Origin of the sequence: Swaminathania salitolerans (assembly GCF_007988945.1) — a bacterium.
GTDB lineage: Bacteria > Pseudomonadota > Alphaproteobacteria > Acetobacterales > Acetobacteraceae > Swaminathania > Swaminathania salitolerans.
Genome location: NZ_BJVC01000002.1, coordinates 115344 through 229652 on the forward strand (window position 1 = coordinate 115344; position 114309 = coordinate 229652).

Genomic DNA, 114309 nt, shown 5'->3' on the forward strand with positions numbered 1-114309 from the left:
GCGAGAATGACGGGGGTATGCGGAACGTCGTCGCCCCGGATGTTGAGAAGCCAGGCCAGCGAGGTCGGATCGCACACGATCATCGCCTCCTGCCCGGCCTTGCGCAGGGCGCCGCCGATCTTGCGGCGCTTGGAGAGGCTGCCCTCGCCACTCAGCGATTCGGGCTGATAGCGCATCTCGCTTTCGGGCGGGGCCGGTCGGTCGGTCCACGCTGTGTCGACGGGATTGACGCAAAGCGGCACGAATTCCGCACAAGGGGAGACAAGACCGTTGAGCAGGCTTTCTCCGACAAGGCGGGGATCGTAGCCGATGCGGTGCTTTTTCCCGTCCCGGGCGAGCCATTCCGAGGGAGGTTCGCGTGTGAGATGCAGGCATTCCCATTGTGCGGGATCGACCTGGTCGCGCAGCTGGCTCGTATAGCGCCCGTCGGAGAATACGGCAGCGCGATCCTGCAGGAGAAGGGCCAGCCCCGCACTCCCCGTGAATCCGGTCAGCCAGGCCAGCCGTTCGGCGCAGGGAGCGACATATTCGCCGAGGAACTCGTCGCCCCGCGGGAGGAGGAAGCCATCCACCCCGAGATCGCCGAGGCTTTTCCGGACGAGGGCTTGCCGTTCAGAAAGAGGAATGGCGCTCATCGGAAGATCCTTCACCAGATTGGGTATCGAAAAGACGGTACATGAAAACAAGATCGAGCCAGCGCCCGAACTTGCGGCCCATATGGGGGAGCGGGCTGCTCTCGCTGAAGCCCGCATTGCGATGCAGCGCGATCGACGCGACGTTGCTGGCCGTGATCGCACCGATCAGGACATGCATGCCTGCTTTTTCGGCGCGTGCGATCATCTCATCGAGCAGAAGACGCCCTATGCCGCGTCTTTGCGCGCTGCTGGCGACATAGACGGAATGCTCCACGGTCAGGGCGTAGCCCTCATAGGCGCGAAAAGGGCCGTAGGAGGCAAAGCCCAGCACCGTTCCGTCTTCCACGGCGACGACGACCGGATGCCCGGCGTCCTGCCGCGTCTCCATCCAGGCGCGCCGTTCCTCCAGCGTGCGCGGGGAGGTTGCCCAGATCGCCTCGGAGGTTGCGATCGCGTCATTGGTGATCGCGAGGATCGCCGGGAGATCCCGGGCGGTGGCATCCCGCAGTTCAGCCACGGCGGCGCAACACCAGGGTCGACCATTCGCCCTCGTAATACTGCCTTTCCAGAACGAGGCCCTGACGGCGATGGGCGGCCAGAACCATGCGGGCCTGCGTCGTCAGCAGACCGGCCAGAATCACCGTCCCCCCCGGTGCGAGATGACGACCCAGATCGCGGGCCATCTTGCAGAGCGGGCGGGCCAGGATATTGGCGAAGACCAGATCGTAGGGCGCGCGCGCCCTGACTTCGGGGGTGAGCCATCCATTGCCGAGGCGCGCCTCGATGAGCGGGGCGATATCGTTGAGCTTTGCATTGCTCGCCGCCACCCGTACGGACCAGGGTTCGATGTCGACCGCGAGCACGGTCTTCCTGAAGAGAAGAGCCGCCGCCATGGCGAGAATGCCCGAACCGCAGCCCATGTCGAGAATGCGCTGCGGCTTGCGCCAGGCCATGTCCTCGAGCGCACGCAGACAGCCACGGGTGGAGCCATGTTCCCCCGAACCGAAGGCGATACCTGCATCCAGCGTGATGGTCATGCGCTCGCGGGAGCGGTTACGGGCGAGATGGGTGCCGCGTATTGCGAAACGGCGTCCGACATCCTGCTGGGGAAACGCCTCATAGGTGCGTGCGAGCCATCCTTCGGCTTCCGTCCGCTCGCGTATGAGCGGCGCGTCGCTGCCGGTGATGAGTCGCGCCAGTGTCATGGCCCGTTCGAGTTCATCCTCGCCATGGCCGATATCCTTGACGCCCTCGACGCGCCAGATGTTCTGATCCTCGTTCGCTTCGAAGATTCCGACAGTCGTGCAGACTGTCATCAACGCCTGTTCGAACATCGGCACTGCGTCGTCGGGCACCGTGATCGAGATGGTTTCGAGTGCCGAAGCATGTCGTCTGGGAGAACTCAAGAGACCTGTTCCACAAAATGGGCCATGATGCGTTTTTCACCTGCCTTTTCGAAATTGATATGAAGCCGGTCGCCCTCGACTTCGAGGACCGTTCCATAACCGAACTTCTGATGGAAAACACGCGTGCCGACAGGGAGCGGCGCGGCAATCTCCTCCCTGACATCGGTCAGTTTCCTGAAGGGGCGTGTCGTTCCCCGGATGGGGCCGTTGGCGAAAACCGAGTTCCGGGCGGTGAGCTGTATCCGTTCCTGAAGCGCCTGGCCGCTCTGCTCGATCGCGTCGTCCGGTATTTCGGCGATGAAACGGCTGGGGATCGAATCCTGCCAGTTCGCGTAGATCCGCCGCCGTGCGGCGTGGAGAATGACGGCACGGCGGCGGGCTCGCGTGATGCCTACATAGGCAAGACGCCGTTCTTCCTCGAGGCTCTTGAGCCCCCCCTCATCGAGGCTGCGCTGCGACGGAAAGACGCCCTCTTCCCAGCCGGGCAGGAAGACCGTATCGAATTCCAGTCCCTTGGCGCCGTGAAGGGTCATCAGACTGACCGTGTCGGAACTGGCCTGATCCTCCGTCTCGGTCACGAGAGCGACATGCTCGAGAAATCCTTCGAGCGTGCCGAAATCGCCGATCGCCCGCAGCAGCTCCTTGATGTTGTCCAGCCTTCCCGGGGCTTCCGGAGAGCGGTCGTCCCGCCACATCTGCAGATAACCGCTCTCTTCGAGCAGCATCTCCATGGCCACGACATGCCCCTCCCGTTCGCGCAGCGCGCGCGCGCGCTCGAACGCATCCATGAGTGTCGCGAGCGCCTCTCGCTGCTTGCCCTTGAGGGCACCCGTCTCGAGCGCATGAAGCACGCCAGCAGCGAGGGGCGCACCGATCCCGCGTGCCGTATGGTGGAGCTTCTGCAACCCGGCGGCGCCGATTCCGCGTTTGGGAACGTTGACGATACGTTCGAAGGCGAGGTCGTCCGCAGGCTGGACCAGCACCCGCATATAGGCCATCGCATCGCGGATTTCCGCGCGCTCGTAGAAACGCAATCCTCCCACGACGCGATAAGGCAGGCCAAGGGTCAGGAAGCGCTCTTCGAAGGGACGTGTCTGAAATCCCGCACGCATCAGGATGGCAATCTGGGACAGGGGATGCCCCTCCGCGCGCAGGCGCTCGATCGCTCCGGCGGCAATGCGGGCCTCTTCGTCGGAATCCCAGACGCTGATGACCTGAACCTTCTCGCCCCGGGCATCGTCGCTTCCCGGACGCAGGGTCTTGCCGAGCCGGTCGGCATTATGGGCGATGAGGCCGGAAGCCGCGCGCAGGATCTGCGCGGTCGAGCGATAATTGCGCTCGAGGCGAACGACTCTGGCGCCCGGAAAATCCTTCTCGAAGCGCAGGATGTTTTCGACCTCGGCACCGCGCCACGAATAGATGGACTGGTCGTCATCGCCGACACAGGCGATGTTGGGCGCGCCCTCCGGACGTTTGGCCAGAAGACGAAGCCAGAGATACTGGATCGTGTTCGTATCCTGATATTCGTCGACGAGAATATAGCGAAACAGACGGTGGTACTGCGCGAGCACATCGGGCTGGGTGCGCAATATCTCGAGCATGTGAAGCATCAGATCGCCGAAATCGCACGCATTGACGGCGCGCAGACGCTCCTGATAGGCGGCGTAGAGCGCCCGGGCGTGTCCGGCTGCGAAATCCGTGTCTTCGGCAGGCGTCACCTGCGCGGGTGTCAGACCCCGATCCTTCCAGCGCTGGAAGACGCCGAGCAATCCCTGCGGAGGCCAGCGCTTGGTGTCGATACGATAGGGCTCCATGATCTGCCTGACCAGACGAAGCTGATCGTCCGTATCCAGAATCGTGAACCCTGTCGTCAGTCCGACATATTCGGCATGGCGACGCAGCATTCTGGCGCAAAGCGCGTGAAAGGTGCCGAGCCAAAGCCCGTCGATGGTCTCGCCGAGCAATGCCGCAACACGCTCGCGCATCTCCCGCGCGGCCTTGTTGGTGAATGTCACGGCAAGGATCTGCCATGGGCGGGCCCGGCCATTCAGGAGAATATGGGCAAAGCGCGTCGTGAGGACGCGTGTCTTGCCTGTTCCGGCTCCAGCCAGGATCAGGAGCGGTCCCTCCGTCGTCTCGATGGCTTCCCGCTGCTCGGGATTGAGCCGGTCGAGATAATCGGGGGAAGGGGAAGAGATAGGGGATTGCGTCACGGCTTCGGTATAGAATGTAATGCGGCCATGGCCAAATCCTCATTTCCTTCCAAGCGGAAACCCCGGAACGGAAACGCTCCAGCCGGAAGCGCCGGGGAGGATAGCGGGGCTGGCGGTGCGATGACGCCACCAGCCGCCTTGAGGGATGCTTCCACAAAATGGGCATCTGCGAGAGGGACCGCTGTGAAGGGGACCGCTGTGAGGGGGGCCGGTCTCACGGGGGCGCAGGGCCATCGGGGGCGAATGCGCGCACGGCTCTTCCGTTATGGCGCAGCGAGCCTCGCCGATTACGAATTGCTGGAAATGCTGCTCTTCCACACGATTCCGCGGCGGGATACCAAACCCCTCGCCAAGAGCCTCATGCATCGTTTCGGCAGTCTCCTGGCGGTGTTCCGTGCGACCGCGCGCGAGCTGGGCGCGTTGGGGCTGAACGACCGCTCGGTGCGCATACTCATGTTTCCGGCCATCATCGCCGAGCGACTGGCGCTTTCTGAGGCGCGTCGCCGTCCGCGGCTGGGAGACTGGGAGCAGCTGAGCACCTATCTGGCCGAGGTGATGACGAATGCCGTTCCGGACCGGTTCCGGCTCCTCTATCTAGACAATCGCAACCGTCTTCTGGCGGATGAGCCCGTCGACGATCTGACGAATACCGCGCCGGTCTTCCGGCGGGCGCTTGCCCTGCAGGCCGTTGCCTTCATTGGAGTGCAGAAGACGCTTGCACCGCTTCATCTGCCGACGTCGCCCCTGCGCCTGTTCGCTCAGCGCCTGAGCGAGGAATCGGCGGCGCTGGCCATGATCCTCCACGATGTCGTCGTGGTCAGCGAAAGGCGCCCGCCGCTCAGCCTGCGGCGCAAGGGCCTTTTTTGACCCCGGGCTTCCCGCGCGCATCGGGGGAGCGCGCCCCGGGATCGGAAGGTTGCGCGACGATCAGGCCGGATGGCGGGAGAGCGCCTCGAACTGGCCGATGATGGCATCGCCGAGCGCCCCGGGCGTCTCAACCAGCATATCGGCACCCGCGGCGGTCAGCTCCGCGGCGCCGCCATATCCCCACAACACGCCAAGACCGCGTATCTGATTGGCATGGGCGCCGCTGATATCGAAGCGCCGGTCGCCGATCATGAGCGTACGCCGCGGCGTGAGACCGTATTCGCTCGCGATCCGCGCGATCATCTCGGGTTTTTCGCCGCCGCTATCGTCATCTCCGGCACCACAGATCGCCTCGAAGCATGAATCGAGACCGTGTTGTTCGAGAATCTGTCGCGCAAGGGAGGCGGGCTTGGATGTCGCCGTGAAAATGCGGATCGCGCTGTCTTTGAGGGTTCGGAGGAGGCGATCCATCTCCGGGAATACCGGGGTCAGGAAACGCCCCCGCTCCGCGTAGAAATGCCGGTAGAGCGCGATCGCTTCTGCCACGCGTCGGTCGCCATACGCACCGATGACTTCCTCCATGAGCTCGGCCAGCGGCGGCCCGACGACCCAGGTGAGATCGATCTGCGGGTCGGGCGTATGGCCGAGCGCGGCGATGACGGCATGAAGGGTGCTGACGATACCGACCCGGGAGTCGATGATCGTGCCATCGAGATCGAAAAGGAGAGCGCAGGCGCTCGAATAACCGGAAAAATCTGACATAAGTCACCGAAGGAGGAGGATGGACGATCGTGCAGGAAGAAAACCGTGTCGAAAAGCGTAAGCGTTCCGGAACGCGAAACAGGCGCACCCGATCCCGGGCACCGGATGTCGCGGAAGCGGATGAGACGTTATCCGTAACCGATTGGGCCGAGCTGCCGCATCGGGCGCTCATGGCCGGTCATGGGCAGGTTCTCTCCGACGAGGCGTTGCTGGGGTTGTTCGCGGAGGCGATCGGTGTGGCAGGAGAGAGGGGCGAAACCCTCGCTCGGGTTCTGCATACCCGTTTCGGTTCCCTTGCCAGTGTCTTCGCTGCCGACACACGGGCGCTGCAGGGTATGAAGCCGATGGACGGCACGACGATCGCGGCCATCCGCCTTCTGCACGAAGCGGCCTTGCGTTACGGGCGCGCGCTCATGGGGCGGGACGATATACTCTCCAACAGGAAGACGACGCTCGATTATCTTTTCTCCCGCCTCGCACGCGAAAGCGTCGAGCAGTTTCTTGTCCTGTTTCTCGACGGATCCAACAGGCTGATCGCCGAGGAAACCCAGACCCGTGGGACCGTCAACCACACGCCGGTCTACCCGCGAGAGGTCGCGCGCCGGGCCATGGAGCTCGGCGCGCACCGGATCATACTCGTTCATAATCATCCCAGCGGCGATCCGACCCCTTCCCGCGAGGATATCGCCATGACCCGCGATGTCTCCAGAGCGCTCGCGCTCATCGAGGTCGGGATCGCGGATCACATCATCATCGGCAACGGCGCCCATATGAGCTTCAGGGACTCAGGGCTCCTCGATCCGTGAGAAGAGACGGTCGAACCGCTCTTCCAGCCCATAGCTGCCGGGCAGGGCCCCCAGCGGGAAGAGCGCATTGACGTGTCCCATCTTGCGCCCCTCGCGCCATTCAGACTTGCCATAGAGATGCAGCGCAAGACCCGGCTCCTGCAGGGCAGGCGGGCAGGCCGCCAACCCCTGCGGTCCGATCAGGTTCTTCATCGCGGCATCGCTGTGACGATAGGGATCGGGCAGGGGAAGCCCGGCCACTGCACGGATATGCATCTCGAACTGATCGACGACGCAGGCATCCATCGTCCAGTGTCCCGAGTTGTGGGGGCGGGGGGCGATCTCGTTGACGAGAAGTGTCCCCTGCGCCGTGACGAACATCTCGACCCCCAGCAGACCGATCAGATCGAGCGCCCCGGCAACGCGCCGGGCCAGATCCTGCGCCTTGTGGGCGAGATCGACGGGGATGCGCGCCGGAGCGAGGCTGAGATCGAGAATGCCGTCCTTGTGCTGGTTCTCGGTCACGGCAAAGCTCTGGACGGCGCCGAGGGCGTTGCGCGCCACCATCACGCTCAGTTCGCAGGCGAAATCGACATAACCCTCGGCGATCAGCGGGTAGGGGAGCTCGGCCTCGAGTGCCTCGAGCATTGCACGATCGGCGATCCGGAACTGGCCCTTGCCGTCATAGCCGAAGCGGGTCGTCTTGAGGAGAAAGGGGAAACCGAGCGTCTCTGCCGCCATGGCGAGATGAGAGCGATCCGGAACGGAATGGAACGGTGCGACGGCGATGTCATGTGCGGCGAGAAAGCTCTTCTCCCGGACGCGGTCCTGGCTGATGGCGAGAATGGCGCCGGAGGGATGCACAGGGCGCAGGGAGGAGAGAATGTCCAGCCCTCCGGCAGAGATATTCTCGAACTCGAAGGTGATCGCATCCACGCTTTCGGCAAAGCGCCGCAGGATTTCCGGGTCGTCATAGGCGCCGACGGTCGTCCGGCGTGCAACGTCGCCTGCCGGCGGGTCGGATTCCGCGCTGAGGATATGCACGTTGAAACCGAGCCGCGCTGCTGCCATTGCGGACATGCGCCCCAGCTGGCCGCCGCCGATAATCCCGAGCGTCGCCCCGACCGGCAGTGTCGCTGCCGTCATGATTTGGGGGTATCCGCCACCGCCGCCGTCTGCATGGCGCGCCAGGTCTCGAGCCGGGTGGCGAGATCGGGATCCGAGAGCGAGAGAATCGAAGCCGCGAGCAGGGCGGCATTGATGGCACCGGCCTTGCCGATCGCAAGCGTTCCCACGGGCACGCCCCCGGGCATCTGGACGATCGACAGAAGCGAATCCATGCCCTTGAGCGCATGGGACTCCACGGGAACTCCCAGAACCGGCAGCGTCGTCCAGGCGGAAACCATGCCCGGAAGATGAGCGGCCCCCCCGGCACCGGCGATAATCACGCCGAGCCCGCGCGTACGCGCCGATTTCGCGTAATCGGCCAGACGGTCCGGGGTGCGATGGGCGGAGACGATCCGGGTCTCGAAACCGATTTCGAGCTCGCCGAGCTTCTCCGCGGCATGGATCATGGTCGCCCAGTCCGACTGGCTCCCCATGATGATGCCGACGCCCGGGGTGCCGGTCGTATTCGTCGCCTCGTTATAGGCATCGAGTTCTTCGCTCATGTCAGGCTATGTCGTCCGGAATGAGGCGGTTTTCGAGAAAATTGATCTCGTCCTTGAGGAGGAGTTTTCTTTTCTTGAGCCGCTGAAGTTGCAACTGGTTCAGCGGATGCAGAACCAGTCGATCGATAACGGTATCGAGATCCCTGTGCTCGCTGCGGAGCTCATGCAATCGGCGAAGCATGATTTGTTGATCGACGAGCATTCAGAATCATCCCGCTTCAATAGGCGCCACCGGCGATCGACTGTTCTTACAGCAGCGCCGGGGCGGGAGCCATATCCGTCTCAGATTTCGCCTTCGTCGAGATCCGCGGGTTCTGCCACGACGGGAACCGCATGGCCTTCGCGGGCGAGGCGTTCATTGGCGGTATGGACGGCGGCATTGAGATCGGTCTGGCTGCACAGGCCGAGAATGACCGGATCGCGCGGCTTGATGTTCGCGCTGTTCCAGTGCTGGCGGTCTCTCACCTTGGCGATGGTGTCCTTGGTCGTGCCCAGAAGCTTGATGATCTGCAGCTCGGAAAGCTGGGGAAACTGACGCAGAACGAAGGCGATGGCATCGGGACGGTCGTTGCGCCGGGCGATCGGCGTGTAGCGTGCACCCTTGGCGCGCCGCGCGACCGGGTTGGCCTTTGCGGAAAGCTTGAGGCGCAGCTCCGGGTTGCCTTCACAACGCGTGATCTGCTCCTGCGTGAGCTGGTTGTTCTTGACCGGATCGTATCCGTTGATACCCGCAGCGACCTCACCATCGGCAATTGCCTGGACCTCGAGCGGATGCATGCCGCAGAATTCGGCGATCTGTGTGAAGGTGAGGGCGGTTTTGTCGATAAGCCAGACTGCAGTGGCTTTCGGCATCAGCGGCAAGGTCATGTTCGGTCTATCCTGCGAGGGGAGCAGCGCTCCAGCAGGCACCGATTGACTTGTCGACCCGGAAAGGAAGCCGGGAGATCTGCGCGGCACCTGCTGGATGCATTGCAAAGCTGCCATGAGATATGGTCCGAGCGAGCGGGAGGGGTCAAGCCCCTCGCGCAAAAAACCACCCTGACCCGGCAGGATCGGCCCGGGGAACCGGCCCGCCAGACTTGCCCGAAGACCTGGCGCGAGCTTCCGGCCCGGGGAACCCGGACCGGGAGGCCGACGCATCAGGCGGCGCGATCGAGACCCTGGCCGTGAGGGCGGTGCTCCGGGGGTGGCGCGTGCGGCGTTGCGGGTGAGGCACGACCCGTCGCAATGGGGATCCGTCTCGGCTTGAGCGCCTCGGGCGTAAGTTGACGCACGGATACGGTGAGAAGACCGTTATCCATTTCCGCGCCCGTGACCTCGATATGATCGGCAAGGGCGAAGCGTCGCTCGAAGGCGCGCGTCGCAATCCCGCGATGGAGCACCTCGGTGTCGCCAATCGCGCGGGGAACGCTCCCCTTGATGACGAGCTGGTTCTCGGCGAGATAGACATCGACATCGTCGGGACCGAAACCGGCCAGCGCCATGGTCAGGCGATAGGTCTCGTCCGGGGCTTTTTCGATATTGTAGGGGGGATAGCTCGCATGAGCGGGCGCATTGGTCACGGCATCATCGACGAGGCGTGCCAGTCGGTCGAAGCCGATGGCCGAGCGAAGAAGCGGTGCGAAATCGTAGGACATGGTGAACCTCCTTCAAAGGCAGATCCGGCGCCTCGTCTCCGAATGGGCAGACGCAGCGCCTGAGTGTCATGTCATGACCCCTGGGGCATCGTGACATGAAATTCATTTAGGATCGTTCCCGGTCCAGACAAGGACCGGAGAAGGAGGTCTGGCGGTTTTTACTTCTTGGCCGCGCGCGAACCGATTCCGGCGAAGCGCTTGTTGAACTTCGCGACCTGGCCGCCCGTATCGAGCATGCGCTGCACGCCGGTCCATGCGGGGTGCGACTTCGGATCGACATCGAGGCGGAGCGTATCGCCAGCCTTGCCGTAGCAGGAGCGCGTGGTGAACTCGGTGCCATCGGTCATGATGATCGTGATTTCGTGGTATTCGGGATGAATGCCGGATTTCATGAGAACTGTCCTTGCTGGGATGCTCCGATGCCGACCGGAGCGGATGGCGCGGTCATATCGGAAAGATCGCGGAAGGGAAACGATAAAAACGCAGAAACTTTTGACCGGGTCGGGTTTTCTCAACCCGAGCGTAACCTTCGCGCCATGATACTGGCGCCGATACCCGCTTCGCCCGGTTGCCGGACACTGCCTCGTCGCATTGCGCGGGCCGGGCCATCAGAACCGTCGCCGCATGTGAAGGCTCGCATGCGCCTGCCCGATCCGGGGCGCGACACACGCAACCGCACACCGAACAAGACCAGAAAACAAGGAAATTACCGACGATGTCCGACCTTCGATCAAAGCTGCACACGCCGGGCTGGGTAACGGAATTCCAGAAATTCATCATGCGCGGCAACGTCATCGATATGGCGGTCGGTATCATCGTAGGTGCGGCGTTCACCTCGATCGTAACGAGCCTCGTCAAGGATATCCTGACGCCGGGTATCGGGCTTCTGACCGGCGGGATCGATTTCTCCAACATCTTCGTCACGCTCAAGGGCCCCGTATTGCCGACGCTGGCGGAGGCGCAGAAAGCGGGAGCCGTCACCGTCAATATCGGCGTCTTCCTGAATGCCGTCATCCAGTTCCTGATCGTCGCCTTCGCGATTTTCTGGCTGATCAAGATCATCTCGCGCTTCCAGCGCAAGCAGGAGGCCAAGCCAGCCGCTCCTCCGGCTCCGACGAAGACGGAAGTCCTCCTCACGGAGATTCGCGATATCATGGCGAAGGACCCGAAATGAAGCGGCACCGGTCGCGCCATCTTGGCGCGAGGACGGGCAGGGCGCATGATCATCTCATGCGCCCTTTTTTGTTGCCCTGTATCCTGACTGCTCTGACCCTCTTGACCGGTTGCGCCGGCAAGGGTGGCGGGGGGGTGATGGAGAACCGCTCCCCGAGTGTGCTTCTGACCAGCTATGCCATTGCCAACGGGATGGCGGAACACGGACTGATCAGCCGTATCCTGCGTCACGATGCAAACCGTGCGGATATCGCCCGCCTGATCGCTGTCGATCATAATACATGGATTTCGATCCGCCGTGCCGCCGCCGCGCCGACGCGGGCGAATTATCGTCTGGCCGATGAGGGCATAGCCCGGATTCTCGATTTCTCGACCAGCGTAGAGGGCGTGCCGGCCACCGATCGACCGGCACGGGGTGCGCTATCGCCTCAACCGCAGCGGATCCGGTAAGGCGTATAGACGCCGGGGGTGTATCGAGCGCGCCCCGGCGGACGGGCGACACCCCGGATCGCCTTGGGATCCGGGGTGAACGTAACGCGGGAGACGTGTCGCGCGAACAGCCCTGTCGTCAGGCGCTCTGTCCGCCATTGCGGCGCAGGCGCTTCTCTCCGATCAGAAGCAGAAGCGGGGCGGCAATGAAGATCGAGGACGATGTCCCGACGACAATGCCAAACAGCATGACCGTCGCGAAACCGGACAGGCTGTGTCCGCCGAAGATCGCAAGCGGAAGGGCTGCGAGAAATACGGTCGAGGATGTGCCGAGCGTCCGGTTCAGCGTCTCGTTGATGGAGCGGTCGAGAAGCTCGCGCAGAGGCATCGTGCGATATTTGCGGAGATTCTCGCGCACGCGGTCATAGACCACGACCTTGTCATTCGTCGAGTAGCCGAGAATGGTGAGGATCGCAGCCACCATCACGAGGTCGAACTGGAACCGTGTGATGGCCAGAAAGCCGACTGTTTTCGTGAGGTCGAGCACCAGAGTGATGACGGCACTCACCGCGAACTCCCATTCGAAGCGTATCCAGATATAGACGAGGATCATCGCAAGACTCAGCCCCAGCGCCAGCAGGCCATTGCGGAACAGCTCGCTCGAGACCGAGGCGCCGACCGCGTCGGCACGAAGCACCTGGGTTCCGGGCTGGGCTTCGACCACCGCATGGCGCACCGTGTCGACCAGCGACTGGGTTGCCTGTTCCTGATCGGGGCCGGAAGCGGGCGTGTCGAGCTGGATGAGCACATCGTCATCGCCGCCGAATTTCTGCAATCCGGCGGTGGAAATGCCATGCGCGGTCAGGGCGTGGCGGAGCTTGTCGAAATCGGCGGGGCCTTTCGTCTGCGCCTCGACGACGATTCCGCCCTGGAAGTCGAGACCCAGCTTCAGGCCCGGGACGAAGAACAGAACGACCGAGAGAAGCGAAAGAATCGCCGAGGTCGCGAGACCCGCATAGCGGCCGCGCATGAAGGGGATATGCTTGTCCTCACGGACGAAGCGGAGAAGGGGACGAGAGAGCATCGCTTCAGACCGGCAGTTCAGTGGGACGGGTGAGGGCATACCAGCGCACCATCAGCAGGCGGGACAGCAGCATGGTGGTGAACAGGGTGGTCACGATACCGATCGTGATGGTCAGGGCGAAACCGCGCACCGGTCCCGTTCCGAAGACGAACAGCATGACATGCGCCAGAAACGCGGTCGCGTTGCTGTCGATGATCGTCGAGGACGCCTTCTGGAACCCCGTCTGCATCGCGGCGAGCGGCGTTCGCCCTCTGCCCACCTCCTCGCGGATGCGTTCGTTGATCAGGATGTTGGCATCGACGGCCATGCCGAGGGTCAGAAGCATGCCCGCCATGCCGGGCAAAGTCAGCGTCGCCTCGAAAAGGGACAGGATCGCCGTCATGAGAACGAGATTGGCCAGAAGGGCGATGTTCGCATAGAGGCCGAACCGCCCGTAGAACAGGGCCATGAAGACGATGACCAGCAGGAAGCCGATACCGAGGCTGATGGCGCCTGCGCGGATCGAGTCCGCACCGAGAGAGGGACCGATGGAGCGCTGTTCAATCACGGCGAGCGGGGCAGGGAGCGCACCGGCCCGAAGCATCACGGCCAGATCCGTTGCGGTCTGAGCCGAGAAATTGCCTGTGATCTGACCGTTGCCTCCCGTGATCGGGGTACGGATCACGGGCGCCTCGATCACCTTGTTGTCGAGCACGATCGCGAAGCGTCGCCCGACATTCTGACTAGTCGTCTCCGCGAAGGCGCGCGCGCCCGCCCGGTTGAACGAGAAGGTCACGGCCCATTCGCCTGTCTGCTGGTCGATCGAGGCGGCGGCATTGGTCAGGGCCGCTCCATCGACCGCGACATGATCGAGCACGGGAAGCATGGCGTGGGTGCTGACGTCTTCCATCATCGTCGCGCCCGGTGGCGCGATGGAGCCGCCCGTATCGTTTGCGAGCAGGCGGAAGGTCATCTTGGCCGTCGTTCCGAGGAGCCGCTTTATATGCTCCGGATCGCTGATACCCGGAAGCTCCACCACGATCCGGTCGTCGCCCTGCCGGGTGATTTCCGGATCGACCGCACCGGTGCCGTCGATACGACGCCGGACGATCTCGATCGACTGGGTCACGGCCTCCCGGGCGCGCTGCTGCAGGGCTGCCGCCTCGAGCGTGAGAACGACCCGCCCGTCATCGACCTTGCCGGTCACGTCGCTTCCGCTTCCCGTCAGGGCGGAGAGAGCGGCGAGGCTCTGCGCCTCCTGCCCGGGATCGCGGGGGAGGAAGCTGAGCGTGCGCGACGCAGCATCCTTGCGGAAAGCGCGATAGCCGAGATCCTTTGCGATGAGCGCCTGCTTGACCTGATCCTCGAGGCTTTGCAGCCGATCGGCCGCAAGGCTTTCCCGGTCGAGGCGCAACAGGAGATAGGAACCGCCCCGCAGATCCAGACCGAGATGAATCTGACGCCAGGGGAGTTTCGCTGCGGGTGCCTTCATGAAATTGGGCAGGCAGAGAAGGAGCCCGAGGAGGCAGACTCCCAGAACACCCATCATGGTTGACCGACTATAGTACATCATCGAGCGGTGCGGCGTCCTTCTTGTAACGACCGGGGATATGAAGCTACCGCAGGGCGGTCAGGCTGCGGGAAGATGCAGGCAGGCGCAGCGCGTTGCAACCTCCCTCTTGGCCCTGCTACATCAAAATTCATGATCCCAGTAATGCGAGTGCTCCAAAAACCATGCTGAAAGTCGGAATTGTCGGGGCCGGACATTTCGGCCGGTTCCATGCTCTCAAGGCGCGAGACTGCGCACGGGAGCAGCTCGTGGCGCTTTACGATCCCGATCGGGAGCGGGCGCGTCTCGTGGCGCAGGAGGCCGGTTGCGACGTGGCAGCCAGTCCGGAGAGCCTCGTGGACGCGGTCGATGCCGTGATTGTCGCCACCCCTGCCGAGTATCACTATCCGGCGGCCTCGGCGGCGCTTCGGGCAGGACGTCACGTGCTGGTCGAAAAGCCGATTGCCGCCACACTGGACGAGGCGCGTTCACTGGCTGCCCTCGCACGGGAAACGGGGTGTGTCCTCCAGGTGGGGCATCTCCTGCGTTATTCCTCCGAGCACAGGGCCATCTCGGAGCGGATCGGCAAGCCGCTCTATATCGAGGCGACCAGAATCGCGCCGTTCAAGCCGCGCGGCACGGATGTTTCGGTCATTCTCGATCTCATGATCCACGATCTCGACCTCGTGCTCTCACTGGTCGATTCTCCTATCGCGTCCATCGATGCGATCGGCGTCGCGGTTTCGAGCGCGCATGAGGATATCTCGAATGCCCGGGTGCGCTTCGAGAATGGCTGTGTCGCCAGCATTTCCGCAAGCCGCATATCGCTCAAGACGGAGCGCCGGATGCGCGTCTTCTCCGAGGAGGGATATCTCTCCGCCGATTTCATGCAGAAGGAACTGACCATGATCGGGCGCAAGCGCGGCCTGCCTCTGCCGGGCACGGGCGGCTTCCGCCGCGAGGCGCTACGCTGGAGCGAAAACGACTGCCTCGCTGCCGAGCACGAGGCCTTTGCGCGCGCCTGCCTCGAACGAGGTCCCGTTCTGGTGGATGCCGAAGCCGGCATACGCGCGCTGGATGCCGCGATCAGGGTGAAGGCCAGTATGGATCAGTCGCGAATGCTGATGGAACATTCCGGGCTCATCACCGCATAGCGGAGCCGGATAGCCCGGAGACGAAAGAAAAGCAGAACGGCCTGCCTGCGAGATTCATGCCTGCGAAATTCATGCCCGGGGACACCCGGCCCGGTGCCGGAAGCAACGTCATCGGGCGGCGTATACCGGAGCGTGGAAAAGCGCCCGATCCCGGAGGGCGCGCAGGCGGCGCAGCGTTTTCACTCCGCGCCTTCCGAGCCGCGGTTCAGCCCAAGCCGCGGTTCAGATCGTGGCTTCGAGGGATTCGCGCTTCATCTCGAGTTCCAGCCAGGACTCCTCGGCGGCGGCCAGTCCGGTTTCCGCCTTCGAGAGCGTCTCGCTCAGGCGGGTGAATTCGGAGGGGTTGCTCGCGTACAGCGTCGGGTCCGAAAGGGCCGCTCTGGTCGTCTCGATCTCTTTCTCGAGGCGGGCGATTTCCGCAGGCAGTTTCTCAAGGGCAAGCTTGTCCTTGTAGCTGAGCTTTCTGCTCGTTCTCGTTGATCTTGCAGTATTGTTTTCCTGCGTCGTTTCGTTTGGCAACGCGCGCTCGGCCGGTGCTTCGCCCTGCGTCTGGGCAAGCATGTCGCTATATCCGCCGGCATATTCGACCCAGCGTCCATCGCCCTGGGCGACGAGTACCGAGGTGGCGACGCGGTCCAGGAAGTCTCGATCGTGACTGACGAGCATGACGGTGCCCGGGTAATCGTCGAGCATCTCCTGAAGGAGGTCGAGCGTCTCGAGATCGAGATCGTTGGTCGGTTCGTCGAGGACGAGGAGATTGGAAGGCTGGGCAAGAGCGCAGGCGAGCGCGAGCCGCCCGCGTTCGCCACCCGAAAGCACGCCGACCGGCGTTCGAGCCTGTTCCGGACGGAACAGGAAATCCTTCATATAGCCGATGACATGGCGCTTTTCCGTTCCGACCTGCACCATGTCGCCCGCGCCGCCCGTCAGGGTATCGGCGAGGCTCACGGAAGGGTCGAGGCTTGCCCGCCTCTGGTCGAGCGTGACGAGGGAGGTGGAGGGCCCGATCCGGACCTGCCCCGTATCGGGCGTTTCCTCGCCCGTCAGAAGGCGCAGCAGGGTGGTCTTGCCCATGCCGTTCGCACCCACGATACCGAGGCGATCCCCCCTGAGGACACGCAGGTCGAGCGCGCGAACGACGGTACGGTCACCGTAGGACTTGCTGACGTCTTCGGCGACCGTGGTCAGTTTCCCGGTGGTTTCCGCTTCCGAGACGCTCATCCTGAGCGTACCCCGGAACTGGCCCGCGATTTCCTTGCGTCTCGCTCTCAGCCCCGCAAGCTCGGCGACGCGCCGGACATTGCGCTTGCGCCGGGCTGTGACACCGTAGCGCATCCAGTCTTCTTCCCGCGCGATTTCGCGGTCGAGCTTGTGCGCGGCGAGCTCCTCGAGCGCGAGGGTCTCCTCGCGCCAGTCCTCGAACCTCGCAAAACCCTGATCGAGGCGCCGGGTGGTGCCCTGTTCGAGCCAGACGACAGCGCGGGAGAGGGTCTCGAGAAGACGCCGGTCATGGCTGATGACGATCATGGCGGCCCGCATCGCGGAAAGTTCGCGCTCGAGCCAGGTGATCGTAGGCAGATCGAGATGATTCGTCGGCTCGTCCAGCAGGAGGAGATCCGGACGCGCCGCGAGCGCGTGAGCGAGCGCGCAGCGCCGGGCCTCTCCGCCCGACATTGTCGCGGTGCTTTCCTCCCCGGTGAGACCCAGCTCGCTCAGAAGACTGCGCGCGAGATAGTCTTCTTCCGGCTGCAGCCCCTGCGCCACATAATCGAAGCTCGTGGCAAACCGTGTGAGATCCGGCTCCTGGGGAAGATAGACGACCCGTGTCCCCGGCTGGAGGAAGACCTCACCGGAATCGGGTCGTATCTCGCCTGCGGCGATGCGCAGCAGGGTCGATTTTCCCGAGCCGTTGCGCCCGACGAGACAGAGTTTCTCACCCGGCTGAACGCCGATCTCGGCCCCGTCGAGGAGGGGGCGTCCGCCCAGCGAGTAAACGACATTGCGGAGATGAAGAATCGGAGCGGCCATTGCGCCTATGTGTCGCAGCCCCTCGGGACATGCAAGTCAGAATGCCTTCAACCCGCCCGTCACCGCCTGATAGGTCGTGATTGCGAGGGTCGTCGGCTCGAAGGGCTTGGTGATGATGAAGGATGGCTCCTCCTGTTCGCCTGTCAGGAGACGTTCCGGATAGGCCGTGACGAAAATGACCGGAGCCTGATGGTCCTTCATGATGCGCCCTACGGCGTGCATGCCATCTCCACCGCCGCCGAGATTGATGTCGGCAAGAATGAGACCGGGCCGGGTTTCCCTGGCGATACGCACCGCATCGGCCTCCGTATAGGCAACGCCGGCGACATGATGACCGCATTGCAGAACGACGTCCTGGATATCCATCGCGATGATCGGTTCATCCTCGATGATGAGGACGCTGGTCTCGGCAACGGAGCGCAGGCCCTCATTGGCTGCCGCAATCTCGGTCAGAACCTCCCTCTCGGTGCAATCGAGTATGAGCGCCACAGCCGGGAGAGGGACCTCCTCGAGTGAGGTGAGAAGAAGGACGAGACGATGGGTCAGGCTGAGCGACGATCCTTGCTCATCGCCCGATAATCTGCTGCGGAAAGCCGCGATGATCGCCCTGTAGAGGCGAAACCGCGCTCCGAGATCATGCCCGGACGAGCCGGATCCGCCCGAGGCGAGGGAGCGGATCGCGCGTGCGACCAGCTGATCGCCCTGCGACTGACTTCCCTCCAGGGCTCTTGCAAAACGTCGCGCAAAGGGCAAGGCTTGCATGAGGTCTTGGCGCTCTGCATCGACCATTTGAAAACGAAGCTCCGAATTAATTCCCGCAATAAACGCGACAGGCGTCGACACGATGGCATCTTTTCGGGGTTCAGCAAAGAGGAATGCTTTGAAACACGCCGCGAGAAACGAGCCCTGAGCCCGCGACCCAGCGACGAAGCCCGAGCGGACCGGGTCTCCGGCGATGCTGTGCGGCGCGGGCTGTCGGCACATCTGGTCGATCTGCGCGGTTTTGCCCGCTATCTCACACGGGACGTTCCGGCCGCCGACGATCTGGTGCAGGAAACGGTGGTGAGAGCGCTCGCATCCCGCAGCCAGTTCGTGGACGGCACGAATCTGAAAGCCTGGCTTTTCACGATCCTCAGAAATCTCTTCTATGAGCAGAGACGTCGCCATGTGCGTGAAACGGAGATCCTCTCTACGATCTCCCTCGAGACGGAGGAGAGCGGGCAGGAGAGCAGCGGGATGCGGGATCAGGTCATCGATCTTTCGGCGCTGCTCTGGCAGTTGCCCGATCTCCTGCGTGAGGCCCTGATTCTCGTAGGCGCGCAGGAGATGAGCTACGAGGAGGCGGCGATCGTCTGCGATTGTCCCGTCGGCACCATGAAGGCCCGTGTCTCGCGTGCCCGCTCCAGGCTTGCAGAAATCGCGCAAGTGACCGCCACAGGGTCAGGCGGCATCACGTTCGGTTGACTCATGTGACACCGGATTTCGCCTGCGTGAAAAATTACGTTCAAAAAATTTCAGTTCGATGCAACCGTCCGGAGATCCGGTTCATTGGTCAGATGAAAAGCCCCGAGCGAAGAAGGATATTCGCATGTCAAGCTTCCATGACCAGGTCATCCAGATTCTTCCCAAGCTGCGTGTTCAGGCGCTCTCCCTGACGAGAAACCGCTCCGCTGCCGAGGATCTGGTTCAGGACGCTGTCTGCAATGCCCTCGCCGCACAGGACAGCTTCATCCCCGGTACGAATTTTTCTGCCTGGATGCATCGCATCCTGCGCAACCGGTTCATCTCCGATCTGCGCAAGCGTCGCGACACGACCGATATCGAGGATGTGCCCGCTTCCTCCTTCGCAAGCAATGCGACCCATGAGGACAGCCTGGCGCTCAAGGATCTGTCCCTCGCCCTGTCCCGTCTCCCGTCCGATCAGCGCGAAGCTCTGGTCATGGTCGTGGTTCAGGGCATGAGCTATGAGGCTCTGGCCGAGGCGACCGGCTGTGCCGTGGGTACGGCAAAAAGCCGTGTGTTCCGGGCGCGTCGCCAGCTTGAGGCGTGGATGACCGGCGAGCTGCCTGCCAATGACAAGCTCCGGGTCAAGGTAGCCGCCCTGCGCTCGATGCTCGACGATCGCCGTCGCAAGGGGATCAAGACAGACGATCTTTACTCCCTGTAAGGGGAATTCCTGTCGGGTGTGAGCGCGACGGTTCCACCCGTCGGAAAGTCCGGGCGCTGGCAGCGAGACATGAGCGGGGGACGGGCGGCAGCGTCCATTCCACCGCTCTTGTTTTGTGGCGGGTCTCGCTTCAAGATAAGATGATTAAATTTCGTTAGTGGAACTCATGCCGATACCACTAGTTAAGGGTGCATGAGTTGAGATCTTTCATTGAGGTGATGGCATGAGTGGGGGAAAGGACGGCGCGCCCGAAAAGCCCCGACCGAAATCGGCATCACCGGAAAGCGACAGTCCGTTCGATATCTGGCTGAAGAGGGGATTGCATCAGCTGTTCGACGATGTCGCCAACGAGCCTATTCCCGAGGAATTGCTGCGCCTCATCGAGGAGGACCGTGACGATCGTACGTCTTGACGCTGTATTCCCGGGATATGCTTCCCATTGCGATTTCAGGAAAGAGCGCGGATCTCCCGACGTCGCTTCGGAATAGTGCTGCATGGGGTGGCGTGATCTCGTAAGCGGAGTGCGTTTTCGCTCCGGTCTGTTCGATACGGTTGGATCACGGGTGATGGCGCTCATCATCTGCACGTCCCTGCCGCTGGCCAGCGTGGCCGGAGGGCTTGCATGGCACGCCTATCTCGCAACATCGGATAACGCATACGAACGCACGCAAGTCGATGCAATCGACGCACGGCACGAGATTGTCGGCGAGATCGAACAGGCCCGCACAGCACTCGAGACATTGTCTGATATCGGGCTGCACGAGGATATCGCCGAGCGTGCGTTCCAGCTGGTCCAGTCTGTCAGTCAGCAGCGCTTCTGCCTGATCGCCCTGTTGGACAGCTCGGGGAAAATCGTCTCCTCCTCCGGCGAGACCAGCGCGAGAGACATGTCCTGCGGGTCCGAGGCATCGACGCGCCACGCCGCGCTGGATTCGCTCCGTGCCAGAGAGGAAGACCCGGCCAGTCACACCGACATATTGTTTCTCGGCGGACATCCTTACATCCGGACCCTGCTCGATATCACCTACACCACGGGCGAGGGCGGGCGCGCGCCCGGGCTTCTCGTCTCCGTCAAGCCGATGGTCGGTCTGGACGACGACCGCTTTCGATCCGCCCGGCATTTCGAGGAGAGACCCGGCGCAGGTCTGACGGATCTCTGGCTCTACAGCCATTCCACGACGCCACTCCCCCTCACACAGCATCCCGGTCTGCCGACCCCCTGGTCGGCCGAGGCCCTGACACGGCTCGATCGCGATCTTTCGGCGCATCGGCGTGTGGATCGTTTCCGGCTTGGCATGACGTATTACACGCTGGCACCCGGCTATGGCCCCGTCAGTATCGTCGCTGTTTCGCGCAGGAGTGAGGAAGAGACGCGCGCATTGCATCTCTTTCTCGCGCGGGTCCTGCTGATCGTCCTGATCCTGATGATCGAGCTGCTTCTGGTGGCCCTCGCGGCAAGACGCTATCTGGTCGAACCGCTGGAGAAACTTGCCTCGAGTGTCGCGGATTGGCGCCGCCATGGCGTTTTCCAGCCCGATCTGCCGCGCGCGTTACCGCTCGAAATCCGTCAGATGGAGCGTGCCTTCAGTCGTGCAACCCGCCGACTGGATCGCCACGAGGCCCGGTTGCAGCGCGCGGCGAAGCAACAGGATCTTCTGATTCGCGAGATTCACCATCGCGTCAAGAACAACCTGCAGATCGTCGCCTCGCTCCTCAATCTCCAGGCGAACCGCATTCGTCTGCCGGAGGCGAAAGAGGAGTTCCACCTCGTGCGCGACCGGGTGCGTTCTCTCGCGACCCTTCATCGTTATCTCTATCCCGAGGGGGGGCTCTCCGCGCTCGATATCAGGGCGTTTCTCGAGGAACTCTCGAGTCAGATCTTCACGGCGAACAACAGGATCAACAAGGGGCGCGTCAGTCTTTCGCTCGATGTCGATCAGGTGCCTGTCACGCCCGATCAGGCCGTACCTATTGCCCTGATCGTCACCGAGATCCTGACCAATGCGCTGCGTTACGCCTTTCCCGACGAGCGGGAGGGGCGCGTTCGCGTTTCGCTCCATCGCTCGGATGACAACGCGGTCCTCACGCTGGAGGATAACGGGGTGGGTTTCGACGATTCCTCTCCGGTCATGGGAAAGCGTGAGGGTATCGGACTTCAGCTCGTGCGTGGCTTCGCGCGGCAGCTCGACGGCACGCTCGAAATCGAATCCGGGCAGGGGACCCGCTACCGTATCGTCTTCGCCGTACAGGTGGTCAGACGCCATCTCGCCTGATCTTGCAGTAAGAGGCCATCCGGCAATCCGCTTGATCGAACAGGGTTCGGTATAGCGGCTCAGACCGTGGTTTCCTGGCGGTTATTACGCACGATAAGCCCATTCCGAAGTTCTTCATTTTTGACATGTTATGTCGCGCAGGCGACAGAACGTCCTCGCGAAATGTGCGATGGACCGTCAGGGGCGTTGCGAGGGCTGGGTAAAGGCCGCTGCGTAAGCGAGAGCCAGAGTCCCGGCATGCAAATGCCAAGATAAAATCTCGAAGAGGTATCCGGTTCGTGCCTTCCCAGGCATCTGGAAGCCAGACCGGAGTTCGATTTTGCTTGTCGGTGGGTTGGGCGATCCCCGGATCCGATCCTGCCGCAGGGGCACTTCGCACATCCTTTTTCGACCTTGAACGGGAGGAATGAGGCAGGTGACGGACACGACATTCTGGATGAGCTTACAAAGCGGCTCCGGAACGACCAAGGAAGGCGAGACGAACACGTTCAATGTGAACAGCAACTGCACTGGATGCTGGGTCGCAGGGACTGCGGGGCAAAACGATCCGTTCAATGTCGACGGCACGCTGATTTTCAATCTCGCGGCGGGTGCGAGCGTCTCTCTGGGTGGATGGGGAGACGCGAGTTATCGTGGAGCCATCATCGGCCAGGGCGGTAAGGTCGAGGTCAACGGAAGCGGGCAACAGGGCACCGTCAACTCCGGAAACACATGGGACACGAGTGGATACTTCAATATCGCCGGGAAGACTTACAATAACGGAACTATAGATATAAATAATTGCACTCTGTATAACTGGAGTGGCGACTGGCACGGCACAAGCAGCATCACCGGATTCGGAACGATCAACCTGACGAATGTGACGCTTGCGAAAGACCAGTACGGCAATCAGGATTGCTACTGGTATTCCTCATTCGTCAACGTTCAAACCCAGACGATCAATCTCCAGAACTCGCAGATCAGTTTCGGCACAAAGAACGGCGACGGTTCGATCGACGGCGTCAGCATCAATTGCTCAGGCGGCAATAACTACATCGCTTTCAATGTGGGGATGCAGGACAACGTCAAGGGTCTGTCAATACGCGGTTTCGGCGGGGGCGATATCATCGATTTCGGTTCGCGCGGCTATTCCGACAACGCCACCTACGATCCCCAGACCGGCATTCTGACGCTCGCGACCTATAATGCACCCGGAAGTCTGGTCTATCTGCACATCGATATCGGGCTCGGATACGACCCCACGCAGTTTCATCAGGTAAAAACCTATACGGGTTCGAACGACTACGGCATCCAGTATGACGGGCCGGCTCCGTGCTATCTGGCAGGAACGCTCATCGAGACCGATACCGGCATGAAGCCGGTCGAAATCCTGCGCCCGGGGGATATCGTGCTCGCGATCGAAGGCGATCGTCGCATCGGGCGTCGTGTTCTCTGGGCGGGCAAGACCCGGATCGAGCGCGACGAACCTGCCGACCGGCGCGCATTGGCCACTGCGCCGGTCGTGATCCGTCGCAACGCGCTTGCGCCGGAGGTTCCGTTCAGGGATCTCCATGTGACAGCCGAGCATTGTCTCTTTCTCTCGGGCGGGTTCGTACCGGCCAGAATGCTGGTCAATGGAATATCCATATCCCACGATACCGAGCGCGGGAGCTACGATGTGTATCATATCGAGCTTGAAAAGCATTCCGTCATCAATGCCAACGGGGCGTTGTCGGAGTCCTTCCTCGATACGGGTCATGTCAGGCTCGGCAAAGCCGGTTCGAAAGTGCAGGAATGGGGCAGGGATTCCTGTCATCCCCTGCGTACGGACAGGGATTTCGTCGAGCCCCTGCACCGCAGGCTCATGTCTCTCGCGGGCGGTCGCGAGGAGCGCGCAGTTCAGAGAGCACCGCAGGAGATCGCCCTGCTCGTGAATGGCGCACGACGGGTCGCTCCGCTGCGTCGCAGTGGCAATACCGTGGTTTTCTCGCTCGAGGGTCCTGTCCACAGTTTGAGCCTGCTGGCAACGACGGTGGTCCCGGGTGAGAGTATCGGTCCTTATGTCGATGACAGGCGCGAGCTCGGCGTTCTGGTCGGTGAGATCCATCTTTTTTCACCGACCAGGACCGTCAGCTATACCAGACATCTCGAGGGCGGAGCGCTGCAGGGCTGGCACGATCACGAGAACACCACCTGTCGCTGGACCGGCGGTCGGGCGGAGCTGCCCGGGCTTCACAGCGATGGAGAATGCTGCCTCGTCTCGCTCGTGATCATGGATGGCGCAGTGCCGGATACTCTCGCCGCCTGATCGGCTCGCGGCCCGATCCGGCTCCTGTCCGGATCAACGGAAACACCCCCTTCCGCCGAAACTATCCGGAAGGGGGCGGGATCGGCCGTCTCGACTTGCTCCGGTATCGGGCGTTTCGGGCCGATCCGGATCCGCCTCGATCGCGCAAAATGCGCCGGGCAATGAGGGACAGGCAGGGTGATCGCAAAGCCGATCCCTGTCCCGAGCACCACCACGTGCCTCCCCCCCCTGTTTGAAGAAACAAAAAACGGGCCCGAACGCCGCCTCTTCCAGAAGGCAGGCGTTATCGGGAACGATGTATGGGAGATGGCTGAAAAACTTATGACTATTATCGAGGAAATCTGTACCCTCAATCCCTGGTTCGCGTCTCTGGACCCGGAGATACAGAAGGAGCTTTGCGAGGATATCTCCATACGCCCCCTGTCGAAGGACGAGTTTCTGTACCGGCAGGGACAGGCAATCACTCATATCGCCATCGTCCGGAGCGGATCTCTCTGGGCCGAGCGCTCGTCGTCGGAAGGGCGCAATCACGTCATGGCTGTGATGGGCCCCGGCTTTCTGGGGCATGTCGAATGGCTCGTTGCCGATACGCGCTCGCGATACGATGTCAGGGCAAGCAGTATCTCGGAGGTATTCATTCTGCCGCTTGACGGTATCCGGGCATGTCTCGCACGAAGCCCGGAACTGCAGCGCGGGGTACTCGAGCTGCTGGCCCGTTCTCATGCGCTTCTGGAGGAGTTCCAGTTCGTGATGGCCGTTTACGGCAATCTCGAGAAAGTCGCCTGGTTTCTGAGCATCGCCGTCAGCGGGTATTGCGGGCTGTGCAAGCCCAATCGCGTGGTTCCCGTCTCGCAGATGATCATCGCGGAAAACATGGCCATGTCGCGTCAGACGATCAACCGGATGATCCGCGAACTGAGCGACGCAAAGACGATCGTCGCGCGCCGCGAGCATATCGAGGTGCTCGATCCGGCGGCGCTCGACGGAATCTGTTCATTCCGTCAGGAAATGTTCCTGAGGGATTTCCCCGAACATCGTGATCTGCCCAGGGACGGAGGCTGAACAACGGAGAAGGGCGGTCGCCCTTCGAAAGCCGAAACGGATCCCGCGCCTGGATCGGCAGTCAGGCGCGGGATGTCTCGTCAGAGGCCGGTCAGGTCCCGGCGTACGATCGCGGCGCCTGCCGCGAGCGCGGCGAGCTTGCCGCGGGCCACGGTGCGGGAGAGCGGTGCCATACCGCAATTGGTGCAGGGATAAAGATCGTCTGCATCGACATAATTCAGGGCCTTCCGAAGGGTGGCGGCCACCTCTTCCGGAGTCTCCACACGATTGCTTGCGACATCTATGGCACCGACCATCACCTTCTTCCCGCGGAGGAGTTCGATCAGCTCCATGGGAACATGGGAGTTCTGGCACTCCAGCGACACAAGATCGATACTGGAGGCCTGCAGTGCGGGGAAAATACGCTCATACTGGCGCCATTCATCACCCAGGGTCTTTTTCCAGTCTGTATTGGCCTTTATACCATAGCCATAGCAGATATGGACGGCGGTACGGCACTCGAGCCCTTCGGTGGCCCGTTCGAGCGCGGCAATGCCCCAGTCATTCACCTCATCGAAAAACACATTGAAGGCTGGCTCGTCGAACTGGATGATATCCACCCCGGCCCGCACCAGTTCCTTCGCCTCGGCATTGAGAATGGCGGCGAATTCCCAGGCGAGTTTTTCCCGGCTCCTGTAATGGGTGTCATGAAGCGTATCGATCATGGTCATGGGGCCGGGCAGGGCCCATTTGATCGGGGCATCGGTTTGCGTGCGCAGGAATCTGGCATCGTCCACGAAAACCGGCGTCTCACGCGCCACCGCACCGATGACGGTCGGCACGCTGGCCCGATAGCGGTTCCTTATGGTGACGGTCTCGCGCCTCTCGAAATCGACACCGGCCAGATGTTCGATGAAGGTGGTCACAAAATGCTGGCGCGTCTGCTCGCCGTCGCTGACGATATCGATGCCTGCATTGTGTTGCTCGAGCAGCGAGACGCGCAGGGCGTCCTGCCGCGCCTCCATCAGTGCCTCGCCCTCCATCTTCCACGGTGACCAGAGAGTTTCGGGCTCGGCGAGCCAGGAAGGCTTGGGGAGGCTGCCAGCCGTCGAAGTCGGGAGGAGCTTGATCATGAGATGTGGCTTTCAGAACGTGTGAGGCTGGGCGAGGGACAGCGGTCGGCCTCCCGGAAAGACAGCCGCTCGAGCAGATGCGCATTCGGCGCAACGAAATACTCGGCAGCGAACCGGCCCTGCTCGAGGGCGAGGCGCGTGCGCTCCTCCCGGTCGTAGACGATACGTGTGTCGGAATAATCCCGCTGGGCGAGGCTGGGCGTGTAGCGGGATGCGGCCGCTGCATGCGCATTGTAGATTTCCGGCCGGTAGATGCGCTGGAACGTTTCCATCGTGCTGATCGTGCCGAAGAGCTCGAGCAGGGTGTAGTCGTTCAGCAGGTCTCCATAGAAATAGAAGGCCAGAGGTGCGACGCATCCGCGCGGCATGAAGTAGCGTGCCTGCATGCCCATTTCAGAGAAATAGCGTTCTGTGAGCGAAGTATTTTCGCAGACGTACTCGACACCGAGGGCCGGATGCCGGTTGGGGGAGCGGACATATGTTCTGTTTTCCGAAACGCTCAGGCAGATGACCGGCGGCTTCGGGAAGCGCGCCCTGTAGAGATCGGAGGCGATGAACGCCCGGAACATCCTGCCATGCAATACGCCAAAGTTTTCCGGCACGGAAAAACCGGACGCTTCACGATTATGCGTCGGCAGCAGCACGCTGAAATCGTAATCGCGCAGATAGGAGGAGAAATTATTTCCTGCGATTCCCTCGATAGTTCTGCCCGTCTCCCGGTCGAGAATGGTCGTCCTGAGAAACTCGATCGAAGGGAAGGGCGCGCCCGAACCCGCGACAGCCATCTCGACGGATACGATATCGAGCGCGAGCGCGTAGCGGAGACCTTCAGGATTGTCCCAGCGCGCGAGATCGTTGAGGCGTCCTTCGATCATACGCAGAACCGCACGCAAATTCTCTTCCCGGGCTTCTCCTCTGGCCAAATTGGCAAAATTTGTCGTCAGCCTTGTGCCGGGCGCGGGCGTGTAATCCTGGTCGAACCGGACGCTTTTGAGCGTGAACGTGAAGTCGCTGGTCATGAAAAGCGCAAATCCTCTGCTGGATCCTGTCTCGCGCTTCATGGTGCATATCGAGGCGCGGGGTGGGCCCGTTATCCGGCAGGGGGAGTCATGAAGACAAATGATTAAATATCGTCTTTCCATGACTTCTCGTCATGGTGCGTCTTCATCGTCGGGGTGAGCCGGAGGTGCGGGAAGGACGCTCGCGGATGAGCTGCGCGGGAAATGCGCTGCTCGGGAATATCCGAACCCGTCCTGCCGGGCACAGGAAGGCTCGAGCAAATACCGTGGCCGGTTCTCGCGGTCGGCCAAGGCACCCGGGCCTCGATACCCGGGCCTCGATATATGCCAGAGAGGTCTTCGCTCCGCGCGCGTCAGATATCGACCCCGGCGGCGAGCTGGATGAACCCGTCGAGAAAAGGCGGGGTCTTTCCGGCGCGATGCCCCAGATGGATCGATTTGAAAATGCCCTTCCCGATTCTGACGCCTGCCACATCTTTCGCCTTGCGCAGCAGCCAGTCCGGCGTCGCGCTGACTGCCCGCCGCGAAGCGACCAGACGCATCATCAGATCGGTCGTCTCGACAGTGCGGTGCCGGTAAGGCTCCGTATTGGCGGGCACCAGAAATTGCGTGTAGATATCCAGCCTCTCTTTCGAAACCGGATAGGTGATCAGGGTCTCGGTCGCGAGATCTTCAGGATTTGCGTGATCTTTCCGCGCCAGAGGATGATCTGACGCAACGGCAAGAACCAGCTCGTAATCGAAGACGGGAACGAAGGTCAGTTCTGGGCGCATGGTCGGATCGGGCGTTACGAGAAGATCGATCTCGCGACCGACAAGCGCGGAAAGCCCCCCGAACTGGAAGGCCGTGGTTACATCGAGCTCGACATCCGGCCAGGCCGAAAGGAAGGGATCGACCACCTGCATCAACCATTCCTGACAGGGATGGCATTCCATCCCTATACGGATCGAGCCGCACCGGCCGCGAGCATAATCCTCAAGTACGCTCGCACCCTGCTCGAGTTGGGGCAGGACCCGCTGGGCAAGCCCCAGCAGATACTCTCCCGCCTGTGTGAAGTGCAGCTTGTGCCCCTCACGCTCCAGAACCCTGACGCCATGCCGCTCCTCGAAGCGACGAATGGCATGGCTGACGGCAGATTGCGTCAGACAGAGCGCTTCCGCCGCCAGGGTGATGCTTCCCGCGCGCCGAACCTCCCTGAGAATAGCCAAAGGCTGGATATCGATCATGATTCCATGTTTCCCGTCTCCGCGCTCTTTCTTGCGACGTTTCCCGATCCCCATGCAAGAAGGCGCGCGCGAAGGGATATTCGGAACTTGGATGCGCTCGGCGCCATTGGCAGGACGATCACTTGTCGCACGTCCGCGTAGTCGGGGTTGGAGGGCGGCATTCTGGGTAGACACCCATCATGGGGGATAAGCTGTTTCGCAGAAAAGAACCAAGCACCAGGCGCGATCGGAAAAAAGTCGTGATCCGTCTGACGTTCGCAAAGACAGTAACGACACCTTGAGGATACACGACGGAGTTTCAAACGCAAGTAGAACCAGCATGGTGCATTACGATAAAACAACGGAGTTGCTTATCCTGCCAAAAATTCGATCTACACGATCCTTTTCATGTCAAAGCTTCAATAGGATATTACAATATCTTGTGACCGTCCGTTTGGCGAAAGGAACGGACTTTTCGCGATCAAAAAATATCGCTACGGTCAGAAAAGTTCTTATCTGAGTAACATGCGAGAAATCCGAATGGTCTTTTTCCCTTCCAGACGCCGCTCAAGGATCCGCTCCGCGAGGATCGATGCGGACCGGGCTCGAGATCGTGCCGATTGGGAAGCTGCGGCCACCGCCTATGGAAAAGTGCTGGAGTTAGATCCAGCACTCGCTGGAATTTGGGTCCAATACGGACATTCTCTCAAGGAACAGGGCCTCGTCGTCGATGCGGAAGATGCATATCGGCGAGCTTTGTCGTTGGAGGGAAACAATTTCGATACGTGCCTCCATCTCGGCCATGTCCTCAAAGTACAAGGGAAATACATTGAAGCCCTTAATGTTCTGGAGGCGGGCCTTAGGCTCAACAGCGATGAAACACGTTTAAAAACCGAGTTTGAAGATATTCGTTCCCTCATGGAACGTGAGCGCGCGCAACACCGGCTGGAAGAAAATATCGAAACCGTCGGAGGAGACGAAATCGTCTCGGGTTACAATAGGATATTGAAGGCGTTCGGAGACGAAAGCACTGTAAGATCTCTCGATGAGGTTGCTAAGCATGTCGGAATATCGAAGCGGGCTTTGGATATATTTGATCATGAGTACTATTTTGTGTCGAATAAAGGACCCGATCTTCCCGATTTAACATCTGAAAGGGCTTCGTGCCTTTACCATTTTGGAAAAACAGGTATCGACCATCTTCGCGCTATCGGGTTTGGTTACGAGTTCGATGAGGGTTTCTATAAAAAAACGTATTTGAACGGAGAGGCGAGGGACTCGAGAAGCGCTTATAGGCATTGGTTGCGGCGCGGGCTCATTGAGCAGATGTGGCCGAACGCGAAGAAATTTGCTGAAAGCCTCCTCGGTCCGGCAGCAGAATCCATCGAACATCTCGATCTGGATTACTATGCCTCTAAGCGGGGCCACGCGATCGAGCAATGGGGATGGGCTAATGCGCTCCGGGATTTTATCGAGATCGGTGTGCTCGATCATTCATTGTCGAATATCATAAACCGGGAAAACATCTTCGTTTTCATCGCAGTTGCTGATCGCTTCGCGCGCAGTGGGAATGATGATGCGGCTCTTTCGATATACGATCGGGTGTTGCGTGTGGAGCCCGACAACATCCATACTTTGCACAAAAGCAGTGATGTCCTCATTCGGAAAGAGTGCTTCCAGGCAGCGGCAAGGAATCTTGATACCGTCATAAAATCCTCCTCCCCCAGCCCTTGGGCGTTTCTTAATCTAGCTCATTGCGAGGCAAAACTCGGCCGCCTGGACGAAAGCCTGGAAATTACGAGACGCGCGATGCAAGCGTTTCCGGGAGATTACTCCATGCGAGAGCGTTTCTGGCGCCAGGCGCAGTCTCTTACAGAACACACCTGGCAAGATGCGGAAGCCGTTGCTGAGGCGAGCGGTTTTGCGGCCGCGCAGCGAAAAATCTACGATACGCATAAACATCTATCGCTTATGACGGCGCCTAAAAAGCCCGCAGCGCCCAAGCCAGTCAAAGCTGTTGCCTTGTACGCGAATCGACACCTCCCTCAGTGTACATTCTACCGTGTCGATCAGAAAGCGGAACAGTTGAAAAATGCTGGATTCGAAGTCAGGATATTCGACCAGGATCACGGTTTGCATGATTTTATGGGGGAGGCTCACAAGTTCCAGGCGGCGATATTTTATAGAGTTCCGGCCCTCCCCGATATCGTTCGGGCGATTAATTACGCAAAATCTCTCGGTATTGCCACCTTCTACGAGATAGACGATCAGATCTTCGACGGAGATCTCTATCCGCCGCCATTTGAAAATTATGCCGGTATGGTCACCAGAAACGATTACAGAGGTCTGGCGCTCGGCGTTCCCCTATTCCGTGTCGCGTTGGAAATGTGCGATTTCGCGATTGGTTCGACACCTGCACTCGTGAGCCAACTTGAGAGATGCGCACCCGGGAAACGTGTGTATATGCACAGGAATGGTCTTGATTCGAGACACAGGCGCGTCTACCTCGGAGCCGAACCCCGTTACGATAACGACAAGGTCACGGTCTTCTATGGGTCCGGCACCAAGGCACATAAAGAAGACTTCAATGATCTTATCGAGCCGGCGCTGATCGCGGCTCATAAATCCTATCCGGGCAAGATCCGCCTTCTCGTGTGCGGTTATATCCCCGACGTGTATCGTCTTCGCGCCTCCGGGGTGGAGATCGTCGAGATCCCGGGCATGCTGGAAGCGGAAAACTTTTGGACGCTACTGAGGTCTGCGGACATAAACGTTGCTGTACTCAAGCCCGGCAAACTCACGAATACGAAAAGCGAGATAAAGTGGCTTGAAGCAGCGATGCTCGGGATCCCGTCTATCGTCAGTCGGACCCAGACATACGAGGAGATTTTGACGGATCGTGAAGACGGCCTGCTATGTTCTACGCTTGCGGAGTGGGAGTCTGCGTTCAAATATCTGATTTCCTCACCAGATACTCGGCAAAAAATTGGGAGTAATGCGTTGCGCAAGGCGCTCGCGCGTTACTCGGAAGAGCATATGGAGCATAATATTAAGGCAGTGCTTGATGATGCCTGTGCTCGTAGGCAGGAAAAGAAAAAAAAGCGCATCCTGATCGTAAATGTGTTTTATCCGCCTCAGGCTATCGGTGGCGCAACCCGGGTCGTGCACGACAATGTGCGCGACATAGTCGAGGATTACAGTGACGAATTTGAGCTCGAAGTCGTCTGTTCTGTCGAAGGAGGAGACAAACCCTATCTCGTTCGCAGCTACTCACTGGACGGAGTGCGGGTACACAGCATTACGACGCCAGACAGGCCTGACATCGATAGAGTTACCGTCGATCCGGAGATGGGCGCCACTTTTGGTACACTCCTCGACGCAATAAATCCTGACGTCATCCATTTTCACTGTATTCAACGTTTGACGCTTTCGGTTGTAAATGAGGCGTTCACACGAGAAATCCCCTATATCGTGACAGTTCACGATGGTTGGTGGATCTCTCCAAATCAGTTTCTCCTGAACGACGTCACCGACAAAATCGAGGTCTTCGAATACAGCAAGGCGATGGAACGCATTACTGGAAGCTCTATCAAGGAGATGACTGACGCTGCCCTCATGTTTAGTGACAAACATGCGGCTTTGAAGTCCGCTTTTAAGGTGGCTTCGGTTTCAAAATCATTCGCGAAAATCTATGAGGGTACTAGTCTCCATAATGTGGTGACGATCGCCAACGGACTTCCGAAAATCCCACATATCGAGCGGTCAAGAAGAGACGATCACATCGTTCGTATCGGGTTCATAGGCGGAATATCGAAACACAAAGGATACAACTACGCAAGAAACTCGTTTATAAACACAAAGTTTCGTAACATAAGTCTCATCGTTATTGATCATGGGGCAGAGCCTGGATCTGTTCGTCATGAATGTTGGGGCGAGACTCCGGTCGAGTTTAGACCCAAAGTCAAGCAGTCTGAAATAGGCAATCTGTTCGCGGACATGGATGTTCTGCTCGCGCCCTCGATTTGGCCCGAGAGCTTCGGTCTGGTCACGCGTGAAGCAAATCTTTGCGGGGTCTGGGTCATCGCCTCTGATCGAGGAGCGATCGGAGAGGATGTGATTGACGGCGTAAACGGTTTCAAAATTGATGTCTCGTCACCAGAATCACTCGTCGCAGTCTTGTCGGAAATCGATGCGAACCCCGAGCGCTTCCTCGAATCGCCGCCGCGCCTGGAAAATCCGCGGCTCTCGAGAGCGCAGGCTAGAGAAATTGCAGCACTCTATCGGGAGGCGTGTCTAGCATTTCCGTCCCGTGCAGACGAAAGCTGCCGGCGGGGAGATCGTGCGCCCCGCTGAGTCGAAGGCCTCATTCGAGCCAACGCATGGAGAGTCCGTCGCGATGGCGCGAATGCGGCTCATCCTTCCCCGCGGAGCATGTGATTCTATTTTTGAAAAAATGACTCGAATTAGTGTTTCGGTCGGAAGGTTCGTTGGGATCGCTCAGAATCGATGGGGCTTTGCGCAAGTCTCGTTCGGGAGCGATCATCTGCGAATTGCCGTCTCTGCATTCTGGTAGGAGACATCGACAGGTTAGGAGATTGACAGTGAGAGCTAAGACGGTCCTCTGCTTATTGTTGTTGTCTTTCATCTCCTCTGCCTACGCGAGTGGGAACTCGCACGAGGAGAACGATACGTATAGTCGTTCCTCAAACAGTCCGGATCTTAGAAACGTCTCCGGATCGGAATTGAACGCAGATTCCGCGGCTAGAATGGCTTGTCCGATCGGCTCGTGTCCTCCGGAAAAAAGCAGATATGGCGCGGTTTATGCGAGAAAAAGCCTGCAGGGGGAAACCCGGTTTGACAGCGGTCAGGGAGAGATGATGCTCAATCTCGGTCTCCTTGTAGACAAAGGAGGCAGCGCTGGGCCCGTAATTTATGGAAAACTTCCTCTCTATGTCGGGGTTATGCAGACGGCTGGTGGAGGAACAGCTTGGGCCATGAATGCCAATTCCATTAGAAACGCCATTCCGGGTGGGAGGAATTCGTTCGGGGGCATGCCCGGCTCGGGCGTGCCTGGAAAACCGGGTGCCTTAGGCAATGTCAGCACAATTGGATTCGAAAACGATTTGACAAACTGGGATAAAGACTCAGCGCAGTCCGGAGCTTTCATTGCTTTATATTATGGTCATTTCCAAGGTTCTTTTTCCTCTAGCGCTTACTTCAATCTGGACGCGGTAATGGCAGGTGCGACTTACGGTGCCCATTACGGAATGTACTGGCAGAAATCTTCGGTGAAGGACATAACCTGGATGGATGCAAGTGGCTCAGACACCGGAATGGAATTTGTAGGGAAGCACGCCAGTAGCGTGTTCGAAGATAATAGTTCTGGCAACGTCTCTCTTCTCCTTAAAGGTCGTAAATCCATGGCCTCGATAATAGATGCGGGAAGCGCCAATTCGTCGTTCAACCCGACGGGGAGCTTCCGCCAAGCAACGATAGAAGATAAAAGTACTTCGCCTAGTTTCTTGGAAATATCTGGCCTACATTCCTCCGCCGCAATAAAAGACTCCACGGAAACCTTGAGTGACAACTTCTTTATGGCCATAAAAGCCAATCATAAAGTATGTCTCAATGGTCGATCCGTCTGTATATATTACAGCGAGACGGAAAAGATGGTGGTCGGTACCGACCCCGAAGGGCGACGAATATGGCATATAGACGATGCAGGTAACGCGGTTTTCGCTGGATCTGTAACGCCTCATGGCAAACCATGAGGCGAGGTTGACAGTCTATTTGGGAAGTTGGTGAAGTGTGATTCGAGCTGTGGATATGGGCACCAGAGCAGAGAAGTCGGATGTCTGGGATCAGCCGAAAGACGAAGCGCTATCCGTCTGATATGATGGACGAGGAGTGGGAGCAGATTGCGCGGCTGATGCCCGAAACCATGGCTCATGTGTTGTGACGTTGACGTGCTCCCTTTTTTGTATCCGTTCAAAAGGAGAGTTCCCTGCTTCTATGGGCTGATGGTGATGTGATGGCAACGCTCCTGGGGGCATGCCCCAGGAGCGTTGCCCGGCGATCTGATCGGGCGTCTTGCCACCGAGCTGCGAGTGTGGACGCATGGTGTTGTAGGCTCAGGACCCTTTACGAGACTGAGATGATGTGATTCGACGGTCAACGGAAGGAGAACCCGATGTCTGATCTGCCGATGCTGCCTATGAGCAAGATGCGCGCGTTACGGCCATATTTTCCGAAAACGCGCGGCCTGAAACGCGTAGATGATCGCCGCGTGCTGAGCGGCATCGTCTACGTGATCCGGCATGGCTTGCAATGGAAGGACGCGCCGTCGGGCTACGGTCCGCATAAGACGCTGTATAATCGCTTCATCCGTTGGAGCCGTCTTGGCGTATTTGCCCGGATCTTTTCCGCCCTGACGGGTAATGCTGGCGTTCCGGAGGAGTTGATGATCGACAGCACACATCTGAAGGCGCATCGCACTGCCGCAAGTCTGCTCAAAAAGGGGGTGCTGCGCGTCGGATCGGACGCACAAGAGGCGGCCTGAACTCGAAACTGCACGCCGTCTGCGACGGGCATGGCCGTCCAGTGGCGATGCTGCTCACCGAAGGTCAGATGAGTGACCACAAGGGCGCAGCCCTGTTGCTGCCACGCTTGCCCTCCGCTCGCCACCTGGTCGGCGATCGCGGTTACGACAACAATTGTTTCCGGCGCAATCTGACCGAAAGAGGCATCGAGCCATGCATCCCGTCCACGAAGAGCCGGAAAGTGCCGATCCCGTACGACAAGTCCCGATGTCGCCGGCGGCACAAGGTCGAGAACATGTTCGGCCGCCTCAAGGACTGGCGCCGCATTGCCACGCGCTACGACCGCTGCGCCCACACCTTCTTCTCGGCAATCTGCCTCGCCGCAACAGTCATCTACTGGACGCCGTAATGAGCCCTGAGCCTAGTTGGCGCAAGGGAACCAAGGGACGCTTGCCGGCTCGTCTCGCGGCCATACGCGTGCGCATCGCGGATGGTGCACCCCAGCGGATCGGCTTTGCTGGAGCCCAGCACATGCCGGGCGAAGAAACATGGCTGGTGGGTGAACATCGCTCGAATGTCGGGCGCAAATATTATCTTTCAAACTTGCCGGCAAACACGCCGATCAAGGTTCTGGCGGGTGCGATCAAAGCGCACTGTAGATCAAAGCGCACTGTAGATCAAAGCGCACTGTATATGTGAACAGGCCCATCAGCAACTCAAGGAGGAACTGGGCCTGGATCACTTCGAGGGACGATCCCGGACTGGACTTCACCGCCATGCCTTGATGTCGATGATGGCCTACGCCTTTTCGTAATCCCGCAGGCTTACTCAGGCAGGATGAAAAAAAAGATCCTCCGGACCGCCACCGTAACCCAGCCTGCCAGCAGTGCGCCAGGCCATCCTCGACCGCATAGCTCGTTCACCACCAACACTTTGCCCTCATTGCGGATGGACACTCAACAGACACCCTAACTCGATTCTGACAAAGTCGTGTTAGTCCGGGATATGATGACATCTGCCAATAGGCGCTATATGGAATGCACTATTCGGCGATAGCCTCTTGTAGTGGCGGATAAAAAATGGGTAGGTCAGTTTCACGGCGAAGTTTAATTACAAGCATTCCTGCCACGGCGGCAACAACGGCTTTCGCCGGTGCTAGAGCGCATGGCGATCTTCCCTCCATCGAGCACGCGGCTATGGAGGCAATTAAAAATCATGCATGCCCGGGCGTGTCCGTCGCTATAGGGCGGTCATCAACCATAATCGGAGCGTATGGCTGGGGTTTTTCCAATCTCGAGACGGGGACAGCCGTGTCAGAAAGGTCAGTCTTTCGCATCGGCTCTCTAACAAAACAGTTTGCGGCCGCCGCAATCCTGAAGTTGGCGCAAATGGGTCGTCTCGACGTTCATGCCTCGCCTGCCGCCTATCTACCACTCGCAGGACCGCTGAAACCTGTAACAGTGTTGCAGTTGATGAACCATACGGCGGGATTACACAGCGACGAAGGGGGAGGTGATGACCGGACCTGCGCTGCGCCAGCGAAGACGCAAATAGAATTGGCCACTGATATTGCTCGCCAGACGAATCCTTTCGATTTCGATCCAGGTACTGCTTGGCTTTACAGCAATGCTAATTACATTGTCTTGGGTGCAATCGTAGAAAGCGTGACCCGCACCCCATTCCCGCGAGCAATGTCGGAACTGGTCTTTAAGCCTCTCGGGCTGAGATCTCTCGCTGTCGACGCCCCAAGCGAGGTGGTTGTTGATCGTGCCTCCGGGTATAGCTCGCCGGAGAAAGGTGGAGCGCGATTCGAAAACGCAGCCTATCTGGACGTTTCGCAAGCCGGTGCTGCTGGCGCAATGCGTGGCGACGCTATCGATCTATGTCGCTGGCAAGAGGCTCTTCTAAGCAACAAGCTTCTCGATCCTTACCATCTCGATCTGATGTTGTCGCCTGCTCGCTTGCGGGATGGTCGTCTCAGCAGCGCGAATCGATTTTCTGTCAATGACGCACATTACGCAGACATGGAATACGGGTGCGGAGTGCTTTTATCGGGCCCGAGCGAACGCGACGCCAGCATCTTGCACTATGGTGCAATAAATGGGTTTGCATGCGTTTTGCAGACATATACGAAATCGAGAACAACGTTCTCTGTACTGTGTAATAGCGATATCGGTCCTGGTTTGCCTTTTGTCGCAATCCGTAAGGTCGTCATCTCTCAATATTTGTCCTGAATATTAACTCTGCAGTCATGGCTTCTGCCCGAAATCAATCCAGCGCAGTGGTTGGAAAGTAGAAATACCCTTCCAAATTTATCTACCGCGCGACGACCCTGATTTGGAGGTTTGTCGCACATACTGGTCGGGTACATGCGGGTTTCCCCGGTCGATGATCGACAATCAGTTGAACTGCGCCGGGATTGGCGGAGACCTATTCTTCTGAGGTCCGCGCCCGAGCGGTACGTCTGGTTCTGGAGCATGAGGGCGAGCATCTGTCTAGGCTCAGGACTCATTATGGCGTCCAGTAGATGACTGTTGCGGCGAGGCAGATTGCCGAGAAGAAGGTGTGGGCGCAGCGGTCGTAGCGCGTGGCAATGCGGCGCCAGTCCTTGAGGCGGCCGAACATGTTCTCGACCTTGTGCCGCCGGCGATATCGGGACTTGTCGTACGGGATCGGCACTTTCCGGCTCTTCGTGGACGGGATGCATGGCTCGATGCCTCTTTCGGTCAGATTGCGCCGGAAACAATTGCTGTCGTAACCGCGATCGCCGACCAGGTGGCGAGCGGAGGGCAAGCGTGGCAGCAGCAGGGCTGCGCCCTTGTGGTCACTCATCTGACCTTCGGTGAGCAGCATCGCCACTGGACGGCCATGCCCGACGCAGACGGCGTGCAGTTTCGAGTTCAGGCCGCCTCTTGTGCGTCCGATCCGACGCGCAGCACCCCCTTTTTGAGCAGACTTGCGGCAGTGCGATGCGCCTTCAGATGTGTGCTGTCGATCATCAACTCCTCCGGAACGCCAGCATTACCCGTCAGGGCGGAAAAGATCCGGGCAAATACGCCAAGACGGCTCCAACGGATGAAGCGATTATACAGCGTCTTATGCGGACCGTAGCCCGACGGCGCGTCCTTCCATTGCAAGCCATGCCGGATCACGTAGACGATGCCGCTCAGCACGCGGCGATCATCTACGCGTTTCAGGCCGCGCGTTTTCGGAAAATATGGCCGTAACGCGCGCATCTTGCTCACAGGCAGCATCGGCAGATCAGACATCGGGTTCTCCTTCCGTTGACCGTCGAATCACATCATCCCAGTCTCGTAAAGGGTCCTGAGCCTAGGCCGACCATTCCAAAAAAAACCGATAGCTAAAACTGTCTGGTTCCGCTGAGGAGATCGCGCGCTTAAAATTCCTCCGGGCCTGGCTGCATGATAAGCTCGGTCTTCGATATTTTGCGCCCACTGGCCGTACTACCGGTAATAGAGGCAACCGGGAGTCAAAAACCGAAAGAAGCTTGTCAATTTTCAAATATCGGCTTCCTTGTCGCGCTATGCAGCATCGACCGATCCGATCGTCAGACTACGACAGACGTTGGCGGCTATCCTACGCGCGTTGCAGTGTCCAGTCCTCGAGTGTAAGCAACGTCGGATACTCACGTCGCAGAGCTGAAATATCAGCCTTGAAGCCGTCTCGGGCGATCCACTCGAACATCAGGCGAAAGTCTTCGGGTAATCGCGTTCGCATAACAGAGGGGATTGTAAAGCCGCGGCTTGGGCGTATTCCGGCATTCGGCAGAATTGACGCTGCGGTGCGGGCTGTCACCTGCAAGCTCAATGGCCCGACCAAGGTACTGATCAGGTTTCTCGAACGCCTCCGCAGCGAACCAGGCAACATCCTGCACCGAGACAAGCTGCATAGCCTGATCCGGCCTCAGATAGGTCTTCATCATGGACAGCATAGTGATCCGAAAGATCAGGCTTGAAAAGTTTTCCATAAAGGCCGCTGGACGTAGAACCGTAGCCGGCAAGTTCAGTGACGCAATGTGCTGCTCAATCGCCCATTTGCTCTCGAAGTGGGGAACGCCGCTCCGTCGCTCAACCCCGCCTGCGGAGCACTGCACGAAGTGCCACACGCCACTCTTCTTGGCGAGGCTGGCGAGCCTCTTTCCCTGTCGCTCCTCACCGGCTGGACCGATCTTCATGGGCGACTGGACAGATAAAACGCCTTCTGCCCCGTCAAGCGCCAATCGCAGGGAATGTTCGTCGTCCAGATCACCATGAACGAGCTCAACCCCATGCTTTGCCAGAGCGACTGCTTTTGGCGTCTGCGGGCTCCGGACGAGCGCGCGAATGTGCCAATGCCCTCGACGTTGCATCTCGCGGATCGTGGCGCCGCCTTGTTGTCCGGTCGCGCCCGTAATCAGAATGACTGGTTTTGACATCTCGGCCCCTTCAATACAGAGGTACGATAAGCCGTTCCCGTTGGACAGGGCAGGTGCGTCATCGTAGACGTCTTGTTCCATATCTGGAACGCAAGCCCATGAACTCAGATGATCTCGGCAGCTTTCTGCGCATCGCGGAGACCATGAGCCTCAGCGCAGCCTCGCGCGTCACGGGAACGCCTAAATCATCGCTCAGCCGGGCATTATCCCGTCTGGAGAGGGAAATCGGGGCGAAGCTGTTCGAACGCGGCGCGCATGCCCTCAGACTGACCGAGGCCGGGCGCATACTCCTGATCCACGCAAGACGCGTCATGGACGATTTGAATGAGGCTGCCGCGGCCCTCGATGGGGTAACGGGGCAACCTCGAGGGGTTCTAAAAATCAGCGCAGCAACGACATTCGCAATCGGGCTGGTGGCGCCGATGCTGCCGCATTTTCTGCGAGAGTATCCTGATCTGCGCGTCCATCTTGAGGCTGAGAACCGGGTTGTCGATCTGGCGAGGGAGGATGTCGACATGGCAATCCGGATAGGGGCAATGCCAGACTCCGACCTGATCGCCAGCAAGTTGGGCAGGATCGAATTATGGCCCTGCTCGAGCCCAGCCTACCTCTTGGAAAGAGGTAGGCCCCAAACGCCACACGACTTGGCCGATCACGAGTTGCTTGGATGGACCGATCAACCGTCGATCTGGCGTTTCAAAGATAGCGCGGGGTGCGAGCATCGCATACCCGTCGCGGTTCGATCCGTCATCCCGGAGCCCGCCGTCCTGCAGGTGGTCCTTGAGAGCGGGGGAGGGGTAGGACGTTTGCCTGCCTTCTTGGCAAACCCCTCAACCGAGAAGGGTAGGCTTGTGAGACTACTCCCCGACTATGAAGCGGAGACAGTGGAGGTACATGCGGTCTACGCAGCGCATCGGAGCCTCTCCTCCAAGGTCCGGGTATTTATTGATGCTTTGCGCGCACATATGACAGGATGATCGCCCATATCCTCCTGTGGGACACAGCTTATCGGCAGCGAAGGCGAACGCTATCTGACATCATCTTTGCCTACCGTCGCCCCGGCGCTGTTTGATATTTCGCTAGGATCAAAACCCGATTATGCCCCGGAAGGGTCGACCTGTGGCTTTTGACCACAGGCGTTCGGCCCTCAGTTCGGCTTTGCCATGTCGCCTTTCGAGTCATTGCTCATCGCGTCATGTTCCATCGGGTCGTGCTTCATCGCACTGCCCATCTTGTTCTTCTTTTCCATACCCTCTGACTTCATCATGCTGCCATGCTTGCCCATGGACCGCTTCGACATCCCGTGGGGCACCATTTCGTCCTTCGTCATGGCATGCTTCTTCATGCTGTCTGAAGACATGTCACCGTGTGACATGCTGTCATGTGCCATAGCGCCCTGCGACATCGTCCCTTGTGACATGGTGTCCTGAGCGAAGGCAGGGGCTCCCAGCAGCATTGTCGAAGAAAAGGCACAGGCGAGTGCGAGTGTACGAAAAGACATGATTACATTCCTGGATCGGTTCAAAGGGTCGGAAAATGGACGCGCCAGCTTCCGATATCTTTTCTTTCGCCTCAGCCTTGCCGCAGGTTACATGCCTGTGTGCTTTTTTATGAACCGCCGAACCAGTCATACCCCTGGTCTTCCCAATATCCGCCCGGGAAATGATTCGTGACCTCGATAGAGGCGAGATATTTCGGGTTTTTATAGCCGAGTTTTGTAGGAATGCGGATTTTCATCGGGGCGCCATAGGCGGGTGGGAGAGGGTTCCCGCCGAAATCCAGCGCCATGATTGTCTGCGGATGAAGTGCCGTCGCCATATCGATACTCGTACTGTAATCATCAAAACAGCGGAAATTCACATATTTTGCCCGTAGATCGGCCCCGACATGCTGCAGGAATACAGAGAGCGGAACCCCCGACCAATCTCCGATAGCGCTCCACCCCTCCACGCAGATATGTCGCGTGATCTGCCTTTTCTGCGGCAGGGTACGAAACCGGGCGACCGACCAGGGGCTCTTGTCTGAAACAAGCCCGCTCACCTCCAGCCGCCAGGATGAAGTCTCGACGAGCCTTACGTCGCTCTCGTCATAATAGGCATTGAATGGAAAGGGATGTGTGATGCGCGACGGGTCAAATTCCCTTGCGAGGCGCTGACGGCTGAAAAGAAGCGCCTGCATCCGGTCGGTGAAACGTGACATCAGGCTAAGGGCCTGTTCCACGGACGCATTATCGTCCAGTGCGCAGCCTGACAGCAGGGAAAGCCCACCAATAGAAAGACTGTTCCGCAGGAAGAGCCTGCGTTCGAGCTTGCGCAATTCGGGCGCGACACCGGCGCGGTCGATTTTCGGCGGGCTCATGAGGCGCTCTCCTTGTCGCTATCTGGCATACGTCGCCCGAACACCATGCCCCACAAGGTGGCGGGCACCATCAGGGCAAGCGCGACATGGAGCAAAAGAAAGCCCACAATCAGGCTCATCATGGCAAAATGGATGCACCGGGCAATGTCGTAGCCTCCGAACAACCAGGTCAGCCATCCAAGTTGCACGGGTTTCCAGATCGAAAGGCCCGTCGTGACCGTCAGCACAGCCACCACAAGCACGCCCGTGTAGAGCGCACGTTGCACAGCGTTGTAGTGCCCGGCCTTGTGGGAGAGCTTCAGGCGCAGGGCCTGCCCAATATCCCTCACCACAGATCGCGGTCCTGCGGGGCGCAGGTCGTTGCGAAAATGCCCGCTTGCGGCGCCATACACAACGTAAACCAGCCCCGCCCCCATCAGCACCCACATGGCAGCAAAATGCCAGGCAATGCCGCCGCCAAGCCAGCCTCCAAGAGTGACGGCAGTGGGGAATTCAAAGGGCAGGATAGGGGAGGCGTTATAGATCTGCCAGCCACTACCGATCATGACGAGCATGGCAAGCGCGCCTGCCCAATGGGTGAGGCGTATGATCGGTGCGGGCGCGCGTCGCGATCGTGACATGGCAGTTCGTTCCCTGAGTCTTATGGAGGCTGGCAGAGTTTTCTTCGTGTGGACGCCCTCAAAGGTTACGGCACGGGCTAAAAAAAAACGGTGTGACTGCCCGTAACCTCTGCGCGGTGCAGCACGAAGGATGGTGTGAAATTCATCAAAAGGGCGAAGTTCATGACATCGCGTCGACAATTCTGCCTTGCTTCAGTCTGTCTGGCTCTGTCGGGCCGCGCCTGGGGCGCAGAACCTTATCCCGTGACGCATAGTGCTGCTGAATGGCGGCGCCTGCTCACACCGGAGCAATTCGAGATTCTGCGTGAGGCTGGCACAGAGGCACCCTGGTCCAGCCCGCTCCTGAACGAACACCGACAGGGGCGGTTTGCCTGCGCAGGCTGCGCAACGCCGGCATTTGACTCACACAGCAAGTTCGAAAGCGGGACGGGCTGGCCAAGTTTCACGGCAGCGCTGCCCCATGCTGTTCAGGAGCGTGGGGATGACAGTCTTGGCATGGAGCGCACGGAGGTACGGTGCGCGACATGCGGTGGTCATCTTGGCCATGTCTTTGATGACGGTCCCCAACCGACCGGCTTGCGCTACTGCATGAACGGCGCAGCCCTTACCTTCAGGCCAGTCTGAAAGTTCGCATGATGATCAGGAAAAACGTGCTTGGCGTCGCGCTCGCCACATTCAGCCTTTATGGAATTCTGCACGAGGTCACTTCAAGGGCGTCTGCCTATCCGACCTTGCCTGAGCCCGTTATCGTGGCAAAGACCGGTAACGACAAACCCATCGGGCAGATGACGGCACCCCCCGATGATTCCCGTCCGGGGATGACCCCATCCAGCGTCGTTTTTGCGGGAGGGTGTTTCTGGGGGGTGCAGAGCATATTCCAGCACGTGCGAGGCGTCACAGCCACCCGAGCTGGATATGACGGCGGTGCGCGTGACACGGCCCAGTATGAACGCGTCAGCGAAGGCGATACCGGTCATGCGGAATCGGTTGAGGTTGAGTATGATCCTACCCTCGTCAGCTTTGGCACGCTGATGCGGATATTCTTCACCGTGGCACTGGACCCGACGCAGATCGACCAGCAATTCCCCGATACGGGGCCACAATACCGTTCCGTCATTTTTACGCGGACAGCGCAACAGGCGCGCGAGGCAGAGGCCTATATCGCGCAACTCGATGCCGCCCACATCTTTGCCCAGCCCATCGCAACGCATGTTCAGCCTGACAAGGCGTTCACCGGGGCGGAAAGAGAGCATCAGAATTTTGCGGCGCGTTATCCGCATAATATCTACATCGAGACCTATGATGCCCCGCGGCTGGACGCACTGCGTGCCAGCTTCCCGGCAAGCTGGCGGACAGAGCCAGTCCTAGCACTTTCTACGGCGCCTGGGTCTTTACGTATGTCAAATGATAGCGGTAGGAAATGATCTCCGGTCACGCATGAAGGCAGCAGATTTTTGACAGAAGCGGATTGGAGCCGTTGGATGGAGGCCGCGCAGGCAGGAGATGCACAGGCTTATCGCCTGGTGCTGGGCGAGGCACAGGCATGGTTGCGCCGTTTTTTCCTCAAACGCCTGCCGCCCTCAATGGTCGATGACGCCGTGCAGGACACCCTTATGGCGGTGCACGAGAAGCGTCACACCTTCGATCCTTCCCAGAAATTCGGCCCGTGGATTGCGGCCATTGCGCGTTACAAATGGATTGATCGCCTCCGGGCCGCCAGGCGTACACAGACGACCCTGCTTGATGAGACGGTGGCTGTGGGCGATCACGAGGAACAGGTGACCACGGCTCATGCACTGGAAAAGCTTCTGGCGCAGTTGAAGCCGGGGCCGGCAGAAGCGATCAGGTTGGTGAAGTTGCAAGGTCTGAGCATAGAGGAGGCAGCACGTCGAACAGGGCAATCCGCGACGTTGGTGAAGGTCAATATCCATCGTGGGTTGAATCGCATGAGCACTCTGGTGATGGGAGGCAACGATGGTGAATGATCCCCTGATCGAGCGGTTTGTAACCGATCTTCGCCCCGTCCGGAGACGCTCACTCTGGCGCGATGCCTTGACCCTCACGGTTCTCGCCGGGGTCGAGATCGGTGCAGTGCTCGGGTTTGGCCTGATGCGCCCTGACATGCCCCATGCCATGCACATGATGAGCTTCTGGTGGAAGGCAATCGGACTGCTGCTGATCGTCGGGCTGGGCGGCGCTTCGGCGCTGGTCTCGCTCGACCCGACACGTTCGCCCCGGCAGGGGCTGCGTCGGCTGGGCGTGACGGCTGTTGTTCTTTTTGCCCTTGGCTGGCTTGTGGATGCGCTTCAGGCTGGGCCAGAGGCGTTATGGCTCAGGCTGGATCCGGCGCATGGCATGGTCTGTGCACGCGAGATCGTGGAGCTTGCTCTTCCGGCTGTCCTCGCACTGGGTGTTATCGTGCGCCGCGGCGCACCGGTTGATGTGCGCGGAACAGCGTGGGTCACTGGCATTGCCGGCGCGGCTTTTGGTGCGCTCGTCTTTGCTCTGGCCTGCCCCTTTGATGACCCGCTCTACCTTGTCGTCTGGTATTCATTGGCCTGTGCGCTGGTGGCCTGCGGCACGCGTCTGGTGTTGCCTTGGTTGATACGCTGGTAGGTCCGGGCGATGCATTGTGCATCGCCCGATGCGATTGGGTATAATCGATCAGATCGCGCTGTCTTTCGTCAACTTGTCCTGCGTTCTGAGCTCGAAATCCGAGCTGTCATGGCGTTCGCGAAGCTGGGAAGACAGCGGGCCTGAGAGCCTGTTCACCATCCGGCCCCGCTGGACAGCAGGGCGTTCGAGCAACCGGGCTGACCACGCCTGCACATGGGAATACTCCTGAACGCTCAGAAACTGTGCAGCATCATTATAGAGCCAGCCTTCTACAAGGCCGCCATACCATGGAAAGATTGCCATATCGGCAATTGTATAGGTGTCGCCCGCTATATAGTCATGCCGGGCAAGCTGCCGGTCGAGAACGTCCAGCTGGCGTTTGGTCTCCATGGCAAACCGGTTGATTGCATATTCGATCTTCTCAGGGGCGTAGGCATAGAAATGGCCAAAGCCACCGCCGAGATAGGGTGCGCTGCCGACCTGCCAGAAAAGCCAGTTCAGACAGGCCGTACGCGATGGAACATCCCGAGGCAGAAAAGCCGCGAATTTCTCTGCGAGATAAAGCAGGATCGATCCTGATTCGAAGACGGGCAGGGGGGTGCCCCCGCTTTGGTCGATCAGCGCCGGGATCTTGGAATTCGGGTTGATGGCTGTAAAGCCCGATCCGAACTGATCGCCATCCCCTATATTGATCAGCCAGGCATCATATTCCGCCCCCTCATGTCCCAGGGCCAGGAGTTCCTCCAGCATGATCGTCACCTTTACCCCATTGGGCGTACCCAGTGAGTATAGCTGGAGCGGGTGACGCCCTACGGGGAGGTTCTTTTCATGCGTCGGCCCGGCGACAGGGCGATTGGTGCTGGCGAATTTGCCGCCATTATGTTTGTCCCATGTCCAGACACTGGGCGGTGTATAGTTTTCTGAAGCGGTCATGAGCGCTGCTCCCGATTGTGGATAGGGAAATTGGATGGGAAGAGGGCACGTTGTGCCTGATCGTCCATATCTGTCTTGAATGCGTGCCTCTTCATGAGCGCCTGCACGCGCGACACGGCCGAGCGGGCATTGATGTCGTGCATGAAGCGAGCAAGTGCAGGCCAGCGCTCGAGCGGATAATCTTCCTTGAGCACACGGGGCGCGCGCTCCAGCCAGCCCCAGGCAGACATATCGGCAATTGTGAAAGTATCGCCCACGATGTAACGGCGGTCCGTGAGGTGCTGGTCGAGAACTGTGTAATGTCGTTCGACCTCGCGCCTGTACCGATTGACGGCGTAGTCCAGCCCGGCGGGCGCTGCATGCTGAAAATGCACGGCCTGACCGGAAAAAGGCCCAAGCCCGGATGCGATAAACATCAACCATGACAGCAATTCAGGCCGGTCCGCGGGGGTCCCGAGATATTGCCCGCTCTTTTCAGCAAGATAGAGCAGTATTGCATTGGAATCGAACACGCGTGTTGCCGGGCCCGCAGGACCTTCGGTGTCGATAATGGCAGGCACCTTGCCATTGGGGTTGATCGCGAGAAACGCCGGGTCATACTGATCACCTTTGCGGGTATCGACCGGTATGGCCTCATAGGGCAAACCGGTTTCCTCGAGCATGAGGGCGATTTTCGCCGGGTTGGGCGTGGGATGGAAATAAAAACGGATCATGATAGCTCACCCTTGCGAAACCATGTCAGTCTGATTGGCAGTATGGGCGGGTCCTGCTGACGCTCCACCGTACTGGTGATCGCAATCCTGTGGTTATCACGGAGCCCTAGACCGCGGCCGCACCACCGTCGACAATGAGGTCAATGCCTGCAACATGACTGCTTTCATCAGAAGCCAGAAAGAGCGCGGCCGCAGCAAGTTCCTCTGGCTGCCCCAATCGCTTCATGGGCACGGCTGCAGCCCATTGACGCTTGACGGCTTCGGCACCTTCCGGCGTATCGGCCTGGCTGTCCATGATCGGTGTGTCGAACGGTCCGGGGCTGAGGGTATTGATCCGTATGCCGCGTTCGACCAGTTCGGCCGTCCAGGTTCTGGACAGGCTGCGTATTGCAGCCTTGCTTGCGCTGTATGTGCCATAGCCAGGCACACCCTTATTGGCAGCGATGGATGAGACAAGGATGACTGAGCTGCCAGACCGCAACAGGCCAAGTGCCTTGCTGATCGTGAAATACAGGCCTTTCACGTTGATATCAAACGTCCGATCGTAATTGGCTTGTGTTGCCTGTTCGAGTGTTTGAGGCAGAACGATGCCGGCATTGGCGACCAGAATATCGATAGCCCCACGTTCACGCCGTATCGTTTCCACCATGCGTTCGATATCGCCGGGAAGACTGACATCTGCCTGTATAGAGGCGGCCTGACTGCCCAATGTCGGTACAGCCCGCTCAAGCTCGGCCTGTCGCCGACCGGTGATATAGACAAATGCGCCTTCAGCGATGAAACGCGTTGCGATGGCAAGCCCGAGCCCGCTGCTTCCTCCGGTCACAAGGGCCGTTTTTCGATGAAGTTTCGTCATAACTGTTCCTTTTCGAAGGCAGATTGCCGTGAAGGAATCACGAAGCGCGAGAGGGGCGCAGAGAGGTTCGTGAACGCCGCAGGCTGGATGTCATCGGGAGCGCGAGACGAGGCCCGTTCTACCGGCAGGGTACAGTACTTGGGTGAGGGCTCAGAGCAGACCGCGATGGCCTTCATACTCTTCGCTTTTGTCGAGTCCACGCTCAGCAATGATCTTCGCAGCGACAGGCATGACACCGGAAATGGCGGGAAAGCCGACATAAGGGAGCATCTGTATCAGAGCCTCCTCTATTTCCTTCAGCTTCATACCGTGATCGAGCGCAAAACCCATATGGAGGCCGAATTCATGAGGCTGGCGCAGCGCAACCATGACGGTCATGGTGATGAGACTTCGACGCGCCTGATCGAGCCCTTCACGTGTCCAGATGTCCTCGAAAACATGATCAACTGCATACCCGGCTATGGCTGCGCCGAAAGTGCCTGACTGTGACGCCGCGATGAGCTTGGCGGATTGTTCGTCACCCATCAAATGGCGAGTGAAGCTATTGCCCATGTCATTGGAGCGCATATCTCTCTCCGTATCCTCAGTGAAAAACTCCGCTCCTGCGCGAGCCGGGGCGGTATGGATGGAGTGATCAGTCGGCCGACTGGGTCGCGTGGCGCAGGGCAGGAAGCATGTCGGCAGGTTCCGGGCGACGCGTATAATCCGGGTTGACCTCGGCATAGAGAATGACGCCGTCCTGACCGATGACGAAACGTCCGGGCATGGGGAGCGTCCAGCTGTCGTCACCATTGAAACCGGGCAGATCGTTTTTGAGATTCCGGTAAAGCTCGATCAGATAGTCCGGCATGGTAAAACGCAGGCCGAATTGTGCTGCAACGTCGTTATGCGTGTCGGACAGGATCGGGAAATCCAGATCGTTCTGGCGGACGGATTTCCGGCTGTTCGCAGCCGTCTGCGGCGAGATCGCGACCAGCTCCGCACCGAGATCGCGGAATGAGGGAAGTGCCGCCTCGAGAGCCTGCAATTCCATGTTGCAGTAAGGGCACCAGACGCCACGATAGAAGCTGACGACCAGAGGTCCCCGGGCGAGAAGATCGGCAGAGGATACGGGATTGCCGTCGGGATCGTTCAGCGTGAAGGCCGGTGCCTTGTCTCCCGCCTTGAGGGCTTTCTCTGCGGCGCCCGAGGCAACCAGCTCGGCAGTGGCGCGGTGCATGGTCTCGATGACCGCGTGCGGGACGTTGTAAGGGGGCTTTCCGGCTTCGAAATCGGCCTTGAAAGCGTCGAGTTTTGCCTGGAGTGTCATGGTTTCGTTTCCCTGGTTGTGGTGTCGGATCCGACGATATGCGGTCGCCGGACGGGAGGGATGACGGCGTGGCCGACTAACGCTCATTCCGTGACGGAATGAGCGCTCCGTCTCTCATTCCGCCGTTGCTGTCGCTGTTTCGGAGAAAGGATAGTCGGTGTAGCCATGGGCATCGCCGCCATAGAAGGTCGAACGGTCATAAGGGGTCAGGGGAAGATCCAGACGCAGCCGCTCGGGAAGATCGGGATTGCTGATGAAGTGCCGACCGAAGGCGACCGCATCGGCATCGCCGGAATCGAGCAGGGCTCCTGCACTGTTCCTGTCGAACCCGCCTGCCGCGATCAGCGTGCCCCGGAACCTCTTGCGCAAGTCGCGCGCGGCGACAGGCGCGCTTTCGGCAATGAGTTCCGTGCCCTTGATGCGGGGCTCGACCACATGCAGATAGGCGATTCCGAGCGCATCCAGCCGCTCTGCCACATAGCCGAAGGTTTCCTCGGGATTGCTGTCCGACATCGAGCCGTAAGTGCCGCTCGGGCTCAGACGAACACCTACGCGATCTGCCCCCCAGACGGATATGGCGGCTTGCGTCACCTCAAGAAGGAAGCGGGCGCGGTTCTCGACAGGGCCGCCATACTCATCGGTGCGGTGGTTGGTGCCATCCTGCAGGAACTGGTCCGGCAGATAGCCATTGGCGCCGTGAATCTCCACGCCGTCGAACCCTGCCAGTCTGGCCCTTGCGGCACCTTTTCTGAACTGCTCGATCACGGCAGGAATTTCCTCCAGCGTGAGGGCGCGCGGCATGGAGAACGGGGCGGGGCCGCTGGGCGTGTAGGCGTCTCCTTCCGCCCGCAGGGCAGACGGAGCAACCGGAGCCGCGCCGCCGGGTTGCAGATCGTGATGCGACTGCCGCCCCACATGCCAGAGCTGCATGACGATCCTGCCACCGCGCGCATGAACGGCCTCGGTGACCGCGCGCCAGCTTTCGATCTGGGAGTCGTCATAAATGCCCGGTGCGCCCGCATAGCCATACCCTTCGAGTGCGACGGGTGTCGCCTCGGAGACGATGAGTCCGCCGGGCGAGCTGCGCTGGCTGTAATACTGCGCCATCAGCGCATTGGCCTTGCCGGATGCGTCCGATCGCATACGCGTCAGCGGTGCCATGACGATTCTGTGGCCGAGCGACAATGCTCCGGCCCGGAGCGGGGTGAAGAGTGCGTTCATGGGAATGTCTTTCCTGAAAAGAGACGGGTTCAGTTCCTGGCGGTGAGCGCCTCGACGCGGTCGATACCGCGCTGCACGCCGGGTCGGGCGGCGATCTGCTCGTACCAGCGGGCGACATGAGGGGTGCGGTCGAGCGCGATGCCGGGAAAGCTGCGTCGCCACAGCCAGCCGAAATGCGCGATATCGGCGATGGAGAAGGCATCGCCTGCCACGAAGTCGCGATGCGCCAGCACGCCGTCGAGTACACCCAGCACGCGTCTGGCTTCGTTGTCGAAGCGTTCGATGGCGAGCGGCAGGGTTTCGCTGGCAAAACGCCGGAAGAAGCCGGCTTGTCCGAAAGCGGGGCTCAGCGCGGAGGCATGAAAGAAAAGCTGTTCGAATACGCGCGCCCGTTCGGCCCCGGTTGCAGGGAGAAGGCGGCCGGTTTTTCCAGCCAGGTACACGAGTATGGCTGCAGACTCTGTGAGGACGAGCTTCTCATCCCTCGCGTCGTGATCAACCAGTACGGGAACCTTCTGGTTAGGATTAAGCGTCGTGAAGGACGTGGTACCCTGTTCGCCTTGCCGGATATTGATGCCGTGTAGCGCATAGGCGAGATCGAGCTCTTCCAGCGCGATGGTGACCTTGACGCTGTTGGGCGTCGCGAAAGCGTAGACCTCAATCATGAGCGGTTCCTCCATCAGGTTTTGCAAGGAGAGTGGAGAGCGCCGGGAGAAGGGCGGCGACCATAGCTTGTGGCAGGTCACCCGTGAGCTGATAGGCCGAGATAAAATGCGACACCGGTCGTGTTGATACGGCGTTGGTGAAATGAACGATCATCCTGAAGCCTGCTCCATCCTTCCCCGACGCTGACCGGGTTGCAGGCTTGGTTTGCCTCTGTTTCACTGGGCATGGCAGATGGCTCGATGCGATAAGCATCATTCCCCGGAGGAATAGGATGGACCGATATCAGGCGATGACGACGTTCGTGCGTGTGGTCGAGACGGGTTCATTCTCAGCAGCGGCACGGCAGCTTCATGTTGGTCAGCCCGCTGTGTCGAAAATCGTGGCACAGCTGGAAAGCCGGTTGCAGGTCAGCCTGCTGATACGCTCGACGCACGGTCTGACGCCGACAGAGGCGGGGCAGGCGTTTTACGAGCGCGCGCGCAACGCGCTGCTGGAAGCCGACGAGGCCGAGCTGGCGGCGCGCGGCGCGGGAAGCGGTCTGTCCGGACGGCTGCGCGTATCGGCCGCCACGACATTTGCGCGGCTGCATATCATACCCCGGCTTCCGGCTTTTCTCGATGCGCATCCGCAGCTCGATGTCGATATTCTGCTTGATGACCGGATGATCGATCTCGTGGCCGAGGGGGTTGATATCTCGTTGCGTATGGGGGCTTTGGCCGATTCCTCAGCGGTCGCGCGCAAGCTGGCGACGGGAAAACGTTCGGTGCTCGCCACACCGGCCTATCTGGCGCGTGCGGGCATGCCGTTGGTTCCTGCCGATCTGGCTGATCACACCGCGATCGTTTACAGTCAGCTCCCCAATGTCTGGTCATTTCACAGGGATGGCTCGGCCGTCTCGGTGTCCGTTGCGGGGCGTCTTAGGGTCAGCGCTGCCGAGGGCCTGCGGGCAGCCATACTCGCTGATATGGGCCTGACCATCACCTCGGACTGGATGTTCGCCCCGGAACTCGAAAGCGGCGCCGTAACGCGCCTGCTTCCAGCGTGGTCTTTGCCTGATATCGACCTTTGGGCTGTCTTCCCCACGGGAAGAATGATGACCGCAAAGGCAAGGCAATTTGCAGATTTTGTTCAGGGCTTGATGGAATGAAAGCAAGATGCCGCCGTTTGGTGCGCATACTGTCTTTTGCGATATTCAGAAAGACAAGGGCTGGCGTTGCGATCGCGTTGGCTCAGCTATGCTGGGAAGTCGAGGCAGAGTTCGACATCGACATCGACATCGACAGGTCAACGATGGGTGGTGCCTGACCCGATATGTTGCTCTCTTCAATCCGCTACCGTCGGCCTTGGCCATTCCATTCGGGAATAAGCGTTATTGCCATTACCCCGCTCCCCAAGCGAGAGGAAAATACGAAATCTCCGTTTCCTGATTGTCATATTGGCAAGCAAGGATACAGGAGTTTTCATAATGACGACCAATGCGTTCAAGCTGCATGATATCGAAAATGCACCGAAGGCATCAGCAGACATTCTCAACGGGGTACAGCAGGCCTGGGGCTTTATCCCCAACTTGCATCGCGTTCTAGCCGAGAGCCCTGCGGCGCTTGAGGCATACGCTACCTTGTGGGGGATTGCTGAAAAAACGAGCTTCTCTCCCGTCGAGCGGAATATTGCCTATCTGTCGATCATCTACGAGAACGAATGCACCTACTGCATGGCAGGTCACACCAATCTGTCGCGCATGGCAAAAGTCGACGATGCGTCAATTGAGGCGATCCGTGAGGGGAAGCCCCTTGCTGACCCCAAACTTGAGGCCTTGCGCAGATTCGCGGCGCTGGTAACACGCAATCGTGGCGTCCTGAGCGAAGCCGATGTCGATGCATTTAAAGCTGCTGGCTATACCAATCAGTCCGTACTTGACGTGCTGGTGCTTGAAGCCACTAAACTGATTTCGAATTATACCAACCATCTCGCTCATACACCTCTGGACAGCTTCATGGCGGGTGCCGAATGGACCGCCCCGGGTAAACTGGGTGTAGCAGGCTGAACGCAGCCCATTTTGGCAAATGGCCGAAGCAAGTCCTTCGGCCGAGGTGTCGCGGAGGTGTCTCGATACACCCCCGGGCTCATGGGCTGAACCTCAAATTTGTTGATCAGGGAAGCTTCCATTAGATAAGTCCATTCTCATCACAGGCGCGTCGAAAGGCATCGGGCGGGCGGCAGCGCAGGCACTTGCTGACACGGGCTGGCACGTTATCGGCGTAGCCCGTTCAATTGCGGGAGGATTTCCGGGCGAGTTCGTCTCGTGCGATCTGACCGATAGCGACGCAATCCGGAAACTGGCGAGAGATGTCGTCAGCCGTGGTAACGTGCTGGGTGTCGTCAATAATTTCGGTATTGCGAGACATGAGCGCTTTGAGAGCGTCACGGACGTCGACTTTATGGCGCTGCTTGGGGCCAACCTCCGCCCGGCATTACAGGTTACGCAGGCTTTGCTTCCAGGGATGCGCGATGCCAAGTTTGGGCGCATAGTAAATATTGGCAGTCTCACCACGCGTGGATTGCCCTATCGCGCCGGGTATGCGGCGGCAAAATCCGCACTCGAGAGCCTCACGCGGACGATCGCGATCGAATACGCTGCATATGGCATCACAGCGAACATCGTCGCCCCAGGTCCAACGGAGACGGAGCTCTTTCGCGCAAATAATCAGCCTGGTAGCGAAGGCGAGGCAAGATATCTTGCAGGCGTGCCTGCCGGAAGGTTTGGCCACCCCGAAGAAATCGCAGCAGCGATTTCTTTCTTCTGCTCAGACCTTGCCAGCTTCATTACAGGCCAGTCGCTTTTCATCGACGGCGGTAGCAGTCTGGGAAAAGGATGATCGATATCGGAAGCGGCTCCGCGAACATACTGAATCTTAGCAGGCGTGAACCAAAATCCGCATAGCTTAGTCTTGTATCGTCTTCCCCTGATAGAGTCACTCGTCGGCACGCGTAGTTGAGCGTGGCTCGCCTCACGACGCGTGATAATGCTATGTCAGCAAAAATTCTGACGGTTACGCACCAGGGTGGAGACATGCCTCTGAGGAGGGGCTTTTGGGCCTTATAACCCCCTCGCCCCCCTCTACTTCCGATAATGATAAAAATCGGAAGTAGGAAAAAGGCGGAAGGCCGCCATTTTCTGTCTATCGGCAATCTTATCTCGCTACGCGTTATCGACCGATCCGATCGGCAGACGACGACCGGCGTCGGCGGTTATTTTTCTACGTTTTAGCGCCCAGTTATTTGGAGTAGGTCGTCACTGAGAGAACCCCGCCCAAAGGCTCTCCGTCTTGAATGGGGGGATAGCAGATTGTCAGCTCTCGACGAAAATTAGAGCGGAGCGGACATCAGAAACATTTTTAGCTTGAGAATTGAGTAGATTTCTCGTATCTACTCAGTATACACATGGGGATGGTTCAATGCACGGTACGGTACGCAAGTGGGGTAATAGTGCTGCCATTCGGCTGCCAACCAGCCTTCTCAACGCCGTCCAGCTTCAAATCGACCAAGCCGTCGACGTCCGGGAAGAAGACGGGCGGATTATTATCCAACCCCTTCGCCAAGACCGCCTCTCTCTGGAAAGCTTAACCTCGGCGATCACAGACGAAAACCGTCACAGTGAAATAGACTTCGGGCTTTCGGCTGGCGACGAGGCCTGGTGATGCCGGAATGGGTCCCGGATTGCGGGGATATCGTGTGGCTCGAGTTTGACCCGCAGGCTGGTCGTGAGCAGGCAAGGCACAGGCCTGCCGTGGTACTATCGCCAGCTTCATACAACGCAAAGTCAGGAATGATCGTGTGCTGCCCGACGACCACGCGCATCAAGGGCTACCCGTTCGAAGTTTCGCTGCGGGGCCAGCCCGAGAGCGTTGTGCTATCTGATCAGTTACGCAGTCTCGACTGGCGAGCACGACGCGCGAAGATGAAAGGAAAAGCTACCGACACCGAGCTCGAGGCCGTCCGCGAGCGAGTTCGTCTCTTAGTCGGATAGCAGGACTTTGCAACTGAGCCGCTTCTCCTATGAAGCCGTCGACAATCCCGCCGTAAGGCGCTCCCAGTTGCCATGCGCGAAAGCGCACGCGGCAGCCTGATCGAGACCGCATTCGTTTAGAAAACGTCGCGCGTCACCTCCGGGGCGATATTGATAAGGGTAGTCGGTCGAAAACAGCAGCCGATCATAGCCGACGATGCGGGCCGCCTGTTCCAGGTAATGCGGCATAAACATGCCGCTCGCCGTGACATACAGGTTGCGCCGGAAATAAGTCATCATGGGCTGCTGCAACCCGGAGACACGATCCATGTTGGCGATCCGCTCGGCGTAGAACAGGACCAGTTCTCCCCAATGCCCCAGAATGACCTGCAGGTCTGGAAAGCGATCGAAATGACCCGCAAGGGCGAGCCGCAGGAACTGGATGCCGGCGTCGTAGTGCCAGCCAAGCCCGAAACAGGCGAAGGCCGCATCCACCATAGGGCTGAAACCCGAATAATAGGCGTCCCGCACCACCTTGTCCGGCGCCCTGGGATGCAAAAGGACCGGGGCATGCAACGCTGCGGCACTCTGAAAAATCGGTAGCAGATCGAGATGGTCCAGGTTGCGATTTCCGACCCGGCCGCACAGCATCGTCCCCTTGAAGCCCAGCGTTCTTACGCAGCGTTCGAGTTCGAGTGCTGCTTCGTCGGGCATGGTCACGGGTAGTGTCGCCAGTCCCTGAAAGCGATTCGGGTGGCGGGCAATTGCCTCGGCCACGGCATCGTTCGCCCGGCGGGCCAGATCCACGCTCTCTCGTCCAAGATCATGCAAGGCAGGCGTGGTCAGCGACAAAACCTGCACGTCCAGCCCCGTCTCATCCATGAGTGCGATCCGCTCTTGGGAGAGATCAACCAGCCGTTTTTCGAGCGGGCCGCCATGAAATGCGACGCTCGGATCTGCGGCTTCTAGACTGATGGCAGACCAAGCGTTTTTCACCTCTTGTGTCAGGAAGTGCTCTTCGATGCCGATCAGTTTCATGGGCTTGCTCCTGCCTGAAGACGCCTCGTCTGAACGGGACGCGCCTGTTTCACGTCGGCGAAGATAAGCGCGCGCCAAGAGAGGCGCCAGACGCATCCCGATCAATGAATAGTTGCGTGCAACGCTATCTATTACCCGCCATGGGGGGTAATATCGCGGCATGGAGACCATGGATTTCAATCTGCTGACGGCGCTGGACGTGCTCCTCGCCGAGGCCAGCGTGACCGGTGCCTCACGTAAGCTGGGGCTGAGTCCATCCGCCATGAGCCGCACGCTGGCGCGGCTTCGCGCGGCTACCGGCGATCCGCTGCTGGTTCGCGCTGGCCGACACCTCGTGCCGACACCCTATGCGGCGGAAATCCATGATCGCGTCCACGAATTGACACGCGACGTGCGATCCATCCTGCATCCGTCATGTCGGGAGCTAGATCTAGCAACGTTGGATCGAACCTTTACCATCCGCGCCAATGAAGGCTTCGTGCAGTTCTTCGCAAGCCCGCTTGTCAAGGCCGTTATGGACGTAGCCCCCCGCGCCCGTCTGCGTTTCGCGCCCAAGCCCGACAAGGATGTCCAGCCACTTCGGGAAGGACGGATCGACCTGGAAATCGGCGTACGCAGCGAGTCCGCGCCCGAGATCCGAAGCCGCTTGTTGTTCCGGGATGAATTTATCGGCGTGGCCCGCGTCGGTCACCCGATCTTTTCCGGCGGGCCGATCAACGTGGAGCGATATATCGCGTGCCGCCACGTCATCACGTCACGAAGGGGAGCGTTTCGGGGCCCGGTTGATGACGTATTGGAGGCGATGGGTCATCGGCGCATCGTGTCGGTCGTGGTTCCCGGATTTCCGGACGCGCTACGGATCGTAAATAGCTCTGATCTGATCACACATGTGCCGCAATCAGGACTTGGCCGCCATATCATCGATCCAGCGGAAACCAAGCGCCTTCGAACATTCCCACTACCTATCAGAACGCCTGAAATTGCTGTTTGCATGATGTGGCATCCACGGCTGGATGCGGATCCGGCGCACCAATGGTTACGTGAGACAGTGCACAAGAGCTGTCGAACGCTTCTTGGAAATTGACGTCTGTTTTTGAAAATAAATCAAGGCGTTTCTAATGTCCTAAAAGAGGTCGGAAGCCGCTATACGACCTCGAGCGCAGCCGCACGGGAAGAAAGATGATCCGCACTTCATCACAAAGAGCGTCTGATGCAGACATTCCGACCCATCCCCCGCCGCTCTGCGCTCATCGAGCCTACTTCCGATAATATAAGCTATCCGAAGTAGATCGGCGTTAGGAGAACCCCGCCAAAACTCTTTGTACAGAATTGGGGGGGATTGCAGTCGGTCCGCTTCATGCGAACGAGCTGTGGAAGCGGACATTCTGATTCGGTGTGAAAGGGGTGCGCTGCTGCCTCTCGCTAAACCCTGTCGTACCCGTAGCCTAGCACTTTGATCACCCGACATTCCTCGATCGTACCGCGCGCGCACCGATCTAGCGAGCGTTGCAACTCGGCGCGCAGCGCCACCAGCTTCTCGATCCGTCGGTCAATATTCTCGACGTGGCGGTGAACAATAGCGTCCACTTCGGCGCAGGAACGCTCCCGCTGTTCGCTGAGCGTCAGCAACTCACGAATGTCGGCGACCTCGAAGCCCAGCTCGCGGGCATGGCGAATGAAGTTGAGCCGGGCGACCTCGTCCACACCGAAGCGCCTTTGCCGCCCTTCCGTTCGTGCCGGTGTCGGAAGAAGCCCGACGCCTTCATAGTAGCGGATCGTCGGCACCTTGACCCCAGTGCGCCGCGCCAACTCACCAATCGAGATGCTCATGGTGCTTTTCCCTTGAAGCTCTAGTGGCTAGAGATTGTAGGGTGATCCCGGAAAGGAGTCACTCATGTCCAAGAACCGCTGCAAGTCCGAGACCGCCTGTTGCGCTCCGCCACCTCTGGTCGTGCCCACGAAAACAGTCACATCAACCGTCGAGGTGACGACATTCGACATCGTCCAGAATAGCTGCTGCCCGAAGGGTGTCCCGGTCTTCGACGGTATAGACCCGCGTTACAAGCGCGTCCTGTGGACGGTGATCGCGATCAATGGCGGGATGTTCATGACCGAAATGGCGGCGGGACAGTTCGCTGGCTCGCAAGCCCTCAAGGCCGACGCACTCGACTTTCTGGCCGATACCGTCACCTACGGTTTGAGCCTGGCGGTGATCGGCGCGAGCCTGCGTACGCGAGCCACGGCGGCACTCGCCAAAGGCGTCTCGCTGTCGCTGATGGCGCTGTGGGTGTTCGGGTCCACCGTCTACCATACGCTGATCCTTGGCGTTCCGCAGGCCGAGATCATGGGTGCAATCGCCGTTCTGGCACTAACCGCGAACCTTGCCTCGGTGTTCCTGCTCTTGCCCTACAAGGATGGCGACGCCAACGTGCGCTCGGTGTGGCTCTGCTCTCGCAACGATGCGATCGGCAACCTAATCGTCATGGGCGCGGCACTCGGCGTCTGGAGCACCATCAGCGCATGGCCTGACCTTGCGGTGGCCGCGATCATGGCTGGCATCTTCCTTTCATCAGCGGTTCAGATCCTGCGGCAGGCATGGGCAGAATATCGAACCGAAGAGGCTGGCACGAAGGCAGCCGCCGCATAGGCGAGGATCATGCGCCATGTCCGCTTCCCGGCAACGCGAAGCGGTCCGGCCACGTCGTGAAAGAGGCGACACCAGACGTTCCCTATATCTGCCGAAACAGATGCAGGTAGGGGCGGTTGACCGGCACAGCGTCCTCGCGCTCGCGCAATCGGATTTCGGCTGAATTCATGCTCCAGGTGACAGATATGATCGATCGCCTCTAGATTCATCCGGCATAGAGCGGCTCTCCGTTGACATGACCCCGCCGTAGGAAGGAAGACAATCAAACATCGCGCACCTGCAATTCCCTGGTGGCGGCATCCTGAACCGCCTGCGTCAGGCGGATCAGGGTCTTGGCATGAAGGCGGGCGACGGTCCAGTAAAGCGGCACGCCGATCGTGACGCCCGGCGGTAGTTCGACCAGGCGCTCTGCCTCAAGGTGCTGTCTGACCAGTTGCACTGGATGCATTCCCCAGCCGACCCCGGCCAGCCCAAAGTCAAGGAATCCTTGGGTGGACGGCACCCAATGCACCGTCTTGCCCAGCTCGGTCCCATGGATTTCGCGTAGCCACCGGGCCTGTAGCCCATCGCGTCGATCGAAGCGCAAGGACGGCGCAGCGGCCAGCATTTCGACACTGAATCCCTCGCTGAGATGTCGCGCCATGAAAGCCGGGCTGGCGCAGGCGACATATCGCAGTGTGCCGAGTTTGATGGTCCTGCACCCGGGAATGGGGGCAGAATGAGAGCTGACGGCAGCCAAAACTTCGCCTGAACGTAGGCGATTGGCTGTTTGCCCCTCGTCGTCGAGCCGGAGATCGAGTGTTACCGCCGTTTGGTGCGCGAAGTCGGCAGCTGCCCTTACAAACCACGTTGCCATGCTATCCGCGTTGACGGCGATCGCGACGGTCGCGGTGCTGCCGGATAGGATGCCGTCACGCCCCAGATCAGGCCCGAGATCCTGTTCCAGCAGGCGCACGCGGTCGACATGATCGCATAGCTTCCGGCCCAGATCAGTGGGGCGGCAAGGCTGCCCACGCTGAATAAGGATCGCACCCAGACGCTCCTCCAGGCCGCGCACACGTTGCGAAACCGCGGAGGGCGTATGGCCAAGAACGGCGGCAGCCCGCTCAAATGTGCCTTCGCGAATGACCGCGGCAACAGCCGCGAGCGACGGATAATCCAGCATTATGAAGTGTTGCTTCACCCAGTGAAGAAAAACAAGTTTTTCTGTCAAGTTTGTGGCTGCTACCCCCTCGAAAATGATCCCCGTGCTGCTTCCCGTATTCTCCGGTTTCTGCCTGTCGGCCGCGCTCATCATGGCGATCGGCGCGCAAAACCTGTTCGTCCTGCAACAAGGTCTGAGGGGCGAGCATGTCGCCTTGGTCGTCCTGTTTTGCAGCCTCTCCGATGCCTTGCTGATCACAGTCGGCGTCAGTGGCCTTGGAACTTTTCTAGGCGCCGTTCCGGAGATCGGACGGGTTCTGGCGTTCGGCGGTAGTGCGTTTCTGGCATGGTACGGTCTTGCGGCACTGCACCGAGTGCGCGCGCCCCGACGCATGATCGCGGGCGAGACGCCCCCGATCCCGCGTGTGCGGGTATTGGCCATGCTGGCGGCCTTCACGTTCCTTAACCCGCATGTATATCTCGATACAGTGCTCCTGATGGGGGCGGCGGGGGCGGCCGAACCGTCCGGACAACGCCCACTCTTCATCGGGGGCGCCGCGTCCGCAAGCGTGGTATGGTTTACCTCGCTTGGATACGGCAGTCGTCTACTGCGGCCGATCTTCGCGCGCCCGATCGCCTGGCGAATACTCGACGCGATCGTGGGATGCGTCATGCTGACGCTGGCAGCATCGCTGATCCTGCGGGCTTTAGCCCCGGACTTGCGGTTGAAATGAGCGTCACGTGGAGATCGATGCGAGCGATCGATTATGTCTGACGTCCGCTTTGAGAGGGCAGTAAGCACCCTTATGGTTCCTGAGGGTAAGAAGACAAAACCCTGATTTACATATGTTTTGTATCACCACAGGTCACTGCTTGTCACCCCTGATCTTCCTCCGTTTGGCTCACAAATGGCTCATGGCTCAGCCACGTCCGGTTGACGTGTCTAGCATCTGACGGCTCAATGGGGGGCTTCGTTTCCGAACGCTGGAATCATGGCCGATACACCTGAACCTCTCCGACCGGCCGTGCTGAATTATGAGGATGCGGCGCGCTATCTGGGTATTTCCCCTGGGCGCTTACGCAATCTCAAGTGGATGGGTATCGCCCCGAAATCCATCAGCTATGGCAGACGCGACGTGCGCTTTCGCGTGACTGATCTGGACGCATGGCTTGACCAGAAAGCAGGCGTGGCATCGCCACCCGAACCAGCGCGTAAACGCCCCAAGAGACCGCGCAGAGGTGTCACCGTCTGGCTCGTTCCAGCCTTGCTAGGTCTCATCGGTTTTATCATCTGGGTAATCAGTCTGATCCTGTGACGTGTTCGGGCTTGTCTGATCCTCAGGGTTCAAAGGCAGGAGATACTCTCACTGGCGAAGAACCCTGAAGCTCAACGACAGGCGCAGCTTTTTCGCTCTCCATCTCCTTTGCCAGTCGTTCCGCCTCAGCCTCGTCCAACCTCCTCAAAGCGATGCGTGTCACGTATTTGGCCTTTTCAAGATTGCCGGTCAGCTTGCACTTCATGATTTCTGCCTGTGTTGCACGAGGCAGCTTTGCTGGCGGCATCCAGATGGCCTTCAGCAGGTCCAGATCTCGCCTGGCCCTATCGCATTTCGCAACATGACGTTCTTTCCATGCGGCGATCTCCTCCTGCCTACGCCTGTCGGCCTCGCGGCAGAGCGTGACAAGCCATTCCCTGCATGTATCCCGCCTGACAATCTGCTGAAGCAGCTCACGGTTCTCTCTCCGTAGCCGCGTATTGGCTTCCTCGCGTTCTGTCGGCACAGGCAGGCAAAGCGGTTCAGGCGGCGTAGAGCGCAGGCCGAGATGCCAGAGTACGGTCTCCAGAAGATAGCGCAGGATCTCTGCCAGTGTTTTTGAAAGCCGCTCGATTTCCTCGTCGAGATGGGAGAGACGTTTCGTCTTCGAGAGGACGAATACCCTCTTACGCAGGGCGTCACGCTCCCGCCGTGTTTCCTGCAGCTGTTTTCCGGCCTGCCAGAGCTGCCTGCGCGTGTCTGCTATCTGAGCAAACAGCGCTGCGCTTTGCTCATCAACAGAGCGCCGTGGACCATACGCCAGAGGCGGCTTTGCATTCAGTACCGTCCGGCATGCTCTGACTTCCTGCTTCCACTGCTGGATGTAGTGAGCAAAGTTCGGTGGCAGTTCGTCGATACGATCCAGCGAAACGATTTTCGGCTTTTTGGGCGAGGAATGTGACGGCCTTACTCTCGCAGCCGCTCTCGCAAATGCTTCAGGGTCACGTCTGAGTGCCTCGAGGGGCGGCAGAAGCAGACCGCTCTGCTCTGCGTGACTTTCCATCGCAGCCGTCGCCAGAGCTGCACGCTCCAGGAGCGGTTTGACTGCTGCCCTGATATCGCCGCGCTTTGGCCGGGCGGCTTCCTCTACGAGGAGTAGGCGGAAATCCTTCATGCGTGTCTTCGTCAGGCGCGTGAAAGACCCGATCAGAACGCCGTCTGACGTCTCGATGATATGCGCGTCCTTGCGGGTATCCTGCCGGTCTCCGGCACGCATAACCCAGCCTTTCGCTTTCAGCAGGGCGCGGAAACGATGCAGCTGATTGTCCGACCGCGCCCAGAGAGAGGCGATAGCCTTCTTCGCTTCCACAAGATCCAGCCCCTGTCGCTCGGCCATACGACGTGATTGCGAGGTGTAGGCTGCACGTGGAAGGGGCCGTGACGCGGGATGTGCTTTGGTCAGAGAGGACGGTGTGTCAGGAGATGCTGGGGCAGGGGCGGCGAGGTTTGCAGTATCGCCTGCTGGTCCCTGCAGGACCGCCTCAACCCGACCTGCTTCTGCCGTCTTTCCTTCCTGACGCAGAGCTTTGACAATGGCCCGGTCATGCCGTCCCGGTACCAGTGGATGCCCCAGTCGGATTTCCTCGAGACGGGCGCATTTCTCCAGACGCTGCCAGGAGAAGCGCGAGCTGAGCACATGGTCGTCCTGCCATTCGGGCAGAAGCAGATGGCCATGGGTGCTGCCATCCTTCTGATGCACGACGAGCGTCATGCGCTCCCTGTCCGCCTGCAGTTCGTCGCACAACCTGGCTGCAAAAGAGGCGAGGGCCTCGTCACTCATGGGCTCGGCAGGGTTGAAGGCGATATGACGCAGGCCATAGCGTATGCCCTCACGTCTTGCTTCCTTCATCCAGTCCGCAAGACACCAGTCACTGCCACACAAGACACGTATGGCTTCATTCCTCGCGCCCTTTAGCACGTGCCGGGAAACGGCCTGATGGCCGCTGGTCGTCCGGATGCGGGTTTCCTGCACAATCATGCGTCCCCCTCCGGACTTTGATGAGGCTTAGTGTAGTGTTGTGGGCGAGGTCACTATCGGCTGGGACACTCCTGCTCTGGCCTCTATCCCTGTCTCTGGTTCGACCATCTTCCGCTGTCGGGACGTCCTCCTTGTCCTCGTCACCCGCAGGGATTTGAGCAGGACATCGACGCGGTTCTTTGTCGTTTCCAGCGCATCGAGAACATCCCCCGCCCGGACGGCGTCGCCACAATGGGCAGAATGAGCCAGCTGATTGAGGTTGTTGCCGATGCGCCCGAACTCGCCCCGCAGCTTGCGCAATGAGGCACCCACAGCCATCCCGTCATGACCGGTCAGGGCGGCCTCTTTCAGCAGGGAGCGCACCCAGAGGGCAGTGGTCTCATGGCCCAGAAGACGCGCTGTACCGGCCCACGTAGCGAGCTCGTCAGGCGAGGCACGAACCGACAGGCGAGAGGAGCGGGCAGGGCGGGACAGGCTGGAAACAGGAGGCGTCACGGGCACAGGAACAAGGGGCGAGGCAGACATGGGATGCGCTTTCCATCAAGGGGGTCAACGGGGGCGACAGCCCCCTTGCCAGCTGCTTCGTGCACCCAACGGGTAGCCACGAAGCACTGCTGGCTCAGGGGAGCCAACCCACGACCTTATGATAGAACAGGACAGGAACGGATGCCGGACAGAACAGGCGGCCTCTGACAAACCCCATGCAGAATGAGAGGAATTTTCTACCTTCCGTCTGATGAAAATTCGCTCTCTCGCTATCCATCGCGTCCGGTCGGCGAGGGGCTTTCCTTCAGCTTGCCCCGGTCTCCTGTGAGGCAGTCTCGGCGGTATCAGCATCGGCGGCAGTCTTCGGTTCCTCGACGGCCTTCAGTCTCACACCGGGGCCGAACTGCTCATCCGCCGGGATGAACACTGCCCCGCAGGCTTCGAGCGTTTCGCGCATGGCCCGCAGCGTGCGGATATGGGGTGTGCGGGCATTTGTCTCGAAATCGGCCACGGTGCGATGCGCCATCTCGGCCATCCTGGCGAGGTCACGCTGCGAGAGCCCCAGCATGGCGCGGGCGGCACGGCATTGTGAAGCAACAAGCGTCATGGAGGGCTCCGTATAGGTAAGGGCAGGAGATGGAAGAGAAGAGGGAGAGAGACAGGCGGTAGGGACAGAAAGAAGGGCAGCAATATTGATGCCGATACTGCATCATATGAGCTGCTTTCGGAAGGCGACCGGACGGTTTTCTGAAAAAAGGCAGGGGGTTTTCGCGTGGTTTAATGTGCTTAGTATGAAATAAGGAGTCCATATAAGTCTGTTGGGAGTCCAAATATGATTTGGAGTCCAAATACGTTGACTATGACATAAGAACGCCGCTATCTGTCGTCTCGAGAAGGAGAACGCAGTCATGGCGCGCTATGGATATGCCCGTGTGTCGACCGATATGCAGAGTGTCGATGCCCAGCTTCCCGCCCTCGAAGCCGAGAAGCTGGACATGGTTTTCGTCGAGACCGTGTCAGGTGCCGTGCCTGCCAGAGAGCGTCCCGTCCTCGCCTCGCTGCTGGACCGGCTTCAGCCTGACGACAGTCTTGTCGTAGTGCGTCTCGACAGGCTCGGGCGTGATGCAATCGATATGCTGCAGCTTGTCTCCGCGCTGGACGCACGCGACATCAGAGTGCGCATTCTCTCGCTGGGCATCGAGACGGGCACGGCTAATGGCCGCCTGTTCCTCACTATCCTGATGGCGATAGCGGAGTTTGAACGCGAGCTCATTCGCGAACGTACCCGGGCGGGGATTGCGGCAGCGCGGGCGGCGGGGCGTCGCATCGGACGGCCCCGTGCCCTGACATCGGCGCAGACCCGGCACGTGAAGGCATTGGCGGCGCAGGGGCTGTCTATCCGGGACATCGCGTCCGTCATGAATGTCGGGCGCGCGACCGTGCATCGAGCGCTGCAGGGTGAGGCTGGACCGCAGCGGGCCGGGCAATCCTCCAGCGCCGCAGCCTGAGCCTCATGGTGTGGGACGCTTTGAAAGCCGCGAAAGGTTTGAGGAATAAGGCTCCGGCTGGAGCAACCGAGCTGTTGTTGCCTCAGTGGCGAGGCCTTTGCATCAGCGTGAAACCCGCCAGCCCGCAGGCGGCGGCAAGCGCAATCCAGTAGCCGCTATTCCATGAGGTCGCATCAATCAGCGCGGTCGCCTGTTTCTGTACCATGGCCTGCAAATCATGTTGCATCGCGGCATTACCGCCGAAACCGCCAAGAAGCTGACCCGTGCTCTGGGCTGCCTCGGCTGCAAGATGATTCAGCCGTGCATGCACGACCAGAGGCATGGCGAACAGCAGGAGCAGCGGCAGGGTATTGAGCAGACGCGCCCGAGCAGAACCGAGCCATGGTGTCACCCAGGGCAGGAGCGTGATGACACAGCCGAGCAGGCGCCAGAAGCCGAACGTCACAGTGATGTCCGCGCCTCCCGTCTGCACACCGAGCAACTGGTTCAGCGTGTAATCGAGCCTCATGCCCAACATGGTGTTACCTGCATCGAGCGTCCATTCCGGCAGAACGTAGAACCCAAGCAGCAAGGCACCTGACATGACCATGCCGGGCAGGGTCATGCGGTCCCTCTGCTGGCACAGGTAGGGCAACATCACAGCTCCCAATGAGCCGCCATTGCTGCGCAGGGTCTGACCGAATGCGCTCAGCGTCTCATTGGCCAGGACATCGCGGCCCAGAACATGAATGGACGCGATGCGCCCTTCCGGTGTCAGGGTAAAGCTGACTTTCTGGTTCAGGGCCGGGGCTGCTGGTCCCTGCCAGATACCGGAGAGCGTGAACGCGTGTTGTTTCCCATCGGACACGAGAAGGCCCGGCTGGGCGTCGGGAACGCGGATGATTGTGCCGCGATTGGCAGCGCTCGGCTGTACATCAGTGGGTGTATGGGCTGCGGAGCTGGCGTCACGGGTATTACCAGCGTTGGGCACGGAGGAGGGATGGTTCATCAGTCTGTCCTCACAGGGCGGGCTTGGCAGTGGCATGCGCGAGTTTGGCGTCGATGGCTGTATTGAGCTGCCGGATGATCTCGGCTGTGATGGCCTGTTCGGCACCGATATCCTCGGTCGTGATGCTCAGGCTGCGCACGGCGGACGGGTTTTGCGGCACGACGCTGACAGCGATGCGCAGCCAGGCCTGTGTGGTGGCAGCGCGAGGGTCTGACGAGGGCGAAGGATCAATCCCGGTGCCATCCGCTTTCTCAAAGACAGGGCCGCTTTTGAGAGCGTAGAGCGCGGTGGCGGCACTTCCGCCCGACAGCGGTGGCAGATGAGCAGCGTAATGCGCGGTGAGTTCGGCCCTGAGGGCATCGTATGCGGGCGCATTGAGGGGCGGGTAGGAGGCAGTGCGCTCAATCCGGGTCACCACGCCGCCCATGACCGGTGGGGCGAGGGCGACATCAATCCTGTCACTCCCGCGCTGGCAGGCCAGCGATGCCGGATAGGGCTGGCTCTCGATATCCACGCCCTTATGCGATGTCCGTAGCGTCTCGGTCCGGATGCTTGGTTCTGTCTGGCAGTACTGGCGCAGCACGGTAGTGGCTTCGGGGGCGGACATGCCGAGCGAAAGACCGAGTATGGAAGCCTGACCGATTGCATTGCTCATCCTCTGATAGGTGAGCTTCTGCGTCAGCGCGACGCCGCCATTATCCTGTGTCGCAGGAGAAGTCGGGGGTTCCGTGACGTGCCCCTGGCCAAGCGCATTGGCTGCATTGACCATGTTGCGGCGGAAAGCCTCCATATCCTGGGCCTGAGCGAGCGGCGCTGAGGCCGCAGACAGCAAGAGGCAGGCAATGACGCGTTTCATGGTTTCCCCCGGAATGATGTGACGCAGGCCATCACAGGGTCGGGACAGGTGTCAGTCTAAGCCGCCTCAAAAGCCACGACAGGGCAAACATGGGGTTATGGGTGAGCGAAAGCCCGACCTTGCAAAACCCTTGCTCTGACTGACTTTTCGGCGGCTCGACCTTGTCCTGGCCGGTTGTGATGACCGGTTCACAATCCGTCGGTTTCGGGACGGCACGGCATCGGGCCGGGTGTCCCGTCTCCAAACCGTGTTCCAAAATCAGCGAGGGGGTTTTCATGACACGGTATGGCTATGCACGCGTCTCTACCGATGAACAGACGCATGATCCGCAGCTTCTGGCGCTTGAGCGCGAAGGGGTGCGGGAGATCGTGCTCGATACGGTCTCGGGCGGGGTTCCGGCGGCGTCACGACCGGGTCTGTCCGGGCTGTTGGCGAAGCTGCAGCCGGGCGACAGTCTCGTTGCAGCACGCCTCGACCGGCTGGGGCGGACCATGCTCGACGTGATGGGGCTGGTGGGCAGTCTTGTGGAACGTCAGGTGCGCGTGAGGCTTCTCGATGTCGGGATCGAGACCGGCACGGCAAACGGGCAGCTCTTTCTGACCATCCTCGCCGGGTTTGCGGAGTTCGAGCGGGAGATTATCCGTGAACGAACGCGGGCCGGGCTGGAGGCAGCACGATGTAGCGGGTCACGGCTCGGGCGGCCTGCGCGGCTGACCGGCAGGCAGCGCAGGCACGTGGTCGAATTGCACAAGGCCGGAAAATCTTTGCACGAAATTGCGCAGATCATGGCTGTCTCGAAAACCACGATCTGGCGCGCGGTTTCCTGCGGGGGAAGGCGTTCCGGAAACGGAGGTTCCGGGACGGACGACCGGGTCACCCGGCCGGTTCGATTGACACCGGCACAATAATGACCGGTTCCGGGACAGAAAACGTGGCTAGGGGCGGTAGGTTTGGTGCGAGGGGGCGGCTATTGGGGGTAAACGGAAGGGCAGCTTTGTGTAGGGCAATCGGTAAAACCGAACATTCACATGGGTGACCCTCGCGAAGGGTTTCACCCCACTCCGGTCGTTCAAGTAACCCATGAGACTTACTATAAAGCCGACATTTGCGCATAAAACAGTCAGGCATCAGCCAACATAAGCGTTCGAATCCCCCATGGTCCGCTATTTTCTCACCACTCCAGTATAGCTCTGGGCACGCCAATCGCCGCCGATTGCCGCATATGCTGTTGAGACTATCCTGTAGGGGTATACATATGCTGGCCTTAGGATAGGGGAATCAATGGCCGGCAGGCACGCCGTTATCGAGGTATGTCGCTGCGAAGATCATCTCCGAGAGCCATTTCTTGAACGACGGATTATCGCTGAACTGCTTGAAAAGTTCAGTGTGATCTGAAAGCAGTTCGATGACCGCGCGCTCCAGTGCCTTGTCGTGCTCAATGCGAGCGTTCTGCTTGTCAGAATTCTGCATCGCGTTTTGATAGGCCTTGTCGGCTGCGACCTTCGATGGCAACTCCTCAGCTATCACCTTCCCGATCTTATCGGCGTCCTTCCAGTCGATGTTGCCGAACATCTCGTTGAACGTCTTGAGGATGTTGCTGAGCATGTCCAATTCCGGCTCAGGCTTGCGACCGCCTCCGCCCAACGGCACAGGTCCGATTTCCGAGTCGGCATTTGGAAGCGCAATCGCCATTGTCGCCTGCGCCTCGACTCGGTAGCTGTCCATGTCGATGGCCTCCAGAATGCCCTTCGACAGGTCCTGCTCCTCCGGAGCGGGCAGTTTCGACGTCAGGAAGTTCAGGAAAATTGAGAGCTTCTCCCACTCAGCATTCGTGTAGGGCAGGATTGTCGCGAGGAATCCGTAGGTGCGCGTGAAAGCCTTTGCCTTGCCCTTGAAGTCGACCTGCCCATCCTCATCGAGATCGGCTTTGTAGACCGCGACGCACGCGTCGAGGATGGGGTCGAGCTTGTCGCGGTCGGCGCCACCGAGATAAAGCGCCACGAGGTCCTCCACCTGCTCCCAGGAATAGACCTGGTAGCCGTCGAGCCTCGCTTTCAGGTCGTGCAGCTTGTTCGGGTCGGTCTCCTCGCTCAGGATCGTCGTGCGGTAATAATCCTCGAACGACGCCTTGATGCTGTCCACATCGTTCATGAAATCCAGCACGAAGGTGTCGTGCTTGTGCGGATGTGCCCGGTTCAAGCGCGACAACGTCTGCACGGCCTTGATGCCGGACAGCGTTTTGTCCACGTACATCGTGTGCAGAAGCGGCTCATCATAGCCGGTCTGGAACTTGTCGGCGACGATGAGGAACCGATACGGGTCCTTCTGGATCAACTCCTCGATCTTGTTGCTAGGAAAGTCGTTGAGCGACGCCTCGGTCACCTTCTGACCGCCATATTCGTGCTCGCCCGAGAAGGCGACGATGGCCTGATAGGGGCTCTTGCGCTCCTTCAGATAGTCCCCGAACGCGTGAAAATATTGGATGGCCCGATGAATTCCGCTGGTCACCACCATGGCGCGCGCGGCCCCGCCGATTTTGCGGCGAGCCCTCACCTGGTCGTGGAAGTGGTCGACCATGATCTCAGCTTTCTTGCGGATGGCATGGTCATGGGATTCGACATAGCGCCGGAGCTTCTTTTGCGCCCGTTTGGCGTCGAACTGCGGGTCGTCCTCCACCGTCTTCATGAGCCGGTAGTAGCTCTCGACCGGCGTGTAATGCTTCAGCACGTCGAGGATGAAGCCCTCTTCGATGGCCTGCTTCATCGAATAATTGTGGAAGGGGACGTGCCTGACCTTCCCGCCCTCAGGAACTGCCGTGCCGAAGATCTCCAGCGTCTTGTTCTTGGGCGTGGCGGTGAAGGCAAAATAGCTCGCGTTCGGCAGCACCTTCCGCGCTTCCATCAGCCGGTTGACGGTGTCCTCGAGGGTCTCGTATTCCTCCTCGGCGCCATTCGCGGCAAGCGCGATGTTCATCTTGGCTGAAGTCCGGCCGCCCTGGCTGGAATGCGCCTCGTCGATGATGATGGCGAAGGTTCGTCCGCGATGGCTGTCCCCGATTTCGTCCAAGATGAAGGGGAATTTCTGCACCGTGGTGATGATGATCTTCTTGCCCTGCTGAAGGAACGTCCGAAGCTGTTGCGACCCCTCTGTTACCGCGCCGACAATGGACGATACCTGCGCGAACTGCTTGATCGTGTCGCGGATCTGTTTGTCGAGATTGCGCCTGTCAGTGACAACGATAACGGTGTCGAAGGTCGGCTTGTCGCCGGCCTCCAGCCCGATCAGCTGGTGGCCGAGCCAGGCAATCGAGTTGCTCTTGCCCGAACCTGCCGAGTGCTGGATCAGGTACCGCCGCCCGACGCCGGAAGCCTCGGCGTCAGCCAAAAGCTTACGCACGACGTCGAGCTGGTGAAAGCGCGGGAAAATCTGCTTCGGCGGCTTCTTCTTTCCGCGCTCATCCGTCTCCTCCACCAACTGCGAATAGTTTTCCAGGATGTCGGTGAGTTTGCGCTTCGTTAGAACCTGCTTCCAAAGGTAATCGGTCTTCAGGCCATGCGGGTTCGGCGGGTTGCCCGCGCCGTCATTCCAGCCCTTGTTGAAGGGAAGGAACCAGGAAGCCTTCCCCTTCAGGTGGCTGCACATCCGCACCTCGTGGTCGTCCACCGCGAAATGGATGACGCAGCGGCCGAACTGGAACAGCAGTTCCTTGGGGTCGCGGTCGCGCTTGTACTGCTCGATTGCGTCCTCGACCGTCTGCTTGGTCAGGCTGTTCTTCAACTCGAAGGTGGCGACGGGCAGGCCGTTGATGAACAGCGCCGCGTCGAGTGATAGCTTGGTCGCATTCTTGGAATAGTGCAGCTGCCGGGTGACGCTGAACACGTTGGCGGCGAATAGCTCCTCGGCCTTGGCGTTGCCGGGGGTCGGCGTGCCGAAGAACAACTCGACCGAGCCGGGGCCATGCTTCACACCGTTGCGCAGCACGTCGATGACCCCGCGCTTGGCGATCTCGCCTTGCAGCCGGTGAAGGAACTGCAGCCGCTTCGGACCGTCTTCACCTATACCTAGGGCTTCGACAACCTCTGGCTGCGTGGCGTTCAGGAAGTCGAACAGCTTGGCCCGGTCAACGGCGTGGTCCTGGTCGAAATCCGTCGATGCGCCAGCGACGTAACCGGCCTCGTCGATCAGCGAGCAGACAATGAGGGCTTCGAGACCTTTCTCGCTAGTGTCAGTTGTCGGCATCCGCCCCCTCCATCACCTCGGCATCGTCGGCCTCCATTTCCTTGTCAAGCATATCATCCTCGTCGACGACCGGCTCGTCCGCTGACGCGGCGATCTCGATATGACGCACGTCCAACTTGCCGGTGACCACATCGGCGATCAGGCGCTCGCGGTATTCCAGAACAAGCGAAATCTCCGCCTTCGTCTTCTCAATCGTCTGGTTGATTTTTTTGGTCTCGCTGACCACGCGGGCGAGAATGCTTTCCTGCTCTGGCAGATCGGGAAGGCCGAGCGTGAACTCGCGCATGAAATTCAAGGGAACTCGTTGCTGACCTGCTGCTCCGGTCATTGCCATTTCGCCATCGCGCCGAAATGCGCGCAGCATTATTATCTGATACAGGAAGCGTGGGTCGATTTCTGCGCTTGCTCGTAATACCACGAACTCCGTGGTGCCGAAGCCGATTTCGGTTTCAAGTGCGCCCAGATACGCGCCTTTTCCATTCTCGAAGCACGGCGTTATCTTGGCGACGACCACATCTTGCCGCTTGAAATAAGTATAACTGCTTCGAAGATCAGCCACCTTGCCGCGCGCACTGCAGTCAATCTCACCTGTAGCTGAAACATTCTCCATCGGCAGGAAAACAACTTCATCGCCATCTGCAAAATTTGCTGAGCTCTCGGTTCGGGAGGGATTGAAGGAAGCGACCTGCTTGAGCTTACGCACCTCCCAATGCGCAGGAACCTCAGTCATCCCATCGATGCCGGTGGGCTTCATCGGGGCGTTTGGGTTCAGGCCGCGCGTGACCACCCAGTCGATAATCGTCTGCTTCCGCTCGTTCAACAGCCCGATCAGCCGCCGCTTGTTGCGGGCCAGACGGGTCGTCAAGCGGCCATGCACATCAAGGAAATCGGCAATCCGTGTCTGTTCCTCGGTCGGAGGAAAAGCAGACGGCATCTGCTTGAACTCGTCCCAGTAGAGCCGATTGCGGTCTGATACTATGCCCCGCGAGAACTTGTTCACCTCGCGCTTATAGGCTTCGGTTCTGAACAGGTACGCGTAGTAGCGCGGCTCGACCTCAGGGAATGGACGAGCGACAACGTAGGCGGGGCTGATGAGGCCATCGGCGGGAGCGACGCCCACTGCGCCTTGCCACATCCTCATCATGTTGTATGCGATGTCACCCTTGGCCGCCCGCTTATACTTGCTGCGATCCGTCATCTGCTGCTTGCGCGTGCCGTTCTCCATGTCGCGAACGCGAACGCCCGTGCGCAGAGAAACTTCGAGTATCGGCAATTCCTCGAAGCCGGTCTCAACACGCTCAGCGAACAGGCGGCCATTGCGACGGACATCCCAATGCGCAGGGATCTCGCCCAGCCAAGGAAGACCACTCTCCCGATACTGAGGAAAAGGCGCCGGGGCCATCCGGCCGCTCGCAGCTTTGACGTGAGGATTGGAATCTGCGGGCTTGGTGTCGGTAATCATTGGCTGCTCAAATAGGGAAGACTGGGGATCGCTTGGCCGCGGCTGGACGGCGTCGACCTGGGATGGCCGCCGACGAGTCCAGCCGGGGATCTCGGCATTGGGCGCGGCCTGGACCGCCTCGATGGGCTGGCCGAACAGCAGAAACTCTGAGATCGTCAGCGGCGCTATGAACCGCAGGCTCTCCGCCTCGTCGCCCTTCAGCTGCTCGCGCAGTTCCATCAGCAGCCGCCCGAGCACGTTCATACCGACGAGTGTGCCATCGTCGGCAACCTGCGCGCCCCAGAAGTCGTCTTTACGGGATTGCTCGACGATGGGGCGTTCCCCGGTCGCCAGGAGCAGCCTGCCGAACTCACGCCAGTTCTGCGCTAGCTTCACGCGCAGGCACCACCGCATAATCTTGACCCGCACAAAGTCCCAGTCGTGCCGGGAGCCCCGCCGAAACGGCTTGCTGCGCATCTTTGCTGTCATCGGGCTGTTTTCACCGACGATGAGCTGCTGCACCTCGGGCATGTGTGGGAAGCGGCATGCCTGATAGAGCGCTTCCGACGTGCGGATGCGGATGCCGTTTACGCGAAGCGGAAATCCCGGCGCCATGTTCGACAGACCACCGAACCGCTCGTTCGTCTTGAGGAAGACGACGCTGGCGGCACGGTCATATGTGCGAACCTGGCTGGCTTGAGACATCAGAAAACGTCCTTCGCCAACATCGCCATGAAGCGCTTCATCGATGTGTCGCTGTTGGTCGTCCGCGGGAACAGCGGATGCCAGGGATCGCCCGCCCAGAAAGCTAGAGGCGCGTTGTTCGGGCAATTCCTGAAGGTGACGATCAGCGAGCCGAAGCCGAGCGTGTCGAGGATCATGTTGCCCAACGGGCGCTGATATTGATTGAGGTGAGGGCACATCTGTCGGATGCGAACGCCAGCCTTCAGAAATTCATTTTCCAAGAGCTGGCGACCAATGTCGCTGGAGAAGATGCCATTCCCGCCGACATTGCCTGCGGTGCGCAGGTTGGGGGCATAGCGCATCGCAGCGACGTAGGCTTTGACACCCTCGTCGTCTGGGATCGCGACTGGTCGCAGGACGTCGGAAGTTGTGGTGTGGGCCTTTCGGTCTTCCAGCTCGATCGCACGCCACCAGGTTAGGTCGACTTTCTTACCAGAAGCTGTTGCGGCCTCCTTAATTTTGCCGTTGGCGTAATGCTGTCCGCCGCTATGCAGCGCGATGGTGATAACGTGCACTTTCGCCTCGGCTGGAGCCTCGTTTGCGATCCACGTTTCGAGATCGCGCCGGACGCGGTTCCCGGTGAAGATGGCGTCGTCCAGATAGACGAAGGCGTGTGGTGCAGTACCACAATCTATAGCGGCGAAACCGCACTTTTCCTCCAGCACCTTGCTGAACAGCGCGAGCATCTCCTTCTGGCTGGCGCCGCCGCCCTGAATGTCCAGAAACTTCACGCCCTTCCAGTAGGTGCATGGATCATCGCCGACGAGCTTTTCGGTCTGGAACAACCCGGCTAGGAACTTTTTCGTCCTTTTGCGCGAAAAGTAGGTCTGCTTGAGGACATGGTCCATCTCGCGTAGGATCGGGAGCTGCACCGCGGGGTCAAATTGGTTGATCCAGCGCTCGACATGCTCCGGTGTCGGCGCCGCTAGATCACCCTCACGATAATCGGCAGTCGTCGCGACTATCGACGCGAGAAGGTCGTCCCGTTCAGCCATGTCTCGTCTCTCCGTTTGCGTTGCGTGTCCGTGACGGCATTTCAAAGCCCCTTGAAGTAGGTTTTGATTTTTTGGGCCATCAACTTGCGTCGCTGTTCCAGGAAGTCATCGAAGGATGGGATCTCTCCGTCCAGCATGCACTCCGGCAAGCAACTCATCCGCAGATTGGCCCGCAACTCCTCAATCGTCGTGATGCCACCATACTTCTTGGCGCCGCCGTTGCACTGGTCCGCCAGCTCAGCGAAGTAAGTCTTCGGGTCGCGGTCACCGATGCCGATGTTGATCTCGCTCTGGGCCAGGACGAAGTTGGCGATCTGGTTGTAGCGGCCGCGCGTAAGCCCCTGGCCCTTGAGGTGATTACGCGGATAAACGTGATGCACGTCGCTCCGGTTCAACAGCAGGTCACGCACGGTGATGTCACGCGACAGGAACCCAAGGTCGCCGAGCTTCACCTGGGCTGCCCGATAGACAAGGAAGTAGGGACTAGAAGCGGACGATGTATCCATCTCCTGCGGCAGCAGAGTGTTCCAGAAGCTTTCGGGCAGCTCCGCGTCGATCACCGCATCGGTGTATGAGGCCAGGCCTCGGGACTCGATCTGACGGATATCGAAATCGAAGGCCGTTTCGGGACTGCCCGAATAACGCCCGCGCAGGAGCGACATGACGTACCAGCGCCGAACGAGCCGCTCGATGTCGGCGGCCGGCACGCCTTCGGCGCGGCCACGAAGGTAGAGGATGTAAGCAAAGTTGATGGCGTTCTGGCTGCGGATCAGGCCGGAGGTGACGAACCCGGCCGAGCGCAGGATCATCGTGAGCCTGTCAAAGTGGGTCTTATTGATGAAGTTGAGGACACCGGCCTTCAGCTTGTCGAAGGCCTCCTCGGCGACCACTTCCTCGTATTGCTTCGTCTCGAAGTTACGTCCCGACAGCAGGGCGACCAAATCCTGCAACTTGCCCCTGCGGAACTCCGACGTGAACGCCACGCGCAGCATATCGGTGTAGGACGGATCGTAGAGGTCGTCGCTCACGTCCTTCAGCCAACGCATCTTCGGCAGGAACTCGGAAGCGGCGAATGCCTTGTCGCCCTTCTCGATGCGAGGCAGGAATTCGGGCGCGACGGCGAGGTGGCAGAAATAGTCGATCGCCTTGCGCAGCATGTTGCCGCCATAGGTGTCGTTCGCCGCGATTTTCGACATGGCAAAATCGGCCTGACTGAGCGATGCCCCGGCCGAATTCACCCGGATGAAGATCTCGGTGACCGTCTCGATGTCGAGATCTTCGGCCAGCTCGATGATGCCGACCTGATTGTTGATGATCTTGCGGACCTTTTCCAGCACTAATGAAATCTGGTCTTGATCAGCGTCCGGATTGCGCGCTGTATATTCGCGCGTAAGCTTGGTCAGGCTGGCATCAGGCGCGAAGACCGTTGCCAGGTCGGGGATCCACGAGGCGTCCTTATGGATGGCCGGGTTCGAAACCTCGAAGCGCTCCTCGACCGGGTGGAATGCGATTCGTATGCGTACGGTCTCGTAATCCTTGGTCAGCACCTCCTGGCCGAGCAATGCGGCCATGAGCGCGGTGACGCGCTGTTGCCCGTCGATCAAAATGCGCTTACCCGAGGATGTGGAACCATCTTTCAGCCTTACCGACGGGTTCCGCCAGGCGATCAGATAGCCGACAGGATAGCCCTGATAGAGCGAGTCCAGAAGGTTGCGGACCTTGGTAGCACCCCAAACGAAGGGGCGCTGGATTTCCGGTATCGCGATCTCGCCCGACTTCACCCAGATAAGCAGGGTTTCGATCGGATGGGGGGTGACTGAGTACCGTTGGGTAGCCATGCTCAGTGGCCTCCCGTTAACACGTCTTCAAGAAGGCCTTCGGTTTCCTGCTCAAGAGCCCGGATGTCGGCCTCGATCTCTTGGAGCGTCCGCAGCGGCTGCGGCTTGTAGAAGTGCCGCGTGAAGGAAATTTCATAGCCGATGACCGTCTTGGAGGGATCGATCCATGCGTCGGCCGCATGAGGCAGAACTTCGCGACGGAAGAACGCCTCGATACCGCCGTCATCTAAAAACGGCACCTGTTCGGTGTCCCTCAACTCCGTGTCCGGTTCGAATTCGACGATCGCCGGTTTGCCACCGACGGTCAGATGATAGTTGCCGTGAAGCGCATCAGAGTCCTCATCGGCGCCCGGCTTGATCTTGGACACCTTCTTGATGACCGGTTTCGCCCCGGAATCTTTTATGCCCAATCCTGCCATCAGGAGCTTCTGGCGCTTGGCTGTCATACGGACGCCGCGCTTGCACGCCACAGCTTCGACTTCTTCAAGGAAGCGGTTGAAATCGAGATGGGGGCCTTCGCCAAGCTGCTCAGCCACCGCTTCCACAACGTCAATGAGGGGCTCTTCAGCAGCCTCCGCGCACGTCTTTGCGAGGCGACGCTGCGAGATCGCGGACAGTTCGACCTTTAAGCGCAAGGGCCGCTCGACCGTCACCTTCCAGTAACCGAACGCCGCGTTGGGGAAGATCTTCGACTGCTCGCTTTCCTCGCTGTTGAGGAAGCTGTCGCAGATGCGCTTAATGCCATCCGGCCCGAGAATGCAGTTCTTCTTACCGAGGTTTTTCCGCAGAGGTTTGAACCATGCCGTCGCATCAATCAGCTGGACCTTGCCCTTGCGGGACTCTGCCTTGCGATTGCTGAGCACCCAAATGTAAGTCGCGATACCAGTGTTGTAGAAAATGTTTAGCGGCAGCGCGATGATGGCCTCAAGCCAATCATTCTCGATGACCCAGCGCCGCACATTGCTCTCACCCGATCCCGCATCGCCCGTGAACAGAGATGAGCCATTGTGGACCTCGGCGATCCGGCTGCCGACCTTGGTGGCCTTCTTCATCTTGCTCAGCATGTTGGCTAGAAACACCATCTGGCCATCGCTGGAGCGCGTGATCAGGCTGTACTCGGGATCGCCATCGTGCTCGATCACAAAGCGGGGGTCGGTGATGTCCTTCTTGCCGCCGAGCCGGTCGAGATCGGATTTCCAGCTCTTGCCGTAAGGAGGGTTCGAAAGCATGAAATCGAACTCACTCGATGGGAATGCATCGCTGGAGAGCGTCGAGCCATACTTCATGTTCTCGGCTTCGGCCCCTTCACCTTTAAGGATGAGGTCCGCCTTGCTGATGGCGAATGTCTCGGGATTGACCTCCTGTCCGTAGAGGTGGACCGACACCTCTTTCCCGTGGTCGGTCGCTAACTTGATCAGCGTCTCTTCCGCGACCGTCAGCATGCCTCCCGTGCCGCAGGCACCATCGTAGACGAGATAGGTGCCTGACTGAATTTCATCCGTGATCGGCATGAAGATCAGGTACGCCATGAGCTCGACCACGTCGCGAGGCGTGAAGTGCTCTCCGGCCTCCTCGTTGTTCTCTTCGTTAAACCGCCTGATAAGCTCCTCGAAGATTGTTCCCATTGAGTGGTTGTCGAGCCCGGGCAGACGCACACTTCCGTTTTGGTGCAGCACGGGCTTAGGGCTGAGATTAACCGATGGGTCGAGGAACTTTTCGATCAGGAACCCGAGCGCGTCCGCTTCGACAAGCGTTGGGATCTGATTGCGGAACTTGAACTTGTCGAGCACTTCCTGAACATTCGGGGAGAAGCCGTCGAGGTAGGCCTCGAAGTCCGACTTCAGCTGCTGGCGGCGTGCGCGAGACGTGAGGTCGCGAAGCCGGAACTGCGATGTGTTGTAGAAGGCTTCTCCCGACGCTTGGCAAAGCGCCGCATGCTGGTTGGCGATACCAGCTTTGTCCAACTGCGCCTTCATGGCTAGAACCGCATCCTTGGTCGGTTCAAGGACAGCGTCGAGCCGGCGAATTACTGTCATTGGCAGGATAACATCGCGATACTTACCTCGAACATATACATCGCGCAGAACATCGTCCGCGATATTCCAGATGAAATTACTGATGTTCAAATCGCTCACTCGTTTCCCCTCGAACACTCTTTTGGGCAGCTTTTTTCTGCAGGTCGATCCAACCATCGAGATCCGATCTCTTGAAGCGCCACGCGCCGGCCACTTTGAACCCCGGCAGATCACCGCGCTTGGCTAGTCGGTAAATCGTTTTCTCGTCGACGTTCAGATAGGCTGCCACGCCCCGCACAGTCATCGCCTGCTCAGGTGCTTCTTCCATCGTCATCCTCGCTATTCTTTGAGACGATAGCAGTCGAATTCTGGGTAGGCCAGTCCAAACGTGGTCGTTGCAGCACGACGCTCAGTGTAGGCAACGGCTCAAGGAATGGTATAGAGGGCTATGGAGTAGACGTAGTTCTCATCGGTATCCCGCATGGCACGCTTGGTGAGATACGAACCTCGACCTGGTAAAATGCATGTACAAGTCCGCTATCCGTCTTTGTCGGCAGAGTGTCGGATGTTTGATGTCGTCTTTCGGGAAACGCTCTCAACAGAAGTGGTCCCCGTTTTTCAGACAGGGGCATAAGGTATAGACCGGCCTGAGAGAGGACGGGTTTATGGGTAAGGTTACGCGGAAGAGGTATTCGGGCGAGTTCAAGTTTCGGGTGGCGCTGGAGGCGATCCGGGGCGAGCAGACGCTGGCGGAACTGGCGTCGAAGCACGGTGTGCATCAGACGATGATCGCCCAATGGAAGCGCCAGGCGATTGAGGGGATGGCAGGTATTTTCTCCGGCAAGACGGCACCGGAGTCGACAGCCAGCCCGGCTGACAAGGAGAAGCTGCATGCCAAGATCGGTCAGCTTCTGGTGGAACGAGATTTTTTGCGGGATGCCTCTATTCGGTTGGGCGTGATCAGAGGCGGCAAATGATCGACCTGATGCGGCCGATCGACGCGCAGTTCCTGGAGACACCGTATTACGGGTCGCGGCAGATGACGCGGCACCTTCGGCGGCTCGGCCATGATGTCGGACGCAAGCGTGTCCGCCGGCTCATGACAGTCATGAGGCTGCGGGCGATCTATCAGAGGCCGCGCACGACCGTGCCACATCCGGCGCATCGGAAATATCCCTGTCTGCTGCGGGATCTCGTGAGCGATCGGCCCAATCAGGTCTGGTGCTCGGACATCACCTATATTCCAATGCGCAAGGGCTTCCTCTACCTCGTGTCGATCATGGACTGGTCGACGCGCGAGGTTTTGTCGTGGCGGTTGTCGAACACTATGGATTCAGAATTCTGTATCGAAGCGCTGCAGGAGGCCCTGATCCGGTATGGCGCGCCGGAGATCTTCAACACGGACCAGGGCTCGAATTCACGACGCCCCGGTTCACGGAGGTGCTGGAAGCGCGCCTGATCCGCATCAGCATGGACGGACGGGGACGCTGGTTGGACAACGTGTTCATCGAGCGCCTGTGGCGTTCTCTGAAATACGAATGCGTCTATCTCCACGCATTCGAGAGCGGTTCGGAGCTGCGGGCCGGGCTTACCGGGTGGATCGCTCACTATAATGGGCATCGTCCGCATTCGGTACTGGGTGGACGAACGCCCGATGAGGCGTATCATGACGCATCGACACCATCAGGTCCGGGGTTAACCCCGGACCTGATGGTCAATAGCAACAGCCACGCCGTCAGAATGGCGGCATGACAACAACCGAATATAGCTTATCAAGCCCACAAAACTGTCCGAACAGACGGGTCTACATCTGACTCATCGTCGCGTGCAACGGGCGACGTCTGCTTCTGGGAGGCGCTGAGCCACGCCCCATGCGTCCTAGATGTAGGCGAAAGCTGACATCCTAGCTTAAGCGCGGTCATACAGGCAGACAGCCGATCTGCGCCGCATCGAAATTGTGCCTCTAAGGCGGGCTTCCTAGCCCATCAACTGCCGTTTCACGCGCAACCTACCTACTTCCGATAATATAATCTACCCGAAGTAGGTCAGCGCATAGGAAGCCACACCGGAACTCATTGTCCGGAATGGGGAGAGAGCCGAACGTCCGGTTTTGAGCAGAACGGTTCGTCTACGTCTTGAAAATTTTTCATTTAATTTGTGATTGGAAAGCCGAATACTCTACAATCTTTATTGACGTCGTGATCAAACGCAGATTCTCCGACTATTTTATCCAATAAATCACGCGGCTCTTTTCCAAGTGAAAGATAGTAATCTGGATGAAGAAACCACAAATCGGTTTGGCTTACAGTGAATTTCTCAATAAAAGACACAATCTGATCGTCGGAAATAATATTATCTAGATGTCCGTACAAATAAGCTGCATCCGATGATAAGGATAAAAAAATAACTTCTTGATTGTTATCGTTTGGGAAAGAAACCATAAAGAAAACGCCAAAATCGTTATCTGATTTTTTCCAGCTCATATGGCCAGATACCGCTAAAGGCAAAGGTGTTTTTATTGTCTTTCTAATAAAGATAAGCCCTTTGATAAGGTTCTTATGCGACTTACCCGAATTGAATCTATAAAGTTTTTGAGATATAATTCTTAGTTTATCAATAAGTCGATCGTACTTTTTTACTTGTATATCCGACGCATCTTCAATGTGGAACTTTATTTTATCAATCTCAGCACTAAAAAATTCTTTTGTAGTTTCGTCCGGATTAAAATCATCCTCGAAATCAGTAATGATGTTTTGTTTTGTTTTGTTTTGTTTTTTACTTCTTGCGACGATTCGGCGAATGCCGCGCATAGATTTTCTAAAATAGATATTTCTCTGCATACGCTTCTATATGCCTGAAGCGTGAAATCTATTTTCTCTACCAAAAAACCACGACTTTCAAAACCATCAAAAATTTTTTCGTGTTCTTTACAGAAGCCTGAAAACGTTGATTGCGTTCCTACTCCATGTTCTTTGACAACCACTTTTTCTGCTTTCACATCGAACATTGGTCCGATCGTCTTCCCATTTTTGGAAATGTCTCGCATGATTGTTTCTTTTTGAAAGATATGAGACCTTACCGCAGTTTCCGAGCACCCTGTGTGCATACATGCAGATTTAGTTTTGAATCTAGCTCTCCTTAATTTCTCCGCAAATAAGAATTCTTGACTCTTTTTATCAGCATCAGTCCGGTTATCTTCTTTTATTTTTTCCTTAAGCCATTTCAAAATTCTATGCTTTTCCGACTGGTCCATAAATTTATTCCTTTTTCATCCAATTATGCGGTCTGATATTACAGTATACTTCGCTTTCTTATCAAATTGTAGAGCCAAAATTCCAAAGAGGCACATGCACAGTGCATGCTAATCGGGCTGAAATTGCGAGATCAGATTAACGATCTCGCACCATGTCTGCTTTGTAGTTGAAAAGACGGCCGTCCCGTGTTCTTTTGTAGGCGAAAGCTGACATCCCTCATTGGGTCGCAGCTGTATAGGCAGACAGACAATCTGCGCCGCATCAAAAACACGTCTCCGAGGCAGGCTTTCTGGCCCATCCGCTACCGCTTTCCGCCCTTCGACCCTACTTCCGATAATCGAAATAGGTTATCGGAAGTAGATATGGAGGAGGAGGTCATGCCTGTTCGACAGACGTCGGCTCATTAGCCTCAATCTTATCTGCAAGTTCCTGCATTATGGGCTGGTAGTAACGGTCGAGCGATTTCAGATCGCGATGTCCGGTTACCCGCATCAGATCGAGCGGATTATTGAGATAGCGCGCGAGACGCGATGTCGCCTCGTGGCGCAGATCGTGGAAGGTGAGGTTTGTCAGGCCCGCCCGTTTTGTCATCCGGCCAAAACGGACGGAGAACGCCTTCTCATTGCCGATATCGAAGATTTTCTCATGCGGCTCCGGCCTGTGCGGCATCTGCCCGAGTTTCTCGACGAGAAGGCGTCGTGCACCAGGTGTGAGCGGGCGTTTCTCAGGGCCAAGCTCCTCCCTGTGTCGCTCGCTCTTCACCCGGGCAAGCGAAATCGTACGACTGCGGAAATCGATGTCTTTCCAGCAGAGAGAAACAGACTCCGATAAACGACAGGCTTGTTCTATCGACCATTTGACGAGCCATATATCGTCAGCATGCTCAGAGGTCGAAACAACCTTCACAAGGCGGTCATACTCACTCTGGTGAGTGTTGTCATTGTCTAGCATGGCCAAACGCCTGTTACGCTTCCTGTCAGCACCTTGCGGTCGTTTAACAACTCTACCGGAGGCATGATTGACCGTGTGGATATCCCATTCACTGATCGCGTGCTGAATGATGCTTGCGAGAAGATTGAGCCGCTTTACCACGGTCGCTGGCGCATAACCGTCGGACAGCATACGATCCCGAAAAGCCCGGACGTCAGCGGGCTGCCATTTACTCACCATGACATTGACGACAGGGTCATCGAGCAGGGCAGGGATGTGGCCCGTACGGTCCGCCTGGCGATGGGCCATGCACTCGTCGCGGTAGCGTTCCACCAGTCGTCTGAGAGGCGTCTTGTCGAGGGACGATGTGTCCTTGAATTGCCGCAGATCGACTTCAGCGCGTTTTTCAGTGAGCCAGCGACGAGCCAGCGCTGAGGATGCGAAGGTCTTTCTCAGGCGTTTGCCATCGACCATCTTGCGGGCCTGATACTGACCTGCGCCGCGGTACCAGACCCCTTTTGGGAGCGGTTTACCTGTGGCCGGGTCGATGCCTGATCTTTCTGATTCACTCATGCGAAGCCCCTGATACCAAAGAGCCATAATTTCCTGATTGGCTCAGGAATGGCTCAAAATCAATACTTTGGTAAATCAGGATTGTGCTCTTTACCCATTGGAACCCGCAGAAAACTGCGAAAAATCAAATGGCGTCCCATAGGGGAATAAATTATTTGGGACTTTTCAACTGGTTACGCCTTAAAACAGTTCAAACCTAGTCCGGCAAATCAATGGGTTAGCGGCAATTTGTAAAACACCGGATACATCCGGACCTCTCTTCAGAAGAGGGCTTCTTCCTGTCTTTCCCTGACCAAATCGATAAACTCTCTCAGGTTCATGAGCCACTGCTGCTGCGCTGGCCTGAATGTCGTGTGCAGGCTCTGAGGCAGAACGAGCTGCAGGTCTTTTGCCTGCATCTCACCAGTCTGGTTTTCTGATATTCCTGGCTCGAGGGTGAGCAGATGTTTCCCCGGAATACGGACTGCTTCGGAGAGTACCTGACGCCATCTGTCCTTCAGCGTCGATTTGGCGCCAAGCATGGTGAGCCGGGATGCCGGGAACTGCGGGTCCGCATATTGTGTCGTGCCGGGAAACAGGAAATCCGGCCGGTTGCGGTTTTCGGTTTTCGCCCCGCGCTCGTGGCTGATGCTGCATGCGGTGAAGATTGCCTCGAGATGGTTTTCCAGTGCCATGCCTGCGCGCGCCTTGCGTCTGTTCTGGACGCTCAGGGAGAAGCCCAGAAATCCCTCTACATCCGGCCCGTCCTCCTGCATGAAGCCGCCCGCAATCCGGCTCGCAACGATCCGGCGCTCGAGACGGCGGAACAGCTGCTCCTCGCGTTCCATCCAGGAAATGAGAGCCAGATCGGGATCGTCGAGAGGAGAAACTTCCGGAAGCGACTGCCGGGCAAGTGTCGAAAAGACCTGCGTTTTCGGGAACACCAGACCGAATTGATCAATCAGCCCGTCCAGATAATCCGCCTCGGGTTCCGCCTGTTCGAGCCCCAGCTCGTCGAGGATATACCGTGCGGCAAAACCGAGCTCCGGATTGTTCGTTTCCCCGACTTCCGTGAAAACGAAGCCTTTCTTCGACGCGCTTCCGTCAATGCCGAACAGCCAGTCCAGCTGGTTTCTTACCGTGCCCTCCGCAGCCGTGATGATCACCAGCGCAGATCCGTCAGGGCGGAGAGCGAGATAGAAGAGATCCCCAGGGGACATCAGGAGAGTGACCTCGTTGTCCCTGTAGTACAGGCGGTATTCGGTGCGGGTCGGATGTGCCCGCCGGGAGTCATACCAGCTGAGCGATCCGTCGACAGTAACCGGCTGCTCGTCTTCATTCAGCCAGATGAACCGCGTCTGGAAGTCCAATCTGTCATCATCGCCAAACAGCGCTCGCAGGGCCAGCGAACCATTGAACTCATGCTGATGGGACTTCGCCGGTGAGGCCTCAACCGCGCTGATCACCTTGGACACAACGCCAAGAAACTCATCTGCCAGCCGCCCGCGTTTCATATTCAATGCCTGCTCTGCCTTGCGGCCGGACGAACCGGCTCGATTACCGCAGCCTAATCTGGCAGCTGATGGGCGTCGAGTCTGGTCAAAACCGGAACATGTCACGAACAGGGTATTGTCTGCCGGGAGAAAAACTGTACAAATGACCAAAATATTCCCAGAGGCCAGAATGTCACTTTTTCCCGATGCACGCACCAGTTTCTCGCTCATGAGAGAGCAGGCCGGGCTTACCCTGAAGGAAGCCGCCGGGAAACTGAGGATCAGCGAAAGCACGGCCAATCGCTATGAAAAGGGACGACAGAGGGTTTCGCCGCCGGTCATGCGTCTGCTTGAAACCATGGTTGCGGAGCGTCGTCGCAGCCAGCGTGCGGTTCAACCCGGCTTTCGTTTTATCGATCTGTTTGCAGGAATCGGAGGCCTGCGCATCGGGTTCGAGGGAATTGGCGGTCGTTGCGTATTCACATCCGAATGGGACCGTTTCTCTCGTGAGACCTATGCCCTGAACTACCCTGACAATCATGAGATCAGCGGGGACATCAGACCTTTTTCGGAAAACCCGGAACTGGTGCCGGAACACGACGTGCTTCTGGCGGGCTTTCCCTGCCAGCCATTTTCCCTGGCCGGCGTTTCAAAAAAGAATGCGCTGGGTCGACCGCATGGCTTTCTGTGCAACATGCAGGGCACGCTCTTTTTCGATACAGCCCGGATCATCGCGCATCACCGGCCCGCTGCTTTCCTGCTCGAGAACGTCAAGAATCTGCGCAGCCATGACAAGGGCCGGACATTTGCGGTCATCATGGCCACCCTGCGCGACAAGCTGGGATATCATGTGCAGAGCCGTGTGATCAGCTCAGCCCCTTGGGTGCCCCAGAAGCGCGAACGGATTTTTATTGTGGGCTTTCGCGAGAAAACGGATTTCGATCTCGACGCTCTAGAACTTCCCGCGGCGGAGCAAGGCCCGCGTCTGGGCGATATTCTCGAGCCCAATGAGCTTGTGGCGCCGAAATACACCCTGACCGAGCATCTCTGGACCTATCTGCAGAACTATCGCGCCAAACACGAAGCCAAGGGGAATGGTTTCGGCTTTGGACTCTGTGGCCCGGAGGATATCGCCAGAACACTTTCCGCCCGCTACCACAAGGATGGCTCCGAGATCCTGATCAGGCAGGACGGCAAGCGTCCACGCCGCCTGACACCGCAGGAATGCGCCCGTCTGATGGGGTTCGAACGGGAAGGGAGACCCTTCCGCATTGGCGTGTCCGACACCCAGGCCTACAGGCAGTTCGGCAATGCTGTTGTCGTGCCGGTAGTGGAATATCTGGCGCAGGCCATGGCCCCCCATATACGCACGGTCATGCAGACCTCCGAGGATCCGGCACGCCGCCGCGAGCTGTCATCGGCCAGTGTCGAGGTGCCCGTTGGCTGACATCGTCACGCCGGAAGTTCGCAGCCGGATGATGTCGGGCATCCGGGGCAGGAACACAAAGCCGGAAATCATGCTGCGCAAGGCCCTGCATGCACAGGGATTCCGCTTCCGGATTCACGATCGCACCCTGCCGGGGCGGCCGGATATCGTGCTGCCGAAATGGAAAGCCGTTATTCTCGTCCAGGGATGCTTCTGGCACGGCCATGACTGCTCGCTGTTCCGCATGCCGTCCACCCGGCAGGAGTTCTGGTGCGAAAAGATCGAAGGCAATCGCGCGCGTGATGCGCGCAACCGCGAGAAGCTGATCGGGCAGGGCTGGCGGGTGTTCGAGGTGTGGGAATGCGCCATGAAGGGGCCCGAGCGGTTGAACCCGGAACAGGTCATCGAGATGGCGGCTTCCTGGCTGCGGGAAGGAGCTTCTACGGGCATCCTGAGAGGAGCGACCGCGCAGATGTAACAGGCCGACCCGGTCCTGCCTCGCCTTTCCTTCGCAGGTATGATCTAATTTACCGCCTCATCAAACGTGTCGCCGGCCGAGAAACAGACCGGTAGATCAGGCATGGTCACGCCGAACGCCTGAGCTTTCGAGCCTGCCCCGGTGATGAAGGGGTGATCTGCTGATATTCTCCGTTGCCGGGCTGTTCCAGCCCGGCGTGTCTGCGTGTTGCCTCAACGAGGCCCATGCCGTCTTCCTTTTCAGGATGGAGGACGGTGATCGGATGTTCCTGGCTCCCTCCGGCGCAGGGCAAGTATGAGGCGCAAAAAGGCGGAGTGTATGGGATGTATGAAAATGAGTAGAAATTCTCCCGCGCTCATCCGTTGCTGATCAGGACTTCCCCGACCCTCCCTCGGCCCTTGGCGGTCCCGGCGATGGAATAGGATGTCTCGACAGCCTCGATCCCGAAGGCTGCAAACATCTCGCGCACTTCCGGCCGATCGTTCAGGGAAAGGATGAACCGGCCCTCGATTTTCGAGAGTATCCGGGCCAGGTTTTCGAGATCTGTGCGGGCGAACGGAGCGCCATAATCCCGTTCACATCCCCAGTAGGGCGGATCGAGGTAGAACAAAGTTCCCGGTCGGTCATAGCGGGACAGGATATCGTGATAGGGCAGGCATTCTATGACCACCCGGCTCAGTCGCCGATGGACCTCCTCCAGCGTTGTGCCCAGGCTCTGCACATCGAACCGGGCTGGCCCGAGTGAGACCCCGAAGCCCGGCCGCCTGATCTTCCCACCGAATGCCGTCTTCAGGATATAGAGGAAACGTGCCGCACGGTGCAGGTCAGTCAGGCTCTCTGGCACTGCAGCGAGCAGCCATTCGAACTGGTCACGGCTTGTGAGCTGCCAGCGCAACATGTCCATGAGCGGCACATAGTGGTGCTGCAATATGCGGAACAGATTGGAAACGTCCCGGTTGAGATCGTTGATGACCTCACACTTTACCGTGAAGGGACGACGGAAAAACACCCCGCCCATGCCTATGAACGGCTCGACATAGGTCTCGTGAGGGACAGCGCGAATCCGCTGGATGATACGCGCAGCAAGGCGCGACTTGCCTCCCAGGTAGGGGGCGACGGGTTTGACGGCCGGAGTCGGCCGGAAATTGGACTCCATGGGATTGATTCTCGATAAAAGCCCCGCCGCTGCAGCGGTTGGCGGGGCAGGTTTTCCTGTGGGTGCTTTTCACACCCGGCGAGGCTGTTGGCGCAGCCTTGCCCCCGTCGCTTCTTGCCCCGTCGGGCCTTGGCAAAAGGGGGAAACCCTGATCCGGCGCGTTCGCTTTTTCTGATTGACGCGCCTGATTTGTTCTCATTATGTTCGTGCTATGATGCGTTCGGCCTCGCCCCATCCTGCACTCGACAAGAAACTCGCCACCATGCCGGCGCGCCTTGCGGCTGACTGGGGTCTGTGGGTTCATTCGCGATGCAGTTGTGGAGCATTGGCCGTGTCGGGCTTGAGGCTCCTGCTGGAAAACCGGCCCGATATCGCGCATTGCCGGATGAACGACATTGCCGAGCGCCTGCGGTGTGATCGCTGCGCGAAGCTTTATGAGGAGGTAGCGCTATCCGACGAGGGGCGATCGGAGCCCGGTGGGATGGTCGAATGGATGTTGCCTCTGATCTTGCGGAGCGGATCCAGCCAGCATCTCGCGCCGTCTTCCAGGAGCGCGGAGAGATAAGGCGCTAGTTTTTCGGGTTTTTGGTGTCGTCGGCGTTGACGGCATGCTTGCTGTTCATCGCGATGCTGTTCACCAGCCCGTAGAGCAACAGCCATTTCGACCCAGGAGCGGGCCGCGGCCAGTAGCGCGCTACGACGGCGCACAGAGCGACGAGAAACGCTCCGATCAGCGTCAGATCGCTAGCGGTTTGAGCGGGCAGGAACGGTAGAACGGATTCATAGAGTTGCTGCAGATCCGAATTCATTGCTGCAGTTCCTTTCACGGGTTGTGCAAGTGGATGTCTCTGACCGGTCAGGCCACGAACGGCACGCCCTCAACTGGCCGGCCGAGATAGATGGCGAGCTCGAGCCGTCTGCGCCGCTGAAGGCCGGGCAGGGGCACCAGGCGGCCATTCACCGTCGCCTTGTCCCAGCGCAGAAGCTGCTGCCCGGCGGCTGAATAGAGTTTCTGATTGAGCAGACCGATCAGCGTCGATCGGCGCATCGCCGCGCTGCCGATGTTGAACTGCCAGGAGAGCAGTGCGGCTTCCTGCCAGGCAGTGAGCGGCACTTCGACTGCGGCACGAAGCGTCAAGCGCAGCCCCGCAAGGGTCTGGCTCGCCAGTGCCACCGCCTCGGTCTCTCTGATCGGTTTGGTGCGGGCTGTGACGGGCGATCCATCGGCAAGCGCACGATTGCCAATACCGATCGTCCAGTGTCCGGCAGGGCAGAGATAGGGCGCAAGACGCAGCCCTTCGATATCGCCCCGGCGCAGGAACGCCAGGGCGATTTCCAGTGATGTCGTCATCAGTCGTGTCTCCGAAACAAAAAAAGCCGCCCGGGTGGGGCGGCTTTGGGGGGGGAAGAGAAAGGGCGATGGTCGGCTTTCGTCCTTGCCCCAGCTCTCATCGGCTGAGCGGCGGTAGTCAGTTGGTTACTCTGGTTGTTAGAGAGTGATCATAGGAATGCTTGAGACCGAAGCGACTACCGTCAAGCGTACAGGTTGAAATGCGGAAAGGAACGTCGGCGACAGGGCTATCCGTTTTTTCGCACTTGCGATATTCTTGCCAGTCATGCGCGGCAGGCCGAACAACGGCTTTTGTCGAAGGACGGCGTTCAACACTAATTCCCTATGAGAGATTACAGGACAAGGATGTCTGCTTCCGGGAAAAGCCCGAGGCCGCGAATGTGTGCTGCCGCAGACGTGGGGTCAGACACGAACAGAGCAACCGCCAAATCCTGTCGGGCGCGTGTGCAACAAACGTAGAAAAGCCGTCTTGTCCGCTCGACACTTGTTTCGCTCCCTTCCTCTAGGTTTTTTTTATCACGGTTCGAAAGCTCCTTCAGTCCCAAGTATTTTTCATAGGAAAACTGAGGGTGGGTTCCTTCGTCGTCGTCGAGCACGACGAGCACGCGATCGAACTCTGCGCCTTTCACCCCGTGCTGCGTAGAGAAAGGAGACTCTTCATTGACATAGGCTTGGTAGGGGCGGAGCTGATTGGCTGGGCAGGCGAGAAAAGCAGCCATGGCGTTGATCTCAATGGAAGGGCCTTCCTCTCCCTCCTGTTTGCCGTCTGTGGGCCAATCTTCGGCGACTGCATCGGCTCCAATGTCTTCGAGATAGGCAGCGAGCCTCGGATCAAAAGCGAGAAGCTTATATTGTGTCGCAAGCACCAATACGTCGCGAATGGTCGCCTGCGATTGTGGCCCCATCAACTCCGCCAGCTGGTTGCTTGCCTCGCGGAGTTGATTGAGTAGCTTGGCGACATCTACCCCTTTTAGGTTATCCTTTGCCAGCAGTTGCGAGTGAGTTCGAAGTAACTGTATTGCATCGAAGTCTCGGTTATCGCGGGTAGCTTCCGCGATCGGGAGAAGAAACGAAACCAAAGGACGCAACGGCCAAGCGGTAGCATCCAGAAAGCCGCTCTTGAAAGCCTCCGGCGCCTTGTCATTCAACGCCGCATAAAGGTCTCCGAAGCCCAGCCGCTTGGCTGCCATGCGGTGCGCGATTACCAGCATTTTTACGGGATCGCCGTTTGCGGCGGGCAGCCATAGTTCATCTCCATTCGCACGAGCAATCCAGGCCCGGACCTGGGCCACACGCTCGTCGCGATGGTCGTCTGTAGGAAGCACGAACAAGCGAGCGGTGCCGACGACCGACACCTCCTGCTCGCCATTTTTCTGCTTCCGCCCCCCCACCTGAACCAGTTCGTCGCCATCGCGGCGGATGGCATTTGCGAGGTTTAACACTGCAGCAGGCGATCGGAAGTTCTCGGGCTTCGGAATTGCTTTCCAATCGTCCTGTTGAGGAATAGTACCGATACCGGTGGTAAAGATGCGCTGCATGGGGTCGCCGAAAAAGCCCAAGCAGAAGCGCGCCTGCTCCTGCCGCTGAACCGCTATCAGCGCCTCCACGATGATCGGGAAGGTATCTTGGCTCTCGTCCACGAATACGAATGGGAACTGTTGAGCCACGAGCGTACGAAACAACGGGCTATGGATCATCAACCGCGACGACACTTTAATAATATCGTCGTGGCCTAGGATACCTTTGGCGTAATCGCTACCGGTTCCGTAAGTGAAGCTGCGGACCGTCGCAATGGCTGCATTTTGCTTCTGATAACGTACAATATCGCGAGCGTTTTTGTCCCTCGTTCTTTGCTGAACGCGCGGCCCGAAACCGGCTGCTGCTTGCTGCAATTCGTCGATCCGCTCCTGAATCCTGACCGCCACCCAATTTGCAATGTCCTTCTTGAAACCGCGCGCGATCGACCACAAGAAACTGTGGATTGTGGAAACGTGTATGAGCGGATTATGTCCTACGTCTGTCCAAATCTCTCTCGCTGCAGTGTCGGTGTAGGTAATGCACGCCACGCGCTGCCTACGAAGGCGAAGGCGCTCGCCGTGGATTGCGAGTATTGAGGCTAGGCCTTTAATCAGCGAGGTGGTTTTCCCCGAGCCCGCTCCCGCTATCATGTTGAAGCTGCTCGGCGGCTGCGCTCGAAGGCAATCCCGAAGATCTAAATCAGCCTGCGTATCAGGTTGTTGAGCGCGACTACTCACCGAGCATGGGCCCCTCAAGCTCGGCCTCGGTTTCAAGATCGACCTGCGCCTTAAGCCACGTGAGGCCATTGCTAATGTAAGCTGGGACTTTCCACTGTTCCGGTGGCGCTGTAAGCACACCAAGAGCAAACTTCGTTTTATCGAACTTCGCGCCACTGACGCGCTTGTGCAATCCCGCCGCCAGCGCTGCGGGGTCCGCTATCTCGCCTCGCAGACGCAGACCCAGTTTTCTCTGGCCGACGCCTTGACACCATACAGCGTTCTCAAGCCCGAAGGCTTCTTCTAATGTGCGGCCGGCAAGCTCTGCGTTCTGACCGTTCCATGCGACGGAAACGGGCGTTTGATAAGCCACGCGAACACGGGTCTCTCCCTCCTGCGGCGTTTCCTTTTCATGATCCGGGGCGGCAAAAAGTTCGGCGATCGTCTGCTTCGCCGGAAGCCATCTCACTAGAGTTTGATTGGACGAGACCGCCCCCGGCACGCTCGGTAGACACTTCTTTCCGTACCGGAAGGCTGGAGCTCGGTTGGCGCCTTCTATTAATTCATCAAACTCACTGGCTGCCTCGACCGTTGGCGCTTCAACTTCGACCTCAAACTCGTCATCGTCTTCATCGTCGCCCGCGTGATCGGCGGGCAGCAAAGAAACGCTGTCAACGTCGGTGATTATCAACGTGACGAGCCCAAGAAATTCTATCAGAGACTTGAATTTGTGGCCGAATGCTCCGCCAACTTCCAGAATGCAGATACATGAGGATCGCAGCGACTTTGCTGCCTTTTCGATCATACTTGGGAGAAGCAGCCGTTCGACGTTGCCCTCCACCAGCACAGCGGCATCTGAGAAAAAGAGGTCGCAATGGGTGAGTTTCAGATACCGTTGCAAGAAGTCGCGATGCTCGGTTTCCAGCTCATAGAAGGCGGAGAGGTTCAGCACCTCGGTAACCTGGTCGGTCCCGATAAGATCACGCCGGAAGTAGCGAATGGATTTGAAACCCCGCTCGTACAAAATATGCGGGGAGTGCGTTGTGATGACGGCTTGGCTTGCAAATGAGCCGCCTGCCTCATCCGGTATGTCCATTAGTTCAAGAATGTTGCGGATGAACACCTGTTGCAATTGCGCGTGGAGGTGCGCTTCAGGCTCCTCAATGAAAACGAGATGCAGCGGCGCTCGCTTCTCCTCCTCGGCTCTCCAGCGCTCCTGAAGGTCGAGTACCTCGACTACCATATAGATCAGATTTTTAAATCCGAGCCCATTGTATGTGTCGGGCAGCGTGATTGGCTGCGCGCCCCTCCCGACGATGTAGTGAACACGCGCGTCTTGAGTCATGATGGATGCGGGGTTGAGGGCCGACTTAATTTCTAGGCGCGGGTTGTTGAGGCCGGGGTAACCTAACCGCCCCAATCTCTCCAACGTGTCTTTGAAAACTTCGGCGAGATGCTTATTGAAACCCACTTCGGAATCGAAGAGTGCTTTGAGCGCCTGATGATCGTCCTGACGTTGATCTAGATTGCGTTGATAGAAGCGGCTCAGCCGTCTTGACAAATCTTCTGAGCGCCCACCCCCGGTAGCGGCGGACGGATCCGCAAGATGTCGCTGGGCGTGCAAAAAGTCGACCTTGATGAGGGACTTCAGCACTGCAGCGCCGCCCGGCTCATTTCCAAGCGGTAGGGGTTCGTACCCCGCCACAGATTGGAACGTTGCGTCGAATTGTGTGTGATCAAGTACGAAGTAGCGCAGTTCGTATTCGCTCTTCAGTTCTCGCAGCAGATAATCGGAAAGCGATTTGGGCCAAGGCATGTAATCGCCAGGGCCGTTGTCTAGGGCTGCCGCTTTTGCGCGGCCGTCGTCATGCGCGTAACGATAACGCTGCATTAACTCCGTAACGCTCTTCGGCGCGAGTTCGATGCGGACGCCAACAAGCTTCCCTGCCCAAGCTGTCGAGGGCAGAAGCGGAATAACAAGGTAGAGATCGTCGGCCCCTACTTCGAACCAAAGGTCGAGCGAGACGCACGGCACATCGTTCTCCGCGATCTCGCCCACACGTGCGCCGATTTCGTCCAGCACCGGCCAAACGTGCGAACTGAAATCATATAGCGAGAAGCTGTCCTTGCCGCCGGAAAGGAACATTTGTATCGCCTGCGTGGCAGATGTCTTCCCGCTGTTGTTCGCCCCGACGAAGATAGAGATCTCGGACGCGAGTTCAACATGCACGTTATGAAGCCGTCGAAAATTTCGCAGCCTATAGGAATGTAAGTGCATAGCGCCTCCTCGCGGAGAGAGACTACTGTTTGGCATACCGCGTGGGAATCTAAAATATGCTCCGACTCGATGTTTGGATCCCGCATCGACTTTCCACGAGTTGGCAACCAAAGTGCATCGTCGAGCCACTGATCGTAGCTATCCGATTGTAGCGCGAGCCTCGACGGAGACGGTGGCTTCTGCAATTCGCTGATAGCCAGTTGGACGGCCACTTTTTGGGGCGTAGCGCTGCCAGATAGTGTCACCCCGGTCGAGCGCAGGCTGCGGCTGTTTTCGGTTATTGCTCCATGATAACTGAGCATCGTCTTCTAGCTCCGCCTACTCCGGCGCCACCGCCTCCTGGCGTCTTAACGCATCCCGGAGCAGTCCATTCTGCGCCCGCAACTCCTCGATCAGCGCGAGATATTCCTTCTCGCGTTCCTCCAGTTTGTCGACGCGGGCATTGAGCCGTGCGAGATCCTGTTTCTGCGATTCGATGGTGGCTTTTGCGCTCGATGCGCCGAAGCCGATCAGCCAGCGCACGGTAAACAGGAGCGCGCCGACGGCCGCGACCCACCAGGGTTGCGGGGTAAGGTTTTCAGGCATGGTTCCCCCTTGCCGGGCGGCGCGATGCGGCGGCCCGGATCCGGTGCGTCTGGCGCCACCGGTCGGTGTTGCGATGGAGCGTCCGGCAGGTTCCGGCGCGGGCGCTGTCGTTCAGGGCAGGAGGGTTTCTGCCCGCATGGAGGCCCGCCATTTCCATGAGCCCGAGCCGCCCGCCCTGACCGTGATGACGACGCATCTCGTGGGCACATCGACCGATGCCGTCACCGACCACGCCCCCGGAGACCCGAAGGACGGATAATTGCTGGAGGCGCCCTGATTGGCCATCAGCGGCGTGCCGTGCGCGGTGAAGACTGCCACCCCGTCGAATTTCTGCATGACGGCATCGGTCCCGTTCGACGAGACGCCCGCAGCGACGATGGTCAGTCCTGTGATCCCGACCGGGGGCACCCGCATGCAGTTCGCGCCGTTCACCGCCCCGCTGTTATCGGTGGTGAGCACCACAGCCGAGCCCGGGGCCGAGGATCCGACAAGCCCGTCGAGGAAATCCACGCCATTGAGCGGCCCCGAGGTCCGGCCGCCGGAACGCGACAGATAGGCCGCCTCGGCCTCGTCCTGCGTGAGATAGGGCGCAAGGGCGACGTCCAGACCGCTGCCGGTCACATAGCTGCGCAGCACGGTGTTGAGCGTGCCGGTCGGCACATAGCCGGAGCGGATCGCGGCGATGTCCTCTGCATTCCTGCGCTCGGCGGATCCGGCACGATCCGTCTCGGCCTGCACGGCACCCGATATGGCACCCGCAACCGCCTCCTGCGTGGCGTAGCGCGCCTCGGCCTCGGCCTGCGTGAGATAGGGCGCCAGCTCTGCCGCGAGCGCGTCGTGCGACAGGATGGCGTTCTGCAGGGCTGCGATATGCCGGCCGTTCGCCTCCAGGCCCTCCTGCATCGAGCCGAGTGTTACGGCGGGCGTGCCGTCGCTGTTCGTCGCCGTGCCGATCTGCGTCGTGAGCGGGAGGCCGCCCGGCGGGCTGAACTGCGTCCGGGCGGAGGCTGCGCCTGACAGCCCCGCCATGAGGAGGGCCGCCGCGAGAAAGAGCACCGGGAGAAAGAGCGCATACCCCATGGGCCCGATGCGGGCGGAATGTCCGGTCGTCTTCATGAAATCTCTCCAAGCCGGGTCGGAATGCCCGCATTGTTGCACCAGCCATCCGGGGCCTCGGCGGGATCGGTGGGAAGGCTGCGCATCCAGGCATCCATGATGGCCCCGGTCAGGGCGATGGCAGGCGCGTCGGGCCCGGATCCGGTCCCGGGAGGCGCGGTCCCGCCGGACGGGGGCGCCGCTGGCAGGGGCACGGGAAAGAGCGCCGAGCGTGACGAGACGGTGATTCCGGCCTCGATCTGGTAGCTGTTGCCGCGATCCGTCAGCGCACAGACGGCGATGCTGTGGGTGCCCGCGCTCGTCCAGCGCAGCCAGGCGGTCGCGATCGTGCCGAAAAGACTGGTCCAGCCCTGATCGGCCACATCGCCCGCCGAGAAGGCAAAGGCGGTGACGTATTCGCCCGGGGCCAGAAGCCCGTCGAAATCGACGCTGTAATCGCCCCCGCCGCCCAGAGCGGAAGAGGGCCAGGCCAGCCCGGTCCGGCCGCCACCCGGGCAGGAGGCAGGATCTGCCGCCCCGCTGCGGGGGCGCAGGATATTGGCGCTCGGTCGCCATGTCATGATGCGATCTCCGGAAAAGGAAAGCTCCGCAGCAGGGGCGGAGGAGGCGGGTGTGCGGTCAGCTGTTCAGCCACAGGAGCGCGCCGTCCTGCAGGGTCATGCCGAGCAGAGCCGACTGGTTCGACGCAGGCGGAACCTGCACGCTGGCCACGAGGCGGAGCGTGGTGCCCGCCACGCTGTGCGTCAGGGTCGTGGCCCCGACGCCGAGCCAGGACGCGCGATCGATGCGCACATTGCTGCCTGCCGCCGCTATGGGCTGGATCGAGGCCACGCCCTGCGCGTCGATCGTATGGATGGCCACGATCGCGCGCGCCACCTGCGTGCCGGTATCCGTGGCCGCAATGTCGTTCAGGCGCAGGGTGACGTTGAATTCCGCGCGCAGGACGGGCGCGGTCAGGGTCAGATCCACGCTGCCGAGAATGCAGCTCTGCGCCTTCCATGACTGGTCGGGCACGACGATCAGCCCCTGCGTCACGGGCCTGGGAAAGACCTCGGCCGGAAGGGCCGAATAGACCTGCACCGTGCCCGTGAAATTCAGGCGCGTTGCCCTGTCCTGCGTGGTGCCCAGCACCGTTTCGCGCGTCAGCGTGGCGGGGGTGCCATGGGTCAGGCGCCCGATGCCCCATTCGGCCTGCGTGCCGTCATCGGCGAAGTAATAGACCTCCCCGTCCGGAAACGCGCCCGACCATCCCCGTCTCCCGGGGGGCGCGCCGCTGAGCGCGAAGGCCGATGTTCCCGGGTTGTTGGCGATTTCCAGAACGAACGTGCCGAGCATGGGCATCAGAGTCTCTCCCTCATGGTGAGCGTGATGGCGCGGCGGTTTGCGGCCCCCGCCGAGGCCGTGATCTCGCCCGCCTCGCACCGGCCGAACACCGCATCCCCGCTGCGGGTGGCCGCGCCCGGATCCGGGATGAACAGGATGTTCGCGCCCGATCGCGCCTGCGCCAGCATGTGGCGGATGCGGGGCAGCTCCTCGATGCCGAGGCTGCGATGCTCGATGCGGATCACGCGGCGCTGCCAGCGCAGGGTGACGTATTCCGCCCCCGAAAGACTGGTGACGGTATCGGCGTCGCTCTCGGCGCTTTCACCGCCGGTCCAGGCCATGTTGCGCTGCGGCCGCCAGAGCGGCCCGGCATAGGCGAGGGGCAGGGAAAGGAACCCGTCCGGATTGGCCGCATCGGCCACGAGCAGCGTCATCCGGTCGCCGGTCACGGGCGTGTCCAGCACCATGACCGACTGCCCCTCGCGCGTATCGGCGGCCAGAAGGCCGCTGTCATGCACGAGTGTCGCGCCCCGCCAGATCCGGACCGACCAGCGCGCGGTGGCGGTCAGGTTGGTGCGATGCAGCGAGACGCAGTCCCATGCCGTCATGGCGCCGGGATGCAGCGTGACCGAGGCGGTGCGCCCCGGTGCGCGCCATGCGGTGGCGGGGGCGCCCTGCGGCGTTGCGAGATTGCCGACCGGGAGATCCGCATGCGCGGCGCTGGCCGAGAGCCGCCCCGTGACGAAGGCGTTTTCCCACCCGAAGGCACAAAGCCGCCCGGTGGTGTCGGCAAGCGGGCACCGTCCGGAGTCGAGGATCGGTTCCATGGCTCATCCTCCCGCCTGTTCCGGGGTGAACAGGGGCAGGCGCAGAGACTTGCCGTTCACGTTGATATGCAGCCACATCGCGGGCTGGTCGTTCAGGGAGAGGCGCGCGCCCTGTCCCGTGACGGGGCTTGCGATCTGCAATTCGCCGCCCGGCCCGGGATAGAGGCCGAGATTGGCCGAGCCGTTCTCGCCCTTCTGCACATAGAGCCCGGCCGCCGCCTGTCCGCTGCCCGCCTGGATGTTGAGCGTGTTGTTCGGCGCCGTATGCGGCGAGACCGAGAACAGGAGCTGCCCGGCCATGTTCGTGATCAGCACCCCGTCATCGGAGAACTGCAGGCGCTGGCCGTTTTCCGAGCGGGAGACGGTGGAAAAGACCATGGCCCCCGAATCCAGCCCCTGCACGTTCTCGTGCGTCTCGCCCGTGCGCCACTCGATGCCCTGGCGCGTGGCCATGGCAATGGCGGTGCCGTAGCCATCCGTTCCGTCCGTGCCGGTCAGGCTGTCGCTGGCAAAGACGATGCCGCTTCTGTGGCGCGCGGGATTGCGCACGAACACGATCCCGGCCTCGGCATCGCTCGCGCCCTCGGTCTGCCCGCCGCCCGAACCGATCTGGATGGCATAGGTGCCGCCGCCGCAATTGGGATGGAATGGCGTCGTCACGCCCCAGGCGGGGCCGCCCATGTTCACGGTCTCGAGCTCCATGCAGAAACTCGGCTGGTAGTTCACCCCGGGCATCCGCCAGGCCTCGCCGTAATAGGCATAGGCCGTGGCGGTGGTGGGGCTTTGCGTCTCGTCTGCCACGCCCCAGGCGGCCACCCCGATCGCGGAGGGCACGAACCCCATATAGCCGCTTTCGTTCTGGCTGTCGGAGGTGCGGGACGCGCCCATGATGCCCGTGGCCCCGAAGCGCGATATGGCCGAGAACGTGCTCGTCCATGTCGCCCAGGCCCCGATCGAGGTCGAGCCCATGAGGGAAGAGAGCCAGTCGTTCTGCGTCGTGTCCCGGTCGCGCAACCCCTGGTTGTCGGCGGCCGCCCCGACCAGAAGCCTGTCGCCGATCCGCCCGATGCGCGCGCCGTCATCGGCAAAGAAAACCCCGCTGGAGGCCTGGTCGGGCAGGGCAGGGGCGAGATCCTTCAGGGCCAGCGTGCGCGTGCAGCCCTGTTGCTCCACCACCACGACCTCCGACCCGTCGAGCGTCGCGATACGCGGATAGGCGCCCAGTCTGGCCATGATCGTTCTTCCTGTGTGTCAGAGGCTCTCGCCCACCAGAAGCTGGAGGGTCATCGTCGTTTCGTCGGGGCGGATCTGCTCGCCCACGACGAGGGCGGAGAGAACGCGCCCGGGATGTTCGGGCAAGGCGAGGGTGACGCGATCGCCCAGATCCACCGCATAGCCCGGATCCAGCGGCACGGTGATGGCCCGCAGGCGGCATGTGCCGCCCCAGAGCGCCCCGTGACGGGCGGCGAGTGCCGCCGCGTCCTGCTCGCGCGCGAGTGCTGTCACCAGCGGATCCGGATCGTTGGGCACGCGATAGCGTCGGCGCAGATCGGCCGAGGCCCAGCTCGCGAGCCGGTCGGCCTGCCCGATGAAGCCCTGCCGCGCGGGCGAGACCTGCGGGCTCAGCCCCGAGCCTTGCGCCTGCACCGTATGGGCATGGGCATAGCCCACCCGCCACCGTGCGGGCGGCGGGTCGAGCACCGCATCGAGCGCGACCGGCGCCACCGCGATCACGTTATGCGGCCCGAACCGGGCGACCGCCGTCCCGTGCGGTCTTTGCACCACCACGGGTTTCAGCGTGCCGGTGCGTGAGGCGACGAGACGCACGCCCAGCCCCGCGAGCAGCGTATCGGCGATCTCGCGCCCGGTGAGGCGCGCATTGCCGTCCCAGTACCAGCCGCCCGGCCAGGGGGTTTCCGCGCTCGCTTCCTCCCAGGCCGCGTCGAAAAGGGCCGGGGCGAGCTGGCAGTCCTGGAGCAGGGCGCCGCGCAACAGGGCGAGAAGCCCGCTTGCGGACGTGCCGTCGGGCAGCGCGCCCGTCGCATCGAGGGTGATGGCCCAGACGGGACGTGTGCCGAGGCGGATCCATAATCCCGAGGCGTCGGACTGCACCACATAATGGCCCGGAGGCGGGTCGTGCGCGAACACGTCCGCAACCGTCCCGGCAAACGCGATGCCGCCAGCAAAACCGCCTTCGTAAAGCGCCTCGATCGTGCCCGGGGCGTCGCTCAGCTGATAGACGAGGCGGGCCGGATCGACCGCAACCGGTGTGATGTTGAGCGCGATGCCCCGGAGCTTGGGCCGGTATCGCCCCGCCAGATCCGGCCCGCCCTCGACGCCGCCGGTGCCTGCGTAGACCTGCGTCTGCGCGGGGGCATCGAGCCAGGCCGTGGCGTCGGCAAGGGCGATTTCCACGCTTTGCCGGTCGGGCTGCCAGCTCCGGCCCAGCCCGGAAAACGCCGGACGCAGGGCGCGCTCGGGCGGATCGATCGCGCAGCCCCGCAGGGCGTCGCGGCCGCGCCTGCCGTAACGGACACGGATGGGCATGTGATCGACCACCCGCGTTGCCACGACATGATCGAGCAGACCGTTCGGGTCGGAAAGGACGAGCGCGCCCCAGCTCTCGTCCCCGGTCCGGGCGTCGGGCCGCAGGTCGAGCCTGCGGTCGAGGCTGTAGGCCTGCTGGAGCAGGGGCGGCCAGGCCGTATGCGTCTCGCTGACATAGCCGACATCCGAAAAGCGCAGGATCTCGACGGCCTCGAGCGGCTCGGCCAGACGCGTGAGGGCGCCCCAGGGCGCAACGCCCCAGCCACGCGCCGGATCGGGCGCGGTGGCGTCTCCCGGCACGGTGACGGCAATATCGACCGTGTGGAAGATCTGGCCGTCCATGGCGGTTTTCCTTTCTGTTGCCCGGCCCCGTCGCCTTGCCCCGTTAACCGGCCCTGCGCAGGGCGGCCTGACGCTGCTCGATCGTGGCCTGTTTCGTGGCGGCGACCGTCTCGCGCTGGAGGGTCTTCGTGTCTTCCGCGGCCCGGACCAGAAGGCGGAGCAGCTCGGCGAGCGTGGTATTGCCGTCCCGCACCGCCGCGGCGAGGGCCGATTGCGTCAGGCTCTCCGGCGTGCGCGTGCCGATCTCGCGCATGGATGCCGCGAGCCTTTCATAGACCCGGGCGAATTCCGTGCCCGAGCCGTAAAGGGCCTGACCGGTCGTCATCAGCGTCTGCGCATCGGACTGCACGCGCGACAGGGCGTCGAAATCTCCCGCGCGCGCTGCGGCGATCGTGCTCGAGAAATTGTCGTTCGCCACCCTGTATTGCGCCTCGGCCGACAGGGGCGAGAGCGCGGACGTGCCGAGCCCCCGCGTGAAATCGACCAGGGATCCGATAACCGACGAGACGGCGCTCTGGGCTTGGGCGCGCTGTTGCTCTTCGGCCTGTCTTGCCGCCGAGACGGCTTTTCCGGCGTAGTCCTTCTGGATGGCCAGACGCTCGGCCGAGAGTGTCTTCTCCAGAGCCGTCATCTGGTCCCGATAGCTCCGGTTGCCCGTATAGGCCTCGCCGAGAAAGTCCTGCCAGCTCTCGGCGAGCTGGCGTTTCTGCCGGGATGCGGCGAGATCGAACTCCAGAAGGGCCGCCCCCTCGTCGTCACCGGTGGCAGCGCGATAACGCACCTGCACGGCCTGCGCGGCATCGGCCAGGTTCTGCATGTTCGCCGCATAGCCCTGCGCATAGAGCGTGTCGAATTTCGCGCTCAGCGCATCGCCGTCCAGACCGTAGCTGCGCGCCTGGGACGCGGCCGATTCATAGGTCTTCTGCAGCGCCGCCATCTGGTCCACCCAGCTCTGCGCGCCGTTGACCGTCGCCTTCATGAGATTGGGCATGGTGTTTTCGACAAATTCGGTGATGGTCGCAACCTGCGATTGCAGCTCGCTGCCCGCAAGCGTCCTGCCGTTGAGCATATGGTCGAGCGCGATCCGCAGATCGCCCGTGGCCTCGGTGAAGCCCGAGACGGTCACAGTGCCGTCGCTGTTGAATTTCGAGACGGCTACACCCAGCGCATCGACCGTGTCGGCCATGGTTTTCAGCTGTGTCACGGCGGACTGGAACGCCGCCACGCTGTCGAACTGCGCGGGCATGGCTTCTGCCAGGGCGCGGTCGAATGTCGCATTGTCGCTGCGCAGGCGCACGCTTGCGAGCAGATCGGACAGGCCGACCGAACGCTGCGACGGATCCCTGTTGTTCGGATCGTCGCGCACCGTGCCGAGATAGGCGGTTTCGGCCCTCAGTCCGAGGCTCTGCATCATGGCGTTCAGCCCGTTCATCTCCGACCGGAGCTGCCGGGTGATGGTATCGGTCTGTTTCTGGTTCCAGCTCTCGCCCATCGAGAACCCGTCCGCGCCGACCGAGACCTGCGCGATGGTATAGGGGTTTTTCCGGTGACCGAAGAGACCGCCCAGAAGACCGCCCGCAGCGCCGCCGATGAGGCCGCCGACCAACGTGCCGCCGGGCCAGATGGAGCCGATCCCGGCGCCGAGGGCGGCCCCGACACCCGAGCCGAGCAGCCCGTAGGTTCCGCCGCCGACCCCGCCGAGCGCCGAGCCCAGCGCGAGACCGCCGCCGACCCCGCCGATCAGGTTTCCGGCCGTGGCGTTGCCGAAGAGCTTCGTCTTCATCGCGCCCGCGAGCCATCCGGAGGAGGTCGCTACCCCCGAAGCGCCCGATCCCGCACCGGCGATCGAGACGCTGGCGGCGGCATTGCCGACCGACCCGCCCGAGGCGAGCGAATCGGCAACGCTCATGACGGTGCTGCGCGTGCCGCCGTCGAGCGCGTTCATCGCCGGATTGACGAGGGCCAGTTTCGCCACCATACCCACGATCTGCGTCTGCAGACCGGACAGGATCGAGCCGAAATTCACCGCTCCCTTGCCGCCCTGCACGAAAGCCTGCGTGACGCTGTTCGTCAGCGTGTCGAACATGCCGTTCAGGCTCCCTGTCAGATCATCGAGCGCCGATTTCTGATGCTGGTAGGCGTTGGTTGCCATCTGGATGGCCGCCACATTGTCGAGAGTGGCCTGGCTTGTTCTGGAGTGGATATCGCCGCCCGCCTCGAGAATGCGGTTGCGCTCTTTCATCACCGCAATCTGCACCGAGACCGCATCGCTGTTCTGCCCGATCGCCGCCGTCTGTGCCTTGATGATGTCCAGATCCAGTGATTGCCCGTAGAGCTTGCCTGCATTGGCCATATCGACCTGCGAGGCAGTGGCGGATTTCATGGTACCCGTCAGGATATCGAGCTGGCGGGCCTGCTCGGCTGTGCCGTCGATAGAGGTCGCACGCACTTTCCCGGCGGCCTCCATCGCCTGCTGGTACTGCGTCAGCGAGCCTTTCGACGCGTCATATCCCGCCAGAAGATCCTGCTCGGCCCGGGTGTGTTCATTGATGGCCGCCACGGACTGATTGAACTGCCCCGTCAGGATGTCCTGTTGCCTGGCTTCGGCTTCTGCCAGCTGGGTCGCAGTCGCGTGCGCCTGGCCCATACGGCGTGCCGCTTCCTCGACCTGTTGATGCACCTGCACCATTGCAGTTTCGGCGGCCGAGTAGGTCTCGGCACTTTGCGCAGCGAGCTTCTGCTGATGAGCGATGGTCTCGATCGGATCGCGCAATTCGTTGAGCGCGCCGCGCTGCACGTTGATCCTGTCCGTCAGCACGCCCGTTTGCGCAGCGTAATCGGCATCCGACACCTTGCCTGCCGTATGCAGGTCGTTCAGTGCCTTCTGTGCCGTGGTCAGGGCCGTGATGGCCTGCTCATGCTCGCGTATCTGCGCCGCCGTGCTGCCATCACTGCCGCGCAGCTGGTCATCGACCCGGCCCTGACGTGACGCGATTGCCTGGGCACCATAGATTTCGCCGCCCGTGGCCTTCTGGGCATAGGCCGCGACACTGGCAGGCGGGCTTGCAATCCTGCCCGAGAGGTATTTGTCGACGTTCCCTTCACCCCAGTTATAGGCCATGGCGACAAGTGCCTGATTGCCGTCATACTTGGCATAGAGCCGCATGAGCAGCTGCACGCCAGCCGTGACGTTGCCCTTTGTCGTCCGCAGATCATTGCCATTGGCGTTGCCCGGCATGACCTGCATCGCCCCCAGCGCACCGGCGGAGGACTGCACCACGCGACCCTGCGCGTCGTATTGGCCCGTTGCGCTCTCGATCGGCTGGATGCGATGGGCAAGTGCGAGCACGTCCGAGCTTGCGCCGAGACTGGCTCCGACGCTGTCAATGGTCTTGCCCACACCTGCGACATCGGAGGATGCGACTTCGCGACGCTGCAGGTAATTGTGAACGGTCGGGATCCTGTCCAGCTGCGCCAATTGCCACTCGCGCACCTCCTTTGCCTTATCCAGAAGATACTGGATGCCCTGCACGCCCTTGAGGGCACCGGCCGAAATACCATTGCCAACCCGGTCGATGAACTGCCCGAGCGGGGCGAACCCCTCACGCAGGGACGTGTTCATGTCGTGCAAGGCACGGTGCAACGGCGTCACGCCCTGATCGGCCGCATTGGCCGTGGCCCTGCCGACCTGCCCCATGAGCAGGGACCAGGCCCCCATACGATCGCCGCTGTTCTGCAAATCGCGTATGTGCTGCACCAGCCCTTCATGGACGCCAAGCAGGCCCTTCTGTGCGAAATCCCCGGCTGCTTTTGCCGGATCATCGAAGGCAGCGGCCATGTCTTTCGCCGCGTCCGGCACGTCCTTGCCGAGTACGGTGGCGACGTTACGCGCTGTCGTGGCCAGCGCATCGAGGCTGCTGCCACTGGTCGAGGGCATGGCGGCAAAGGTGGTGGTAACGGCGCGGCTGTCGGTCAGTGACAGGCCGCTCTTGCCAGCAATACGCCGTGCCGCGTCCTCGGCAGCCCCCGCCATGGCCGCGTAATCGCTGCGCGTGGCGCGAAGGGTCTGGCCGAGGGCCGCGAGATGGCTTTCTTCGGTTTCGGCCGCGCTGCCCATTTTATAGATGGCTACACCGGCCGCGACAGCGAGAGCCGCCAGACCCACCGGCCCCATGAGCAGACCGCCCACGATCTGCGTGGCCTTGCCGAAACCGCCCATGACCGTGACCATGTTCGGCACCTGGTAGAATGCGGCCTTCATGGCCCCGCCACCGGCCAGCACCTGATCGGCGAATTTATGCGCCTCACCGGCAAGGATCCCGATCTGGTAGCTGGATAGTTTGGCCGTCGCCGCGCTTTCGGCATGGGCGCGGGCCTGTCCGTCCACCGCCTTGCCGAGTGCGGTCGCCTCTTTCGCGGCGAGACGCATCTGCGCGATTTCCTCGGTGATCGTGGCCACTCTGGCGCGCATGGCGGCGACAACCCGGTCGGCATCCTCTGCCGTGACACCGCCACCGGCGACCGCACTCTGCGAGATGGACTCGTATCTCTGGAGTTTCTCCTCCGCGCTGGCCAGCTGCAGCAGCTTTCTGGAGATCTCGTCGACAGAGGATCCCATGCGCAGGAAGGCCCGGGAGGAGGCATCGAGGCCCGCACGCATCTCTGCCGTCGCTTCCTTTCCGGCCGCGCCCAGCCCGGCCATGCCGTCGCGGAATCCGTTGAGCATGGCGCTGGACTGACCGATCTCGCCATTCATGGCGGCCTGCGCATCGGTGCTGGCCTGCTGCCTCGCATGCAGCGCCGCATACCCTTCCGAAACACGGGCGATTTCGCTCTCGAGACGCGCCATCTCCTGCGTTGCGCCCTGCATGTCGGGCATGACGCCGGATTCCGCCGCGCTGCGCAGGGCGTCGCGCTGCCGCCTGAGTTCGGCCAGCTGCGCGCGGGTTGCCGCCAGAAGGGAGGCGGTGCGGGTTCCTGCATCCGCGAGCGCGCCTGTCGCATCCTGCGCGCCCCGGGCCACGGCCCGCGTGGCTTCTGCCGCCGCCTTGCCCATCCCGCCCACGGCACGGGTCACGCTCTCGCTCCGGTCCTGGAGCCGGTCGAGATTGGCGGCCGCGGATTCCGTGCCTTCGGCCGTGCGGTCGACCACCTCGATCACGTTGTCGATGATGTTGATCTGGCGGAGGCTCACCATGGCTTCAGACCTTCTCAGTCAGAACGAGGGTTGGATAGAGCACCTGGCTGCCCGCCTGCCGATCGGCGCGGCGGGAGACATAGGCAGCATGTGTCCGGGACCAGCCGCCCTTGCGGGACCAGCTCAGACCGGAGGCGATACCGGCCCCCCGCAGGATGTAGGGGACGGGCCCGCCGCGCGCGTCGCGCCCCTGCCACAGCGCCTTGAAGTCGCGTTCGGCGCGGACCGTGCGGAAGCGGCGATGCGCGGCGACCCGGACCGATTCGACGATGCGGGGCGCGCGTCCCGTCCGCTGGCCCCCGACCTCGATCTTGCGGGCATAGGGCGCGGTATTGGCGATCCAGACCTCGGAGCCGGGCGGGATCTCCTGCGGCGTTCCGGTCCAGATCCGGCCATCCACCATCATGAACCAGCTGTTCCGGAAATTGCCCGATCGCGCGGGGGAGCGATCGCGCAGGGCGCCGAGACACCAGACCACGGCTTCGGCCAGGCCGCTGAACACGTAGAGCACATGGCCGCCGTCGAGCCGGACCTGCTCCTCGGCCAGATCCGCCTGGCGATCGACCACGATGCGGAACCGCTCGGGGGCTTCGCCGCTCTCGATGAGGCTGTCGCGAAACGCGCGGCATTGCTGGGCCACGAGGGCGTGCAATGCCTCGCTCGACGGCACGGCCTGCGTGTTGAGATGCACCTGCCGGCGCATCGTGTCGGACCATCTCACCGGTGTTTCTCCTTGAATTTCTCAGCCCAGTGCCGGAGGAGTTCGGCGTCCATCGCGACGATGCAGCGCTCGAGCAGCGCCATTTCCTGCGCGGTCAGTCCGTGATGTCCGGCCCAGCGCGCGAGGGCGGACCACGGGATCGGCTCGGGGCGCGAGGCGATGAAGCCACCGCCCAGGGCACTGAATCTGCCGATGACCGTATGCCGACGCTCGGTCGACAGCCGGTGCCAGGCCCGCCAGATCCAGAGCAGATCCGGCCTCGGTTCCAGGCGCACGGCGTCGGCACCTTCGATGGAATCCCAGCAATCGGGAAACGCCCCCCACCGGAGATGCCAGCCGAGCGCCGCGATCAGTTTCCCTCGGCGTCCTCGGCCTGTTTCACGGCGCCGCTCGCAACGAGACCCGCCGCCTCCCAGCAGCAGCGTTGCAGCTGCCCGTATGCCGGATCGGCCAGCAGCGCGCGGAAGGCGTCGAGCGACACCTTTTCGGTCTCGGCATCGTCGGCATAGAGCCCGTCGACATCGAGCAGGAGGAATTCCGACAGCAGCCCCGCATTGATCTGGCGCCGGACCGCATTGGGAATGCGCTCGACGCTGTTGCGGAACTTCTCGGCCGCCTGCGCCAGCCTGCGCGCCTGGGCGTCGATGAAGGCATCGGTATAGCCGCGCGTGCGGATGCGCAGCCCGGGATATTGCTCGATATCGACCCACACGCCGTCATTGATCGCGGCGCTGTCGGTCTTGAGGTCGGTCAGTCTTGCCATGTCTTCGTGCTTTCGGAAGGGGGATATGAAAAAGGGCATTCCGCTGCCCTGTGAGGCGGCGAGAATGCCCTGCGTTGACGTTTTGGCCCGGTTGCCCGGCCGAATGCTGCTCGTAATGAGGACGAAACCCAATTGTCTTTCACCAAACAGGGTTGAAAAAACACTCTTATTCCATGGTAGCAATCATACGTTTTTCGAATGAATAATGGATGATTACCGCGACGTTTGCGTGAACTTTCCCTAATGATTTAAGGTTCTCGTGGATTTGTTCTTGGGTCGAGTCGTTTTCTCGAACTGATTGGCTGATCCTCAACCTCAAATCACGGAATTTTTCTATGAAATTCAACTCTGCCGCTGCAATCTTGTTTGTAGCCTTAATGGTATCTGCGTGCTCGAGCGAAGCGGGTCCGTTCGTGACGAATATCAGCAGTGACGGGCGAGGCGGCCTGAACGTCGAGAAATGCATGGTCAAGCTGGATAGAAACATCAACACGGTCCAAGCTTCTCAATGCACCAATGCAAATATAACGCTTTCCCGGCCGATTTGACCTGAGTCGTTTGCTCAACTCTGGTTTCTTTGCAGGAGTGATGGGAAAGCCCGTGGAGCACAATGCCGCTCTGTTCTCCACGGCGGCACTCTGTCTCATCACGTTCTGCGGTCGACCGCTCAGGGGGTCAGGCGTTCGATGCGGAACGTGCCGCCACCGGGTTGCGGATTGCCCTCGATCGCGAAGGTCGCGACGATCGAGGTGTTGCGGGCGCCTGCATTGATTTCGGGGTTCTGCAGGGAGGCGTTCAGGAAGATGAACCTGTAGCCGCGACCGTTCCTGTCGCGCAGGTCGATCTCGATCCGGCCCGACCATCCGATCTCGAAACGGTCGTAAAGGCTCCAGTCCCGGAAGAAGAGCTGCACCTGCCCGGTCGCCATGAACTGCCCCGGGCGGATTCCGACGGATGCGGCGGATCCGAGGCCGTAATCGCTCTCGGCACCGTCGCGGGCGAGGGTGAGGGTCAATTCGCGCAACGCACCCTCGGGCACCTCGCCGCCCAGACGCAATTCGCCGAGATTGCCGATCGTGTCGAAGACGGGGCCATCCGGAGCCGCGAGATAGCTCCCGGCAGGATCGGAGACGCTCTTTTCCTGACGGGAGCAGGTGAAATCGAACGAGACATTGGCAAACCCGCCCTGCGGGAAGCCGATCTGCGCGCGGGTGCAGAACGCGCCCGGCCGAAGCAGATGCCCGTCGCCGATCTTCTGGACGAGGGACCAGGTCTTGACGAGATCGCCATTGATCAGCGCGCCGTCTTCCTGCCAGTCACCGCCGAGGATGGCGGCAAGGAAATCGTCATAGGTGCCCGCCGAGAACGCGCCGGAGAGCGTGCCCGAGACGCTTTCCTGCGTCGTGACGCCCTGGGACACCTCGGAGAGGAGGTTGATTTCCTCGGGGCGCTGGCGGGAATCGTTGCGGCGGAAGCTCTCGCCGGTAAAGCGGAGGCGCTGGAACGCACCGCCCGGGTTGAGAGCGAAAAGCGTTTCCTTGGCGTAAGAGACGGTCGAGGCATTGGACTGCGCCGCTGCCGCGTAATTGGCTGTGGTGCCGGTATAGGGCATTGGGGGTCTCCCCTTGGGGTTGCAGGCATAAAAAAAGCCGCCCGGATGGGGCGGCTTGCCTGATTTTCGCGATCGTCTTAGGTCAGTATCAGAGGCGATGCCGCCTTCCTTTAATACCAGCTATCAGTCTTGCTATTAGGTAGGACAGGGCGCAACCGATCAGGGCGGCCAGGAACGATGTGTAAGCTGTATTTTGGGCGATGAAAGCGAAGCGCGGCGGTGCATGGGCGATCATCAGTGAGAATTCTGCCGCAAAGAGTGCAGCCATAAAAATGCGTGGACCAGCGTCGATCATTCATGCCTCCCCAAACTCATACGACTGCATGGTATGAAACGGCACGGACTGCGACAAACTATTTCTTGGATTACTTCACCTCACGAGGTCCTGGTAGCGGTATTGGATAATCAGGGTCATGGTGAACCAGTTCCCGCCCGTGTCGGGATCGGGCGGAAAGAGGCTCTGCCCGTCATAAAAAAGCCCATCGGGTAAGGGCTGCACGCCCTCCAGCCGGGCGCGGAACATGACGCTCATGCCTTTGCACAGGCTCAATGCGTCAGGGGTTGAGATCGACCCGGCCCGGATGGTGAGATGAAGGGACAATTCGCCCTCTTCCTCCATCGCCACCTCGCCAATGCCGAGCCGGTCCGACTGGCTCGCCTGGGCTTCCATGCGCCAGAAGAGAACGGGCCGATCCTCGCTTTGCTGTTCGAGCGCATCGACAAGGGCGAGGCCCTGTTGTTTTGCGACCAGCTGGGCGCGGGTATAGGCGTCATTCCAGACAATATCGGACAGCATTAGGAACCTCCCGAGGCGATCAGGGTCCAGCCGCACAGCGTGCCACGGTCGAAGACCGGGCTGGCGTCGGTCAGGGTGTAGGTTTTTGGCCCGTCGCGCAGATTGTCGCCCTTGCGCGGCTCGTAGCCGGTCCGGCTCGTTTCATCGGCGGTGATCTGCGCGAGCAGCGTGGCTTTCCCCACGCCTTCCGCAAGCTGCGATGCCTGCGGAGGCGGGGCGTAGCCGGTTACGGTCACGCTCGCGCTCAGATCGGCCCGGCTCAGCACAATGGGCCGACCGGTCCGCAGGATCTGCCGCCTGCGTCGGCTTGCGCCTGCGCTCATGACAGACCCGCCTGCGCATAGCGCGCGAGGATGGACGCCGCGTCGGGCGGCAGACCGCCGAGGCCTGCATCGGGTGTGGCCCAGCTGCTCGCACCCACGCCCTGTTCGCTTTCCGAGCGCAGGAGCGGATCGCCGCGCCGGGCGGCAAAGAACAGGGCGCGCGCCGTCGAGAGCGTGGCGGCGCGTATGTCGGCGGGCACGGTCGGGGCGAGAGGGGCGCCCCGGTCGTCCTTCATGCCCGGCACGATCCAGCCGCCCCGATAGGTCACGCGGTAGCAACCCGGCCACCACCATGCCCCCTGCAGGCGGGAGGGATAAAGCAGGCCGGACCAGGTGCCGGTCTCCCAGCCTTCCGGGCCGGGATCGAGGGTGAAACCGTCCTGGCTGACCGTCACGATACCGAGCAGAGGCGAGGCCGTCAGCGCGAGCGAAAGCCTGCGCTCGCCATCCCCGACGCGCAGGGTCTGGCGATACAGACCCGCCAGAACCGGACGGCCGAGCGTGGCCTGCACGAGGGCCGAGGCCTGGGCCAGATACTCGCTCAGGGCCGGATCGCTGTTCTGCCCGCCCGGCTCGCCCGCGAGCTGCTCGCGCAGGGCATCGAGCGAGACGAGGGCGAGGCCTTCCGCGGGGCTTTCGAGAATGGTGAGCGTCATGGTGCCCCCGATCAGCCGTAAGCGGCGGGCATGGCATCTGGCGGCAGAGTGCCAGCGATGAAGGATTGCTGGCGATACACGACGAGGCCGGTACGTTCCTCGACGCGAACGGTGACCATGTTCTTTTCGAAATCATCGCCCACAGTGGCCACTTCGACCGCGACGGATTGCCGGTCGAAAATCTGCGCACCGGTGGCAAAGGCACCCACCAGAAAATCGCCCTGCCGGATCGTGTTGCTGACGACAACCGGCAGACCCCACAGGGACCGCATCGCGACAGATTGCGGGTCACCGAGGACATACCGACCGATGCCGTCCTTGACGGAGGTGATACGAAACCAGTCGATCTCGTGCAGGACGATGCCGGTCGCCGGGTAGAGCGCGAGCGATGCCTGCAGCATGGCCATCCGGATCGTATCGAGAGCGGCATCCGGGACAGCCAGTCCTGCTGGCGCCGCAAAAGCTGTCGCCTGATTCATGAGACCAAGGACGTTCGCCCCAGTCCCGTCACCGTACATGAACTGGTATTCCTCAACCTGTTCAAGCCCTGCGACGCCCTGCGCATTGATGATCGAGACGAGCTCAGGGGCATCGTCGAGTGCCTGCTTGGACGCCTTGAACAGATGGGCGATCACCGCGACATTCGCACGGCCGAGTTCGAAACTCATATCCGAATACGGCTTGGCCGCACCTTCGGCGACTGGCGCGGCCTTGTTGGTGAAACTCTTCTGCCGGACGAATTCGACGATGGGCGACGACGTCGCTCCGGAAGGGATGAGACTGCGCAAGGTGGGTTGCGGCAGACGGATCATATCGATACCCGGCAGACGCACTGCAGGAATGAGGGAAGTTCCGGCAGACGTCGTCGCGCCCATGGTGGCAGGCCCGGTCGTCAGTGCCTTCCGCTCCATCTCGGTCCTGACACGCCCCTGGAATGAGGATTTGAGTCCGCGTGCCGCATCGCTGGCCATGAACTCTTCGCCAAGGCTCAGCGTCCTGCTCTCGGCGTCGCCGCTACGGCGTGCGGCTTTCTGCTCGATATCCGCCACGCGGGCAGAAAGCCCGTTCATCTCGGTCAGGGCCTTGTCTGCGCTGGCCCTGGTTTCTTCCGTGACCTTGCCGAGGTTGCGCAGTTCCGTGGTCGAGGCTTCGGCAAAGCGCTTGACCTCATCGGTGGCGGCCTTCAGCTCGCGGATGGCCTGTTCGTATTCGGACATGGGGTTTTCCTCATGAAAAAGGGCGCTCGAGGCGCCCTGTTCGGTGTTCTGGATGGGTGAAAACGGGCGGAAAGCGATCAGCCCGTCCGGCTGGCCCCGCGTGGGTCGGGCAGGCTGAAGCCCGAGCGGAGGGCCTCGACCAGTTCCCTCTCGGCGAGGCGCAGTTCCGGCACAGGAACAGGCGTCAATGGTCCCGCCGGATAGAACCGCCTGCGCATTTCGGTGACGCGGGCGAGGGCGTTGGACGGGTCATCCACCAGACTGACCTCATGCAGGTTCACGGCCCTGATCTGGCGGCGCGGGCCGTTCGGACCGGTGCCGGGGATTGCGCCGTCCCTGCGCACGGAAAACCCGATGGAGAGCCCGCCGAGCGCGCCATCCCTGACAAGCCCGTAAAGCCTGCGCCCGTAATCGGTATCCATGCCAGACAGACGCCCGCGCAGATGCAGGCCGTGCGCGTCTTCGCTGGCATCGTCCCAGACGCCCACTGGCAGCCCGTCACCGCCGAAAAACCCGTGCATGACGTGCATCGGGATGCCGCGCCCCTGCGCCTTGCGCTCGGCCAGCGTCTCGGCAAAGGCGCCGGGCAGGATGATATCGCCATGCGCGTCCTGATGGCCGAACACGCTGCCATAACCCTCGAAACTGCCTTCTTTCGCGTCGGGCGCGAATTTCCACTCGAAAGCGGCGGCCAGATACTCACTCATTGTCATCTCCCGTGATGCCGGATTGCGTGCCGGGCGCTGGACTGTCGGCGGGCCGACCCTGTCCCCCTGCGCCGGTCGGACTGCGGGGCTTGCCGATAGCGGCAAGCGGGATCATCTGCGCCTGGACCATCAGCACATCGCCGCCGGGCATGGGGGCGAGATTGTCATTGGCGCGGGCCTCGTTGACGGTCATCCAGCCGGAGCGCAGCGCGGTCTGCATGTAGCCCGCCCGTGCCGTGCTATCGCCGCGCAACAGCGCATCGACATTGAACCGGGCGAAATACCGGTCACGCTCGGCAGGCGAGAGCAGGCAGCGCGCAACGGCCTGCTCGATGCGTTGCAGCCAGGGCATGAGGCCGTATTGAAGGAACCAGAGATTCATCTGTTCCAGCCCGGTGCCCCAGGCCGTGGATTTGTCCATCGCCCCGACCATGACCGGCTGCACCCCGAACCAGCGGCAGATCGTCGCGACACCGACCTGACGGGTCTGGAGCAGTTGCAGGTCCTCGGCCCTGAGCCCGATGCTCTCGACCTTCCAGCCGCCCTCGAGCAGGGGCGTCTTGCCCGCGTTGATCGCGCCCGAGTAGTCGGCGAGGATCGCCTTCGCCTGTTCCTTCTGTTCGGGCTTCAGGTAATCCGGCGCGGAGATATAGGTCTGCGAGAGCAACCCGTTGCGGAACATGCGCCCCGCCGTTTCCTCGGCGGCCAGCGCGGCCCCGATGGATTGCCGCCCCGCCGTGATCGGCGAGATGCCCAGGAGCCCGTCGAAACAGAAGCCCTTGATATGGAAGATAGCGCCCTCATCGAGCACGAGCGTCCTGCCCTGGTAGCTGTAGCGATAGACCAGAGCGCCGGTGCCGGGGTCACGCTGCACCGTCATGCGGTCGGGGCGCAGCGGGTTGAGCGCCACGATCTGTCCGTCACCGCGCCGTACGATCTGGGCGAAGCCATTGCCCCAGGCGAGGCAGCACGCCGCCATGCACGACCAGAACTCGATCGGCGTCATATCGGCATTGGGTGCGCGGGCCAGTACGCGATAAAGCGGGTGATCGCGTGCAAGGCGCGATTGCCCGTCGCCCTGCTGCTCGTGCAGCTTGAGCGGCATGGAGCCTATGGTTTCGGACAACAGCCGGATGCAGGCCCAGACCGTATCGAGCTGGAGCGCGGTATCGACCGAGACGCTCTGGCCCGCGATGCTCGGCCCGCCCGTCATGAAAGCGCCCAGACGCAGATCGGTGAGCGAGACGCCCGTGATGGACTGGAAAGCCGCACTTGCGGCCTTCCAGGCCATGCCGCGCAGTCTTGTGACGATGCTCATACGGCTATGATCCCGGTTGAGAGAAAATCATCCATCCGGCCGCCACCGGGCGGCTCGGGGTTGCGGCTCATCAGCGTGACGGCATTGAGCAGCGCCATCAGCGGGTCGATCTTGAGATAGCCCGCCGCCTGTTTGGTGATGATGATGGCATTGCCCCTGGGCTCCACCTTCGCAAAGCTTGCGCTCGGCGGTCTTGATGACAATCGTAAGTGGCCTCGCGCCGATTGCTCATTGGTCCATATCGAGCAGATACCTCGCCGCGTTCTTTGAACGGCCTGATTGTCTTGCATTCATATGGGGCCGGGGGGGGACTGTACGGGTTCAGACTATATCGCCAGCGAAAGGATCCTCGTTGATGGGGCTCATTTGCTTCTCTCGCCACCTGGGGTCTAAGTTATATGGGACGCGCTGGGGCTCGCTCTGGAATCTGTCGAGATAATCTTCGGCGCGCATGGTTCGATAATGATATGAATTTTGAGTATGAAAGACGCCTATCCGACCCATGCCGAGCCTTCACCGAGGCCCACATCAAAGTAATGGTTCAATGCGAATGGCGGTTGGAGTAGACGATCCTATTGTCGTCGACCTACACCGTGACGATAATAAGGGAATGTCATATGAACGCTTTCTTTGCAAAAAGGGGATATGTTGTCCTTGGCTGTGTTTTGATCTCTGCGTGCTCGCCCTCGCCGCAGGTAAGCGCGGCAGGGGCAGGATTTACCAAGTCTGAGAGGGTGTCTGGCCCAAATCCTTATTACCCTTTTGAAGCTCTCAAAAACGGCGAAAGCGCCAAGGTCATGCTCAAGGTCGACGTTGACCGTAGCGGGCACCCACACAACTGCCGCGTTGATCATTCATCAAATGTGCATTTCAATGCTTCGGCGTTGCAATTCTGCCAAAAATCAGAGTTCAAGGCAGCAACCATGAATGGTGCTGCTGTAGAGGATGTCGGGCGGGACTTTCCGGTCAACTACTCGTCTGATTGAAACGCCTCTAGCCGTAAGTGCTGTAACGTAGGTCGGGCCGCGCAGTCTTGTGGCGATGCTCATACGGCTATGATCCCGGTCGAGAGAAAATCATCCATCCGGCCGCCACCGGGCGGCTCGG

The 114309-nt window shown here is 60.2% G+C and carries 108 protein-coding genes and 3 pseudogenes (2 of these 111 running past the window's edge); 37 read left to right on the forward strand and 74 right to left on the reverse strand.

Going from position 1 to position 114309, the window contains the following annotated elements:
• The 4 genes in view from SSA02_RS04550 to SSA02_RS04565 are tightly spaced (each overlapping or abutting the next) and all read right to left on the reverse strand, a layout consistent with a single transcriptional unit that may run on beyond the window.
• Positions 1-635 carry the 5' portion of an aminopeptidase P family protein gene (locus SSA02_RS04550; protein WP_147092779.1) on the reverse strand. The gene continues 1135 nt to the left of window position 1, outside the view, so only the first 635 of its 1770 coding nucleotides appear in the window; the start codon lies at positions 633-635; its stop codon lies off the left edge, out of view.
• Entirely contained in the window at positions 613-1152 is a 540-nt protein-coding gene (locus SSA02_RS04555) for a GNAT family N-acetyltransferase (RefSeq protein WP_147092780.1), read from the reverse strand. Before SSA02_RS04555 ends, SSA02_RS04550 begins: the two co-directional genes overlap by 23 nt.
• Positions 1145-2041, reverse strand: coding sequence for a 50S ribosomal protein L11 methyltransferase (locus tag SSA02_RS04560; RefSeq protein WP_246103635.1), 897 nt, complete (start codon positions 2039-2041; stop codon positions 1145-1147). Before SSA02_RS04560 ends, SSA02_RS04555 begins: the two co-directional genes overlap by 8 nt.
• Entirely contained in the window at positions 2038-4254 is a 2217-nt protein-coding gene (locus tag SSA02_RS04565) for an ATP-dependent helicase (protein WP_147092781.1), read from the reverse strand. The genes SSA02_RS04560 and SSA02_RS04565 overlap by 4 nt, the downstream gene beginning before the upstream one ends.
• Before the next feature lie 183 nt (positions 4255-4437).
• Between SSA02_RS04565 and SSA02_RS04570 the strand changes: the two genes are divergently transcribed.
• Entirely contained in the window at positions 4438-5121 is a 684-nt protein-coding gene (locus SSA02_RS04570) for a JAB domain-containing protein (protein ID WP_246103636.1), read from the forward strand.
• A 60-nt stretch (positions 5122-5181) separates the two neighbouring features.
• On the opposite strand, the gene SSA02_RS04575 is transcribed toward SSA02_RS04570, so the two are convergent.
• On the reverse strand, positions 5182-5883 hold the full coding sequence (locus SSA02_RS04575; RefSeq protein WP_147092782.1) for an HAD hydrolase-like protein: 702 nt from the start codon (positions 5881-5883) through the stop codon (positions 5182-5184).
• A gap of 29 nt (positions 5884-5912) precedes the next feature.
• On the opposite strand from SSA02_RS04575, the gene radC reads away from it, so the two are divergent.
• Positions 5913-6689 carry a RadC family protein gene (gene radC / locus SSA02_RS04580; protein ID WP_246103637.1) on the forward strand — a complete coding sequence of 259 codons (777 nt, stop codon included), beginning with the start codon at positions 5913-5915 and terminating at the stop codon, positions 6687-6689.
• Here radC and SSA02_RS04585 read toward each other — a convergent pair.
• The 6 genes from SSA02_RS04585 to rpmE all read right to left on the reverse strand — a co-directional run bounded on the left by SSA02_RS04585 (position 6669) and on the right by rpmE (position 10367).
• The gene (locus SSA02_RS04585; RefSeq protein WP_147092783.1) at positions 6669-7814 is read right to left on the reverse strand and encodes a 5-(carboxyamino)imidazole ribonucleotide synthase; all 1146 of its coding nucleotides are present in this window, start codon (positions 7812-7814) and stop codon (positions 6669-6671) included. The genes radC and SSA02_RS04585 overlap by 21 nt on opposite strands.
• Entirely contained in the window at positions 7811-8338 is a 528-nt protein-coding gene (purE, locus tag SSA02_RS04590; protein ID WP_147092784.1) for a 5-(carboxyamino)imidazole ribonucleotide mutase, read from the reverse strand. Before purE ends, SSA02_RS04585 begins: the two co-directional genes overlap by 4 nt.
• A gap of 1 nt (position 8339) precedes the next feature.
• Positions 8340-8540 (reverse strand): DUF465 domain-containing protein, encoded by a 201-nt coding sequence (locus SSA02_RS04595; protein WP_147092785.1) that lies wholly within the window; start codon positions 8538-8540, stop codon positions 8340-8342.
• A gap of 80 nt (positions 8541-8620) precedes the next feature.
• A complete protein-coding gene (locus SSA02_RS04600; RefSeq protein ID WP_147092786.1) occupies positions 8621-9205 on the reverse strand; it encodes a DUF1013 domain-containing protein in 585 nt (194 codons plus the stop codon).
• Between the two features lie 272 nt (positions 9206-9477).
• The gene (locus SSA02_RS04605; protein ID WP_147092787.1) at positions 9478-9975 is read right to left on the reverse strand and encodes an Hsp20 family protein; all 498 of its coding nucleotides are present in this window, start codon (positions 9973-9975) and stop codon (positions 9478-9480) included.
• 158 nt (positions 9976-10133) lie between these two features.
• A complete protein-coding gene (rpmE, locus tag SSA02_RS04610) occupies positions 10134-10367 on the reverse strand; it encodes a 50S ribosomal protein L31 (protein WP_147092788.1) in 234 nt (77 codons plus the stop codon).
• A gap of 323 nt (positions 10368-10690) precedes the next feature.
• Between rpmE and mscL the strand changes: the two genes are divergently transcribed.
• Both mscL and SSA02_RS04620 read left to right on the forward strand, forming a co-directional pair.
• Positions 10691-11149: a large-conductance mechanosensitive channel protein MscL gene (gene mscL, locus SSA02_RS04615; RefSeq protein ID WP_147092789.1), complete on the forward strand. Its 459-nt coding sequence runs from the start codon at positions 10691-10693 to the stop codon at positions 11147-11149.
• 56 nt (positions 11150-11205) lie between these two features.
• Positions 11206-11598: a hypothetical protein gene (locus tag SSA02_RS04620; protein WP_147092790.1), complete on the forward strand. Its 393-nt coding sequence runs from the start codon at positions 11206-11208 to the stop codon at positions 11596-11598.
• 118 nt (positions 11599-11716) lie between these two features.
• Here SSA02_RS04620 and secF read toward each other — a convergent pair whose 3' ends face one another.
• The gene (secF, locus tag SSA02_RS04625; RefSeq protein WP_147092791.1) at positions 11717-12661 is read right to left on the reverse strand and encodes a protein translocase subunit SecF; all 945 of its coding nucleotides are present in this window, start codon (positions 12659-12661) and stop codon (positions 11717-11719) included.
• 4 nt (positions 12662-12665) lie between these two features.
• Positions 12666-14210 carry a protein translocase subunit SecD gene (gene secD / locus SSA02_RS04630; protein ID WP_147093366.1) on the reverse strand — a complete coding sequence of 515 codons (1545 nt, stop codon included), beginning with the start codon at positions 14208-14210 and terminating at the stop codon, positions 12666-12668.
• A gap of 164 nt (positions 14211-14374) precedes the next feature.
• Between secD and SSA02_RS04635 the strand changes: the two genes are divergently transcribed.
• On the forward strand, positions 14375-15343 hold the full coding sequence (locus SSA02_RS04635; protein WP_147092792.1) for a Gfo/Idh/MocA family protein: 969 nt from the start codon (positions 14375-14377) through the stop codon (positions 15341-15343).
• A gap of 222 nt (positions 15344-15565) precedes the next feature.
• Here SSA02_RS04635 and SSA02_RS04640 read toward each other — a convergent pair whose 3' ends face one another.
• Together SSA02_RS04640 and SSA02_RS04645 are read right to left on the reverse strand one after the other, a co-directional pair.
• Positions 15566-17371: an ABC-F family ATP-binding cassette domain-containing protein gene (locus tag SSA02_RS04640; RefSeq protein ID WP_147092793.1), complete on the reverse strand. Its 1806-nt coding sequence runs from the start codon at positions 17369-17371 to the stop codon at positions 15566-15568.
• Positions 17372-17407: 36 nt separating this feature from the next.
• Positions 17408-18160 carry a PhyR family response regulator anti-anti-sigma factor gene (locus SSA02_RS04645; protein ID WP_147092794.1) on the reverse strand — a complete coding sequence of 251 codons (753 nt, stop codon included), beginning with the start codon at positions 18158-18160 and terminating at the stop codon, positions 17408-17410.
• A gap of 171 nt (positions 18161-18331) precedes the next feature.
• On the opposite strand from SSA02_RS04645, the gene SSA02_RS04650 reads away from it, so the two are divergent.
• The 6 genes from SSA02_RS04650 to SSA02_RS04675 all read left to right on the forward strand — a co-directional run bounded on the left by SSA02_RS04650 (position 18332) and on the right by SSA02_RS04675 (position 25160).
• On the forward strand, positions 18332-18835 hold the full coding sequence (locus tag SSA02_RS04650) for a sigma-70 family RNA polymerase sigma factor (RefSeq protein ID WP_246103638.1): 504 nt from the start codon (positions 18332-18334) through the stop codon (positions 18833-18835).
• 124 nt (positions 18836-18959) lie between these two features.
• Entirely contained in the window at positions 18960-19538 is a 579-nt protein-coding gene (locus tag SSA02_RS04655) for a sigma-70 family RNA polymerase sigma factor (RefSeq protein WP_147092795.1), read from the forward strand.
• Between the two features lie 223 nt (positions 19539-19761).
• Entirely contained in the window at positions 19762-19950 is a 189-nt protein-coding gene (locus SSA02_RS04660) for a NepR family anti-sigma factor (protein ID WP_147092796.1), read from the forward strand.
• 154 nt (positions 19951-20104) lie between these two features.
• Positions 20105-21811, forward strand: coding sequence for a sensor histidine kinase (locus SSA02_RS04665; protein ID WP_186807677.1), 1707 nt, complete (start codon positions 20105-20107; stop codon positions 21809-21811).
• Positions 21812-22226: 415 nt separating this feature from the next.
• Complete coding sequence (locus tag SSA02_RS04670; RefSeq protein ID WP_186807678.1) at positions 22227-24098, forward strand: Hint domain-containing protein; 1872 nt, start codon at positions 22227-22229, stop codon at positions 24096-24098.
• Between the two features lie 306 nt (positions 24099-24404).
• Positions 24405-25160, forward strand: coding sequence for a Crp/Fnr family transcriptional regulator (locus SSA02_RS04675; protein WP_147092799.1), 756 nt, complete (start codon positions 24405-24407; stop codon positions 25158-25160).
• An 80-nt stretch (positions 25161-25240) separates the two neighbouring features.
• On the opposite strand, the gene SSA02_RS04680 is transcribed toward SSA02_RS04675, so the two are convergent.
• The 3 genes from SSA02_RS04680 to SSA02_RS04690 all read right to left on the reverse strand — a co-directional run bounded on the left by SSA02_RS04680 (position 25241) and on the right by SSA02_RS04690 (position 28517).
• Positions 25241-26272, reverse strand: coding sequence for a methionine synthase (locus tag SSA02_RS04680; protein ID WP_147092800.1), 1032 nt, complete (start codon positions 26270-26272; stop codon positions 25241-25243).
• A complete protein-coding gene (locus SSA02_RS04685) occupies positions 26269-27291 on the reverse strand; it encodes a putative oxygenase MesX (protein WP_147092801.1) in 1023 nt (340 codons plus the stop codon). Before SSA02_RS04685 ends, SSA02_RS04680 begins: the two co-directional genes overlap by 4 nt.
• A 353-nt stretch (positions 27292-27644) precedes the next feature.
• Entirely contained in the window at positions 27645-28517 is an 873-nt protein-coding gene (locus SSA02_RS04690; RefSeq protein WP_147092802.1) for a LysR family transcriptional regulator, read from the reverse strand.
• A gap of 519 nt (positions 28518-29036) precedes the next feature.
• Here SSA02_RS04690 and SSA02_RS04695 point away from each other — a divergent pair.
• The 6 genes and pseudogenes from SSA02_RS04695 to SSA02_RS04720 all read left to right on the forward strand — a co-directional run bounded on the left by SSA02_RS04695 (position 29037) and on the right by SSA02_RS04720 (position 37269).
• Positions 29037-32849 (forward strand): glycosyltransferase, encoded by a 3813-nt coding sequence (locus SSA02_RS04695; RefSeq protein ID WP_186807679.1) that lies wholly within the window; start codon positions 29037-29039, stop codon positions 32847-32849.
• A gap of 413 nt (positions 32850-33262) precedes the next feature.
• The gene (locus tag SSA02_RS04700) at positions 33263-34267 is read left to right on the forward strand and encodes a hypothetical protein (RefSeq protein WP_147092804.1); all 1005 of its coding nucleotides are present in this window, start codon (positions 33263-33265) and stop codon (positions 34265-34267) included.
• Positions 34268-34320: 53 nt separating this feature from the next.
• Positions 34321-34434, forward strand: a pseudogene (locus tag SSA02_RS12865) (IS5/IS1182 family transposase); the annotation flags it as partial.
• A gap of 252 nt (positions 34435-34686) precedes the next feature.
• Positions 34687-35444, forward strand: a protein-coding gene (locus tag SSA02_RS04710; protein WP_246103639.1) for an IS5 family transposase whose coding sequence is annotated in 2 segments (ribosomal slippage) — positions 34687-35020 and positions 35020-35444 — 759 coding nt in all. Because the reading frame shifts where the segments join, the coding sequence is not laid out codon by codon here.
• Positions 35445-35458: 14 nt separating this feature from the next.
• Positions 35459-36007, forward strand: a pseudogene (locus SSA02_RS04715) (IS701 family transposase); the annotation flags it as partial.
• 107 nt (positions 36008-36114) lie between these two features.
• Positions 36115-37269 carry a serine hydrolase domain-containing protein gene (locus tag SSA02_RS04720; RefSeq protein ID WP_147092805.1) on the forward strand — a complete coding sequence of 385 codons (1155 nt, stop codon included), beginning with the start codon at positions 36115-36117 and terminating at the stop codon, positions 37267-37269.
• Positions 37270-37546: 277 nt separating this feature from the next.
• Here SSA02_RS04720 and SSA02_RS04725 read toward each other — a convergent pair.
• Positions 37547-38304, reverse strand: a protein-coding gene (locus tag SSA02_RS04725) for an IS5 family transposase (protein ID WP_246103640.1) whose coding sequence is annotated in 2 segments (ribosomal slippage) — positions 37547-37971 and positions 37971-38304 — 759 coding nt in all. Because the reading frame shifts where the segments join, the coding sequence is not laid out codon by codon here.
• Between the two features lie 398 nt (positions 38305-38702).
• Positions 38703-39470: an NmrA/HSCARG family protein gene (locus tag SSA02_RS04730; protein ID WP_246103641.1), complete on the reverse strand. Its 768-nt coding sequence runs from the start codon at positions 39468-39470 to the stop codon at positions 38703-38705.
• Positions 39471-39568: 98 nt separating this feature from the next.
• Here SSA02_RS04730 and SSA02_RS04735 point away from each other — a divergent pair, with 98 nt between their 5' ends.
• A complete protein-coding gene (locus tag SSA02_RS04735; RefSeq protein WP_147092806.1) occupies positions 39569-40447 on the forward strand; it encodes a LysR family transcriptional regulator in 879 nt (292 codons plus the stop codon).
• Between the two features lie 170 nt (positions 40448-40617).
• Here the strand turns inward: SSA02_RS04735 and SSA02_RS04740 are convergent, their stop codons facing one another.
• From SSA02_RS04740 to SSA02_RS04750, 3 genes are all read right to left on the reverse strand, one after another.
• Complete coding sequence (locus tag SSA02_RS04740) at positions 40618-40971, reverse strand: pentapeptide MXKDX repeat protein (RefSeq protein WP_147092807.1); 354 nt, start codon at positions 40969-40971, stop codon at positions 40618-40620.
• A gap of 107 nt (positions 40972-41078) precedes the next feature.
• A complete protein-coding gene (locus SSA02_RS04745) occupies positions 41079-41786 on the reverse strand; it encodes a molybdopterin-dependent oxidoreductase (RefSeq protein ID WP_246103642.1) in 708 nt (235 codons plus the stop codon).
• Between the two features lie 38 nt (positions 41787-41824).
• A complete protein-coding gene (locus tag SSA02_RS04750; RefSeq protein ID WP_147092809.1) occupies positions 41825-42448 on the reverse strand; it encodes a cytochrome b/b6 domain-containing protein in 624 nt (207 codons plus the stop codon).
• Between the two features lie 162 nt (positions 42449-42610).
• On the opposite strand from SSA02_RS04750, the gene msrB reads away from it, so the two are divergent.
• Genes msrB through SSA02_RS04770 form a run of 4 tightly spaced genes read left to right on the forward strand, consistent with a single transcriptional unit; the run spans position 42611 to position 45064 of the window.
• Complete coding sequence (gene msrB, locus SSA02_RS04755; RefSeq protein ID WP_147093368.1) at positions 42611-43072, forward strand: peptide-methionine (R)-S-oxide reductase MsrB; 462 nt, start codon at positions 42611-42613, stop codon at positions 43070-43072.
• A gap of 8 nt (positions 43073-43080) precedes the next feature.
• The gene (gene msrA, locus SSA02_RS04760) at positions 43081-43872 is read left to right on the forward strand and encodes a peptide-methionine (S)-S-oxide reductase MsrA (RefSeq protein WP_240386605.1); all 792 of its coding nucleotides are present in this window, start codon (positions 43081-43083) and stop codon (positions 43870-43872) included.
• A gap of 30 nt (positions 43873-43902) precedes the next feature.
• Positions 43903-44433, forward strand: coding sequence for a sigma-70 family RNA polymerase sigma factor (locus tag SSA02_RS04765; RefSeq protein ID WP_264884114.1), 531 nt, complete (start codon positions 43903-43905; stop codon positions 44431-44433).
• Positions 44423-45064, forward strand: coding sequence for an NrsF family protein (locus tag SSA02_RS04770; RefSeq protein ID WP_147092811.1), 642 nt, complete (start codon positions 44423-44425; stop codon positions 45062-45064). The genes SSA02_RS04765 and SSA02_RS04770 overlap by 11 nt, the downstream gene beginning before the upstream one ends.
• A gap of 48 nt (positions 45065-45112) precedes the next feature.
• Here the strand turns inward: SSA02_RS04770 and yghU are convergent, their stop codons facing one another.
• The 7 genes from yghU to SSA02_RS04805 form a co-directional block, all read right to left on the reverse strand.
• Positions 45113-45997, reverse strand: a complete 885-nt coding sequence (gene yghU / locus SSA02_RS04775) for a glutathione-dependent disulfide-bond oxidoreductase (RefSeq protein WP_147092812.1) — start codon at positions 45995-45997, stop codon at positions 45113-45115.
• Positions 45994-46710 (reverse strand): glutathione S-transferase family protein, encoded by a 717-nt coding sequence (locus tag SSA02_RS04780; protein WP_147092813.1) that lies wholly within the window; start codon positions 46708-46710, stop codon positions 45994-45996. The genes yghU and SSA02_RS04780 overlap by 4 nt, the downstream gene beginning before the upstream one ends.
• A 106-nt stretch (positions 46711-46816) precedes the next feature.
• Positions 46817-47566 (reverse strand): SDR family NAD(P)-dependent oxidoreductase, encoded by a 750-nt coding sequence (locus SSA02_RS04785; protein WP_147092814.1) that lies wholly within the window; start codon positions 47564-47566, stop codon positions 46817-46819.
• 150 nt (positions 47567-47716) lie between these two features.
• Positions 47717-48133 carry a carboxymuconolactone decarboxylase family protein gene (locus tag SSA02_RS04790; RefSeq protein WP_186807680.1) on the reverse strand — a complete coding sequence of 139 codons (417 nt, stop codon included), beginning with the start codon at positions 48131-48133 and terminating at the stop codon, positions 47717-47719.
• A gap of 67 nt (positions 48134-48200) precedes the next feature.
• The gene (locus SSA02_RS04795) at positions 48201-48875 is read right to left on the reverse strand and encodes a peroxiredoxin-like family protein (protein ID WP_147092816.1); all 675 of its coding nucleotides are present in this window, start codon (positions 48873-48875) and stop codon (positions 48201-48203) included.
• A gap of 114 nt (positions 48876-48989) precedes the next feature.
• Positions 48990-50096 (reverse strand): alkene reductase, encoded by a 1107-nt coding sequence (locus tag SSA02_RS04800; protein ID WP_147092817.1) that lies wholly within the window; start codon positions 50094-50096, stop codon positions 48990-48992.
• Positions 50097-50125: 29 nt separating this feature from the next.
• Entirely contained in the window at positions 50126-50761 is a 636-nt protein-coding gene (locus SSA02_RS04805) for a glutathione S-transferase family protein (protein ID WP_147092818.1), read from the reverse strand.
• A 272-nt stretch (positions 50762-51033) separates the two neighbouring features.
• Here SSA02_RS04805 and SSA02_RS04810 point away from each other — a divergent pair, with 272 nt between their 5' ends.
• The 5 genes from SSA02_RS04810 (at position 51034) to mazF (ending at position 54789) form a co-directional block, all read left to right on the forward strand.
• Positions 51034-51909: a LysR family transcriptional regulator gene (locus SSA02_RS04810; RefSeq protein WP_147092819.1), complete on the forward strand. Its 876-nt coding sequence runs from the start codon at positions 51034-51036 to the stop codon at positions 51907-51909.
• A 318-nt stretch (positions 51910-52227) separates the two neighbouring features.
• Positions 52228-52806: a carboxymuconolactone decarboxylase family protein gene (locus SSA02_RS04815; RefSeq protein WP_147092820.1), complete on the forward strand. Its 579-nt coding sequence runs from the start codon at positions 52228-52230 to the stop codon at positions 52804-52806.
• Between the two features lie 139 nt (positions 52807-52945).
• Complete coding sequence (locus tag SSA02_RS04820; protein WP_264884138.1) at positions 52946-53638, forward strand: SDR family oxidoreductase; 693 nt, start codon at positions 52946-52948, stop codon at positions 53636-53638.
• A 579-nt stretch (positions 53639-54217) separates the two neighbouring features.
• Entirely contained in the window at positions 54218-54460 is a 243-nt protein-coding gene (locus tag SSA02_RS04825; RefSeq protein ID WP_147092822.1) for an AbrB/MazE/SpoVT family DNA-binding domain-containing protein, read from the forward strand.
• Complete coding sequence (gene mazF, locus SSA02_RS04830) at positions 54460-54789, forward strand: endoribonuclease MazF (RefSeq protein ID WP_147092823.1); 330 nt, start codon at positions 54460-54462, stop codon at positions 54787-54789. Before SSA02_RS04825 ends, mazF begins: the two co-directional genes overlap by 1 nt.
• Positions 54790-54816: 27 nt before the next feature.
• Here mazF and SSA02_RS04835 read toward each other — a convergent pair whose 3' ends face one another.
• Positions 54817-55806, reverse strand: coding sequence for an amidohydrolase family protein (locus SSA02_RS04835; RefSeq protein ID WP_147092824.1), 990 nt, complete (start codon positions 55804-55806; stop codon positions 54817-54819).
• 169 nt (positions 55807-55975) lie between these two features.
• On the opposite strand from SSA02_RS04835, the gene SSA02_RS04840 reads away from it, so the two are divergent.
• Positions 55976-56890, forward strand: coding sequence for a LysR family transcriptional regulator (locus SSA02_RS04840; protein WP_306345093.1), 915 nt, complete (start codon positions 55976-55978; stop codon positions 56888-56890).
• A 338-nt stretch (positions 56891-57228) separates the two neighbouring features.
• On the opposite strand, the gene SSA02_RS04845 is transcribed toward SSA02_RS04840, so the two are convergent.
• Positions 57229-57636, reverse strand: a complete 408-nt coding sequence (locus SSA02_RS04845; protein WP_147092826.1) for a MerR family transcriptional regulator — start codon at positions 57634-57636, stop codon at positions 57229-57231.
• A gap of 64 nt (positions 57637-57700) precedes the next feature.
• Between SSA02_RS04845 and SSA02_RS04850 the strand changes: the two genes are divergently transcribed.
• Complete coding sequence (locus SSA02_RS04850; protein WP_147092827.1) at positions 57701-58453, forward strand: cation transporter; 753 nt, start codon at positions 57701-57703, stop codon at positions 58451-58453.
• A gap of 262 nt (positions 58454-58715) precedes the next feature.
• Here the strand turns inward: SSA02_RS04850 and SSA02_RS04855 are convergent, their stop codons facing one another.
• Positions 58716-59666: a LysR family transcriptional regulator ArgP gene (locus tag SSA02_RS04855; protein WP_306345094.1), complete on the reverse strand. Its 951-nt coding sequence runs from the start codon at positions 59664-59666 to the stop codon at positions 58716-58718.
• A gap of 25 nt (positions 59667-59691) precedes the next feature.
• Between SSA02_RS04855 and SSA02_RS04860 the strand changes: the two genes are divergently transcribed.
• Positions 59692-60330, forward strand: a complete 639-nt coding sequence (locus tag SSA02_RS04860; protein WP_147092828.1) for a LysE/ArgO family amino acid transporter — start codon at positions 59692-59694, stop codon at positions 60328-60330.
• A gap of 258 nt (positions 60331-60588) precedes the next feature.
• Entirely contained in the window at positions 60589-60912 is a 324-nt protein-coding gene (locus SSA02_RS04865; protein WP_147092829.1) for a helix-turn-helix transcriptional regulator, read from the forward strand.
• A 22-nt stretch (positions 60913-60934) separates the two neighbouring features.
• On the opposite strand, the gene SSA02_RS12870 is transcribed toward SSA02_RS04865, so the two are convergent.
• From SSA02_RS12870 to SSA02_RS04880, 3 genes are all read right to left on the reverse strand, one after another.
• On the reverse strand, positions 60935-62890 hold the full coding sequence (locus tag SSA02_RS12870; protein WP_246103643.1) for a hypothetical protein: 1956 nt from the start codon (positions 62888-62890) through the stop codon (positions 60935-60937).
• 27 nt (positions 62891-62917) lie between these two features.
• A complete protein-coding gene (locus tag SSA02_RS04875; RefSeq protein ID WP_147092830.1) occupies positions 62918-63415 on the reverse strand; it encodes a MobC family plasmid mobilization relaxosome protein in 498 nt (165 codons plus the stop codon).
• A 265-nt stretch (positions 63416-63680) separates the two neighbouring features.
• Positions 63681-63983 carry a helix-turn-helix domain-containing protein gene (locus tag SSA02_RS04880; RefSeq protein WP_147092831.1) on the reverse strand — a complete coding sequence of 101 codons (303 nt, stop codon included), beginning with the start codon at positions 63981-63983 and terminating at the stop codon, positions 63681-63683.
• 301 nt (positions 63984-64284) lie between these two features.
• On the opposite strand from SSA02_RS04880, the gene SSA02_RS04885 reads away from it, so the two are divergent.
• Positions 64285-64884: a recombinase family protein gene (locus tag SSA02_RS04885; protein WP_147092832.1), complete on the forward strand. Its 600-nt coding sequence runs from the start codon at positions 64285-64287 to the stop codon at positions 64882-64884.
• 82 nt (positions 64885-64966) lie between these two features.
• Here SSA02_RS04885 and SSA02_RS04890 read toward each other — a convergent pair whose 3' ends face one another.
• Entirely contained in the window at positions 64967-65872 is a 906-nt protein-coding gene (locus tag SSA02_RS04890; protein ID WP_147092833.1) for a hypothetical protein, read from the reverse strand.
• 10 nt (positions 65873-65882) lie between these two features.
• Positions 65883-66728 carry a hypothetical protein gene (locus SSA02_RS04895; RefSeq protein ID WP_147092834.1) on the reverse strand — a complete coding sequence of 282 codons (846 nt, stop codon included), beginning with the start codon at positions 66726-66728 and terminating at the stop codon, positions 65883-65885.
• A 275-nt stretch (positions 66729-67003) separates the two neighbouring features.
• Here SSA02_RS04895 and SSA02_RS04900 point away from each other — a divergent pair, with 275 nt between their 5' ends.
• On the forward strand, positions 67004-67636 hold the full coding sequence (locus SSA02_RS04900) for a recombinase family protein (protein WP_147092835.1): 633 nt from the start codon (positions 67004-67006) through the stop codon (positions 67634-67636).
• Between the two features lie 370 nt (positions 67637-68006).
• Here SSA02_RS04900 and SSA02_RS04905 read toward each other — a convergent pair whose 3' ends face one another.
• The 6 genes from SSA02_RS04905 to SSA02_RS04930 are packed head-to-tail and all read right to left on the reverse strand — an operon-like array spanning position 68007 to position 78334.
• On the reverse strand, positions 68007-70967 hold the full coding sequence (locus tag SSA02_RS04905) for a type I restriction endonuclease subunit R (protein WP_147092836.1): 2961 nt from the start codon (positions 70965-70967) through the stop codon (positions 68007-68009).
• Positions 70954-73113: an NADAR domain-containing protein gene (locus tag SSA02_RS04910; protein ID WP_147092837.1), complete on the reverse strand. Its 2160-nt coding sequence runs from the start codon at positions 73111-73113 to the stop codon at positions 70954-70956. The genes SSA02_RS04905 and SSA02_RS04910 overlap by 14 nt, the downstream gene beginning before the upstream one ends.
• Positions 73113-74147 carry a phosphoribosyltransferase-like protein gene (locus tag SSA02_RS04915; RefSeq protein ID WP_147092838.1) on the reverse strand — a complete coding sequence of 345 codons (1035 nt, stop codon included), beginning with the start codon at positions 74145-74147 and terminating at the stop codon, positions 73113-73115. The genes SSA02_RS04910 and SSA02_RS04915 overlap by 1 nt, the downstream gene beginning before the upstream one ends.
• Before the next feature lie 41 nt (positions 74148-74188).
• Entirely contained in the window at positions 74189-75985 is a 1797-nt protein-coding gene (locus SSA02_RS04920) for a GmrSD restriction endonuclease domain-containing protein (protein WP_147092839.1), read from the reverse strand.
• 2 nt (positions 75986-75987) lie between these two features.
• The gene (locus SSA02_RS04925) at positions 75988-78120 is read right to left on the reverse strand and encodes a type I restriction-modification system subunit M (protein ID WP_222591056.1); all 2133 of its coding nucleotides are present in this window, start codon (positions 78118-78120) and stop codon (positions 75988-75990) included.
• On the reverse strand, positions 78098-78334 hold the full coding sequence (locus SSA02_RS04930) for a helix-turn-helix domain-containing protein (protein WP_246103644.1): 237 nt from the start codon (positions 78332-78334) through the stop codon (positions 78098-78100). Before SSA02_RS04930 ends, SSA02_RS04925 begins: the two co-directional genes overlap by 23 nt.
• Before the next feature lie 331 nt (positions 78335-78665).
• Between SSA02_RS04930 and SSA02_RS04935 the strand changes: the two are divergent.
• Positions 78666-79752, forward strand: a pseudogene (locus tag SSA02_RS04935) (IS3 family transposase).
• A 398-nt stretch (positions 79753-80150) separates the two neighbouring features.
• Here SSA02_RS04935 and SSA02_RS04940 read toward each other — a convergent pair.
• The 3 genes from SSA02_RS04940 to SSA02_RS04950 all read right to left on the reverse strand — a co-directional run bounded on the left by SSA02_RS04940 (position 80151) and on the right by SSA02_RS04950 (position 84460).
• Complete coding sequence (locus tag SSA02_RS04940) at positions 80151-80810, reverse strand: hypothetical protein (protein ID WP_186807681.1); 660 nt, start codon at positions 80808-80810, stop codon at positions 80151-80153.
• 819 nt (positions 80811-81629) lie between these two features.
• Positions 81630-82757 carry a tyrosine-type recombinase/integrase gene (locus SSA02_RS04945; protein WP_147092842.1) on the reverse strand — a complete coding sequence of 376 codons (1128 nt, stop codon included), beginning with the start codon at positions 82755-82757 and terminating at the stop codon, positions 81630-81632.
• Between the two features lie 260 nt (positions 82758-83017).
• Positions 83018-84460 (reverse strand): type II restriction endonuclease, encoded by a 1443-nt coding sequence (locus SSA02_RS04950; RefSeq protein ID WP_246103645.1) that lies wholly within the window; start codon positions 84458-84460, stop codon positions 83018-83020.
• On the opposite strand from SSA02_RS04950, the gene dcm reads away from it, so the two are divergent.
• A complete protein-coding gene (gene dcm / locus SSA02_RS04955) occupies positions 84420-85676 on the forward strand; it encodes a DNA (cytosine-5-)-methyltransferase (RefSeq protein ID WP_147092843.1) in 1257 nt (418 codons plus the stop codon). The genes SSA02_RS04950 and dcm overlap by 41 nt on opposite strands.
• Positions 85669-86133 carry a very short patch repair endonuclease gene (locus tag SSA02_RS04960; protein ID WP_147092844.1) on the forward strand — a complete coding sequence of 155 codons (465 nt, stop codon included), beginning with the start codon at positions 85669-85671 and terminating at the stop codon, positions 86131-86133. Before dcm ends, SSA02_RS04960 begins: the two co-directional genes overlap by 8 nt.
• Positions 86134-86177: 44 nt before the next feature.
• On the opposite strand, the gene SSA02_RS12990 is transcribed toward SSA02_RS04960, so the two are convergent.
• The 26 genes from SSA02_RS12990 to SSA02_RS05090 all read right to left on the reverse strand — a co-directional run bounded on the left by SSA02_RS12990 (position 86178) and on the right by SSA02_RS05090 (position 113405).
• Positions 86178-86300, reverse strand: a complete 123-nt coding sequence (locus tag SSA02_RS12990) for a type II toxin-antitoxin system HicB family antitoxin (protein ID WP_306345096.1) — start codon at positions 86298-86300, stop codon at positions 86178-86180.
• A gap of 188 nt (positions 86301-86488) precedes the next feature.
• A complete protein-coding gene (locus SSA02_RS04970; protein ID WP_147092845.1) occupies positions 86489-87289 on the reverse strand; it encodes a DNA adenine methylase in 801 nt (266 codons plus the stop codon).
• Positions 87290-87858: 569 nt separating this feature from the next.
• Entirely contained in the window at positions 87859-88098 is a 240-nt protein-coding gene (locus SSA02_RS04975) for a hypothetical protein (protein ID WP_147092846.1), read from the reverse strand.
• Between the two features lie 47 nt (positions 88099-88145).
• A complete protein-coding gene (locus SSA02_RS04980; protein ID WP_147092847.1) occupies positions 88146-88640 on the reverse strand; it encodes a lysozyme in 495 nt (164 codons plus the stop codon).
• A 332-nt stretch (positions 88641-88972) separates the two neighbouring features.
• A complete protein-coding gene (locus SSA02_RS04985; RefSeq protein ID WP_456316335.1) occupies positions 88973-90964 on the reverse strand; it encodes a UvrD-helicase domain-containing protein in 1992 nt (663 codons plus the stop codon).
• Positions 90888-93188 carry an ATP-dependent nuclease gene (locus SSA02_RS04990; protein ID WP_306345095.1) on the reverse strand — a complete coding sequence of 767 codons (2301 nt, stop codon included), beginning with the start codon at positions 93186-93188 and terminating at the stop codon, positions 90888-90890. The genes SSA02_RS04985 and SSA02_RS04990 overlap by 77 nt, the downstream gene beginning before the upstream one ends.
• Positions 93189-93470: 282 nt before the next feature.
• Positions 93471-93737: a hypothetical protein gene (locus tag SSA02_RS12695; RefSeq protein ID WP_186807682.1), complete on the reverse strand. Its 267-nt coding sequence runs from the start codon at positions 93735-93737 to the stop codon at positions 93471-93473.
• 111 nt (positions 93738-93848) lie between these two features.
• Complete coding sequence (locus SSA02_RS04995; protein ID WP_147092849.1) at positions 93849-94853, reverse strand: hypothetical protein; 1005 nt, start codon at positions 94851-94853, stop codon at positions 93849-93851.
• The gene (locus SSA02_RS05000; RefSeq protein ID WP_147092850.1) at positions 94850-95413 is read right to left on the reverse strand and encodes a hypothetical protein; all 564 of its coding nucleotides are present in this window, start codon (positions 95411-95413) and stop codon (positions 94850-94852) included. The genes SSA02_RS04995 and SSA02_RS05000 overlap by 4 nt, the downstream gene beginning before the upstream one ends.
• Before the next feature lie 58 nt (positions 95414-95471).
• Positions 95472-96194 carry a hypothetical protein gene (locus tag SSA02_RS05005; protein WP_147092851.1) on the reverse strand — a complete coding sequence of 241 codons (723 nt, stop codon included), beginning with the start codon at positions 96192-96194 and terminating at the stop codon, positions 95472-95474.
• Positions 96194-97003 carry a hypothetical protein gene (locus SSA02_RS05010; RefSeq protein ID WP_147092852.1) on the reverse strand — a complete coding sequence of 270 codons (810 nt, stop codon included), beginning with the start codon at positions 97001-97003 and terminating at the stop codon, positions 96194-96196. Before SSA02_RS05010 ends, SSA02_RS05005 begins: the two co-directional genes overlap by 1 nt.
• 3 nt (positions 97004-97006) lie before the next feature.
• Positions 97007-98236, reverse strand: coding sequence for a hypothetical protein (locus SSA02_RS05015; RefSeq protein ID WP_147092853.1), 1230 nt, complete (start codon positions 98234-98236; stop codon positions 97007-97009).
• 18 nt (positions 98237-98254) lie between these two features.
• The gene (locus SSA02_RS05020) at positions 98255-99892 is read right to left on the reverse strand and encodes a hypothetical protein (RefSeq protein ID WP_147092854.1); all 1638 of its coding nucleotides are present in this window, start codon (positions 99890-99892) and stop codon (positions 98255-98257) included.
• 43 nt (positions 99893-99935) lie between these two features.
• Positions 99936-105089: a phage tail length tape measure family protein gene (locus SSA02_RS05025; RefSeq protein WP_147092855.1), complete on the reverse strand. Its 5154-nt coding sequence runs from the start codon at positions 105087-105089 to the stop codon at positions 99936-99938.
• Positions 105090-105093: 4 nt separating this feature from the next.
• The gene (locus tag SSA02_RS05030; protein WP_147092856.1) at positions 105094-105810 is read right to left on the reverse strand and encodes a hypothetical protein; all 717 of its coding nucleotides are present in this window, start codon (positions 105808-105810) and stop codon (positions 105094-105096) included.
• The gene (locus SSA02_RS05035) at positions 105807-106085 is read right to left on the reverse strand and encodes a phage tail assembly chaperone (RefSeq protein ID WP_246103647.1); all 279 of its coding nucleotides are present in this window, start codon (positions 106083-106085) and stop codon (positions 105807-105809) included. The genes SSA02_RS05030 and SSA02_RS05035 overlap by 4 nt, the downstream gene beginning before the upstream one ends.
• A 74-nt stretch (positions 106086-106159) precedes the next feature.
• A complete protein-coding gene (locus SSA02_RS05040) occupies positions 106160-106573 on the reverse strand; it encodes a hypothetical protein (protein ID WP_147092857.1) in 414 nt (137 codons plus the stop codon).
• Positions 106574-107240: 667 nt separating this feature from the next.
• A complete protein-coding gene (locus SSA02_RS05050) occupies positions 107241-108185 on the reverse strand; it encodes a phage tail tube protein (protein WP_147092859.1) in 945 nt (314 codons plus the stop codon).
• Positions 108186-108273: 88 nt separating this feature from the next.
• Entirely contained in the window at positions 108274-108480 is a 207-nt protein-coding gene (locus SSA02_RS05055; RefSeq protein ID WP_147092860.1) for a hypothetical protein, read from the reverse strand.
• A 75-nt stretch (positions 108481-108555) separates the two neighbouring features.
• Positions 108556-108981: a hypothetical protein gene (locus tag SSA02_RS05060; RefSeq protein WP_147092861.1), complete on the reverse strand. Its 426-nt coding sequence runs from the start codon at positions 108979-108981 to the stop codon at positions 108556-108558.
• Positions 108981-109304 carry a hypothetical protein gene (locus SSA02_RS05065; RefSeq protein WP_147092862.1) on the reverse strand — a complete coding sequence of 108 codons (324 nt, stop codon included), beginning with the start codon at positions 109302-109304 and terminating at the stop codon, positions 108981-108983. The genes SSA02_RS05060 and SSA02_RS05065 overlap by 1 nt, the downstream gene beginning before the upstream one ends.
• Positions 109301-109960 (reverse strand): hypothetical protein, encoded by a 660-nt coding sequence (locus SSA02_RS05070; RefSeq protein WP_147092863.1) that lies wholly within the window; start codon positions 109958-109960, stop codon positions 109301-109303. The genes SSA02_RS05065 and SSA02_RS05070 overlap by 4 nt, the downstream gene beginning before the upstream one ends.
• An 11-nt stretch (positions 109961-109971) precedes the next feature.
• Complete coding sequence (locus SSA02_RS05075; RefSeq protein ID WP_147092864.1) at positions 109972-111177, reverse strand: phage major capsid protein; 1206 nt, start codon at positions 111175-111177, stop codon at positions 109972-109974.
• A 77-nt stretch (positions 111178-111254) separates the two neighbouring features.
• Positions 111255-111884 (reverse strand): HK97 family phage prohead protease, encoded by a 630-nt coding sequence (locus SSA02_RS05080; protein ID WP_186807683.1) that lies wholly within the window; start codon positions 111882-111884, stop codon positions 111255-111257.
• On the reverse strand, positions 111877-113202 hold the full coding sequence (locus SSA02_RS05085; RefSeq protein ID WP_147092866.1) for a phage portal protein: 1326 nt from the start codon (positions 113200-113202) through the stop codon (positions 111877-111879). Before SSA02_RS05085 ends, SSA02_RS05080 begins: the two co-directional genes overlap by 8 nt.
• Positions 113199-113405: a hypothetical protein gene (locus SSA02_RS05090; RefSeq protein ID WP_147092867.1), complete on the reverse strand. Its 207-nt coding sequence runs from the start codon at positions 113403-113405 to the stop codon at positions 113199-113201. Before SSA02_RS05090 ends, SSA02_RS05085 begins: the two co-directional genes overlap by 4 nt.
• 414 nt (positions 113406-113819) lie before the next feature.
• Here SSA02_RS05090 and SSA02_RS05095 point away from each other — a divergent pair, with 414 nt between their 5' ends.
• Positions 113820-114188, forward strand: coding sequence for an energy transducer TonB (locus SSA02_RS05095; protein ID WP_147092868.1), 369 nt, complete (start codon positions 113820-113822; stop codon positions 114186-114188).
• A gap of 59 nt (positions 114189-114247) precedes the next feature.
• Here the strand turns inward: SSA02_RS05095 and SSA02_RS05100 are convergent, their stop codons facing one another.
• On the reverse strand, positions 114248-114309 hold the end of the coding sequence (locus SSA02_RS05100) for a terminase large subunit (RefSeq protein ID WP_147092869.1). It continues 1639 nt past the right edge of the window; the window shows 62 of its 1701 coding nt (coding positions 1640-1701); the start codon falls outside the window, past its right edge — the gene reads right to left on this strand; its stop codon occupies positions 114248-114250.

Excerpts from the sequence above, each read along its gene's own strand:
- SSA02_RS04575 (WP_147092782.1), bottom strand. The coding sequence starts at position 5,883 with ATGTCAGATTTTTCCGGTTATTCGAGCGCCTGCGCTCTCCTTTTCGAT.
- SSA02_RS04585 (WP_147092783.1), bottom strand. The coding sequence starts at position 7,814 with ATGACGGCAGCGACACTGCCGGTCGGGGCGACGCTCGGGATTATCGGC.
- purE (WP_147092784.1), bottom strand. The coding sequence starts at position 8,338 with ATGAGCGAAGAACTCGATGCCTATAACGAGGCGACGAATACGACCGGC.
- SSA02_RS04595 (WP_147092785.1), bottom strand. The coding sequence starts at position 8,540 with ATGCTCGTCGATCAACAAATCATGCTTCGCCGATTGCATGAGCTCCGC.
- SSA02_RS04600 (WP_147092786.1), bottom strand. The coding sequence starts at position 9,205 with ATGACCTTGCCGCTGATGCCGAAAGCCACTGCAGTCTGGCTTATCGAC.
- SSA02_RS04605 (WP_147092787.1), bottom strand. The coding sequence starts at position 9,975 with ATGTCCTACGATTTCGCACCGCTTCTTCGCTCGGCCATCGGCTTCGAC.
- rpmE (WP_147092788.1), bottom strand. The coding sequence starts at position 10,367 with ATGAAATCCGGCATTCATCCCGAATACCACGAAATCACGATCATCATG.
- mscL (WP_147092789.1), top strand. The coding sequence starts at position 10,691 with ATGTCCGACCTTCGATCAAAGCTGCACACGCCGGGCTGGGTAACGGAA.
- SSA02_RS04620 (WP_147092790.1), top strand. The coding sequence starts at position 11,206 with ATGCGCCCTTTTTTGTTGCCCTGTATCCTGACTGCTCTGACCCTCTTG.
- secF (WP_147092791.1), bottom strand. The coding sequence starts at position 12,661 with ATGCTCTCTCGTCCCCTTCTCCGCTTCGTCCGTGAGGACAAGCATATC.
- secD (WP_147093366.1), bottom strand. The coding sequence starts at position 14,210 with ATGTACTATAGTCGGTCAACCATGATGGGTGTTCTGGGAGTCTGCCTC.
- SSA02_RS04635 (WP_147092792.1), top strand. The coding sequence starts at position 14,375 with ATGCTGAAAGTCGGAATTGTCGGGGCCGGACATTTCGGCCGGTTCCAT.
- SSA02_RS04640 (WP_147092793.1), bottom strand. The coding sequence starts at position 17,371 with ATGGCCGCTCCGATTCTTCATCTCCGCAATGTCGTTTACTCGCTGGGC.
- SSA02_RS04645 (WP_147092794.1), bottom strand. The coding sequence starts at position 18,160 with ATGGTCGATGCAGAGCGCCAAGACCTCATGCAAGCCTTGCCCTTTGCG.
- SSA02_RS04655 (WP_147092795.1), top strand. The coding sequence starts at position 18,960 with ATGTCAAGCTTCCATGACCAGGTCATCCAGATTCTTCCCAAGCTGCGT.
- SSA02_RS04660 (WP_147092796.1), top strand. The coding sequence starts at position 19,762 with ATGAGTGGGGGAAAGGACGGCGCGCCCGAAAAGCCCCGACCGAAATCG.
- SSA02_RS04665 (WP_186807677.1), top strand. The coding sequence starts at position 20,105 with ATGGCGCTCATCATCTGCACGTCCCTGCCGCTGGCCAGCGTGGCCGGA.
- SSA02_RS04675 (WP_147092799.1), top strand. The coding sequence starts at position 24,405 with ATGGCTGAAAAACTTATGACTATTATCGAGGAAATCTGTACCCTCAAT.
- SSA02_RS04680 (WP_147092800.1), bottom strand. The coding sequence starts at position 26,272 with ATGATCAAGCTCCTCCCGACTTCGACGGCTGGCAGCCTCCCCAAGCCT.
- SSA02_RS04685 (WP_147092801.1), bottom strand. The coding sequence starts at position 27,291 with ATGACCAGCGACTTCACGTTCACGCTCAAAAGCGTCCGGTTCGACCAG.
- SSA02_RS04690 (WP_147092802.1), bottom strand. The coding sequence starts at position 28,517 with ATGATCGATATCCAGCCTTTGGCTATTCTCAGGGAGGTTCGGCGCGCG.
- SSA02_RS04695 (WP_186807679.1), top strand. The coding sequence starts at position 29,037 with ATGGTCTTTTTCCCTTCCAGACGCCGCTCAAGGATCCGCTCCGCGAGG.
- SSA02_RS04700 (WP_147092804.1), top strand. The coding sequence starts at position 33,263 with ATGGCTTGTCCGATCGGCTCGTGTCCTCCGGAAAAAAGCAGATATGGC.
- SSA02_RS04720 (WP_147092805.1), top strand. The coding sequence starts at position 36,115 with ATGGGTAGGTCAGTTTCACGGCGAAGTTTAATTACAAGCATTCCTGCC.
- SSA02_RS04730 (WP_246103641.1), bottom strand. The coding sequence starts at position 39,470 with ATGTCAAAACCAGTCATTCTGATTACGGGCGCGACCGGACAACAAGGC.
- SSA02_RS04735 (WP_147092806.1), top strand. The coding sequence starts at position 39,569 with ATGAACTCAGATGATCTCGGCAGCTTTCTGCGCATCGCGGAGACCATG.
- SSA02_RS04740 (WP_147092807.1), bottom strand. The coding sequence starts at position 40,971 with ATGTCTTTTCGTACACTCGCACTCGCCTGTGCCTTTTCTTCGACAATG.
- SSA02_RS04750 (WP_147092809.1), bottom strand. The coding sequence starts at position 42,448 with ATGTCACGATCGCGACGCGCGCCCGCACCGATCATACGCCTCACCCAT.
- msrB (WP_147093368.1), top strand. The coding sequence starts at position 42,611 with ATGACATCGCGTCGACAATTCTGCCTTGCTTCAGTCTGTCTGGCTCTG.
- msrA (WP_240386605.1), top strand. The coding sequence starts at position 43,081 with ATGATGATCAGGAAAAACGTGCTTGGCGTCGCGCTCGCCACATTCAGC.
- SSA02_RS04770 (WP_147092811.1), top strand. The coding sequence starts at position 44,423 with ATGGTGAATGATCCCCTGATCGAGCGGTTTGTAACCGATCTTCGCCCC.
- yghU (WP_147092812.1), bottom strand. The coding sequence starts at position 45,997 with ATGACCGCTTCAGAAAACTATACACCGCCCAGTGTCTGGACATGGGAC.
- SSA02_RS04780 (WP_147092813.1), bottom strand. The coding sequence starts at position 46,710 with ATGATCCGTTTTTATTTCCATCCCACGCCCAACCCGGCGAAAATCGCC.
- SSA02_RS04785 (WP_147092814.1), bottom strand. The coding sequence starts at position 47,566 with ATGACGAAACTTCATCGAAAAACGGCCCTTGTGACCGGAGGAAGCAGC.
- SSA02_RS04790 (WP_186807680.1), bottom strand. The coding sequence starts at position 48,133 with ATGCGCTCCAATGACATGGGCAATAGCTTCACTCGCCATTTGATGGGT.
- SSA02_RS04795 (WP_147092816.1), bottom strand. The coding sequence starts at position 48,875 with ATGACACTCCAGGCAAAACTCGACGCTTTCAAGGCCGATTTCGAAGCC.
- SSA02_RS04800 (WP_147092817.1), bottom strand. The coding sequence starts at position 50,096 with ATGAACGCACTCTTCACCCCGCTCCGGGCCGGAGCATTGTCGCTCGGC.
- SSA02_RS04805 (WP_147092818.1), bottom strand. The coding sequence starts at position 50,761 with ATGATTGAGGTCTACGCTTTCGCGACGCCCAACAGCGTCAAGGTCACC.
- SSA02_RS04810 (WP_147092819.1), top strand. The coding sequence starts at position 51,034 with ATGGACCGATATCAGGCGATGACGACGTTCGTGCGTGTGGTCGAGACG.
- SSA02_RS04815 (WP_147092820.1), top strand. The coding sequence starts at position 52,228 with ATGACGACCAATGCGTTCAAGCTGCATGATATCGAAAATGCACCGAAG.
- SSA02_RS04825 (WP_147092822.1), top strand. The coding sequence starts at position 54,218 with ATGCACGGTACGGTACGCAAGTGGGGTAATAGTGCTGCCATTCGGCTG.
- mazF (WP_147092823.1), top strand. The coding sequence starts at position 54,460 with ATGCCGGAATGGGTCCCGGATTGCGGGGATATCGTGTGGCTCGAGTTT.
- SSA02_RS04835 (WP_147092824.1), bottom strand. The coding sequence starts at position 55,806 with ATGAAACTGATCGGCATCGAAGAGCACTTCCTGACACAAGAGGTGAAA.
- SSA02_RS04840 (WP_306345093.1), top strand. The coding sequence starts at position 55,976 with ATGGATTTCAATCTGCTGACGGCGCTGGACGTGCTCCTCGCCGAGGCC.
- SSA02_RS04845 (WP_147092826.1), bottom strand. The coding sequence starts at position 57,636 with ATGAGCATCTCGATTGGTGAGTTGGCGCGGCGCACTGGGGTCAAGGTG.
- SSA02_RS04850 (WP_147092827.1), top strand. The coding sequence starts at position 57,701 with ATGTCCAAGAACCGCTGCAAGTCCGAGACCGCCTGTTGCGCTCCGCCA.
- SSA02_RS04860 (WP_147092828.1), top strand. The coding sequence starts at position 59,692 with ATGATCCCCGTGCTGCTTCCCGTATTCTCCGGTTTCTGCCTGTCGGCC.
- SSA02_RS04865 (WP_147092829.1), top strand. The coding sequence starts at position 60,589 with ATGGCCGATACACCTGAACCTCTCCGACCGGCCGTGCTGAATTATGAG.
- SSA02_RS12870 (WP_246103643.1), bottom strand. The coding sequence starts at position 62,890 with ATGATTGTGCAGGAAACCCGCATCCGGACGACCAGCGGCCATCAGGCC.
- SSA02_RS04875 (WP_147092830.1), bottom strand. The coding sequence starts at position 63,415 with ATGTCTGCCTCGCCCCTTGTTCCTGTGCCCGTGACGCCTCCTGTTTCC.
- SSA02_RS04880 (WP_147092831.1), bottom strand. The coding sequence starts at position 63,983 with ATGACGCTTGTTGCTTCACAATGCCGTGCCGCCCGCGCCATGCTGGGG.
- SSA02_RS04885 (WP_147092832.1), top strand. The coding sequence starts at position 64,285 with ATGGCGCGCTATGGATATGCCCGTGTGTCGACCGATATGCAGAGTGTC.
- SSA02_RS04890 (WP_147092833.1), bottom strand. The coding sequence starts at position 65,872 with ATGAACCATCCCTCCTCCGTGCCCAACGCTGGTAATACCCGTGACGCC.
- SSA02_RS04895 (WP_147092834.1), bottom strand. The coding sequence starts at position 66,728 with ATGAAACGCGTCATTGCCTGCCTCTTGCTGTCTGCGGCCTCAGCGCCG.
- SSA02_RS04900 (WP_147092835.1), top strand. The coding sequence starts at position 67,004 with ATGACACGGTATGGCTATGCACGCGTCTCTACCGATGAACAGACGCAT.
- SSA02_RS04905 (WP_147092836.1), bottom strand. The coding sequence starts at position 70,967 with ATGCCGACAACTGACACTAGCGAGAAAGGTCTCGAAGCCCTCATTGTC.
- SSA02_RS04910 (WP_147092837.1), bottom strand. The coding sequence starts at position 73,113 with ATGTCTCAAGCCAGCCAGGTTCGCACATATGACCGTGCCGCCAGCGTC.
- SSA02_RS04915 (WP_147092838.1), bottom strand. The coding sequence starts at position 74,147 with ATGGCTGAACGGGACGACCTTCTCGCGTCGATAGTCGCGACGACTGCC.
- SSA02_RS04920 (WP_147092839.1), bottom strand. The coding sequence starts at position 75,985 with ATGGCTACCCAACGGTACTCAGTCACCCCCCATCCGATCGAAACCCTG.
- SSA02_RS04930 (WP_246103644.1), bottom strand. The coding sequence starts at position 78,334 with ATGACGATGGAAGAAGCACCTGAGCAGGCGATGACTGTGCGGGGCGTG.
- SSA02_RS04940 (WP_186807681.1), bottom strand. The coding sequence starts at position 80,810 with ATGCGCGGCATTCGCCGAATCGTCGCAAGAAGTAAAAAACAAAACAAA.
- SSA02_RS04945 (WP_147092842.1), bottom strand. The coding sequence starts at position 82,757 with ATGAGTGAATCAGAAAGATCAGGCATCGACCCGGCCACAGGTAAACCG.
- dcm (WP_147092843.1), top strand. The coding sequence starts at position 84,420 with ATGTCACTTTTTCCCGATGCACGCACCAGTTTCTCGCTCATGAGAGAG.
- SSA02_RS04950 (WP_246103645.1), bottom strand. The coding sequence starts at position 84,460 with ATGAGCGAGAAACTGGTGCGTGCATCGGGAAAAAGTGACATTCTGGCC.
- SSA02_RS04970 (WP_147092845.1), bottom strand. The coding sequence starts at position 87,289 with ATGGAGTCCAATTTCCGGCCGACTCCGGCCGTCAAACCCGTCGCCCCC.
- SSA02_RS04975 (WP_147092846.1), bottom strand. The coding sequence starts at position 88,098 with ATGAATTCGGATCTGCAGCAACTCTATGAATCCGTTCTACCGTTCCTG.
- SSA02_RS04980 (WP_147092847.1), bottom strand. The coding sequence starts at position 88,640 with ATGACGACATCACTGGAAATCGCCCTGGCGTTCCTGCGCCGGGGCGAT.
- SSA02_RS04985 (WP_456316335.1), bottom strand. The coding sequence starts at position 90,964 with ATGGCCTCACGTGGCTTAAGGCGCAGGTCGATCTTGAAACCGAGGCCG.
- SSA02_RS04990 (WP_306345095.1), bottom strand. The coding sequence starts at position 93,188 with ATGCCAAACAGTAGTCTCTCTCCGCGAGGAGGCGCTATGCACTTACAT.
- SSA02_RS12695 (WP_186807682.1), bottom strand. The coding sequence starts at position 93,737 with ATGCCTGAAAACCTTACCCCGCAACCCTGGTGGGTCGCGGCCGTCGGC.
- SSA02_RS04995 (WP_147092849.1), bottom strand. The coding sequence starts at position 94,853 with ATGAAGACGACCGGACATTCCGCCCGCATCGGGCCCATGGGGTATGCG.
- SSA02_RS05000 (WP_147092850.1), bottom strand. The coding sequence starts at position 95,413 with ATGACATGGCGACCGAGCGCCAATATCCTGCGCCCCCGCAGCGGGGCG.
- SSA02_RS05005 (WP_147092851.1), bottom strand. The coding sequence starts at position 96,194 with ATGCCCATGCTCGGCACGTTCGTTCTGGAAATCGCCAACAACCCGGGA.
- SSA02_RS05010 (WP_147092852.1), bottom strand. The coding sequence starts at position 97,003 with ATGGAACCGATCCTCGACTCCGGACGGTGCCCGCTTGCCGACACCACC.
- SSA02_RS05015 (WP_147092853.1), bottom strand. The coding sequence starts at position 98,236 with ATGGCCAGACTGGGCGCCTATCCGCGTATCGCGACGCTCGACGGGTCG.
- SSA02_RS05020 (WP_147092854.1), bottom strand. The coding sequence starts at position 99,892 with ATGGACGGCCAGATCTTCCACACGGTCGATATTGCCGTCACCGTGCCG.
- SSA02_RS05025 (WP_147092855.1), bottom strand. The coding sequence starts at position 105,089 with ATGGTGAGCCTCCGCCAGATCAACATCATCGACAACGTGATCGAGGTG.
- SSA02_RS05040 (WP_147092857.1), bottom strand. The coding sequence starts at position 106,573 with ATGGCAAGACTGACCGACCTCAAGACCGACAGCGCCGCGATCAATGAC.
- SSA02_RS05050 (WP_147092859.1), bottom strand. The coding sequence starts at position 108,185 with ATGCCCTATACCGGCACCACAGCCAATTACGCGGCAGCGGCGCAGTCC.
- SSA02_RS05055 (WP_147092860.1), bottom strand. The coding sequence starts at position 108,480 with ATGATCGACGCTGGTCCACGCATTTTTATGGCTGCACTCTTTGCGGCA.
- SSA02_RS05060 (WP_147092861.1), bottom strand. The coding sequence starts at position 108,981 with ATGCTGTCCGATATTGTCTGGAATGACGCCTATACCCGCGCCCAGCTG.
- SSA02_RS05065 (WP_147092862.1), bottom strand. The coding sequence starts at position 109,304 with ATGAGCGCAGGCGCAAGCCGACGCAGGCGGCAGATCCTGCGGACCGGT.
- SSA02_RS05070 (WP_147092863.1), bottom strand. The coding sequence starts at position 109,960 with ATGACGCTCACCATTCTCGAAAGCCCCGCGGAAGGCCTCGCCCTCGTC.
- SSA02_RS05075 (WP_147092864.1), bottom strand. The coding sequence starts at position 111,177 with ATGTCCGAATACGAACAGGCCATCCGCGAGCTGAAGGCCGCCACCGAT.
- SSA02_RS05080 (WP_186807683.1), bottom strand. The coding sequence starts at position 111,884 with ATGAGTGAGTATCTGGCCGCCGCTTTCGAGTGGAAATTCGCGCCCGAC.
- SSA02_RS05085 (WP_147092866.1), bottom strand. The coding sequence starts at position 113,202 with ATGAGCATCGTCACAAGACTGCGCGGCATGGCCTGGAAGGCCGCAAGT.
- SSA02_RS05095 (WP_147092868.1), top strand. The coding sequence starts at position 113,820 with ATGAACGCTTTCTTTGCAAAAAGGGGATATGTTGTCCTTGGCTGTGTT.